This is a genomic window from Mycobacterium sp. URHD0025 (assembly GCF_000426065.1).
Taxonomy (GTDB): domain Bacteria; phylum Actinomycetota; class Actinomycetes; order Mycobacteriales; family Mycobacteriaceae; genus Mycobacterium.
Genome location: NZ_AUEQ01000001.1, coordinates 340248 through 455026, shown reverse-complemented (window position 1 = coordinate 455026; position 114779 = coordinate 340248). Strand labels below are relative to the sequence as shown.

The following is a 114779-nucleotide window of genomic DNA, read 5'->3' as shown; positions in this document are numbered from 1 at the left end:
ACCTCGATGCCGCCCATCACGTAGTGGCACGTGGGGCCGACTTCCATCTCGTCCTTGGTGATGTCCACCTCGGCCAGCTCCATGAACTGGTGATACATCGACGGCAACCGGCGCTTGATCTCCTCGGTGGGCATCCGGGACGCGATGTCGAGGTACACGCCGCCGTGGGGCGAGCCGCGGCCCGCCTTCACCTCGGAGTTGATGGCGCGGGCCACCTCGTCGCGGGGCAGCAGGTCAGGAGTACGACGGGCCGAGTCGTTGTCCTTGAGCCACTGATCGGCTTCTTCCTCGGTCTCGGCGTACTGGCCCTTGAACACCGAGGGGATGTAGTCGAACATGAACCGCTTGCCCTCGGAGTTCTTGAGCACTCCACCGTCACCGCGGACACCCTCGGTGACCAGGATGCCTTTCACCGACAAGGGCCAGACCATGCCGGTGGGATGGAACTGGATGAACTCCATGTTGATCAGCCCGGACCCGGCGCGCAGGGCCAGTGCGTGGCCGTCGCCGGTGTACTCCCAGGAGTTCGACGAGACCTTGAACGACTTGCCGATACCGCCGGTGGCCAGCACGATCGCGGGGGCCTCGAACAGTACGAAATTGCCGGTCTCGCGGTAGTAGCCGAACGCGCCGGCGACTCTTTTGGCGCCACCTGAATCTTCCAAGATCAATTCGGTGATCGAGCATTCGTGGAAGACCCTGATGCGGGCCTCGTAATCGCCGAGCTCGGCCTTGTCCTCCTGCTGCAGCGAGACGATCTTCTGCTGCAGGGTGCGGATGATCTCCAGGCCGGTGCGGTCACCGACGTGCGCCAGGCGCGGATAGGTGTGGCCGCCGAAGTTGCGCTGGCTGATCCGGCCGTCCTTGGTCCGGTCGAACAGCGCGCCATAGGTTTCCAGCTCCCAGACCCGGTCGGGGGCCTCCTGCGCGTGCAGTTCGGCCATCCGCCAGTTGTTGAGGAACTTGCCGCCGCGCATGGTGTCACCGAAGTGCACCTGCCACGAGTCCTTGGTGTTGACGTTGCGCATGGCTGCCGCGCAGCCGCCCTCGGCCATCACGGTGTGGGCCTTGCCGAACAACGACTTGGTCACCACCGCCACTCGGAGGCCGCGTTCGCGTGCCTCGATCACTGCGCACAGACCCGCTCCACCGGCACCGATCACGACGACGTCGTAGGAGTGCCGTTCTAGCTGTGATGAGCCGCTTGCGCGAAGACCATCATCATCAGATGAGCCGCTTGCGCGAAGATCATCATCATCAGATGAGCCGCTTGCGCGAAGATCATCGTGCCCTGCCATGTATTCCACTCGCCTTCTACGTGTATGTACTTGTCGGCCAATGAGTTCAGCTGGGCTGACTCAGCCGATGAACCTGAGATCGGAGATGGTGCCGCTGGCCACCAACATGATGTAGAAGTCGGTGAGGACAAGGGTGCCCAGCGTGATCCAGGCGAAGAGCATGTGGCGGGTGTTGAGCTTGCTCACCTGCGTCCAGATCCAATACCGGACAGGGTGTTTCGAGAAATGCTTGAGCCGGCCACCGGTGACGTGCCGGCAGGAATGGCAGGACACCGTGTAGATCCACAGCAGGATCACGTTGACCGTCAAGATGACGTTGCCCAGGCCGAACCCGAATCCGGACGGCGAATGGAACGCGGTGATCGCGTCGTAGGTGTTGACCAGGGAGATGAGCACCGCGGCGTAGAAGAAGTACCGGTGCACGTTCTGCATGATCAGCGGAAGCCGGGTTTCCCCAGTGTATTTCGCGTGGGGCTCGGCCACGGCGCACGCGGTCGGTGACTGCCACACCGACCGGTAGTACGCCTTGCGGTAGTAGTAACAGGTCAGCCGGAAGGCCAGCAGGAACGGCAGTGAGATGAACGCCATCGGGATGAACCAGGGCAGATCGCCCACCCATTGACCGAAGTGGCTCGATCCGGGCGCGCACGCCGTGCTCACACAAGGCGAGTAGAACGGCGTCAGGTAGTGGTAGTCCGCTACCCAGTACGCGCTGCCCCAGAACGCCCGGACCGTCGCATAGATGACGAACGTCGCGAGCCCCAGATTGGTCAATAGTGGTGCCTGCCACCACCGGTCGGTCCGTAGGGTGCGCTGGGGGATCTGTGCTCGGGTGGACGAGAAGACCCCGGTCGCGCGACGGTCAGCGGTGGGTGCGCTCACGGTTCCCTTTCTTCAGTTCAGTTGTTTCTCGGGCGGCAAACGCCCGTGAGCTCAGCGGTATCCGCCGAGACCCTCGTCGGCGACGTCCTGCCAGAACTCGCCGCCGTATTGGGTGTCGGGGATCCCGATCTTCTCGCGGGCCGGTTGTTGGCGTGTCACGCCGTGACGCATCTCCAGCTCTTCGGCGTCAATGTCCAACCGCTCGATGTCGTTGAGGATCCGCTCGGCGTCGTTCGCCACGCGGCGCATGGCGGGGGAATCCCCGTACTTCGACGCCAACGTGGTGACACAGCGACGCATGTCGCCGATCAGGTTGTGGAGTTCGGAGAACTCGGTGGTGGTGGACAAGTGACCTCCTCGGGCTGAAGGTGTCAGGGCTCACAGTACGACAACCAATGCTAGCCACATCACGATCGTGACGTGATGCGCATCACGTCTCCGGGGGTGTTCTCGGCTGCCCCCGACGAGCCGCCGGAAGCCGGGTCGTAGTGTTGTTTTCCCGGGCTTCGCGTCTGGCGGAAAGACATCTGAGCAGGACATCCGAGCACCTGGAGGATCTATGAGTGAGACGGCTTTGCAGGAGCGGGCCGCGGCGCTGCTGGCACTGCACCGACCCGGTAACCCTGTCGTGTTGCCCACCGTGTGGGATGCGTGGTCGGCACGGCTGGCGGTCGGTGAGGGATTTTCCGGGCTCACCGTGGGGAGCCACCCGGTGGCCGAGTCCATCGGCAAGGCCGACGGCGAGGTGATGTCCTTCGATGACCTGCTGACCCGGGTGCGGCAAATCACCGACGCGGTCGACGTGCCGGTCTCGGTGGACATCGAGTCCGGGTACGGCGAGTCCCCGCAGCGGTTGATCGAGGGTTTGCTCGACGTCGGCGCGGTTGGGCTCAACATCGAGGACACCGTGCACAAGGAGGGCAAGCGGCTGCGCAGCTCTGCTGAGCACGCCGAGCTGGTGGGTCAGCTGCGGGCCGCCGCGGACGCCGCCGGTGTGCACGTGGTGATCAACGCGCGTACCGATCTGTTCCTTCGCAAAGACGGGGACGCCGCCGATCGGGTGGACCGGGGGATCGCCCGCCTGTCCGAGGCGGCCGCCGCCGGCGCCGATTCGCTGTTCCCGGCCGGCCTGGCCGACCCGGAAGGGTTGGGGCGCTTCGTTTCTGCCGTTCCGCTGCCGGTCAGCGTGACCGTTCCGGCCGATTCCGCCGACCTCGCCGCGTTGGCGGGCATCGGCGTGGGGCGGATTACCTTCGGGCCCTTCCTGCAGGGTGCACTGAGCGCACGGGCCAAGGACATCCTGGGGCGTTGGCGGTAGCCGTCCCCGGCCGACGGGGCTGATCTGCCGAGCCGATCAGAGATTTTGTGCGAACTGCCGCTTCTCGGCCTGCGATCTGTGCCAATAATTGCGCACTGATACGTCGAGCAGGCGGGATGCAGCGATGGGTTGGCGCATACGAAGTGTGGTGACACTGGCGGCGGCCGGCGGGCTGGCGCTCGGCGGGATCGGCGCGAGCCCCGCTGCGGCGGCCTCGCAGTTCTCGCCGTTCTCGAATCAGATCCGGAACTGTGATCACGTCAAGGCGCTGTTCCTCGACGGAATGGGGTCCGGCGCAGGCTCGGGGTGGGCCGACGTCAGCACTGGCGGCTCGAATCTCAGTGCCCAGGTCCACCTACAGTCGGCCTGGCCCGATTCCGACTACCACGTCCGGCTCATCCAGCTGCCCCGCTCGAGTGCCGCCCCGTGCAATGTGGGCGATCCGGGGGTGTCCGGCGGGGTGCTGCACACCGACGTCAGCGGCACCGCGACCATCACGGTGTCCGGGCCGACCATGGAGAACGCGAACGCGGCCTGGGTGATTGTCGAGGGTCCCCCACCGCCGGGCCGCATCCGCGGTGACGTCTATACCTCGGACTTCTTGGCGAAGTTCTGAAGCACCCGAGATCCGTTGGAATCCCTTGGTTTCCAACGGTGATCGTCGTCAATGCATCACCGAAGGCGGATCCGGACGGCCAGGGCGGCGCATGCGATGACCACGGCGCCGCCGAGCACTGTCGACCAGGCCAGTCGCTCGTGCAGTAACAGCGCCGCCCAGCCGATGGTGAGCACCGGCTGGATCAACTGCACCTGGCTCACCTGCGTCATGGGTCCGATGGCCAGGCCGCGGTACCAGGCGAAGAAGCCCAGATACATGCTGACCACGGCCAGGTAGCCGAACGCGGCCCATTGCACCGGGGTCGCGTGCGGCGGCTGTTGCACGACGGTCAGCGCCGTCAGCGCCAGCATCACGGGCGCGGCGACCACCAGAGCCCAGGACACCGTCTGCCAGGCGCCCAGTACCCGGGCCAGCAACCCGCCCTCGGCGTATCCGACCGCCGCGGCCAGCACCGCGCCGAACAGCAGCAGGTCCGGCCAGCTCAGATGGCCGAGTCCGGCGCCGTGCACCATGGCGAACACCACCGCGGCCAACGCGCCGGCCGCCGCCATCGCCCAGAACGCGGCCGGTGGACGTTCGTGCCCGCGCAACACCGCACACACCGCGGTGGCGGCGGGCAGCAGTGCGACCACGATGGCGCCGTGGCTGGCGGGCACCACGGTCAGTGCATAGGAGGTCAGTAGCGGAAATCCCGCCACGACGCCTGCGGCGACGACGGCGAGCCGGATCCACTGCCGGCCGGTGGGCAGCATCTGCCGGGTCAGTACCAGGGCGACCACCGCGATGGCGGCGGCGGCGACGGCCCGGCCGGCACCGATGAACAGCGGTGACAGTCCACCGGTGGCCACCTTGGTGAACACGATGGTGAACGAGAATGCCGTGACGCCCAGCAGCCCCCACCACAGACCCGGATGGGATAGCGCTGACGAGCTAATGCGAGTAGCGCTACTCTGTATCAACATGGATAACGATAGCACTGAGCGCATCGTGTCCGGTCTTCGCAAGTGGATCGCCACCGCGCCACCAGGCGCGCAGCTGCCGTCCAACCGGGCGCTGGTGGCTGAATATTCGGTCAGTCCGGTGACTGTCGCCAAGGCCATGCGGACGTTGCGCAGTCTCGGGTTGGTGGAGAGCCGGCCGGGGGTCGGGACGTTCGTGCGCGCTGTCCGCAGCGCACGCCTGCCCGACTATGGCTGGCAGACCGCCGCGCTACGGTCCCCACAGGCGCGCATCCCTGCCCTGTCGACGCCGCTGCGCAGTGTCGCTCCCGACGTGATCGCCTTGCACTCCGGCTATCCCATCCGCGAACTCCTCCCCGAGCGGTTGGTCCGCACCGCATTCACGCGGGCCGCCCGCGCGGATGCCGCGCTCAGACCCGCGCCCGCTGCCGGCCAGCCCGATCTGCAGGGCTGGTTCGCCCAGGAACTGGCCGAGGCGTTCGGTGCCGGTGTGACGGCGCCGACGGCGCGTGAGGTGATCGTGCTGCCGGGCAGTCAGAGCGGCTTGAGCTCGATCTTCCGCGCACTGGTCGGGTTCGGGCAGCCGATGTTGATCGAGTCGCCGAGCTACTGGGGGGCCATCCTGGCCGCGGCCCAGTGCGGTGTGCGGCTGGTACCGGTACCCAGCGGGCCGCGCGGCCCTGAGCCCGAAGAGCTTTCGCGGGCCTTCGCAGAGACCGGTGCCCGGGTGTTCTACGCGCAGCCAAATTATGCCAATCCGACTGGTGCCCAATGGGTTCCAGAAGTCGGGAGTCGAATTCTCGAGGTGGTGCGCAGTCACGGCGCCTTTCTGATCGAGGACGACTGGGCACACGATTTCGGCATCGACAGCACCCCGACACCGCTGGTGGCATCCGATGACGCCGGGCACATCATCTATCTGAGATCACTGACCAAGAGCGTGTCGCCGTCGATCCGCGTCGCCGCGATGGTGGCCCGCGGTCCCGCCCGCGACCGGATCCTGGCCGATCGCGGAGCGGAGTCCATGTATGTCAGTGGGTTGTTGCAGACCGCGGCGCTGGATGTGGTCACTCAGCCGGCCTGGCGCAGCCATCTGCGCGATCTGCGGCAGCAATTGCGGGTCCGCCGCGACCTGTTGATCGCAGCTCTGGCCGAGCATGCGCCCGGTGCACAGCTGGAGCACGTGCCGCGAGGCGGCCTGCATCTGTGGCTGCGGCTGCCCGATGCGACCAACCTGCAGCGGCTGGTTCGCGAGTGCGAATCCGACTCGGTGCTGGTGGCGGCGGGCAACGAGTGGTTTCCCGCCGAACCGTCGGGGCCCTATCTTCGGCTCAATTACTGCGGACCGGATCCGCAGCGATTCGCCGAGGCCGCCCGTGTCATCGGCCAGGCGCTGGCCCGTCAGCCGGGATAGCCGGCCCTCACGGCCGGGCAATCTCACATGTGCGACGCGCAGACCGTGAGCACACCGTGACGGGCGCTTCACACAGGGCGACATTTCGGCAACTTCAGGTTCCTAACCTCGCTGTATGTCGCCAACACAGAACGTCGTGGTCGTCGGACACGGCATGGTGGGCCACCGCTTCGTCGAGGCGTTGCGGTCGCGTGACGCCGCGGGCGCGTGGCGCGTCACCGTGCTGTCCGAGGAAGCTGACGCTGCCTATGACCGGGTCGGCCTGACCGGTTACACCGAGCACTGGGACCGCGCTCAGCTGGCCCTGCCGGGCAATGAATATGCCGGTGATGATCTGGTCGAGCTGCGCCTGGGGTGTGCGGTCGCCGAGATCGACCGGGAGGCCCGCACGGTGCGTACCAGCACTGGCGAGACCTTCGACTACGACGCGTTGGTGCTGGCCACCGGCTCGTACGCGTTCGTGCCGCCGGTGCCGGGGCGCGACCTGCCGGGCGTGCACGTCTACCGCACGCTCGACGATCTCGACGCGATCCGTGCCAGTGCCGAGGCGGCGCGCGACTCCAAGTCGCCTGTAGGTGTGGTGATCGGTGGCGGACTGCTCGGCCTGGAAGCCGCCAATGCGCTGCGGCAGTTCGGGCTGAAGACGCATGTCCTGGAGATGTCGCCGCACCTGATGTCGGCCCAGCTCGACGAGGCCGGTGGCACCCTGCTGAACCGGATGATGCGGGGCCTCGGTATCGAGGTGCACACCGCGGTCGGGACCGACAGTATTGCGCCGGTGCAGAGGCACAAGCCGCTGCGGAAGTCCGACGTGGACGATTCGATGCGGATATCGCTCAACGACGGCACCACGATCGACGCCGGCCTGGTCGTCTTCGCCGCCGGTGTGCGCCCGCGCGACGAGCTGGCCCGTGCCGCAGGCCTGGACATGGCGCAGCGCGGCGGTGTACTCACTGAACTATCGTGTGTCACAAGCGATCCCAATATCTACGCGGTCGGTGAGGTGGCCGCGATCGAAGGCCGCTGCTATGGCCTGGTGGCGCCGGGCTACACCACCGCCGAGGTGGTGGCCGACCGCCTGCTCGGCGGCGAGGCCGAGTTCCCCGGCGCCGACATGTCGACCAAGCTGAAGCTGCTCGGCGTCGACGTCGCGAGTTTCGGTGATGCCAAAGGAGTTACGCCCAACTGCTTGGAGGTCGTGGTCAACGACCCGGTCAAGCAGACGTACGCCAAGTTGGTGCTCTCCGATGACGCCAAGACGCTGCTGGGCGGCATCCTGGTCGGCGACGCATCGGCCTACGGGGTGCTGCGGCCGATGGTCGCCAGCGAACTCCCCGGCGACCCGCTGGCATTGATTGCGCCGGTCAGCGATGGCGATGCGCCCGCTCTGGGTGTGAGCGCGCTGCCCGACATCGCACAGATCTGCTCATGCAACAACGTCACCAAAGGTGATCTCAAGGAAGCGATCTGCGGCGGCTGCACCGATGTGCCAGAGCTGAAGAAGTGCACGTTGGCCGGCACCTCGTGCGGGTCCTGCGTGCCGTTGCTCAAGCAACTGCTCGAGTCCGAGGGCGTCGAGCAGTCCAAGGCGCTGTGCGAGCACTTCGGCCAGTCGCGCGCCGAGCTGTTCGAGATCATCAGCGCCACCGAGATCCGCACCTTCTCCGGTCTGATCGAGAAGTTCGGCACCGGAAAAGGTTGCGACATCTGCAAACCCACGGTCGCCTCGATCCTGGCGTCCACCAGCTCCGATCACATCCTGGATGGCGAGCAGGCCTCGTTGCAGGACTCCAACGACCACTTCCTGGCCAACATCCAGAAGAACGGCAGCTACTCGGTGGTGCCCAGGGTTCCCGGCGGTGACATCACGCCCGAGCAGCTGATCCTGATCGGCGAGATCGCCAGGGACTTCGATCTCTACACCAAGATCACCGGTGGTCAGCGCATCGACATGTTCGGTGCGCGGGTGGATCAGTTGCCCGAGATCTGGCGCCGGCTGGTCGAGGGCGGCATGGAATCCGGCCAGGCCTACGGCAAGTCGCTGCGCACCGTCAAGAGCTGCGTCGGAAGTGACTGGTGCCGTTACGGGCAACAGGATTCGGTACAGATGGCCATCAACCTCGAGCTGCGCTACCGCGGGCTGCGTTCCCCGCACAAGCTCAAGATGGGCGTCTCGGGCTGTGCGCGCGAATGTGCGGAGGCCCGCGGCAAGGACGTCGGTGTCATCGCCACCGAGACCGGCTGGAACCTCTATGTCTGTGGCAACGGCGGCATGACGCCCAAGCACGCCCAACTGCTGGCCGGCGATCTCGACGACGAGACGCTGGTCCGCTACATCGACCGCTTCCTCATGTTCTACATCCGCACCGCTGATCGTCTGCAAAGGACGGCGCCCTGGCTTGAAGCTCTTGATGGCGGCCTGGAGCACCTGCGCGAGGTGGTGTGCGACGACTCGCTCGGTTTGGCCCAGGAGTTCGAGGCGGCAGTCGCCCGGCACGTCGACGGCTACTCGTGCGAATGGAAGGGCGTGCTCGACGACCCCGACAAGTTGGCGCGGTTCGTCTCGTTCGTCAACGCCCCCGACATCGACGATCCCACCATCACGTTCACCGAACGCTCGGGCCGGAAGGTGCCGACAAGCCTCGGTATGCCCTCGATCATCCAGGAGGCGAAATGACAGTGCTCGACGATCGCAAAGACGTTTGTGGTTCGACTCTTTCAGAGTGGACGACGGCCTGCCGGTATGACTTCCTGATGCCGTGCCGCGGCGTCGCGGTGCTACTGCCCGACGGTTCACAGGCGGCGCTTTTCCGCCTCGATGACGGCTCTCTGCACGCGGTCGGCAACATCGACCCGTTCTCCGGTGCCGCAGTTCTGTCCCGCGGCATCGTGGGTGACCGCGGTGGGCGGTCGACCGTGCAGTCACCGATCAAGAAACAGGCGTTCGCGCTCGACGACGGCACTTGCCTCGATGAGCCCGCGGTGTCGATACCGGTCTACCGCACCCGGGTCACGCCGGACGGGCTCGTTCAGCTCGCCGCCTGATCGGTCGCCCGGCTCCAGCGGGCGTCGCGCCCCTGGAGCTTGCGGCGCTCCACGTCGCCGCGCCGTTCGAGCACCGTCAGGTTGCGGTACACGGACTCGATCACGACGGGTGAACGGTAGTGCTCGTGCAAGTCGTCACGTAGCTGGGCAGTGGTCATCGGCCGTGACGTGCGCTCCAGTGCGTTGAGCAGGTGCTGACGCAGACGTTCGGCCGAGACCCGGTCACCGGGTCGCACTGCCGCGTGCGTCGTTTCGACGGGCTGCGCCCACCGTTGTTGTCACCTGCACCTTTGCCACTACTCCTGCCGAATCGTCTGTCGAACGCGATAACGATAGCTGAGTTCTCGACCCGAATCTGACACCGCGATCCGTCGGCAAACGGCCGGAGCCTGGTTACCCAGGCAACTACCAGTACAGAGGCGGTTTCTGTCCGGAATTTGCCAGAACTGCACGGTCGGGAGATGTTCCAAAGCTGTGGTGCACATCGCTCTGGCTAACTAGAATAGTTCGCTGGGTGTGTTTAGACTCCCTCTCAATGAAGCGTCGTCAGAGGGGCTGACAAGGGATGTTTGGGCGTTCGGTGTTGAATTTGGTGGGGGCGGCAGCGGTGCTGGGCGCACTCGGGGCGACCCTTGTGCCCCTGGCCTTGAATGCCGTGGATCGCGCCGGTCAACCCATTCCGTGCGGTAACGGAGCGCGTCCCGATTACTCGGTTGCCGCCCAACAGGACCAGCTCAACCTGGACCAGCACACGCTTGCCGGACCGGTATTCATGGCCAGTGATTACGTCGAGCAATGTTCGGCGATGGTCGCTACCCGCCGAGCGGCCGCCTTCTCGGTGGCGGGCGCCGGAGGCGTACTCGTACTCGCCGCATGCGCCGGGCCGCTCGTCGCCCGGTCGATCGAGCTACGCCGCGGCAGGCAGGCTCAGTACCCCGGCGCGCCGGAACCGGTTCGCAATCAGCCGGACCATGCCGGAATGGGTGCCGAGTGGTTCGCTCACGAGATCGGCACCGGATTCACGCAGCCGGTCCTGGAAAAGCCCGTCGGCCAGCAGGTAGGACGCCACAGCTATGCGGCGATGGCTGCGGCGGCGCTGCGCGGCGACGGCTTCGGCCACACTCGGCGCGCCGGTGGCGGCGAAGGCCAGTTCTACGCGGTCGCCGGTCACCGCTGACAGCAGTGCGGCGGTGCGCCGAAGATCGGATTGTGCGCTTCTGTCGGACGTTCCGGCCGCCGCGAGAATCACTGAATCGCCTGGCCGCCAGCCTGATTCGACGAGTCGATCGGCCAGAACCCGGACCGTGCCCGGGCAGGGGCCCAGCGGTTGCGTGACGGTGACGGCCGGGTGCTCACTGGCCGCAACGTGGTCCGGCACATCGACCCGGACGTGATAGCCGGCGGCCAGGAACGCCGGTACCACGACCGCAGGGCAGTCGGTCGGCAGCGATGCGAGCACCTCGCTCGGGGTGGGGCCGACCACGTCCACAAACGAGACGTGTACGGGCCGGCCCAGCATGTCCGACACCCGCGCGGCGAGATCACCGATCATCGCGACGCCGCCGGGCTTGCGGGTTCCATGAGCCACCAGGACCAGACTCATTGCACTCGGGCCATCTCGGCTTCGTCGACGGCCAGCCGGTACCCCCGCTTGACGACCGTCGACACGATGTTCTTGTCGCCCAAGGCAGTACGAAGCCTCAGCACAGCGGTCTCCACCGCGTGCGTGTCGGTGCCCGAGCCCGGCAGGGCGCTGAGCAGATCGAACCGCGACACCACGGCACCCGGCCGGTGGGCCAGCGCGCGGATGGTCGCCATCCCGGCCGGGGACAGCGACTTCACCGCGCCGTCGACCAGGACACACGTGCCCCGGATCTCGAGCGTGTGCCCGGCGACCCGGACGGTCCGCGCCTGCAGCAGAGGCAGCTCGTCGGTGATGTGACGAGCCAAGGCGCCCAAGCGCATCCGTTCCGGTGCGGACGTCGGCACCCCGAGTCGCACCAGGGGCCGCGCGGTGACGGGCCCGACGCACATGGCGTGGACATCGGTGCGCAGAGCTGCCAACACGCGGTCGGCGATGTCCATCTCGGTGGCTCGCATCAGTACCGAGGCGACCGCCATCGCCGATGTGAAACTGACTGCGTCGAAACGATGTTCGGCGATCCCCGTGACCAACTGATCGAAATCGCCGTCCCGTGGAGCCGGATGCCAGCGATAGACCCGGATCGGCACCACCTCCGCGCCCGCGGCCCGAAGTTCATCGAGAAACTCGGGGAACGGGTCCCAGTCGTCGGTGGCCCCGTGCAGTTGCACGGCGATGCGTTGTCCCGCGATGTCCTTCTCGACGAGGTAGCGCAGCACCTCGCGGGAGGATTCCGAGTCCGGTGACCACTCCTCGGGCAGACCCGCTGCCCGCAACGCTCCCGTGGCTTTCGGACCACGGGAGACGATGCGGGCCTTGCTCAAGGAGTCGGTCAGCTCGGAGGCCAGCCCCCAGCCGTCCGCTGCGGCGAACCAGCCGCGGAAGCCGATTCCCGTGGTCGCCACCACGATGTCCGGCGGCACGTCGATCAGCGATGCGGTGTGGGCCCGCAGCTCCTCGTCGTCGGGGAGCGGAACCATCGTGATGGCGGCCGCACTGGTCACCGTCGCGCCCCGCCTGGACAGCAGCGCGCTCAGCTCGTCGGCACGTCGTGCGGAGGTCACCGCCACACGAAAACCTGTGAGCGGTGCCCAGTTGGGCTCGTTCATCGTTCCAGTGAAGGCATCTCGTGTTTCCAAATGATTACCCGACCATTGCCGAGGCATGTCGGTCTGTCGGGGCCGATGTGGCGGCCGGCGCTGCCGGCCGACGGACGTAGCGGAACCAGGTGCAGGCGGAGGCGACCACGTAAAACGCCAGGAAGATCCAGAACGCCGCGGTGGCCGATCCGCTCGACAGGTAGGACTGGCGCAGCGCCATGTTGATGCCGAATCCGCCTAAGGCCCCGATCGCGCCGGCGAAGCCGATCAGTGCCCCGGACATCGACCGCGACCAGTGCTGCCGCTCTTCCTCGCTCATGTCCAGAGAGTGGCTGCGGGCCTCGAAGATCGACGGGATCATCTTGTAGACCGAGCCGTTGCCCAGGCCGCTGAGCAGGAACAGGGCGACGAATCCGATGACGTAGCCGGCCATCATCAGGCCGTTGGCCGCCGCGGCGGTGTGGTCGTCGAACATGCTGATCGCGACCAGCATCCCGGCGGCCAGGATCATGCCGCCGAACACAGCAAGGGTCACCCGTCCGCCGCCGATCCGGTCGGACAGCTTGCCGCCGTACACCCGGGACAGCGAGCCGAGCAGCGGGCCGACGAATGCGATCTGCGCCGCATGCAGCGAAGCCTGCGCAGCGGTCTGCCCGCCGGCGGCGAAGTTGATCTGCAGGACCTGGCCGAAGGCGAACGAGAACCCGATGAACGATCCGAAGGTGCCGATGTAGAGCAGCGAGATCACCCAGGTATCACGTTCGGCCAGAATGGATTTCATCGCACCCAGGTCGATCTTGTGTTGTTCGAGGTTGTCCATGTACAACGCCGCGCCGATCCCGGCCACGGCCAGCGCCACGAGGTAGATGGCGCACACCCAGTACGGGGAACGGTTACCCGCGGTGGCGATGACGAGCAGGCCGACCAGCTGGATCATCGGTACGCCGATGTTGCCGCCACCCGCATTGAGCCCCAGCGCCCAGCCTTTGAGCCGCTGCGGGTAGAAGGCGTTGATGTTGGTCATGGACGAGGCGAAGTTGCCGCCGCCGAACCCGGCCAGGGCGGCGCAGATCAGGTAGGGCCACAGCGGCAGGCCCGGATTGGCCAGCAGCGCCATTGTGCCGACCGTGGGGATCAGCAGCACGAAGGCCGAGAACACCGTCCAGTTGCGGCCGCCGAAGGTGGCGGTGGCCAGCGTGTAGGGGATGCGCAGACAGGCGCCCACCAGGGTGGCGGTGGCACCCAGCAGGAACTTGTCGCCGGCAGAGAAGCCGTAGACGGCCTCGGGCATGAACAGGACCATCACCGACCAGATGGACCAGACGGAAAACCCGACGTGTTCGGCGAACACCGACCAGATCAGGTTGCGCCGCGCGATGTACTTGTTTCCGGCTTCCCAGGCCAACGTGTCCTCGGGATCCCAGTTGGTGATGCGATTCGACTTCAGCAGAGTGGGCATGGCGCAAAAGTAGAAAGCGATTATTGCGGAGGTGCTCCCCGCCGTGACCCGGCCGTGAAATTCCGCTCACCCGCTCACATCCTCGGGTGTGAGCCTGTGCGTTCTGGTGCCTACCAGACGTCCCCGTCACGCCAGTCACAGGTGATCTCCGCGGCGGTGTCGAGTTCCATGCCGGCAGGCAGGTCGATCGGCAGCACGAACACCGACCCGTCATCGTCGGGGGTGCGGGTCACGCCGGTCGGCTGCAATGCCGAGGTCGGGCCCTGCCAGGGCAGCCAGCCACGGGCGAGATACATCTCGGTGGCCGTGTCGGCTGAGCTCAGCGCGCCGAGTTGGTAGGCGCCGCGCAACACCTGTTCGACAGCGTCCATCACGGCGGTGGCCAGGCCCTGGCCGCGCCAATCCTCGCGGACCGCCACCGCTTCCACGTAGCCGCACCGCAGCGCGGTGTCGCGGTAGATCAGGCGCCGCTGGACGACGGCGGCATGTGCGATCAGGGCACCGTGATGGCAGATGAGCGCGTGCATGCCGCCGAGTGAGTGCTCCCAGTCGGCGTCACTGAAGTCGCCCTCGAACGCCTCGATGACCATGCGCCTGGCGCCCTCGCGGGTCTCGTGATCGAGATCGGAGGTGTGGACCAGACGAGCGGTGTGCAGGATTCCGCCTCGAACGGACGGCGCGCTGACATCCTGGTAGGGCACACCCATGTTCTACCAGCGCCGCGTGCCGGTGTCTCTACGTTGCTTGCCGTCCGGCGTATAGGCCAAACTCCCCTGGGGGCGTGTTCCCCAGGCACCGGTTTCTACACCTGGGTCGTTGATCGCCGGGATCGCAACCCTGATGTAGAAAACGACTACAGGAATGGTCCGGCCAGCTAGCCCTCGAACGGCTTGCGCGGATGCGACCAGTGCAGGCGCACGGTCTGCCCGGGCCGGACCTGGCCGAGCTTGTCGATGTCTTCGTCGGTCACCACGCCGATCACCGGGTAGCCGCCGGTCACGGGGTGGTCGGGGCCGAGGATCACCGGAAAACCGTTGGGCGGTATCTGAATTGCCCCGCGGGTCGCGCCCTCGCTGGGCAGCTGCCGGTCCGGCCGGCGGTATTCCAGGGGCATGCCGACCAGGCGCATGCCAACGCGGTCGCTGTGGGTGGTCACCAGCCAGTTGGTCCGGATGAGCACGTCGGGGTCGACGAACCAGTCGTCGCGCGGGCCGGGAACCACATTGAGTTCCAGCACGTCGTCGCTGATCGAGGCGACCGGGGCCTGGTCCGTTTCGGGTAGGTCGGCGGTGTGTTCACCGACCGGCAGGATGTCGCCGGGCTGCAGGGGCGCCGGCCCGATCGCTGACATCACGTCGTAGCTCCGCGAACCCAGTACCGGTTCGACGGCGATGCCGCCGCGTACCGCCAGATAGCTGCGCAGACCCGAATGCGGTGCACCCAGCGAGATCACTTCGCCGTCGCGAACATGGTGGATACTGTTGGTGCCGAACGGGATTCCGTTGACCGCCGGGTCGGTGTCGGCTCCGGTGACCGCGATGGAGACGTCCCCGCCGACCACCCGGGCAGAGAATCCGCCGAACATCACCTCGATGGTGGCGTGCTCACCCGGGTTGGCCACCAGGCGGTTGGCCAGCGTGTGGGCCCGGCGGTCGGCGGCACCCGAGCGGGTGACGCCCAGATGCGCCATTCCCGGACGGCCGAGATCCTCGACCAGGGCCAGCGGTCCTGTGCGCAGTATTTCGAGTCTCGGCAGGCCGGAGCGCAGTGACCCTGGGTTCGATGCTTTTGGCATGGTCGTCGTCATGGTGTTCTCCTCGCCGACTAGTCGATGGCCCGGAACTGCACCCACGTGCCCGGCGTGAGGAGCGCGGGTGGTTCGCGGTCTACGTCGAAAAGCACCGCGTCGGTGCGCCCGATCAGCTGCCAGCCGCCGGGCGACTGCCGCGGGTAGATGCCGCTGAACTCGCCGGCCAGCGCCACCGCGCCGGGTGGGACGCTGGTGCGGGGCTCGGCCCGGCGCGGCACCTGGAGCCGCGCATCGCCGCCGACGAGGTAGGCGAACCCGGGCGCGAAGCCCATGAAGCCGACCTGCCACGGCGTGCCGGTGTGCGCCGCGACCACCCGGTCCGGGGTCAGCCCGGTCAGGCTCGCGACCTCGTTCAGATCGGCGCCGTCGTAGACCACGTCGATGGTCACGTCGACCGGTCCGACGGGACGGACCGGCGCTGATCCGGGTTGCAGCCGCAAGCTGCCCAGGCGCTGTCGGGTCGGTGCCTGATAGCGGGGGTCGGCCAGCTTGATCAAGATCGTGCGGGACGCCGGCACGATGTCGATCACACCGAGTAGTTGGGCCGCCGTGAGAGTGGCGGTCCACGCCAAAACATCGGCAGTGCTGTCGAACTCGAGCAGCAGAGCCTGATCGCCATAGTCGCGGGCGGTGCCTGGGTTCAGGCTGGGTCCCGCCGCGTCCATCACCTCTGATGTCACACTCATGACCTGAAGCTACCCGTCGGTAGCTAAGAATGCTGCAGCTCTATGAACCTTGCCAGAGGTGCCTTACCGAAGCCTCAAACGGCGGCCTGATACGTGGGCTCGCGGCGCTTGATGGTGGCGATCACGCGGTAGGTGATGGGCAGCATGATCACCTCCACCGCGGTCTTGTACACCCAGCCCAGCGCCGTGTAGGTGACGAAGTCGCCGACGGTGCTGATGCCGATGGCGCTCGCTGCGATGCCGCAGAAGACCAGGGTGTCACCGAGCTGGCCGGCGAAGGTGGATCCGACCAGGCGGGCCCACAGGTGCTTCTCCTTGGTGCGCTCTTTGATGGCCACCACGACCCAGGCATTGATGGTCTGTCCGACGATGAACCCGGCCAGGCCCGCCACGATCAATTGCGTGTAGGCGTGGACGATGTTCTCGAAGTGTTCCTGATTGGTGTAGAAATCGGCCGCGGGAAGATAAATGGTGATCCAGAATGCCAGTGCGGCAAGCGCATTCATCGAGAATCCGAGGAAAATGGCGCGCCGCGCGGCCTTGAAGCCGTACACCTCGGACAGCACGTCGCCGATCACGTAGGTGAGCGGGAAGACGATGAACCCGCCGTCGGTGATGATCGACCAGTCGCCGATGATCGGTCCGAAGGCGACGCCCTTGGTGGCGGTGACGTTGGAGATGATCACCAGAGCTGTGAAGACCGCGACGAGCACCGGATAATAGGCCGAGCCGACGACGGCGGTGCCGCGGTGCTGATGATCCTGGGTGCTTGTCACCCGGTCATCTTGTCAGGTCAGCGCGCGATTGAGCAGCGGCGGGAGCTGGTCGGCCACCACCGGGTAGGACAGTGGCGAGGCGAATGCGATGGCTCCGGCCAGGTCTTTGGGTGTGAAAACGTGCCGATTGCGGGTGGTTGCCTTGAGGCCGGCGATGGCCGGATCCGCGAGCAGGGCATCGCGTTCCTGGTCGCTCTCGGTGGTCCAGATCAGCACGTCGGCGGCGTCGAGCACCGAGGGGATGTCGTCGCGGGGGATCAGTGCCGGTGTCGGCGGCACGGCGAATCCTATCTGGGTGAGAAATTCGGTGCGCCATCCGGTCTGGGTCTGCACGCTGTCACGGAACATGGTGCCGCCCAGCAGCATGGCCTTCTTCCCGGCGAATCGGGGGTTGTTGGTGGCCACCGCCTTGAACCTGTCGTCCACTCCGGCGATCAGGCCCGACATGGCGTCGTTCTGGAACAGCGCCTGGCCGATGAGGGTGGCTTGGTCGCGCCAGGGCTCGAAGAATGCGTCGGCTCCCGACTGCGCGATCGTGGGGGCGATCTCGGAGAGCTTGGCGTAGGTGTCGGCGTCGAGTCCGGCGTTGGTGGCCACGATCAGGTCCGGATTGAGTGCTTTGATCTCGTCGACCTGTATCCCGTCGGCCAGGCCGAGCACGGTGGGCTGGGCGCCCCCCAGTTTCGGTTGCGCCCAGGGCCACACCGCATACGGCTCACCTCCGAACCACTCCGTCGTCGCGACCGGGACCACCCCGAGGGCCAGCAGATCGTCCTGTTCGGTGAATCCTGCACTGACCACCCTTTGCGGCGGTCCCGGGATGTTGGTGTCTCCGAACAGATGGCGGACGGTCACCGAACCGTCTTTGGCGACTTCGCCGGGCTTTTGCGTGCTGCATGCGGCGACCATGGCCATCGCAGCGCTGACCGCGAAAAACCCTCGCCGTGACCAGGTTGTCGGCACTTAGCCAGGGTAACGGCTACCTAGCCGGTGGTGAAGCTCCCGAACAAACCGCCGAACAGCAGGGAGGCCAATCCGAGCGCCACCACGATGTTGACCACGGTGGCCGCGGCGAACAGCACCACGGGCCGCCACCCGGCCTCTTTGAGGCCGCGTAGTGAGAACTCCAGTCCGATCGCCACGAAAGCGAAGATCAGGAACCAGGTCCGGAGGTCGTTCACGGTGGCGATCGCCGCCTTGCCGTCGGCCGCGAACTGCAGATATAGCGTGCCGATGACCGAAGCGGCGATGAAACCGAGAACGAATTTGGGGAACCGGTCCCAGAATTCGCGCAGGGACGGGCGTGCCCGGGCTGGATCGGGGTTGTCGGACTGGCGCTCGACCTTGAGCGCGAAGTACGCGGTGAGGGCGATGGCGACGATGCCGATGAGCGCGTTCTGGGTGGTTTTGACGATCGTGGCGATCTGCAGGGCCTGCTCGCCGGCGATCGTGCCCGCGGCGGCCACGGCCGCAGTGGTGTCGATGTTGCCGCCGATCCAGGCTCCGGCGACTGCGTCGGACAGCCCGAATACATCGGCCAGCCAGGGCAGTAGGAAGATCGAGGGCAGGGCGAACACGATGACGAGCGAGGCGGCGTAGGCCAGTTGCTCTTTCCGTGCCTGCACCGCACCGGCGGCCGCGATGGCCGCGCTCACCCCGCAGATCGAGACGGCGGAGGCGAGCAGCGCCCGCAGTTTGTCGTCGAGGCCGAGTCGTCCGCCCAGCCACCAGGTGAACCCGAAGACGATCGAAATCAGAAGCAGGGCTTGGATGATCGCCGGACCGGCCGCGGTGGCGAGCACCTTGAGATTGATCGACGCGCCGAGAAGGACCAGGCCGGTCTTGATGAAGAACTCGGTGCGGAAACCCTGGGACAGGACATCGCGCAACGCGAGCCTGGCCAGGACCGCGTTGCCGATCAACCCGAGAGCGATTGCGTAGACCGGGAATTCGACCGATTTCGCGATCTTCGCGAACGGAGTTCCGGCGGCCCAGTGCGGAACCTCGGTCTCCAGGAATCGGGTCGCCGCGCCCAGCGCGATCACTACCAGGACACCGGCGACGGCGTAGCCGATCTTCGGTGAACGCTGGTCAGGGCGTTCCTCGGTGCGGGTCATGGGATCACGCTGCCGGGGATGGCACCGACAATCACGAGGATCAACAGAATGAGGCCGACGATCACGGCCAGCCAGTCTTCGTTCACGCGCGTGAGGTTAGGGCGCGCTGTATCTCACGACGAGCCTTGCAATCTCTGCGAATGCAACCGGTTACCAAAGAGGTGCGCCCCGGAATGGCACCGGTTATTGTCGATACCGCATATTCGGCATCCTCGGGAATTATTCTCGGCTCACGGGGACCTACTGAGGAGTGGACATGCGGAGCATGTGGGGGCCGGTGCTACTCGGCGTGGCCGGATTGACCGTACCGATCGCCATCGCCGTTGCACCGCCTGCTGCGGCTGATTGTGTCGACGCCGGCGGTTCTACGGTCTGCGCGCAGGGAAACGTCCGGGGTGGGGGACCGACGCCGCCGAAGGCCGGCCCGTACTACCCGTATTACTGCGCCAACGACTGGTACTGCGCCGGCGGGGGCTTAGAAATCAACATCGACCCCCGCCCGCCCGACAACGGTGGTGGTGGCGGCTGGCGGCCGGGGCGTCCGTGAGCCTCAGCCCAGTTATTCGAGTCGATTTAGGAGCCACGATGTTCACCCGTGTCATTGCCACCGGCGCAATCAGCCTGTCGCTCTTGGCCGTTGGGGCGCCCGTCGCTGCCGCGGACGAGCCGAACTGCACGGCTGCCGATCTGGCCGGTGTGATGGCCGGAGTCCGCGCGGCCACCTCGGCCTACTTGTTCACCCATCCCGACGTGAATGACTTCTTCACCAGCCTCAAGGGGCAGTCGAACGACCAGATGGCCGATTCGGTGCAGGTATACCTTGAGGACAAGCCGCAGATCCGGGCCGAACTGCAGGGCCTCCGGCAACCGGCGACTGATTTCCGTAACCGCTGCGGCGGGTAGCAGCGATTCGCGTCGTGGGCTGGGTCAGGTCCGGACCAGCCCGCGCAGCAGCACGGCCAGTCCGTATTCGAACGCATCGTCGGCGCGGGCCGGCTTGGGCGCGCCGGTGGCCAGCGCGGCGGTCAACTCCGGACCGACCTGGTCTCCGGACTCCCACGGTTTGTCCGGGGCGGTGAGGTCGAGGGCGGACCCCAATACGTAGTTGTCGACCAGGGTGATGGTCCGCAGTGTGTCGGTCGGGTTGTAGCCGGCCCTGCTCAGGGTGACAGCCAGCGCGTTGTACATCGTGAGGGCCTGGCTGCTGCTCACGGCATGGGCAGTGAGCAGGGGAATCAGGCGTGGGTAGCGGGCGAAGCTGCTGCGGTATGAGCGCATGATGTCGGCCAGGATCTCCGCCCACGGCCGGTCGGCGTCGACGTCGGGCAGTTGCACCTCTGACATTGCCCGTTCGCGCAGCAACTCGACGATTTGCTCCCGGCCGGAGACGTGGTTGTACAGCGACGACGGGCTGACCTTGAGCCTGCGTGCCAGTTCAGGGATCGTGAATCCGCCCGTGGTGTTGACGAGATCCATTGCCGCACTGGTGATCCGGTCTAGCGACAGGATCGGCTTCGAGGGTCGCCCCATGTCTCTTTCCCCCTGATTTCATCGCACGGCTTTACAAGCGGTGGTCTGGGTCACACAATAAACGAATTCCATTCGCTTTAGGAGTCACATGACCACGCTCAGTGCGACCGCCCGCGCGCAGCTGCCGTCCGGTGCTGCCTCTGGGCGGCTGCCCGACCAGGCTGCCACGCTCTTCCACGGTGGTGTGATCTGGACGCCGACGATGACCACCGATGCGCTGCTCGTCGCCGATGGGGTGGTGCGTGCGGTGGGTGCCGACGCGCTGGCGTCGGCAGCCGATCGGAAGATCGACCTGAACGGCGGCTTCTTGATGCCTTCGTTCGGTGACGGCCATGCCCACCCGCTCTTCGGAGGTTTGGAAGCGGCGGGCCCCGCGGTACGCCCCTGCCAATCGATCGACGAAATCGTGTCGGCGGTAAAGGAATTCGCCGACTCGGACCCGGACGAGGACTGGATCGTCGGGGCATCCTACGACGGCAGCCTGGCCCCCGACGGATTGTTCGACGCGCGATGGCTGGACGCCGCCGTCCCCGACCGGCCGGTCGTGTTGCGGGCCTGGGACTACCACACCCTGTGGGTGAACTCGGAGGCGTTGCGACGCGCAGGCATCACTGCCGACACACCCGAGCCGGTGCTCGGTGAGATTCCGCGCCGTGAGGACGGCTCACCGCTGGGCACGCTGCGGGAATGGGGGGCCACCGACCTGGTCACCGCGGTCATGCCGGTTCGTGACGAGGCGGTGCGGATCGCCGCGCTGAGCACGGCTGCCGACTACTACCTGGCGCGCGGTGTGACGTGGGTGCAGGACGCGTGGGTCGAGCCGGCTGAACTCGACACCTATCTCGCCTCGGCCCGGGCCGGTGCCCTACGGATGCGGTTCAACCTGGCGTTCTATGCCGATCCGCGCCACTTCGACTCGCAGGTGACGCACTACGCGGCCGCCCGGGACCGGGTGCGGGCGGCGGACTCGCCGCTGCTGACCGCGAACACGGTGAAGTTCTTCGCCGACGGGGTGGTGGAGAACGAGACCGGTGCGCTGCTGGAGCCGTACTGTTCGGGCCTGCATTCGCACGGCATGCAGCTGTGGGAGGGCGACGCGCTGGCCGAGGCCGCCAGGAAAGTCGATGACCTGGGGTTTCAGATCCACATCCACGCCATCGGCGATGCGGCTGTCCGCCAGGCGCTGGACGCCGTCGAATACGTGGCGCGCCACAACGGTCCGCGCGACCGGAGGCCGGTGATCGCGCACGCGCAATTGGTGGACGACGCGGATCTGGGCCGGTTCGCCGAGCTCGGGGTGATTCCCAACATGCAACCGCTGTGGGCGCAGATGGACGCCCTGATGACGGTGCTCACGATCCCGCGGCTGGGTGCGCAACGGGCAGATCGGCAGTACCGGATGCGGACTCTGGAGAACTCGGGCGCCGCGCTGGCGTTCGGCTCGGATTGGCCGGTGTCCTCGGGTGCCCCACTGGACGGGATCGCCGTCGCGGTTTCGCGGTGCACGTCCGAGGGTGAGCCCGCCGGCGGCTGGACTCCCGAAGAAGTACTGCCCATCGAGCCCGCGCTGGCCTCGTACACCGGCGCTGTCGCGTATCAGGCGTTTGCAGAAGCGGATTGGGGTCAGATCGCTCCCGGGGCGAGTGCTGATCTGGTGTGGTTGGACCGCGACCCGCGGTACGTCGATGCTTCGGAGCTTCCCACGGTGCAGGTTCGCGCCACCTATCTACAAGGCACACAGGTCTATTCGGCCGCGGAATGAGAGGAACTGTCATGGCCGATGTGGCTGAGGTTACCGAGGGCCGGCTACGGCGCGCGCTCGGGCTGCCGTCGTTGGTGCTGTTCGGTCTGGTGTACATGGTTCCGCTCACGGTGTTCACCACCTACGGCATCGTCACCCAAACCACCGGCGGCAGACTGTCGGTGGCCTATCTGGTGACATTGGCGGCCATGGTGTTCACCGCGCGTTCCTACGCCCGGATGGCGGTCGCCTACCCCGTCGCCGGCTCGGCATACACCTACACGCAGAAGTCTTTCGGTGCCCCGGCCGGATTCCTCGCCGGCTGGTCGCTTCTCTTGGACTACCTGTTCCTGCCGATGATCAACTATCTGGTGGTCGGCATCTATCTGCACGCCGCCGTACCGGCGATTCCGGCTTGGGTGTTCATCGTGTTGTCCATCGCCGGTGTCACGGCGCTCAACATCGTCGGCATCGTGTCGGTCGCCAGAGCGAACGTCGTCATCATCGCGGTGCAGGCCGTCTTCATCGTGACGTTCCTGGCGTTGGCCTGCTCCAAGGTGTTCAGCGTGGGCACGGTGGACCTGATGGCACCGTTCAACGGTGACGGCAGCGCCACCGGGTTCAGTCCCGTCTTGGCCGGTGCGGCCATCCTGTGCCTGTCGTTCCTGGGTTTCGACGCGGTGTCGACCTTGTCCGAGGAAGCCAAAGACCCCAAACGCGCTGTGCCGCGGGCCATCATGATCGCGACCGTGGTCGCGGGGCTGATCTTCGTGGTGCTGTCCTATCTCGGGCAGCTGGTGTTCCCGTCCAACCAGTTCGGCGACGTCGAGTCCGGATCTTTGGACCTGATGATGACCGCGGGCGGGCAGTTCCTGCAGACCTTCTTCACCGCGGCCTATGTGGCCGGCGCGCTCGGGTCGGCCATCGCATCGCAGGCTTCGGTGGCCCGCATCCTGTACGCGATGGGCCGCGACGGCATTCTGCCGCGCTCGATCTTCGGGTACGTCTCGCCACGGTTCGCCACCCCTGTGTATGCCATTCTCACGGTGTCGGTGGTGTCGTTGCTGGCCACGGTCATCAGCCTGAGCACTCTCGCGTCGGTCATCAGTTTCGGTGCGCTGGTGGCGTTCTCGGTGGTCAACCTATCGGTCATCAAACACTACTTCGTGGACCGACGGGAACGTGACGGCGCTCGGGTGGTCGCCAACCTGGTTCTGCCGTTGATCGGCTTCCTGCTCACCGTGTGGCTGTGGACCAGTTTGTCCGGACTCACGCTGGTCATCGGATTGTGTTGGCTGGCAGTTGGATTCGTGTGGCTGGCTGGGGTCACCCGGGGTTTCCGGCAGCCGACTCCGGTGCTGGACCTCAAGGAATAGTCACGTCCGCCGAGTGGCCACTTGTGACACGCGACTACGCGAAAAGCGTGTGACAAGTGGCCATTCGATGCGGTACTCGGGTCAGGCCACGCTGATGGTGACGTCGATGTTGCCGCGGGTCGCCTTCGAGTAGGGGCACACCTGGTGTGCGTCGTCGGCGATGGCCTGGGCGGTCTCCCGATCGACACCCGGGATGGCCACGTTCAGCCGTGCCCGCAATGAGAACGCCCCGTCGGTGTTGAGCAGGTCCACCTCGGCGTCCACCGCGGTGTCGGCGGGCAGCTTCACGTTGTGCTTGCCCGCGGTCAGGCCCATGGCACTGAGGAAACAGGCTGACCAGCCGGCCGCGAACAACTGCTCAGGGTTGGTGCCGGTGCCCTTGCCGCCCGGCGGGGTGAGCTGGATGTCAAGGTTGCCGTCGGAGCTGTAGGACTCGCCCTGGCGTCCGCCGGTGGTGTGGGTCTGCGCGGTGTAGAGCACGTTGCCGGTATCGGTGGTCATTGCGTTCTCCTTGGTGTGGATGGCCCGATGCGATCGGGTGCGTTATAGATGAACGCCGGGCACTCCAGATTCCATCCCATCCGATTAAATCGGATCCGATACAATGTAGATATGGCACCCAGGTCTCCGCAGCTCTCCGACTTTCTGTGCTTTGCCGTCTATTCGGCCAACCTCGCGTACGGCAAGGCGTACAAGCCGATCCTGGACCGGCACGGCATCACCTATACCCAGTACATCGCGATCGTCGCGCTCTCGGAGCAGGACCATCAAACGGTCGGAAGTCTGGGGGAGAAGCTGTTCCTCGAGTCCAACACCTTGACGCCGATCCTCAAGAAGCTCGAGGCACTCGGGTACCTGACACGGCAGCGTGATCCCAGCGACGAACGTCAGGTGATCGTCAGCCTCACCGACGCCGGCCGTGAACTGCGCACGCAGGCTTTCGAGACGGACCTCGTCGCGGCGACCGGTCTGTCACTGGACGAACTCAAGACCATGCAGCGCGGGGTCTCCACGCTGCGGGACAACCTGCGCGCCTATCTGGAGGCCGCCGACTCTGCGTCCACGGCGGGATAGTTCGAGGTATCCCCGCCCTCAGTGCAGGATGAACGCGCGCTCTCCGGGATGACCAGGACCGGCGTGGTGGAATGTGCCACGACGGCGCCGGCCACACTGCCCTCGAAGTGGCCCAGCAATCCGCTGCGCTGGTGCGGGCCGACCACGATGAGGCTGGCATTCTGCCGGCGAGCGGTCTCGACGATGCCCTTCCAGATGGGTGCTGCTTCGACCGCGAGGCTGCGGGCGTCGAAACCGGCCCGCGTGGCCAGCGACGCCCCGTGAGCAGCTGTCTGCTCGGCGGCCCGCCGCACCTCGGTGGCCTTGTCGGCGTCGAAATGTGTTGTCTGCACTGGGGTGAATCCCACGTCGACGGGTTGCCAGACGCAGACCACCAGGGCGTCGCGGGGCGTGGACAGCTCGGCGGCCGCCTGCTCGATGGCGGATGCGGCACGTGGTGACCCGTCGTAGGCGAACAGGACCGGTCCGGTGGACGCCGCAGCACTGTTATCGGCCCGCTCGACGGGACGGGCGTACTCGACCACCGGCAGCGGCGCAGGTAGCCCGGGCCGGAGCCGTGCGAGCAGAGGCGGCGAATACCAGGCCGGGGATTCTCCATCGAGAAACTGGTCCAAATCGGGCCGTTGGGGTCGCGCGCCGCTGAGTACGTAGACGGCCACCCCGAAGACGGCGCCGCCGACCGAGAGGCCGACCCCGATCCAGAGTGCGTCACCGGCGCCGGCGACCAGGCCGCCCGCGGCGTTGGCCGCGAAATGGGCGAAGATCGGCGCGACCATGAAAGCCGCGACTGCCCGCAGCAGTTCGATGATCGCGAAGACGCGCTGAAGGCTGTTGGACTGCAACGAGAATCCCGCGACGAACAGTGCGGGTGCCACGGTGGCGCCCAATGCCAGACCGGTCAGGGCGGACCCGAGCAGCGCCAGTGGCTGGTTGGCCGGGATGGCGAAGCGGAACACCACGATTCCGGCGGCCAGCAGGGCCATGCCCACCAAGGGCAGATAGTGCATCGCTCGCCTGGAGATGACGAAACCGAACACGAACGCCATCACGATGGCACCGCCGAGTTCGGGCAGGTACAACAGCCCCACTTGCACGGGGCTGTACGTCTCCATGAAGACCTGGGCCGTCAGTGCGGTCGCCGCCACCGAGGCGGCCGCCGCGAACAGGGCGAGGCCCACACCGGCGACCGGGATCGAACTGGTGAGCATCGTGCGGACGGTGAGCAACGGGCGACGCGACCTGAACTGGTAGACGATGAGCACCACGATCAGCGCCAGGCCGCCCAGCATCGGCACGATCGCCACCGGATCGGTGAATGCGTGACTGGTCAGCTGTGCGGCACCGATGAAGGCCGCGGCGCAACCGACCGATGCCAGTCCGATAGCCCGCAGGTCACGCGGCGCATCCAGATCGGCCGGCGGCGCGTCCTCGAATGTCAGGGCCGCCATGATCAGTGCGCCCACAGCCACCATGGCGACGATCCAGAACAGTGGGCGCCACGCCAGCGCCTCAGCCTGGGCTCCGCCGACGAACGGGCCGAGGGCGACGGCGCCGAACACGCACATGTTCATGATCACGGCGGTGTGCCGCAGTTTGTCCCTGGGAAAACCGATGGTCAGAGGTGGTGCGGCCGCGATCAGCAGCATGCTGGTGGCCAGCCCCTGCAGGATGTGGCCGGCAATGAACATCGCCCCGTTGAGCGCTGATGCCGCGAGCACCGAGCCCACCACGAGCACCACCGCGTAACCGAGCAGCATCCTGCGCTGCGGCAGATGCTGGGCGAACTGGACTGCCAGGACCGTACCGACGGCATAGGCCGCGTTACCCAAACCGAAGCCCAGGCTCATCGTCTGGGCAGAAATGTGCAGCTCTTGGGAGATGATCGGCACCAGCGGATCGACCGCTGCTGATAACGCCAGGTAGGGGATCAACGCCAGGGTGACCATGGTGGCCACCGCGGGATACCGACCGGCAAGTGGGCCCTGACGCATCAGCGCCGCCCGGCGAGGGCTGTTCGCGGGGTCTGACACGGTTGGACCGCGCTCGGACAGTCAGCTATCGGGTTCGGTTGGCGCACGTGTCCGTGGAACCATCCGTACTGCACGCTTTATTCCGTTGCCGGCGGAGAAATTCCGAACTGTGAAGCGACTCACGAAAATTTGCATAGAGCAACGATGTGTTGTACGGCGGCGCGATTGCGCTGGGAGCGAGATGCTTTCAGCGAGTCCACAGTGAACTGGCAGCGCACTCAGTGGAAAACTCGCGCGCATTCACGAAACGTGTTGGTAATCGGCGCTTCTGGTAGCTATGGCCGCGCTACGGCTTGAGCTGAACCTTGAGGTGCTCGCCTGAGCGGGAGAACGCCGCGGCGTAGCCCTCGGCGGCGTCGTCCAGCGACAGCGTCGTGGTGAAGATTCCGTCGACGTCGAGGCGGCCGGACTGCAGCAGCGGGACCAACTCCGGCCAGGTTTGCTGCACCGGGGCGGTGGTCAGCCGGATGGTCAGGCTGCGCAGGAGGCAGGCCAGTGCGGGCATCGGGTACGGCTGCAGATCGTGCACGCCGACGATGGACACCGTGCCACCGGCGCGGACCGCGTCGATGGCGTCGTTGATGGAGGCGTCCATGCCCACCGCGTCGATGACGGAGTCCACCCCGAGTCCGCCGGTGGCCTCCCGGATCGCCTGCGCGGAGGGCGGGGCGAACGTGATCGCGCCCGAAGCCGCCGCGCGCTCGCGTCTGGCCTCGACCGGGTCGACGGCGAAAACCTTTGCCGCACCGAGGGTGAGGGCACTGCGCAGCGCGCACATGCCGACCGCGCCCAAGCCGACCACCGCGACCGAACCGCCGATCGGGATGTCGGCGCGTTTGGCCGCCGCCCAGCCCGTCGCCAGGTTGTCGGTGAGCAGCAGAGCCTGCTCGGTGGTGATGCCCTCCGGCATCTTCAGCAGCTGGAAGTCGGCGGCCGGTACCGCGAGAAGTTCTGCCTGGGCGCCGCCGAGAAACCCGGTACCGAAGATCTGGGGTCCCTGCACACAGCGGATCGGGTCGTGGGTCGCGCAGCCGGCACAGTGCCCGCACCCGGCGACCGACGACACCAGCACCCGGTCGCCGACGGCGAAACCCGTGACCTCAGACCCGATTTCGATGACCGTGCCCACGGCCTCATGTCCGACGGACACGGGTTCGGCGATCGGGTAGTGGCCCTCGAGGAAGTGCAGGTCCGATCCGCAGATCGACGCGGCCTCGACCTTGACGATGGCGCCGTCGGGCCCCGGCAGGACCGGGTCCGGCCGGGATTCGACGCTGACCTGTCCGGAGGGTTCCACGACGACTGCGCGCATACTCACGCCTCCTGCACTGTGAAGTCTGACCAGATGGGTTCGTTGATGGCAGAGCGATATTCGCTCAACCGCCACGGGCTGACGGTGTGAATCTCACCGTCTGCGTTCTTGAAGTACGAGTGTTTGATCGACGGCTGCGCCCACACGGTTTGGCGGATCGCCTCCTGCGATCGGCGGTGCCAATCCTTCGTCGGTTCGGGCAGCGGCTCCATGGCCCGCAGGCCCTCGGTGATCAGATGCTCCAGGCATTTGTTGATGTAGCGCATCTGCAGTTCGGAGTTGAGGATGAGGCTGCCGCCGTGCGCCAGATGGGTGCCCGGGCCGTAGGTCATGAAGAAGTTGGGGAAGCCGGGCACAGTGATGCCGCGGTAGGCGTAGGGGCGCTGCCCCCAGGCGTCGCGAAGGTCGACGCCGTCACGGCCGGTGATGGTCATCGGGAACAGTACGTCGGTGGCCCGAAAACCGGTGGCGTACACGATGATATCGGCCTCGTATGTCTCGCCCTCGGTCGTGACGATCCCGCTCGGGGTGATGCGTTCGATCGGGGTGCGGATCAGGTCCACGTTGTCGCGTTTGAGGGTGCTCAGCCAGCTGCCGTTGTCCTGCAGCGTGCGCTTTCCGGTGGCCGGATAGTCGGGCAGGACCTTGGCGAGCAGGTCGGGGTTGTCGCCGACCTGGGTGGTGATCCAGTCGGTGAACATGATGCGGGCAATGGCATTGATCTCGCTGACCGCGTTGCCCTGATCGTCATAGTCCGGGTCCGCCCGCGCGGCGTCCAGGCCCTTGTCGGCTCCGGGCCACAGCAGCAGAAAGCGGTACCAGCGTCCGTAGTACGGAAGATGTTCCATCGCCCAGCGCACCCCGTCGGCGACGCGCTCGTGGTACATCGGGTTGGGGAACATCCACTGCGCCGTGCGCTGGAAAACGGTGAGGTGCTCGACCTTGTCGGCGATGGCCGGGGCGATCTGGAAACCGCTGGCACCGGCACCAATCAGGGCGACTCGCTTGCCAGTGACGTCGACGTCGTGGTTCCACGCCGCGGAGTGAAAGGCTGGTCCCGCAAAGGTTTCCGCGCCAGGGAAGTCGGGGATCTGAGGCCGGTTAAGCTGCCCGACGGCGGTGATGACGGCGTTGGCTTTGAGGGTCTCGGTTCCCGCCGCCGAGCGCACCGTGGCGTTCCATAGTTCACCGTCCCACGCCGCGGAGACCACCTCGGTGTTCCACCGGATGTGGGGTTCGAGGTTGTGGCGGTCCACCACGTCGCGGAAGTACTGACGCAACTCGGGCTGCTCGGCGAAGAAGTGGTCCCAGTGATTGCTGGGTTCGAAGCTGTAACAGTAGAAGTGGTTGGCGACATCGACGCGGGCGCCGGGATAGCTGTTCTCCCACCAGGTTCCGCCCGGGCCGGCGTTCTTCTCCACAATCGTGAAGTCGATGTCGGCCTGCTTGAGGCGAACCCCGGCCAGTACGCCCGACTCACCGCAACCGATCACGACGACGCGAAAACTGTCGGTGTCCTCCAGCGTGGTGGGCCTGCGCGGGTCCACGCCCTCGAGATCGAGCTCCTCGAGCATCAACGGCAGGTTGTCGTCGTCGACGGATTCGCAGGCCGCCCAGTCCAGCATCTCCCGGATCAGGTCGGCGGGTAGCGGGTCGGGGACCGGGCAGCCGCGGTCGCGGTAGTCGGCGATCACCGGCAGCGCGACCTCACGGACCCGCGCCTTGTCCTCCTCGCTCATGAAGCCCTGGACCTCGTTGAGGAACAGTCCGGCCTGTTTGAACTCGCGGATGTAGCGCGGGTCGCCGGTGATGTGCACGAGCGAGAGCAGCAGGGTGGGGATGCTGACCTGCTCCAATGCCGCCGCGATGTCGGCATCGGAGGTGGTGAACGGCTGGCCGACGTGGAAACTCCGGGTCACGCGGCGTTACGCTACTGGCCGTAGCGTTATGTGACAAGAGGTGTTGGCGGGGGTTGTTGGTTCTCAATCTGCGCCGCAACTTCTCATCTGGAATTTCGCAACTGTGCAATTTGCGACGTGAGTGCATCCGAACAACGGCGCCTCGACCATGAACACGACGAGGAATTCGACGAGCCCAGATGACCTCTGCGCAGGTCCAGTGATGACGGACTCGACCGAACTAGCTGCGGGCCGGGCCGCTGGTCAACTACTGTTCTTCGCAGTATGTCGGGCTGCCAATCCGGCTGCTCGAGTTCGGGGCGAAGCGGGGTCGCAATGGCAAGCAGCGAATCGTCATCCGAAAACACCAACCAAGTCGAGTCGGCGTTCGATCGACTCGAATCAGGCAGAGCAGGCTTGGTCGAGGCACTCACGAAGTACGGCACCGACGGCCCACAACTGACCAAGGCGACGTTAGAGCGCGTCCAGAAGCTAAACCAAGAGAAAGTGAGCAAAGCGCGCACTGATGCCGCCAGCGCCCTCAAGTACGAACTCGACCACTTTGACGAGCAGTGGGGGCCAGTCGCACGAAGCACCGGGAAGTTGCTCCTGGCTATGGAGTACGCCCTACTGGGCCTAGCAGAGCAGATAAGAAATACGGTGAAAGCTGAGGTTGAGGGCCCGAACAGCCCGGTCAACGTGCTCATCGAAGCGGTCCTGGCGATCGGGGCAGAGCTCGAAGGCCTAGGCGGCGCCACAACTGCACACGCGGACGCCGTCATTGATGCCGCCCTCGCACGAGGGCTTGAAGCCAAAAAGGTTATGGACGAGGGAAAACAGCGCCGCGATATCCTCATGACGAGCGCCCTTGTCGCCACCGAGGAAGTAGCCGAGACCGCACGAGAAGCCGCGAACCTCCTCATAGTCCGGCTGAACCTACTCGTGGCGTTCCTGTTCATTAGCGACACGACACTAAAGGAAGCCGACGCAAAGCCCGGTTGGATCAAAACAATCGGGAAATCGGCAGTCAACGAAATAGCCTTGAAGGCAACAGAAGAACTCCTCAAGGCCGTCGTTCCGGGTGTGAGCATCGCAATGTCAATCCTCTCGATAGGCAAAGACGTTCGCGAAAAGCGCGAGAAGATTCGCCAGCAGCGCGAACTTGTCGAACAGAAAGCAAGAGACTACACCGCACCAAATGCGACAGACGACATGTCGAACTTGGCGACGAACTTCGAGGAACAATATAAGCGAATCGCCGAATTCCTCGAGCTCATCGCCGTTTTCGCCGAGAAGCTACAGGCGGGACCGTCTGCTGCCTGAACGTTTTTGCCAGAATGGATGAGAAGAACCTACTTGCCAACTCGATGATAATCCCGCAAAACCCGAGGTAGTGGAGCTGCGGTTTGCCTCGCAGTTTGAGAAGTGACAGGGGGATTCGGTCGCAATTCTGGATGGCAACTGGATATGGCCCTATTGGTGCGCATAGTCCGGCCGAAGACAGTGCGCCAGTCTCCATCCCTACGGGCCGGGCCGGTCAATCGCTTTAACCGTGCCCCACTGCAGGGTGATAGGCGCGTCGCGGCCTACTCGCTCCCCGCCGCCCGGGTCCTGGACAATAATGCGGCCCCGGTCTTTTGGCTCCACTTCGATGTCTGGCCCTTTGTCTATCACTCCGGTCCACCCCGCGGTCTGCAGCTCCTTATAGGCATCTTCCCAATACAGTCCGACCAAGTTGGGAAGGACGATCTCTTCAGGCGATTCCTCCTTAGAACCGCAAGACGGCACGCAAAGCATCACCAGCACCAGTCCCACCAGCATCGTGACGTTCACCCATTGACTGGCCGTGACCGGTCGTTCCCGAAGTACCTTCAACACCGCTCGCATCGAACCCACCACCACCTAAGGAGTCACGTCGAGACGACAGACCCGGTCTTGGTCGCGTTCCCCGTTACGGTCACCGTGACAGTCGTTGCGCCCGGATCCGATGCGATGACGAGTTTGCCGTCGTTCGGTGCGGAGACGACGTGTCCACCGGTGACGACGACCTCATAGCCGTTCGGATACTGGATGGCCGGCGTCGAGATGGTGGTCTGCGAGCCCGCGGCGAAGGCGCCCGTACCGTCGACTCGCTCGGTGGAGTAGGTGAAACTGAACTTCCCGTCGTCGCTGACCGTCCACCCCTGCGGGGTTCCAGACACCACTTGCGGATACGGCTTCGAGAGCGCCTGGAGGTTGCTCGCGTTGACGTTGTCGCCGACGGGTGGCAATGACGGGTCGTAGACCAAAGACTGGTCACTCGGGCTGGCACTGCTGGTGATCTCGCCGATACCCGAGTACGCCCAATCCGCCCAACTGATCTGCTTCGCGTCGGCGGCCTGTGATTCGGCCGCGAGCACGTCCGGGTCACTGGTGGCTCCGAATTCACCCAGGAATGCGGGCATTTCGTGGCTGGCGGCGTAGGCAGCGGCGCGCCGCGCGAGGATCGGTCCGACGACGGAACTCAGATTGATGCCGGCCACGTTGCCGTAGCCGTGGTACTCCAGGACCGTGTTCGGATCCGAGATCGTGCCCAGTCGCACGGGCTGGCCGAAGAGTATGGCGCTGATCTCGTCGACCGCCGGGCTGGCAGGTGAGATGAACACCGGAGTGTTCGGGTCGACCGACCGGATGGCGGCGATGGTCTGGTTGTACATGGGCGTGAGTTGCTGGGTGCCGAAGAAGGAGCCGTTGAGAATCGTTGCGAGCCAACCGGACCCGACCCATGGCTCATTGATGATGTTGTAGCCGATGACGTCGGGATTGTCGCCGAAGTAGCTGGCGACGGCCTGCCAACTCTGCGCATAGTGGTTCTGGAGCCCCACCCCATCCGGAGCGTCGGGGTTGGCCCAGAACGCGTCCCAGGCGTGGTTCTGGGCGGGGCTCAGATAGTAGTTGAAGACGAATTGGCCCAGAAGTGCGCCCAGGTCGGGGTTGGGCAGCCCGCCGGTCTGGGTTGCCCAGCTTGGCGCACCTTCGCCATGGAGCTCGGTGCTGTACAGATCTTGGTGCATGTCGATGAAGGTGTAAATCCCGTGGTCACTCAGCGTCTGCACGGTTTGGTTGATCCCGGCCAAGTATTCCGTGTCGATGACTCCAGGCTCGGGTTCCACTGCTGCCCAATCGATTCCCAGCCGCACCACGTTGAATCCGTTGTCCGCCAGGAATTGTGCGTCGTCGTCGCTGAATCCCATCGCCGAAGGGTCGTACGGCGGAACCTTGTAGACCACGTTGACGCCGTGCATGATGACGACTTGCCCATCGCTGTTGGTGAACCAGGTGCCGGTGGTCGTCAGCTTGTCGGTGACGCCTGCGCTCGGCGGCGCTCCGGCGATGGTGCCGAACTTGCCGACGTCGCCGTGGGTACCGAAGATGCCGGCGATACCGCCCGCGCCGCCGAGGGCGACCAAACCGGACGCCGGGCCACCGACCGCGCTGTCGCCGGCATCTCCGCCGTTGCCGCCGATGCCGAAGAGCTTCGAGCCGTCACCGCCGTCGCCTCCGATACCACCAACCGCTCCGTCGCCTCCATCGCCGCCATCGCCGCCGAGACCGAAGAACAGTCCTCGCCCCTCACCGCCGAAACCTCCTGCGCCTCCGCGCGCCCCCGAGAGGCTCGTGCCGCCGTTCCCGCCGAGGCCACCGATGCCCATCAGCAGTCCGCCCGCGCCGCCGTCGCCACCGGCAGCGCCGGCGCCTCCCATACCGCCGGTTCCGCCGTTGCCGAGCAGTCCGGCAGCGCCGCCCGCTCCGCCGGCCTCACCGGCCTCGGTGCTGTGCCAGCCCGCGCCCCCGTCGCCCAACAACCAACCACCGTTGCCGCCATCCGGGTGTTCTGCGGTGCCCGTCGCGCCGTTGCCGATCACGTAGGACCCGGTCGCGGTGTTGATGAAACCATCGACCACTTCACCGATCGGACTGGCGATCCACGCTTGCGCCGCGTCATGGATGGGGTCGTACAAGGAGGCCCCGACCACGGCAGCAGGCGACGAAGTCTGCTGGACGCCGATCTTCGGCTCGGCCGCGACTGTTCTGCGGCTGGCCACGCCCAGCGCTGCCCATGCCAGCGGGTTCGAATCCTGCGGTGTGGTGGGGACTTTCATCGGCGACAGATCGCCCAGCCCCAACAACGCGCTGGTCGCTGCAACCGCATGCACGACGGGATCGGCCGGTGCCGTCGCCTGACGCGTCGTCGCAGGCAGGTTTGTCGACTCGGCGATTCCGGGTGTGACGGCAAATGTTCTTGTCGGCCGAGACGTTGGAGTCGGCCGGTCGGGCCGTTGAGACAGTGCCCAGGATCTGTGTGACAGGGCCGGTTTTGTTCGTTCTACCGATGGGGGTGACGCGTCGTCGTCGGCGGTCGTGGTCACGACGGGCTTGGTGTTGGACTTCTTGGCGGGAAGGACTTGATCCGGGCCCTCTCCGCGTCGTCGGGTGCCGTGCCGGGCCACGGAGCCAGCGGAACCACTCGTCGTCGCCGTGGTGCCTTCGGCGGTTCCAGTGGCTGGCCGCTTGTTGGATGTCGATGCTCGCGGCGCTCTGACCTTGCGGTTGGGGCCGACGTCCTTGGACGACGCGTGGGCACTCGCCTCACCCTTGGCTGGCCCACTCACGGGACCGGCGGAGGAGTCGCCGGTGTCCGCTGATGCCACCCAACTACCGGAAGCCAGTACGGCCCCGATCCCCAGCGCGACCGCCAGACCCCCGACACGACCCACATACGCCGATGCGTTCATGCGCTCATCAATACCCGACGCGCGCTACCCGCAGGGCCGAATTACGGGTAACCGGTGCGTACTTCGGGGCTCACACCACATCTCAGCTATTCGCTGCGGCCCGTTCGGTGGCGAGGTGGTCTTGGCTGGCCGCCCACGAGGCCAGCAACTTGAGGCCGTCAGCAGTCGGCGTGTCTGCGGCGGCGGTGTAGATGTTGAGCTGTAGCCCAGGCTCGGAGGGAATCGGCATCGCCTCGAAGTCCAGGTCGAGCTGGCCGACCACGGGGTGGCGCAACCGCTTCCGGCCGGATCGATGGAACCGGACATCCTGAGATGCCCACTGCTTGCGGAAAAGTTCACTGCGCGTGGACAATTCACCGACCAATGCGATCAGGTCCTCATCATGAGGATTCTGGCCGGCCTCCAGCCGGAGCATGGCGGCCGCGTCACGCACGATCTTGTCGTAGTCGACGAAGAACTGCTCGGCGGCATCGCGGTTGAGGTACACGAACCGCGCGGTGTTGGCCGGCCGTCGCGGGTCGGCAAGGACCGGCGCGTAGAGCGCGCGCGCCAGCTGATTCATCGCGAGCACATCATGGCGGCCGTTGCGGATCCAGGCGGGAGCATCGGTGATGGCATCGAGCCTCTGCTGTAATGCCGGTCTGATCGTGGCCGGCGTCTTTCGCTTACGGCGGTGGCCACCGGCGCTCGATTCCCGGGCCAGGGCGTAGAGGTGCTCGCGCTCCGCCTCGTCGAGTTGTAGCGCGGAGGCCAGACCGTCCAGCACGCTGTCCGACGCGCCGGCCAGACCGCCGCGCTCCATGCGGACGTAGTAGTCGACCGAGACCCCGGCCAACATCGCGACCTCTTCGCGCCGCAGTCCCTTGACGCGGCGGTTGCCGCCGTACGCCGGCAACCCCGCCTGCTCAGGGGATATGCGCGCACGTCGGGAACTCAAAAACTCGCGGACCTCCGTGCGCGGATTGATCGCGGTCATCCCTCCACCGTAGGCATCCGCGTCACGTCGAGGGAGGTACTCCCAGTACCCGGCCGATCAGGCACTCCCATGTGGCGACCCCTAGGCCTAACTTGAGGATATGAGCGTTCCCACCTTCACCTTGAATAACGGCGTCGCGATGCCGGTGCTCGGCTTCGGTGTCTTTCAGACACCGCCTGCCGAAACCATCAAGGCCGTCGAGGCCGCCCTGCAGACCGGCTACCGCCACATCGACACGGCGGCGGCCTACGGTAACGAGCGCGAGGTCGGTGAGGCGATCCGCCGATCCGGATTGGGCCGCGGCGAGGTCTTCATCGAGACCAAGATCTGGATCAGCGACTTCGGCTATGACCAGACCCTGCACGCCTTCGACAAGGGCGCCGGCAAGCTCGGCGTCGAGCAGATCGATCTGCTGATCTTGCACCAGGCGCTGCCTGGTGAGTTCGACCTGACCATCGGCGCCTACAAGGCACTGGAGAAGCTCTACGCCGACGGCAGAGTTCGTGCGATCGGCGTCTCCAACTTCATGCCTGCACACCTTGACTCGCTGCTGGCCGAGACCGAGGTGGTGCCCGCGGTCAACCAGATCGAGGTGCACCCGTACTTCCGGCAGTCCGAATTGCTGGCATACGACCAAGCGCACGGCATCCTCAACCAGGCCTGGGCACCGATCGGGGGTATCACGTTCTACCGCGAGGGCCCACACACCTCGACCTTGGAGAATCCGGTGATCGGCGACATCGCCGGCGCGCACTCCAAGACGCCGGCACAGGTGATGTTGCGCTGGCACATTCAGCAGGGCCGCCAGGTGATTCCAAAGTCGGTGACGCCCTCGCGGATCGCCGAGAACTTCGACGTCTTCGATTTCGACCTGAGCGCCGAACAACTGGCCGCCATCGATGCGCTCGACACCGGTGTCCGCGGCGGTCCGGAACCCGAGGCCATCACCCGGGAAACCTTCGCGATCGAGATCCCGGAAGCATAAGGAGGATTCATGCATACACGTACGTTGGGCCAGGAGCTTCAGGTTTCGGCCGTGGGTCTGGGCGCCATGGGGATGTCGCAGAGCTATGGCCCCAACCCCGGAGACCGCAACGACATGATCGGCGTGCTGCGCTACGCGGTGGAACACGCCGGGATCACGTTCTTCGACACCGCGGAGGTCTACGGACCGTATGTCAACGAGGAACTCGTCGGGGAGGCGCTGGCGCCACTGCGCGACCAGGTCGTGATCGCCACCAAGTTCGGATGGAACATCGTCGACGGCAAGATGGTCGGGACCGATTCGCGACCGGAGCAGATCAGGCGCGTCGCCGACGCATCGCTGCAGCGGCTGGGGACCGATGTGATCGACCTGTTCTACCAACACCGAGTCGACCCCAACGTGCCGATCGAGGACGTCGCCGGCACGGTCGGCGAACTCATCCAAGCCGGAAAGGTGCGGCACTTCGGGCTTTCGGAGGCGGGCGCCGAGACGATCAAGCGCGCCCACGCCGTCCAGCCCGTCACGGCGGTGCAGAGCGAGTACTCGCTGTGGACCCGCGACCCCGAGCCTGAGGTCCTGCCCACCTGTGGCGAGCTCGGCATCGGGTTCGTGCCGTTCAGCCCGTTGGGCAAAGGATTCCTGACCGGAACTGTCACGGACTCAACCGAATTCGCTTCCGGCGACATCCGGTCCACCATCCCGCGGTTTGCCGCTGACAACATCGGCGCCAACGAGGCATTGGTGCGCGAGGTGCGCAATCTCGCCGCCGTGAAGGATTGCACGCCCGGACAGATTGCGCTGGCCTGGTTGCTGGCTCAGCAGCCGTGGATCGTGCCCATCCCCGGTACCCGCCGCCGCAACCGGATCGACGAGAACGCCGGCGCCACCCAGGTCGCGCTCTCCGCCGACGAGGTCGCCGACCTCAACGCGCTGGCGGCACGTGTCGGCGTTCAGGGTGACCGCTACAACCCCGCCGGCATGGCGATGGTCGGACTGTGACGTCCTTACCCGCCGTCGACCCACTCCTCATAGAACGGCGGCATCTCGGACGCCCGGCCGGTGAAGTCCGGGGTGCGCTTGTCGAGAAACGCCCGCACTCCGTCGTGGCCGTCACCGATGCTCGTATAGAACATCGCCAACGAGTCCACCCGGTGTGCGTCGACCGGATGCGGCTCGGCCGAATTCCGGTAGAGCATCTGCCGCATGAGGGCGACCGAGACCGGTGAGCGGTCGCGCGTCCAGGCGTCGGCCAGGGCCCGTGCCTCGGTGATCAGAGCGTCCGGTTCGTGGACGGCTTGCGTCAGTCCCAGCTCGCGGGCAGCGTCAGCGGTGAGAATGTCGGATCGGTACACCAGGTCCAAAGCCGTTGGCATTCCGACGATCCGGGGCAGGAACCAGGTCGAACACGCCTCGGGAGTAATCCCGAGCTTTCCGAAGACCAGCCCGAACCGGGCCTTTGCCGACATCAGCCGGGCGTCCATGGCCAGCGTCATCGTCGCGCCGATCCCGACCGCGGCCCCGTTGATGGCGGCGATCACCGGCTTGCGGCAGGCATAGATCGCCAGCGTCACTCTGCCCCCGGTATCCCGGACCCGCCGAAGCTCGGGGTTGTCGAGGTCGGCCATGTCGGCCAGGCTCGGCGACTTGGACTCGTCGAGACCGAACACATTGCCTTCGCTCGACAGGTCCATGCCGGCGCAGAACGCGCGGCCCTCGCCGGTGACGATGACGGCGCGGACCGCGTCGTCATCGTTGACCGCCACGAAGGTCTGCTCCAACTCCTCTGCCATCTCGACGGTGAAGGCATTGAGGTTTTCCGGGCGATCGAGGACGACGGTGAGGATTCCGTCGTCGAGCTCGTGCCGGATCGTCGTGAAGTCCACGAATGCTCCTTCTCGGGTCGGTGGTACTCAGCTTGCCCAAGCCGGATTCCCCGGCAGCAACGACCCCCGCGTTGCTCGCCGGTGGTACACCACCGCGCACGGTCATCGGGGTCTACCTTCTTGGAATGGACTTCGACGAGTATCGTGCGCACGACGCCACCTCCTTGGCGAAACTGATTGCTGACAAGCAGGTTTCGGCGGCTGAGCTCCTCACCGCGGCCCAGGAGCGGGCCGCGGCGGTAAACCCGAAGATCAACGCCATCGTGCGTGACGTCCCCGCGTCGCCGTCGGACGATCTGACCGGCCCATTCGCCGGGGTCCCGTTCCTGATCAAGGACCTTGCCCAGGACTATGCGGGTTTGCCCACCTCGGCGGGTTCACGTGCGCTGATGTCGCTGAACGCCCCCGAGCACGCCACGGTGGTCCAGCGCTGGATCGACGCGGGCCTGGTCATCTTCGGGAAAACCAACATCCCTGAGTTCGGCGCGAAGGGGATCACCGAGCCGGAGGCCTGGGGCCCGGCCCGCAACCCCTGGGACCTCACGAGGTCGCCGGGTGGGAGCTCGGGTGGGTCCGCAGCCGCGGTCGCCGCCGGCATCGTGCCGTGTGCCGGCGCGAACGACGGCGGTGGATCGATTCGTATCCCGGCGGCCAGTTGTGGACTCGTCGGGCTGAAACCGGGCCGCGGACTGACGCCGTCGGGTCCGGCGACCGGCGAGTCCATGCACGGCGCAGCTGTTCAAGGCGTCGTCTCGCGGTCGGTGCGCGACACCGCGGCCATGCTCGACGTTCTCAGCGGCGGCGAACCCTGGGGGCCGTATGTGCCGGCGCTGCCCACTGAACCATTCGCGTCATGTGTGGGGGCCGATCCCGGCAAATTGCGGATCGGGCTGCGGGTGCCGACGGCGATCAACCCCTCGCCACACCCCGAGGCATTTGCCGCCGTCGAGAGGACGGCTGCCGCGTTGACCGAACTCGGACACCATGTCGAGGAGCTGCCACAAGCACCGTTCGACGACGCCGCGCTGGCCCGCGACTTCCTGCTGACCTGGTTCGTCTACAGCGCATGGGAGCTCGCCGAGGCCAAGCGGTTGACCGGGGCGGGCGACGACGCGTTCGAACGTGACACGCTCATCATGGCGGCGATCGGTCGCGCCACAAGCAGTGTCGACTATCTGGACGCGGTGCAGCGGCGCCACGAACACACGCGGCGCCTCGGCACGTTCTTCGAGTCGTACGACCTGCTCTTGACGCCCGCCCTGGCAACGCTGCCCCCGCGGATCGGCGAGTTCGATCTCCCGGTCGTGCTGCAGCATGCTGCTGACGCGTTGATCAAGACCCGTACCGCAAGCTTGTTGCGCTACACCAAGATTGTCGACGACATGGTGGACAAGAACCTTGGCTGGGTGCCCTACACGCAACTGGCGAACATCACCGGTCGCCCCGCGATCTCGCTACCTCTGCACTGGACGCCAGAAGGATTGCCGCTCGGCGTCCAGTTCGTGGCTCCGCTTGCCGGGGAAGCGCTGCTGCTCAAGCTGGCTGCTCAGCTCGAGCAGGCGATGCCCTGGGCCGGTCGCTTCGCGCCGGTCTGACATGTCTAGGTGAGCCGCGCGATGCGTTCGGTGAAAGCAGTGGGCGTGAGACCGAATTGGATCATGATGTCCTCTGCAGGTGGTCCGCCGTAGGGCTCCCATCGCCGCGCGAAGTCGAGGAGGCGCGCTGAATCGTGGATGACGGATCCGGCTGATCGCCGCAGCAGTGGGCGGACGTCGACGATCCGTGCCACTCCGGCTGCACGTGCGGCGTGGATGCCGTTATCGGTTGCTTCGTAGACCTGAACATCGGCCGCGGGGAGACCGAGCCGTCGGCATGCGAGCAAGTGGCCGTCCGGATACGGCGTGCCCCGGACAACGGCGTCACGTGTGATGACGACGCGCATGATGGTGTCGAGCTGGAAGGCGCGCATCGCGGTGCGAACGGCCGATCGGTCGGATCCTGTGACGACGCCGATGGGGAGCGATTCCTGATGCCGGTGGATCAGCCTGTGCAAGAGGCTATTCGGTCGCATCTTCGTGGCGAGTGTGTCGGCCAGACGATTGCGTTCGGCGATGATCATGTGGGGATCGGCCGCCACTGACGAGTGTTCGCAGGCGCGGGCCACCATCTCGACGATCGGCAGATGGTGGTGTTCGTCGAACCAGCGTTGATCGATGGTGGCACCGTAGGCCGCCAGAGCTCTGTGCAGGACGCTGTAGGTGAAGTCCGGTGTGCCGAAAAGCGTTCCTTCCCAGCCGAACAGCAGTGCGGAGACGTCTGAGTTCGGTTCCAGGTCGGATGGCCGGCAGGCCGTGGTGACGGTGGTCAAGGTCGACGTGTGCTCCGGGGCGGTATCGCGGGCGGTCGTGATGCGGACGGAATCTTCGTCAATGCGTCTTGTGTGCCGGTGCCGGCTCGGGGAAGAACACGTCGGTGACGTCGACTGACTTCTTCCGGACCAGCATCACGGAAGCGGCTGCGATCAGGCTGGCCGCAGCCAGTGCGTACAGGCCCCAGGTGACGGCACCGGTGGCTTGTTTGATCAGGCCGAATCCGAACGGTGCGACGAACCCGCCCAGGTTGCCCAGCGAGTTGATGATCGCGATCGCGGGTGCCAAGACCATTGGGTGCATTGAGGATTGGGGAATGGACCAGAACAGGGGACTGGCGCTCTTGAATCCCATCGCCGCGATGCAGAGGAAGAGCAGCGCCAGCAGAGGGGAGGTGATGGCGGCCAGGTAGGTACCGGCTGCCGCGGTGAGCAGGGCGAAGATCAGCAGGGGGCGGCGCAAGTCAGGTCTGCGGTCGCCGAGGCGCGAAGACAGGTACATCGCGATGACTGCGCTGATCCACGGCAGGCTCGACAGCAGGCCGACGGTGATGTCGTTGAGGCCGTGGATACGGCGCACGATCGATGGCAGCCAGAAAGTGTTGGCGTATATCGACAGTTGAATGGCGAAGTAGATCCAGCAGAACAACAGCAGCTTGGGGTCCGCCAACATCTTCCAGCGGTTGCCCTTACCCTCGACGCCGGACGCCTTGGATTTTTCGGCTTCCTCGACCTCGATGGTGTCGATGAGGGCGTCCTGCTCGGCGGGGGTCAGCCACTTGGCATCGCGGATCTTCGAATTGAGCATGAAGTAGGCGACGACTCCGACGAGTACCGACACCATGCCTTCGATCAGAAACAGCCACTGCCACCCCCGCAGACCGCCCTGGCCGTGCAATGAGAGCAGCGGGCCCGACAGCGGACCGGAGATCGCCGCGGCGATGGAGGATCCTGCGATGAACAGCGCCGTTGCCCGCCCGCGGTGGCTGTCGGGTAACCACTTGGCCATGTAGTAGATGACAGCCGGGAAGAAGCCGGCCTCGGCCATGCCGAGCAGGAATCGCAGGACGTAGAACATTTCGGCGCTTTGGACGAACATCATCGCGGCGGACACCAGGCCCCAGCTGATCATGATGCGCGTCAGCCAGATGCGGGCGCCGAACTTCTCCATCAGGATGTTGCTCGGGAGTTCGAAAATGGCGTAGGCCACGAAGAACACGCCTGCTCCGAAACCATAAGCGGCAGCACCGATGCCGACGTCCGCCTCCAGGTATTCCTGTGCATATCCGATGTTGGCGCGGTTGAGCTGATTGCAGATCAGCATGATGATCAGCAGCGGAACAACGCGGCGGAAGAATTTCGACACCGCCGACTGCAGGTCGGCGGACGCGGGTTGCGTGATCGGCACTTCCGCTCCATTCGGTCGACCCCACCGAGGTGCGGTGGCTCAGAGATGACGTCGGCGAGTGACCCGCCTCACAGAATGTAGGGCAGAATATTGATACACGTCCAAGTCCGTTTAGGTATGGGCTGATCCAGTCTTGGTATGAGTGGCCGCCTGGGCTCGGATGGCTGCTCAGCGCAGCGGTGTCATCTCTGAGGGAGATGTCCTGTATCAAAAGCAATCGTTGGACTTGATCACCGTGGGCGGGTCAGATGGTGACGTTGTCGCCCACATGAACTCGTCCCTAGGAGTGCCACCATGCCTGTCGTCCGCTTCCAGATGACCTCAGCGCTCGACCCCGCCGCTCTCATCGATGTGCTGACTGACTTCGGGCCGTCCCGTCCGCAGCAGTGGCCGACGATCGACGCGGACCATTTCGAAGTGCATGCCCTCGGAGACACCTGGGCCGAGGTGACTGAGGGAACAGCGTCGGCGTGGGAGCGCGCCCGCTATGACTGGGATGCCAAGCGCGGGCGCGTCACCGTCGCGACGCACGACTCGAAAGTCTTCGGCCCGGGCGGTGGCTGGACGTTCCAACTCGCGCCGCAGGCCACCGGCACCCGAGTGGACGTCGAATTGGTCCGCAACCCAACGGGACTCAAACGCAAGCTGCTCGCCGCCCTGCTGCCCGTTGTGGCGCCGCGAGCGCTCAAGAAGTCGTTCGCCGGGCCGCTGCGCGCTAAGTGATCGACCAGAACTCCAGCAGGGTGCGGATGGTCGCTACCAGCGGCAGGGGTTGATCCAGCATGGGGTGATGGCCAGCCTCCGCCAGTTCGACGAATGGCCCGCGTAGTTGCAGCATCGAGCGAATCTGGTCGGCCATCCGCGGTGGGACCACCCCGTCTTCGCAACGCAAATAGCCCACGCGGCAAGGGATCCGGGCGAAGGTGTTTTCCAGGATCTCCTCGTCGGCGGCCGTCTCGTCGAGCAGGTGCCCGCCGAAGATGTCGGGGTCGAACTTCCACACCCAGCCGTCGTCGGTTTTGCGTATCGATTCCACCGCGATGTGGTGACCGATGTAGGGCAGTGTCACGTCCTGCTTGGGCACCGCCCGAAAGCGGGCCAGGATCTCTTCCTCGGACTGGTATCCGGCGGTGTCCCGGCGACGTTTGCGCAGTCGAACTTCCTCGGGGGCGCGTTCGCGCAGCGGCGAATCGATGACCAGGATGCTGTCGATCTGTGCGCCGTAGCGGGTGGCGGCCGAGGCGCCGACCCAGCCGCCCATGCTGTGACCGACGATGGTGGGCCGCGCCGAGGATCCCGAGGCTTCTGATGCCGCGAGAACTTCCCGGGCCCAGATCGACAGGGCGTATTCGGTGCGGGTGCCGCTGTCGCCGTGCCCGCTCAGGTCGGGCGCGATGACGCGATGGGTGCGGGCGAAGAACGGCGCGATGTGGTCCCACCAGCCGGAGTGCGCTCCGCCGCCATGGACGAACGCGAGCGGAGGTTTGTCCGGGTCGCCCCACGAGCGCACGTGAATGGGGCATCCGTCGACGTCGATGGTGGAGTGCTCCGGCGTCTTTTCCAGGGCGGAGGTGAACCAGGCCGGGGCGTCCGCCATGGGATGCGGAGGCGGGGCCGGTTCACGGCGGAACATGGGACTCACCTGCTAAGTCTGTCTCATGCCGGGAGCCCGATCGACACGCGGCCGACGAATTCCGGCTGCGGCAAAGTAATGGTGACCGACGTCAGGACACCGCGAGGCTGACGCCCAGCGCGACCATCATCACCGCGATGACGCCGTCGAGGATGCGCCAGGTCATCGGGGTGGCGAACAGTCCGGCCAGCCGACGCGCGCCGAGGCCCAGACCGGTGAACCACAGTGCACTCGCGGCCACCGCGCCGGCGCCGAAGAGCCATCGTTGCTCGCGGTGTTCGTTGGCCAGGGAGCCGAGCAGCACCACGGTGTCCAGGTATACGTGTGGGTTCAGCCAGGTCAGCGCGAGGCAGGTGACCAGCACCTCGGCCAGGCGGGCCGGGGTGCGCTCGGACGGGTTGAGGGTTGCCGGCCGGAAGGCGCGGCGCGCGGCGAGCACGCCGTAGCCGATAAGGAAGGCGGCGCCTCCGAATTTCGCGACCGCCATGGCATCGGGGTGGGCGGTGATCACGGCACCGACGCCGGCGATGCCCGCGGCGATCAGGATCAGATCGGAGACCGTGCACAACGCGATCACGGCGACGATGTGCTCCCCACGGATGCCTTGGCGCAACACGAAGGCGTTCTGCGCGCCGATCGCGGCGATCAGCGCCATGGTGGTGAGGAATCCGATGAGGACAGGTGAAGCCATGGGGTCGAGGGTATGGAGGTGCGGTGATCAAGTACAGCTAATGATTCTTCATGTGGATTAGTTAAACTTATGAACGGGATTGGCCGGTGATCCGCCGGCAGCTTTGTTGTCGTTCCCAGTAGTCCGCCTGTGAGAACCGGCAAAGTCGGCTGGCGCCGGAATCGAATCGGCGGCGGGACCTGATTAGCAGGTCCGGCGTTGGGGGTGGTGAGACACAGGGAGGGTGGGGATGGCCGGACCAGGGAACGGGAGCCATCCGCCACCAGAATGGCCGGATCCTTGCGGTACTAGGCAGAATTGCCACTGTTCATGAGAGCTGCTGGTAGGTCAGTGTCAGTCAGTGATGGAGAAACAGCACCGTATTGCAGTTGTGGCCCTTGACGGTGTCACGGCATTGGACATTGCGATCCCGGTCGATGTATTCACAGTTGACTCTGATGTCCCGTATGACTTGAAAGTCTGCGGGATGTCGGATCGCGTCAGCACTGCATCGGGCCTGGCGTTGGTGGTCGGCCACGGACTTGATGCAGTGGGTGAGGCCGATACCGTGATCGTCCCGGGGTATCAGCCGGTGGATCGGCCCGTCCCTGCCCCAGTTCTGGACGTTCTAGTAGAGAGTGTGGCGCGAGGTGCCAGGGTGGCCTCAATTTGCACCGGGGCATTTGCTTTGGCGGCTGCTGGCGTCCTCGACGGTCAACGAGCCACCACGCATTGGCAGCATCTTGGGGAATTCGAGGCGTTGTTTCCGTCGGTGCAAATCGATCGGGATGTTCTCTATGTCGACAACGGTGATGTCCTTACTTCTGCCGGAATGTGTTGCGGGATCGACATGTGCTTGTACATGGTGATGCGGGATCTTGGTGCCGCGACCGCGAATCGGGTAGCGCGTGCATTGGTTGCCCCGCCTCATCGCGATGGGGGGCAGGCGCAATATGTTCCCGCTGCGGTTGCGATTATCGGGGACACGTCGTTGGCTGCCACTCGGGCCTGGGTATTGGGCCGTCTCGCCGAGACAATCACCGTCGCAGAGATGGCCCAGCACGCCAGGATGTCGGTGCGAACTTTCATGCGTCGTTTTACCGACGAAACAGGAACGACTCCGTTGCAGTGGCTGGTCAACGCGCGCGTTACCGCTGCACGCGAACTACTTGAAACCACCGACTATTCGATCGACCGGGTCGCTCAGGACTCGGGCTTGGGATCGGCTGCCAATCTGCGCCTCCATTTCCGCCGCAGCCTGGCCACGACGCCAACCGCCTACCGTCAAGCCTTCTCGTGTGACTACGCCACAGCGACTGCCGTCTGAACGGGCAAACCTAGTAATCGAACAGGCAATTCGACTGTGGGCTCGGAGAGGCGATTAGACACGATGCAATCGTCCGCCGACGCGACCGTTGGGTGCGCCGCGACAAACTCGAACAACGCGGACCACGGCGCGATCCATGGCGAATTCCTCAGCGAAACAGAGGGTTTCAGTCAGCTCCGCAGCGAGCAAGTCGGCCGTGCGTCTCGCTGAAACAACTGATCCGCATGAGTCACAACGAAAGGAATACGCAATGACAATCCACACTGTTGAGGTCCCCGAAAACTCTGAGATCTTCGGCCAGACCGTGGGCGCATTCGCGAGCTTTGGCTATTCCGCGGCAGTGCGCTCATACGGGCACTTATTCATTGCTGGCACCATCGGTCGGTGCCCCGACGGCACCATCCCTGAGGGCATCGAGGCGCAGACCGAGATCGCCATTGGGAAGCTGCGGGAAATTCTCCGCCTGGAAGGTCTAGACCTGTCCGCGCTCGTCGATGTCACCAGCTACCACGTCGACATCCACCAGCACCTACCGGGCTTTACTAGGGCGAAGGCGCGTCACATCAAGCCTCCTTACCCGGCTTGGTCGCTTATCGGCGTCAGCGGCCTCGCTAGCCCCGGACTGCTTGTCGAAATCCGCGCGACCGCAGCGTATCCCGGGGAATACTGAGCGTGCCTCCTTACGCTTGGACGTACACTCACTCGTGCTATACGCGAACTATCCACAACCGCTGACTATTCGACCGATTGTGGCCAAATCCTTTTGCAAATTGTCGATTACGACACTCGTGTGAGATTTGTCGGAAGGGAACGCTGATCAGAGAAACATCAGTCGTTCGAGAGGAACCAATGTGTCGGATCTGACGGGTAAGCGGGCTCTGGTCACCGGCGCCGCACGAGGCATCGGGGCGGCCATCGCCGTGGAACTGGCCGCTCGTGGCGCCGATGTGGCCATCACGTACCAGCGCTCGGCTGAGTGCGCGGAGACGGTCACTGACAAGGTTCGTTCGCTCGGGCGGAGGGCCGCGGCGATTCGAGCTGACAGTGCAGACGCAGCGGCCGTCACGTGGTCGGTCAATGAAACTGTCTCGCAACTAGGCGGATTGGACATTTTGGTCAACAACGCTGGTGTGTTGCATTCGGCGCCGCTGACCGAGACCACACTTGAGCAGATCGATCACATGATCGCAGTGAACATTCGCTCGGTCGTGCTCGCTTCACGGGCTGCGATTACTTATCTGCCCGATGGAGGCCGAATCGTCTCTCTGGGCTCCTGCCTGGCTGAGCGGGTCGCGATCGACTACGCAACGGTCTATTCGATGTCCAAATCTGCGTTGCTGTCCTTCACTCGTGGCCTGGCGCGCGAACTCGGACCGCGCCATATCACTGTCAACCTGGTTCATCCGGGACCGACGGATACCGATATGAATCCAGCAGACGGTGCGGGTGCCGATGGGTTAAAGGAACTCATGGCGCTCGGACGTTTTTCAAATGTGGTCGACATTGCATCGGCAGTTGGGTTTCTGGCTAGCCCGGCTGCCCGAAATATCACCGGCACTGGCATCACCGTTGATGGCGGCATGAACGCCTGAGCGCGCGGTCTATCTGTTGCACATGGGGCATGGTCCCTAGCCGCAGGAGCGACGCGCATGCCGCACTGCGGCCTCCGTTGTTCTAATGGCATGTGTTCTCAGACGGCTCATCTTGCAGGCGAGTGACCAGCTTCTTGGAGTTTGGTTCGGCACTCGTCTCAAGGGGCGACTGGTCAGCGTGGCAGCGAAACCACCTGCGCCACCTGTCCTTTTCTGAACTGAAATACTGGCCGGCTGCGTTGACCTCGTTCGGCTCGCCACCACCTTCGCCGCATGGACGCGTGGGCCGGTAGATGCTCGCGGCGGCATTGCAGGACGAGGTCGCCGCCTATGGCGACCGGTTCACCGAGTCTGGCGGATTTGCTGTGCGATTTCCTCCACCGCGCGGCATAGCAGCGCTGGTGGTGGCGATCGGTGACGGTGCGCTCGGATTCTGGAAAGTGTTGCGCGATATCTCTCCCGAGACGCGCAAGCAGAGCCGCCGGTTCGGCGAGTCTGCGAATAGTCTTTCCGCACTGCTTAAATCATCGAGCGCCGGTGCGATCGCGGTGATGAAAGACATCTACATGGGCCGACGGCATCCATGAGGCGCATCTCACGGTGAGGCATTCGACATCGGTTACGGCGCAAAACATCGTCGAGTATCAAAGGTCGAGGTTAGGTCCATGCGGTTGCGCGGAATGGTAGTGGGACGTAATCAATCTCCGCTCCGAGTTCGTGTGCCGCACGCAGAGCGAAGTGCGGGTCCCGAGTGAGCTCGCGCGCAAGGAAGATGGCGTCTGCGCGCCCTTCTGTCAGGATACTTTCTGCTTGATGTGGTGAGGTGATTTTGCCTACGGCGGAAGCGCGAACGCCGCCAAGTTCGCGGACACGCTCGGTGAGTGGGACTTGGTATCCGGGTGACACCGATATGAAGATGTCTCCGATCAGCCCGCCGCTGGAGATATCGAAGAAGTCGGCTCCGTGTTGCTGTGCCCACCCAGCGACGCGGGCGGTTTCGTCGACAGTCCAGCCACCGTCTACCCAGTCAGTACCGGAGAAGCGGACGAAGAGGGGGATTGTCTCGGGTATCACGTTGCGGATTTGGTCGACGACTTCGAGGAGCAGTCTGGCGCGGTTCTGAAGTGATCCGCCGTAGCCGTCAGTGCGTGCGTTGCTCAGTGGTGAGAGGAACTGGTGGAGGAGGTAGCCGTGGGCAGCGTGAATCTCGACGACGTCGAAGCCTGCATCCACGGCGCGCTGGGCGGCCGCGCCGAAGTCGTCGAGGACTTTGGCAATGCCGGCCGCGTCCAGTTCGATAGGGGCGTGCATACCCGTGAAGGGGATCGGTGATGGCGCTACTGTCATCCAGCCACCCTCGGCGGGTGGCTTGGTGCGGCCAGCCTGCGCGGTGAACCCGCGATAGTCCGACGCCTTTCGCCCCGCATGTGCCAGCTGTATGCCGGCTTGGGCGCCTTGGCTGTGAACGAAGTCGACGACACGACTCCAGCGGTCGCGTTGTGCGTCGTTCCAGATTCCAGTGCATTCGGCGGTGATGCGTGCCTCGGGACTGATGCCAGTCGCCTCCATCATTACGAGGCCGGCACCTCCTGCGGCGTAGGTGCCGGCGTTCACGAGGTGCCAGTCATGGGGCATGCCGTCGCCTTCGAGGCACATGTACTGGCACATCGGCGAGACCCAAATCCGGTTACGGAAGGAAACGCCCCTGATCGCCAACGGTTCGAAAAGACGTGGGGTCACGGTCGTAGTGGTCCCTTTTCTGGCTGCTGTTTGCTGCTGGACGACGCGGTATGCCGCGCGTCCTGTCAACCCTCCGCTGTTCGCCGATTCCTGGCGAGAGGCGAAGATGCCGAAATCCGTTAGGAAGCAGCCGATCCGCAACCGACAATCTCGAATCGCTACCGAGGACGCGAGGTCAGCCAAAAGCGCCAAAGCGCCCCCACCGATGCACTTCGTGGCGGGGGCGCTTCGTCCGGGCAGGTTCAGGGCAGGTCGACGACCTCGAACTCGAGCAGGTCGGCCCCGGTGGCCACTGGTTTGTGTCCATCGGTGACCGGCCCGTGGTCAGCCGTCTTGGCCCGCCAGGCATCAAAGGACTCCTGGCTCGCCCAGATCGTCATCACGAAGTACCGATCGTCACCTCTGACTGGGCGCAACAAGGTGAAACCTTCGAACCCGGGTTCGCCGTCGACCATGCGCGCCCGTGCAGCAAAGCGACCTTCCAATTCAGTGCCTTGGCCTGCCGGAACGTGCAGGGCATTGATCTTGACTACAGACATGGATCTCCTTGTGTCATGGACTATTGGTGGCGGTCACTGAGCGGTGAGTGCCACTGTTCTTCGGTGATGGACCGCACCCAGCTTGATGCTGTTCACCGACGACGTTCGATACTACTGAAGGATCAGTTCCCGGGCTTTGCGACGTTCTATGTTTTCCGATACGAAAAGCCCTGGCACACAGTAGATAACGCGGTGGCAGCAATCTGACGCAGCCTGGCATTATCACCACTGGCAACGCCCGGTCGCGCCGACGATGATGAAGTGGCCGGATTCTTCGCGAGGACAGGAAAGGTCAACGCTCTTGATCGCCATCGACCAATCGCTGGACAACTCATCGGTAATTATTCACCCGGTCAGCGCCTGTTATCTCGTTGTCGCAGCGACGAAATCGGACCTCGTCAATGGCAGTAGCTGGTAGCGATGTCAGCATCAACACATGACGCTTGACGGTGAGAGTGGTCCCTGCCGCACGTTGGACGGCAGGAACGTGACGGCGTCACAGCTGCGACAAGACGATTCGTCACCTGCTGGGCGGTCTCTGGAAGGTCGCCGGATCGGAGTGACAGCGGCTCGGAAAGCCCGAGAACAGATCGAGATGTTCCAGCGACGCGGCGCCGACATCATGTGGGCGCCCGGGCTTTCACTTGTCCCGTCGATGCTCGACGAGCGGGAGCTTCGCCGCATTACGCAGGCCGTGGTGTGCCGGCCTGTGGATCTGTTTCTGGCGACGACCGGCACCGGCATAAACTCCTGGTTCGAATCCGCAGACTCATTGGGGCTGGGCCACGATCTGGTCCGAGTCGTCTCCGGTGCCGAGGTGTTGGCTCGGGGACCGAAGTCGACCGGTGCACTGGTCGGGCGGGGACTACGCGTCGACTGGTCGCCGGAGAGTGAGTGCTTTGAGGATGTCCTGGCGTACCTTGGCCGCCGAGATCTGTCTGGTAAGCGAATCGTCCTGCAGGAGCATGGCCAGTCGCTGGATCGCGCAGCTCAGGTCCTGCGCGAGCGTGGTGCGGAGGTGGTTGTCGCCTCGATCTACCGCGTGGATGGACCTGAGTCGCCGGGGCGCCTTAATGAACTTCTTGATCTGGTTGCCAGTCATGCTCTCGACGCACTCACCTTCACCTCGGCGCCTGCCGTTGCCTCGATCATGCGCGCCGCCGAACTCACCGGTCGCGAATCTGCGATCGTTGATGCGCTACGCGGCGACATTGTGGTCGCGTGCGTGGGACCGATGGCTGCAGATGCATTCTCGCCCTGGAGTATTCCTGTTGTCGTGCCTCGCCGCTATCGTCTCGGCGCGCTCGTCAAACTCGTCGAGTCCCACCTAGCGCAACGCTGATCCGTGAACCAGAATCGATTGACACGCTCAGTCACGCCGCATTGCGGTGCGTGGCGGCACCCGGACCCGGCGGGCTCGATCACTAATCGAACAACAAATGCCGGCAGACCTTTTGTCGGTCTCTCTGATGGGAGTGGATGCCTCCGCATGGGGTGGATCGTTATGAGGCAAGCGCATTCTCGCCAGGTTCGTTTGATCGAGTTGATGCGCTCGCGAGTCTCGAGTGTTGCACTTTACGTGGGCTTGGGAGCCGTTTGGGCGGTAGTTGGCTCCGCCTGTGGGCCAACGATGACTCCGCGCACTGAAACCCCATGGCCTGCTTCGGCAGGTAGCTTTCACATAGCACGTGATGTTGTTGAGGAACTGAAACGCAGCGGATTACAGCCGGGGCGGCCCGTGGACACCAGCGCCGCGGACTGTCCGACGATTGGATGTGCGCAGTCGATCACCACCGAGCGCATGCAAGTTCTCTCATTTCGCACAACTGGTGCGGCTCAGGTATATGCAGCAGATCACGGCATGCGCCAGGTGATGACTGTAGTCGTCACTTTCGCCCCGACGGTGCACGTCGACGAGCGTCAGGCATACTGGGCCGCCATCACGCGTCTGATGAGTTAGGTGGTGCCGCAGGGCGAGTCGTGCTTGGGTTGCGGTGTAAGGGTTTTCGGTAGGTACCTCGATGCCGACACCCGACTGGGCAAGCAGGGGGTGTGAGAGTCGTATTCCGGTCAGTGACGTCACTGGATGCCCGAGTTGAGTGACGCCACCAACCTGCAGGGCATGTTATGACAGGCGTTCGAGAATCATAGCCATGCCTTGGCCACCCCCGACGCACATGGTTTCGAGCCCGAATTGCTTGTCATGGAACATCATCGAGTTGATCAGCGTGCTGGTGATCCGGGCCCCCGTCATACCGAAAGGATGGCCGAGTGCGATGGCGCCACCGTTGATGTTGACTTTGTCTTCGTCCACACCCAGCTCGCGCATGGAAGGGATGACTTGGGCAGCGAACGCCTCGTTGATCTCGACCAGGTCGATATCGCCGATGTCGAGGTTGGCCCGTCGCAATGCCTGCCTGCTCGCTTCAACAGGACCGAGTCCCATGATCTCTGGTGACAATCCGGTGACGCCTGTGCTGACAATGCGCGCAAGTGGAGTGATACCGAGTTCGGCTGCCTTGGAATCAGACATCACCACGAGTGCGGCTGCACCGTCATTGAGTGGGCAGCTGTTGCCCGCGGTTACAGTTCCGTCTGTCCTGAACACCGGTGGCAGTGCGGATACGGCTTCGAGAGTGACGTCGGTGCGTGGGCAATCGTCGGTGCTTACATAGCTGCCGTCGGGTAGACGTACAGGAGTGATGTCGCGGCCCCAAAAGCCGTACTGGATGGCCGCTTCGGCGCGGTTCTGGCTGCGCACCGCGAAGGCGTCCTGATCGGCACGGCTGACCTGCTTGAAGTCGGCCACGTTCTCCGCCGTCTGCCCCATCGCGATGTAGAGGTCTGGTAGCTGATCCCCGGCTCGGGGATCAGTCCAGCTGACGTTATCCTTTGCGCGGGCGGCGGTGCGGGACTGAGCATCGGCAAAGAGGGAATTCTGCCCTTCGGGGTTGTCCGAGGCGCCGTTGAAGTATCGACTGACAGTCTCTACACCGGCAGAGACGAATACGTCACCTTCGCCAGAACGTATGGCGTGCAGTGCCATACGAGTTGTCTGCAAACTGCTCGAGCAGTAGCGATTGACCGTGACACCGGGGAGTTGATCGAGGCCGGCCAAGACGGCTACGGCTCGGCCCAGGTTGTTTCCGGATTCGCCTGCCGGTTGGCCGACACCGAGCATCAGGTCGTCGATCTGAGTGGGATCGAGTTCGGGGATTTTGGCCAGTGCGGCGAGCACGGCGTGTGCGGCGAGGTCGTCGGCGCGAAGGTCTTTGAGGGATCCTTTGACGGCGCGGCCGATCGGGGTTCGGGCGGTGGAGACGATAACGGCTTCGGGCATGCGGGTACTCCTGTGGTGTTGGTGATGTGTGCGTCGGGATGAGGGTTCAGTTCGTGGCGCCGCTGAATCCCCCGTCTACCGGAAGTACGGCAGCGGTGACGAACGCACCGGCTGTTGAGGACAGGAATCTGACGGCGCCGACGATGTCGTCGGCTTGGCCGTAGCGGCCGAGGGGGACGGTGTTGAGTAGCTCGTCTTCCTGCGCGGGGTCGGCCGCGACGTGGCTGAGCATGTCGGTGAGGAACGGCCCGGGTGCGATGGCGTTGACCGTGATGCTGTCGGGTGCCAGCCGGCCGGCTAGATGGCGGGTGAGCATATGCAGGCCCGCTTTGCTGGCGCTGTAGGAATAGTTCTCCCACCGCGGTGCGACCAGCCCGTCGACGCTGCCGATATTGATGATTCTGGCGGGACGCTGCGCGTTGGCGCCTTTGCGCAGCAACGGGAGTAGTCCGACAGTGATGCTGAATGGGGAGACAAGGTTGGTGTTCAGGACCTTGCTCCAGCCGGCGATTGGGTAGTCCTCCAGGGGTGCTCCCCACGTGGTTCCGGCATTGTTGACCAGGATGTCGATGTGCTCGTGGCGATCGTTGACCGAGTTGACCAGATGTCCGATGCCGGTCGGCGTCGAGAGATCGGCACTGATGTAGCTACAGCGGCCTGAACCTCCGAGGGTCTCTGCCTCGCTATTGATCTGGTGGGCAGTGGCACGGCATTGTTCGACTTTACGGCTGGTGATGATCACATCGGCACCATCGGTGACCAGCCCGCGGGCGATCATGGCGCCGATTCCTCGGGATCCTCCGGTCACCACGGCTATGCGGCCGCTGACAGAGAACAGGGTGTCGTTATCGGCGAGAGGATGAGTTGTAGGTTCCATGCTGCGACGCTAAGAGATGGTTCGGGTTACTAGCTTGGAGCCTTGCGCACGTATGTTGTTGTGCGCGCAGTATTTAACGGATGCTGGCAGAGAAATTCAGTGAGATGTGCGGGTGTCTGACGGTCGTTCGCCGAAGCTGCGGTGGTAAGCGTTGCTGAAGGTGCTGAGGTCGCCGAATCCTGAGGAGAAGGCGATCTGGGTGATGCTCTGTGCCCGCCAACCGGGATCCTGCAGGCGAAGTCGCGCCAGCGCGAGCCGTTCCTCGCGGATCAGGTCCGAGGGTGTGGTGCCCACGCGTTGCAGTTGGTTCTGGATATGGCGCAGTGACCAGCCCAAGCCTGCGGCGATGCCTGCGCCGGTCAGCGCCGGATCGTGTGCGTTGCTGCGCACATAGCGGCGGATTGAATCGACTAATGCGTCGGTGGGAACATCGTCCAGCGGTGCGCTGAGATCGTTGTAGGCGATGGCGATGAGGTCGACGATCCGGTCCATGACTGCGTCGAACTGGAAGCCGTCCAGCTGATCGCGCTCGCCACGGATCGTGCGTAGCTGATCGACGACGATCCGGCCGAGCCCGCGCCTCGCATCAAGCGATATCGGACGATCATTGGTCGGCTGTGCCAGTCGACAGTCGAGGTGATCTCGCGGAATGACAAGGGCTACCGCCGAGACGTCGTCGCCATGTCGCATATCCATCGCAGCATCCAGCGAGGTGAGCGTCATCGTGTGTGGCACCGCCACGATGTCGCTGTCCCCTTGTGCAAGCTGCAGATGACCATGGACTGGGATGAGCAACTCGTAAGATCCGTGCGGAGATCGCCGGATCTGGGTGGAATCTCGAGTCAGTGCTTCAGCGTCACCCCACCAACGGACCAGTCGATAGCGACCCGACTGCTGGTATTCGATCCGCCCGGAGTAGTCATCGGCCAGCGCGAAGGACATCGGACAGTGGATCGCTGACACGCGGTCTCGCCACCAGTCGCTGCGTTCCTTGGCGCCCAGATCCTGGGTACTAAGGGTCTGCACGATGTAACTCATGTCGGAACGTCGCTTCCTCGTCGTGGGCACCTCTGCCTGTGGCCAATCGGGCTGCGCTGGGCAGGTTTGGCGGCGGCACACTCACTGTAGAAATGTGACCTAGAACACGTCTTGGCTATATGCGCAGCGTACCTTTCGCTGTGCGCATGGCAAACGTCGTATTGAACTGCATTCGCCCGATCCGGCGTGCGGCCACCGCGCGTTCAGGGGGAGCCCGCAACCGGACGGCGGCAAACGTCACATGTCAGGCCGGAGCCGGAATCTGTCCGCAGTTGGGCGCGCTGGGTATCCCATTGAACCGGTCGGCGATCCAACTCATACTTCGCTCTCCGTCGACAAAGACGGGCAGCATGGAATTGATGTCCAATTTGTTGAACAGCGGTGGCTGTTCATTCGTCCACAGCGTTACGTCGGCGTCCATTGCGCACCAGTCAGCTGCGGTTTGTTCTATGGCGGAGTACGGATCAAAGGGATCCCACCGGTTGTGCGTCAGATAGACCGGGCCGGTGGGTTTGACGTTGCCGATCCGCTGAGCCCACAGCAGGGACTTGAAGGGTTCTGCGGCGGCGGTAGCGAAGATGTCCTGCTTGAACCAAAACTGGATATGACGAAACATGTAGTCGACACCGGTCTGCAGCAGGCATTGACGGCCGGTGTTGGCCAGCATTTCCGCGCCCCGCGGGGTGAGCGCATCCCAGATGGGCTGCTCGGTCGCAGGGTAGGACGCCATGATCCCTCGCAGGACATAGCCGAGTACACCGGCCAAGAAGTTTCCGTCCATGGCGGGCAGCACTGCCGCGATATCTGTTGGTGCCGCGGCGGCGTAGGTGCCGACGACGTGCAGCTCGGGACCGTAGCTCGCGGCCAATTCAGCCGCTGACAGCGCCGTGTGTGCGCCTGCAAGCCACCCCCAAAAGGCAACAGGGCCGTGGGGGTCCAGGGAGGTGCCGCGCAACTTCATTGCAGCGCGGGCAGCGTCTATGAGTGCAGCTCCGCCAGCGTTGCGGTTGAGGAATTGCGGAGACCTAGAGTCATGGATACCCATCCCGACACCGTCAGTGATGACGATAGCGAAGCCACGCGCCAGCAGGGTCGCGACCCATCCCTCTTCCAGGTTGAACATCACATCAAAGCCGGTCTGCAAGGAAGCGTGGATGCCCTGATTGAACATGCGCGACGGTGCACACTGCTCGCCCATGCCAAAGCCCATGACCGCATACGCGAGAAGGGGGCGGGGGCCGCTGCCCGGCCAGGGGACGTCGGGTTCTATATAGGTGCCACTCACCGCCACGGGCTGTCCTTGGGCGTCGGTGCTGCGGTACATGATCCGTGTTCCGGTGCCGACAAACGCTCCGAGCTGTCCGGACGGTTCGAGCACGAGCCGCGACGGTTCGGTGCGGATGAGGTCGCCCGGCAGGCCGGGCGGGAGTGGACTAGGTGGCGTGTAGAACGGGAGATAGGCAGTTTCGTCTGCCCGCACGACCGGCGGCATTGCCGATCCGCAGACCGCGAGCACGATGACCGCGACGGCCAACCCGAGCATGCGCGCCAGGCAACTCGTCACGCGTGTGCGCTCGAAACCTGACACCACAACGGTTTGGGACCAGGACGGTGGTGTGGCAGTGCGTTCGGGCGTGAGATGAGTCATGTTGTTTGCTCCGACGATTGAGGTCTGGGTCATGGAATTCGGGAAGAAGCACAGCCTGCAGTCGGATCGCTCGGCCTGCTGTTAAGGCGTCTGCTGCGATGGCGGGCGTGAACCAGTGATGCGGCGCTCATCGCCGCGGTGCTGTGGTTCGGGCGCCGATGTGGAACCCCGGACAGGCGGTTCTGTCCGCCCGCCGAGTCTTGATGGCATTCAGGAAAAGCGCTGTGGCGCAGTGTTGTTAATCCGATGCCCGACTATGCGATGGCCGCGCTGCTCGCGTCTTTGAGCTGTTGTTTGAGGACCTTGCCTGTGGCGTTGAGCGGAAGCTCGTGGCAAAACTGAACTGTGCGTGGGCATTTGTACACGGCCAGGCGGTCACGGCACCACGCGATAACTTCAGATTCGGCAAGCGTCGTACCCGGTCGCGTGATCACGAAGGCTTTGATCTCTTCGCCGACGCGTTCATCCGCAATCCCCACCACCGCGGCGAGTGTGATGTCGGAATGAGTCATCAGCGTCTCCTCGACCTCGCGGGGGTAGACATTGAACCCGCCGCGCACGATGAGATCTTTGGCGCGATCGACGATGTAGAAGAAGTTGTCCTCGTCGCGAGTGGCGATATCGCCGGTGTGAAACCAGCCGGCAGAATCGATGGCCTCATCGGTCGCGTCAGGGCGGCCGATGTATCCCTTCATGACGTTGTGCCCGCGGACAACGAGTTCACCGCGTTCGCCAGGACCGCAGTGCTGGCCGTCGGGGCCGAGCAGCGCGAGTTCGACTCCCCACACCGGCATCCCGATGGAGCCGGGGCGGCTGGGTCGGTCGAGCCGATTGAAAGCCACCACCGGGCTTGTTTCGGACAAGCCGTATCCTTCGCGGATGCCTACGCCGAAGACGGTCTCGAATCGCTTGAGAAGCTCGACGGGTAGCGCGGCGCCACCGGACATGGCCACTTTGAGCTGCCTGCCGAGTGCTGTGATGTCGTCGCGGCTTGCGGCTGCGCCCAGCAGCGCCCAATACATGGTGGGTACGCCGGCGAACACCGTGATCTGATGATCGCGGATCAGGTTCAATGCGGTGCCGGCATCGAATCGGGGCAGCAGCACGAGCGTGCCACCCTGGCTGAAACCGGCGTTCAGCTGGACAGTTTGGGCGAACGAGTGAAACAGCGGCAGCGTCACCAACTGCGACTCACCGAGTATGTCGAAAAGGCGGTGACACGTCAGCGCGTTCAGGACAAGGTTAGCGTGTGTGAGCTCGGCGCCCTTGGGCTTTCCTGTGGTGCCGCTGGTGTACAGGATGACCGCAGTATCAGTCGCGTCGGTCGGGACCAACAGATCCTCGCCAGAGTGCTCGCCGAGGAGTTCGGCAAGGTCGCTGATGGCAATGGAGAATTCGCATGTGGCCACGTCGTCGAAGCCGCGCCACGCATCATCGGGCAGGTAGTCATCGGCAAAAAAGTAAGCACGCGCGCCAGAATCGCGAAGATGGTAGGCGACTTCGGCGCGTTTCAGCATGGTGTTCATCGGTACGACGACCGCGCCCGCCTTCAGGATCCCGTAATAGATGACGGGGAACTCGAGAACATTCGGGACACTCATCGCGACTCGATCACCGACGTTCACGCCACGGCGAATCAACAGCGCTGCGATCTGATTGGCCGCGGCGTTGACCTCACGGTAGGTCATCCGGCGGTTCCCTTCGAGCACCGCTGCCGTGGCGGGTCGTTCCCGGGCAGTATCAGTGAGCATTACAGAGAGATTGAGCACGAGTTTCTTTCTCTTTCTTATGATCTGATGGCTCGACACAGCACCTTGGTTACGTCCAGTCCCATAGATAGGGCGATCCCACCCGATCAGCAATTGGCTTGAGGACCTTCTCGTCGTAGTACTGAAGGGTGTCCATACCGTTGACCGGGCACTTGAACAGGATTTCGCCGAAAAGCTCTTCGGAGAGGTCGGGTTTCGCAATGCCGGCCGCCATCGCATAGCGCTGAAGGTGGTTGCTGAAGGAGTCCTGCACGGGCGGCATGCTGAAGTTCACCGGATGCTGCATAGCCTTCTCAAGGCTGACGAACTGCACACCTCGCTGCTTGTACGCCTTGATGATGCGTCCGATAGTGCGTGCGGCCAGGGGCGTGCCATGCACCATCCAGATGTGCGGAACGTCGGTGCCGAACATGGCGCGGGCAGATGCGGCATGCGTCTCCAGACCTTCGATAGCGCCCTGGACGTGGAGGTCTTCTAACCTGGCTTGTGCGTCAACATCTCCGGTGATGAGGGACCGCTGATACGGCACGATGTAGACGAAGTCACCGAACCAGCAGGTGATGGGTGCGTTTCGATATCCGTTGTCGCGCAGGAAGTCCTCGACTTGCCCGCGTTTGCTCTCCGATCCGGAAGACATATCCATCGGGTAGCGGAAGTAGCGCTCTGGGGCTAGGTCGACAAGCGGGCCGATGAGCTTCTCGGCCTGGTCAACGTCACGACAGAAGTCGTCCGCGCTCATCCAGCGCAGTGGAGCGTGTTGATGGGTGTGGTTGCCCAGGTGATGGCCGGCCTCCAGCCACGCGTTCCAGCACGCCAAGCTGGCCGGGTCCTTGGTGATGCTGTAGGTGTGTGCGAACCCGTAGACACCGTTCTGGCCGGCACCGGTCAGCGCCTCCGCGAGTGCGCGGGTCACGTCGAGCGAGCTATGTCCTTCGGGAAGCGGCGTACCGTCCCACAACACGAAGTCATCGACCGTAATGGCCACCTGGACGTTACTGAGCGAAGCCTGGCCAGTCATGGCGAAGTTCCTTCTGCTGACGATGTGGCGGTCCGGCTGAACGCCACGCGACATTGAACCTATGAATGTGATGGGGAGCACGTCTTGGGGTCAGGCGCACGCCCACTTTCATCCCGCGCACGGCGATGGACGTCATCCGCGTCGATATTTGATACAGCGCTGGAATCGAACTCCGTGCGCATGTAGCCAAGCCGCGCCGCTTCGTCGGTTTCTACCGTGGCATGGAAGGCCGCGCGAGCCGGCCATGAAAGGAAGATCGACGTGACGAAGACCGTGCAGTATGTGCTCGCCCGCCGACCGAGAGGGCCGGTCGCCGAGGAGGATTTCCGCCTCGTGGAGACCGTACTTCCAGATCTCGACGACGGCGATGTGGAGTTCGAAACCCTTTTTGTTTCAATAGATCCAGCGATTCGAGGTTGGCTCGACGACCGTCCAAGCTACCTGCCGCCTGTGCAGATCGGCGCTCCGGTGCGAGCGCTGGGAATCGCCCGTGTGAGCTCCACGCGCCATAAAGGTTTCTCGACAGGAGATTTAGTGCGGGGTTTTGTCGGCTGGCAAGAGCGTTTCGTGGTCACCGCTCCAGGACCTGAGTGGGAACGTATCCCTGAGCATTCGGACGTACCGCTGCAGCGCTGGCTCGGAATCCTTGGCATGACAGGGCTCACCGCCTGGGCGGGTATACGCGACATACTCAAACCTCAAGCCGGACAGACTGTCCTGGTCTCGGGAGCCTCAGGTGCTGTCGGCAGCATCGCAGTCCAGCTCGCCAAGCATGCAGGCGCCCGCGTTGTCGGCATCGCCGGCGGGCCAGAAAAGTGCCGCATGCTCGTGGAAGATCTCGGCGCGGATGACGTCGTCGACCGTAAAGCGAAGAACTGGGCAGCACAACTGGTCGAGGCTACCCCGGAGGGGATCGACCTCGTCTTTGAGAACACCGGGGGCCCAATGTTCGAAGCGACCATCGATCAACTCAACAACCACGCCCGCATAGCCCTATGCGGCTTGATCGATGGATACAACATGGATCAAAGGCCCGCAGGGCCCCGAAACTTCGGACTGCTGCTCAGTAAACGCACCCAGATACAGGGATTCATCGTCCTTGACTACTTCAACCGCGCGGCGAAGGCCCACCGGGAACTCTCACGGTTACTCCGAGAAGGGACTCTCAAAGAGATCGACACCGTGGTCCACGGTTTCCATGAGCTGCCACATGCTTTCATCCGATCGTTTGAATCTGGAACTCCAGGCAAGTTAGTAGTCGAGACGGTGCCCGTGTAGATACGTGAGTAATGATGATCACCTTGAGGCAGAACAGGTCTCGCACATGCTAGGCCATTCGCCCGAAATTCCGACTTATCGCGGTCCCTCAGCCGTTGGTGCGATACGCCGGGCGGTTTGAAGCCGACGCTCAAGAAGCGGTTTGCCTCGGGCGGTGACGGATTGCAAGACGTGTGGCGGCGCTGTTTCGGGTGTGCCGCTGGAGAACGGCGGCTGGGGTGCGTACTGGATAAAGAGTTGGATCGCTTGGGCTTCGTCGAGTCCGCGCAGTTCGGCCGCGACCATCAGGGCTGCGTCGATACCAGCGGTGACTCCCGCGGCAAACACGAAGCTACCGTCGGTGACTACGCGCTCAGTGACGGCGGTTGCACCGAAGATCGAAAGAACTTCGAGCGAACCCCAGTGCGTGGTTGCACGCCGCCCGCGCAACAACCCTGCGGCTCCCAGCAGCAGGGCGCCGGTACAGACCGACAAGACACATCGAGCTCCAGATGCCTGTCTTTGCAACCAATTCAAAACACGCTGGTCTTCCATGTGGGCCTGCTGCCCGGGACCACCGGGTACGTGTAGAACGTCCAGCTGGGGAGCATCCTCGAGCACCGCATCGGGTAGAAGTCTCAGTCCACGCCAATCACGGACAGGTTGTGGTGACACGCCGTATGTGGTGTAGGTGACGTTGCTCAGAGACGCGAGCACCTCGTACGGACCAGTGAAGTCGATCTGGTCCATGTCATCGAAGATGATGGATCCAATCTTCAGATTCCGCCGATGTTGTTTGGCCTCACCGTGATCGTTCATGCCTCCATTCTGGTTGCAGGTAGATTCCGTTGCGCCTCTCATTGCTGCCAGCTTCCGCATGACTGCAGCCATATCGCGGAGCGGTCGGCTGTTCGTGATCGCGGGCATACCGACGAACGCTACTGTCCGGTCACCGTCGTCGGGTGGTTCAACGTTGCCGGGTCAATCGCCGTGGGGCTCCCCTCCGGGCGAGTTCGTCGATCGCATCGGTGACCTCCGCCGAGCGTTCCTGGTGGACCCAGTGTCCGGCGTCCACTCCACGGATATCGAGATCGTCGCATAACTCGTGCATCGGGGATGCAAGTTCCGAGTAGGCGGCGTCGTTGACGTAGTCGTGTCGGCCGATCACCAGCAGAGCCGGGAATCCCACCCGATCTCGACCGGCCTGTTCGACAAATGCTCGGTTGTCGTCATCGTTCATGTACAACGAGTTCACGCCGAAAAACCCAGTACGCGAGTAATCCTCGACAAACCGTTCCAGGTCGCCGGCGCTGATCACCGTGGGATCGGGTTCCCTTGCCGGTGCCGGACCGCCATCGAACCAGCCTCCCCGTCTGCGTACCGTGGCCGTGGGCCACACGACGTGCTGTTGCCCCGGCTCGTCGCCGCGGAGGAGGTTGGCGAAGAACGCTGGGATGTCGGCCTCGAATTGCTTTAGTGCGGCATCAAACTGCTCGGCGTAGAACTGGTAGTAGTCCATCTGCCCGGCGGGGAACTCTTTTTCGGGGTAGACATCCCGACGGACGAACGAAGCGACCCGCTCGAACCCCTTCTCCAGGGTGTCGTATGGCGTACTCAGGGATCCACCCGCCGCGAACCTCTCGGGATGGTGCCGGGCGGCGCTCCACACTGCGGGAGCCCCCCAATCGTGGCCAACCCACGTGGCTCGATCGATTTCGAGCGCGTCCGCTAACGCGATGAGGTCGCCGACGTGGTGTCGCAGCGCGTAGTCATCGTGGTGTTTGAAAACCGTTGATCCGCCTGTCCCGCGCAGGTCCGGTGCGATTACTCGGTAGCCACGGGCTCCAAGTTCCGCGAGTTGGTGGCGCCAAGCCCATGATGTCTGCGGCCAACCGTGTACCAACACGACGGGCTGTCCATCTAATGGCCCAGATTCGCGGTACGCGATCACCTGCCCATCTATCTGAATCTGTTGCAGTGGCAAGTCTTCAATCATTGGCCTTCGCTTGCGGTCGTCGTTTTCAGTCGTCGGTTCACCGTCGGATCGCCGAATTCGGCTGCCGGAAAGGCTCAGCCGCGATATGCGATCGCCGGGATCTCCAGAACCTGTCCCGGCAACAAGAAGCCGGCGACCTGGACAATGGACATGTTGGGAGCGTGATCCCCGACCCACGGAACGTAAATCCGGGGGATGGCTTCCGCCAATGCGGGCAGGTCGGATGCATAGATCGTCAGGGACACAAGATTTGTGCGGTCTAAGCCTTCAGTTTTCAAGAGGTCTTCGATCACTCGCAGGATGAAATCCAACTGCCTGGCAGTGTCCTCGGGGTGAACGATCTGCAGATCCTCCAAGCCGCCGACATTCGCGACAACGCCGGCGAGATGGACGGTGTCGCCCGCACTCACGATCTGATTGAAGCCGAAGCCCTTGAAAACGCCAGGGGTGATGAAGTTGTTCACCTGCGGGGAGGTCCTGCGGATCATGATGTTCCTTTCAATGAGTGTGTCACAATCCAGCTGCAAGGGCGCCTGCAGCGGCTATGACCGGATCTATTGCGGTGCAATGCTTCCGCACTAGCGTGCGGTTGTCATTTGCTTGAGTCCGTCGGCGCGTGAGGTGTGGCCGACGTAGCCGAGTTCGGCACGGGCGGCACGATCGTCGGTAGTGAATTCTCGTCCGATCATGCGGACCATCGTTCGGGTCAGGGGTGGATCGGTCTGATTCGAGCGGAGGGGCGCGATGGTCTCCATGAACCATCCCAGGAAAACCGCCGCGGAGTAGGGAATTGATCGAAGTTTGTCGATGGAGAGGTCCTGGACATCTGCCAGCGACGAGATGAATTGGCGGAGGGAGATGGGTTCCCGGTCGTTCACGAAGTACGCGCGTCCACCCGGACCGCCGCCGAGTGCAAGTTGCACGGCCTCGACCACATTGTCGACGTGACAGGTGCTGAACGGATAGTCGCCGCGGTTGATGAATGCGAACTGCCCGGTTTCGATGCGGCCGGGAATCTCACGGCTGAACGAGTCGCCTGGGCCCCAGATCGCCGAGGGGCGCAGTGCGATGGTGCGAAACCCGATCATGTTCGCCGCCAGCACTTCAGCCTCACTGATCGACTTGGTTGCGATATAGCCCGAGAAGCTCTTCGGGTGGGTCTTCGCCGACTCGTTCACAGCGTGCATGGGTGAGCCATCGCCATCCATGACCACTCCAGCGGCACTCATGTACACGAATGTGGTCGCGCCGGCGTGCTTCGCAGCGTTGAGCAGCGCCCTTGTGCCTGCAACGTTGGAGCGGAAGTACGCCGCACGCGAGCCGGCGAAGCGGAAGTATGCCGCGGTGTCCACGACGGCATCGACCGCGGGTAGGGCGAGCTCGTCGGGGCGATCAAGATCGCCGGGTAGTGGTGTTGCCCCCAGCGCGCGGACCTTATTGACTGATGTGGCAGACCGAGCGAGGCCGAGTACGGTGTGCCCGTCCGCAGCCAGCCTCCTCACGAGGTGTTCGCCGACGAATCCGGAGCCCCCGGTGACGAGAACCTTCATGATCGCGGTCCTCTCGTTTCGGACAATTGCGCTGACTGTGTAGTAGGCGGCACGGACCGGCGCGATTGGTGTCGAAAGCCCTTGGGTGTGGCTGCTTTTGGCTTGTTGTGAACGAGATCTACTGAGGCAGAACATCCTCCGCGCTTTTGTACGGACCGCAACTGCGGGCGATGCACTGCAATCTCGGTTCAGTCAACAATGCGCCGCTGGTCGCCGCATCACTCGCCTATTCCCCTCAAAGCAGGGATATTGCCGTGGCGATTGCGACAGGGCTGTCCCGACGCTGCCTCGCGGCGAGACAGCCCTGTCGTAACGCGAACTATTTTCCGGCAGACCGGATCAGAGCCACAGCCTCGACCTCGATACGCATCTCGGGCAGACCCAGCGCTTTCACTCCGAGGGCAGTCCAGAGTGGCAGGTGTTCTCCCGCTCGCTTGCGGAACTGATCAACGACTGCTGTCAGGTGATCGTCGCCGATAGAACCCTCGCTGGTGGGCTTGTGATACGTATTGACTTTCACGACGTCATGCCACGTGGCACCTGCCGCCGCGAGGGTCTTTTCGACATTGTCAAAGGCCTTCTGGATCTCTGCTTCCAGAGAATCAGCCGAGAAGGTCAGGTCATCGTTCCATCCGCCCTGGCCGGAGATTTCCACGCGATCGCCGATCCGAACGGCCTGACCGTAGCTGTACTGCGTGCGAAAAATGTCTCCGTATCTGGGGGTGTCGAAGAACTCAGGTGTAGACATTCAGGTGCATCCTTTTCGTTGTCATTTCATATCCACTTCGGCAAGTCAGCCGTCACGGAGTCTCTGTTCGATGGGTGCGCTTCGGCGCTCAGTTGCCCCAGCGTGAACCGCCATCAGCGATGAGTTGCTCACCGTAGGTGACACCGAATTCGCGTCGCTCGCGCAGAACTTCGCCCGGAGGGCTGTAGCGCGGGGCGTTGTTCGGATCGCTTGCAGCATGATCGGCGACCGCGTCGATGACCGACGTAGCCATATTGAAACGAGGGTAGGCAGAGTGGATTACGGCTCCGATTTGTGCGGTTACCGCGTTCAGGTGTGCCGCCGGCAGACCAAGCACACCGCCGAAGTCGATGGCGACGCCTTGGTATGTCAGCGAAGTCAGGGCGCCCATCCGCTCGGGTATGACCGCCGTGTTGTGGAGGGCGATGGCTTCCCAGACAGCATCGACCTTCTGCGCCTCCAGACCATGGCCGCTAAGAAACTCGGCTGCGCGATCCGCACCGTCGACCTCGAAGCGCGTGTTTCGCTTGGCGAGCGGTGACAGTCCAACGTCATGCAGGACGCATGCAAAATAGAGAAGTTCATCGTCGAAATCTCGGCCAGGTGTCAGCCCAACGTGTGGAGCGAGCAGCCGAGCGAACAAATAGCTCCGCACGCTGTGATTGGCGATCGCCGGCGACTCTGCGCCTCGGACCAATTCGAGCGCGGCTAGCGCTAGTGGTGTGCTCGGCAACGTGACCAGGTCGGCGTCGGTGGAGGGCTGTTTCTTCTCGGAGGGTGAAGCGTCCGGCAATGTCATACGACGAGTCTGCGGTCACCTCATCGAGTCCAGCCAGAGGCAGAATTGCCGGTATCCACTAGATTGCTGCCAATTTCTGGCGGCGCGATCTCAGCGACCACTGCGGCGACTTCCGGGCAGGGTTGGATGCTTGGTATGACGCCTTGATGGGTGTTGGAACCGCAAGGGCAGCAATGGTTATAACGTCGGTGTCCGCTCCGTAAAGTCTCACTGGCGGTGGTGGGCTCTGAGCCGGAGACCCCTACCGATCGCGCTGAAGCTGTTTCCAACGGTTGGAAGTTCGGTCCGATCGACGGATGACCCTGCGGTTCCGCAGGTGCGCCTCCGTTGTATATCAACGTTCACGACCAATGAGCGATGGAGGTGACGCTTAACGTTGTCAGCAGTGCGAGCACGGTGGGCGTAACTTGCACAACCGTGCGGTTTCCGCTTTGCCATTCTCAGTTGGAAAAATCTGTTGACAGGATCAAATGGAACTCGCACTACCCCCAGGTCAGGGGAGTGTCATTGCCGGCGCAGTTCTGGAAACGACACACGGCCTGAGAGGTGACACGTGCGGCTGAGTTCGCGTTCAGGCCCGCAAGCGGCGGCAACACTACGATTCGGCGCACATAAAGTTGGTGCCCGCGGCGGAACCGAAGGCGTCTCGCACATATGCGTCGGCTTCGCTCGCTGTGATGTGGTAGCGCGCGATCAATTTGTTGGCGATGGTTAAGGCGTCTGTCTCACCGGAGTTGACCATGGCGCAGGCGTCGCGTCGGGCGCTGAGTGAGCGATCGTTTCCAGGATCCGGTATGTACGTTCCGCCTACGCCTGGGCAACCGGACTGGTCGTAGTTTTCCCCATCGCCGCAGTGCGGGTTCGGGATGGCGTTCACAGCCGGCGCAGCGAGGATGAAACCAGCCGTCAGCAGCCCTGCCACGATCGAGGTTACAGCGCCGATACCGCCACTCAATCTGACCTGTCGCACAGGAGCACCGTATCGTCCGCCGAGCGTGTTGACCGCCGAACGAGCGCCCAGACTTCGCGCGCAGGGCGCGAACGGCATCGCTCAACTCGGCCGCGACGTCCTCGCCCACGCCGACAACCCACTAGCCCCGGTCGAAGCACCATTGGCAACGTCCCCAGATGGCACCGTTCTAGGATTCGACATCCAGTATGCAAAAGCCTGTCCGTCAAACCTGATGCAATCGGACTAAAGCGCAGTTCAGAACGTCGCGATATGACACGGAGAATTGCCACCTACACAACCTGTCGGTTGCAATTCTGGATGGCGGATTGCCATTTGAGATGGCGGAACTTGGCGGATCCGCCAACTGAATGGCAAAAGATTTGATCGTTGTTCCGCTGTGTCTCAGTCGATTGGATGGCGGTGGTGCCAGTCCGTTACGTGTTGATAGGCGTTGGCGGCGGGGTGGCGACTATTCGTCGAAACAGGTTGCCATACGGTGAAACTCGACCGTCAGGTAGGCAATGATGATTGCGCTGGCCGCAGTGACGATCTTGACGGGGTCCAGGCGGATCCAGGGTGAGTCGAGCAGGGCGGCCGTTGAACTGGCAGCGACTAGGACGCCTCCGGCGGCGAGGTTGAGGTGCATTGCCGCCGACGAGGCGACGTCAACTAGAGCGAATGTTCGGACTCGGTGCTCAGGTTCGACGACATCGAAGGCGATGGCCGACATGACCAAGCCGAAGGCGTAACGCGAGACCTGAGACAGCACAACCAACACGGTGAAAGCGGCGATGCCCGGTGGGCGCTGGCCGACTGCGGGGAGCAGTGTCCACAGGACCATCTGAGCGGTCAATGCGACGCCGAGCACCCGAACTGAGGTGCTTGTGCCGATCCAGCTGATGAACCAGCCAGCCATCGGGGCCAGGGCGAACGATGCCGCCGAGCGCACAATGAGCATTACCCCGATGGCCGGCGCGGGGATGTCGAGCACGATGAGTGCGTAGACCGCCAACAGCGGCACGCCGATCACGAACTGTGCCGCTGACCCGAACACGATCAACCGGCAGCGGTGGTCGCGCAGGGCTTCGCGCCACCCGCCTTTGCCGAAGGTCGCAATCGGCTGGCGCACCGACGTTTCTGGCAGATGGCGGTACACAATGACCGATCCGAGCAAATAGATCAGGCAGTAGGTCAGAACGCCGCGGTAAAAGACTTCGGTGACCACGCCGTCGAAGCAAAACGTCTGCACCAGAAACGCCACGATGACGGTCCCTTGCGCGGCGAAGCTGAACATGGCCAAGAACAGTGGCCGGTCGGCCGGCTCGGCGAACTCGACGTACCACGCCGTCCAGGCGGCACCGAAGCAGATCGAGATCCCGACCCCGGCCAGAGTTGCTCCCGCAAATAGAAGCGCAGCGGCGGCGATCCGGGACTCATCGATGATCAGGCTTGCCGAGAACAGCAGTAGCAGTGCGGGAGCCAGCGTGAGTGAGCCCGCCACCATTACAGTGCGGTGTCCGAAACGGCTGACGATGCCCGGCGCCAATAACTGGACGGGGATGCTGACGATCATTCCGAGTGCGATAACGCTGACCAAGCTCGGACTGAAGCCCAGTGTGTCGATGACGTAGAGCTGAAAGATGTCGCCGTGCATTCCGCCGGTCGCCGAGCTGAGCAGCACCAGTCCTGAACCGGGAATCAACGCCTTCCGTGCAGCAGGCCCCAGACGTCTTCGACCGATCGTCCAGGCCCGCGCCATCCTCTAAGTCCCCCGCCTGTCGAGTCTCGACTGCGTGCCAATTCACCCTAATGCCGGATTCATCCCGTGGGTGCAATCCCCGGACCGTTTACGGACTATCGTCTGATTCTCGGATCCGCCATCTGGATGGCAAAACCGTGGCCGCCAGCGCCGTCACACAGCCAGAAAACGTGCAGTTCAGACCGGCGCTATCCGCCATCGAGAATGGCAACCAACAATTGTCACGGCGGCGGTGGCGGCGGTGTCGGTTGCCATTCTCGATGGCGCATTGCCATTTGAGATGGCGCAACTTGGCGCATGCGCCGTCTGGATGGCAAGAGGGACGACTGATGCACGGCTCCCGGCGGGTTAGTCGATTGCGGTTGATCGGGCGGAGTCGAGGTCGGCCTTCGTCAAGACAGCTCGAACGGTCAGTCCGACGTCGCGCAGGACAGCCGTGGGATCGGCACTTCTGTTGATCGCGCAGATGGCGGTCGCAACGGTGCCGTGTTCGCTGCGTAGCGCCTGGGCTGCGTCTCGGACGGCACCGCCGGTGGTGATCACGTCCTCGATGAGAGTGATAGTTTTTCCGGCGATGTCGGCGCCTTCAGCGAGCCGACAGGTGCCGTAGGTCTTGGCGGCCTTCCGGACGAACAGTGTTGGTATGCCGGTCAGCTGGCTCATGACGGTGGCCAGTGGAACGCCGCCGAGTTCGAGGCCGCCGAGCAGGTCGGTGTCGGCGGGAATGAGTGGAACCATGGCCTCGCACACGCGTCGCAGCAATTGTGGGTCTGACTCGAACAAGTACTTGTCGAAGTACTCATGAGAGATTTGGCCTGAGCGAAGCTGAAACTGCCCTTGTAGGCGGCAAGCTTGGTTCACATCGGCGGCGAGCAGTTCGCGGTCCATGCTGCTCATCGTGGCACTAACAGCCACGGGAAGACTTCAAGGGGCGCGTCAGCGGGCATTGCCGGCGTATGTGCCTCGCTGCGATGGCTTCTGACATTGATCAGACGATGGCACCGAGACGGCTGAGTGCTGGCAGGCCAGCGTGTAACGCCATGCGGGAAGAATGATTGTCATGGTCGGTGACGCAGCCGTCGGACAGGTCGTGTTACTCAACGGCGTCTCAAGCTCGGGTAAGTCCACGCTGGCCCGTCAGCTTCTCGCTGACGTCGATACGCCGTGGTTTCACATGGGTGTGGACATGTTCGGGGCAATGCGCGCCGAAGCGCAGACTCGCGATCTCGATGAAGCGCGTTTGACCGAGGTGTTGCGCCGCACCCGCGCCGGATTTCATCGCGCGGTGCGAGGAATGGCGTTGGCCGGGAACAACATCGTGATGGATCACGTCCTGAGCGAGCCGTGGAGGCTCACTGATCTGCTGACGGTAATGGCAGATGTCGACGTCGTCTTTGTGGGCGTGCACTGTGATGCCGCGGTCTTGATGGAGAGAGAAATCGCACGCGGCGATCGCGTAGTCGGCACGGCCGCCGGTCAGATGGAGCCCACCCACAACCACGGTCTCTACGACGTCGAGGTCGACACGAGCACCGATGATGTTCAAGCCTGCGCGACGCACATTCGCGAATATCTGGCGCACCATCCAGCCCCAACTCTCCGAACCTTTGACGCTCTGAGACGCAGTCGCAGCTAGCCATCCCGCATCCAACACCCGAAGCTTTTGCTGCCTGCTCTCGACCCGCAAACTCAACATCGACTCGGAGTCGTCGAGCACGCTGCTACCAGTAACGTCGAGGCAAATGGGCCGCCGCGAAAGGTGCATCAAGACAGAACCGAATCCTGCTGGAGGGCGGTCCAGAAGGGGGAAATCATGCACCCGACCGATCCGCCCGACAGCTTGGACGGTGGCCTTTTCTCGGGGACGGCCTGGCACTATGCGCGGTATCGACCAGGGTATCCGCGAGACGTTGTCGACGATCTGATCCAGCGTCTGGGTCTCGATGGCACCGGTCGATTGCTTGATCTGGGCTGCGGTACCGGTCAGCTGACGCTCCCGCTCGCCGACCATGTCGTCGAGGCGGTCGGGATGGACGACGAACCCGGCATGCTCGCCGAAGCCTCCCGGCAAGCACAGGATGCAGCTGTCACCAACGTGAGCTGGATCCACGGTAATTCAGCAGACCTCCCGGGCGATCTCGGGCACTTCACGCTGGTCACCATGGGTCGTTCATTTCACTGGATGGACCGCGAACACGTTCTGGCTGCTCTCGACGACATGGTCGACGGTGACGGCAGCCTGGTCATCGCCAACGACACCAACCTCTTGCTGCCGACCACACAGTGGCAGCGGGCCATCCAGGAGGTCCAACGTCGATTCCTGCCGCCGAACTACCGACACGGCCCGCCGCCGGCGACCAACACCGGCCACACGCATGAGCGAGTATTGGCGAATTCAGCTTTCCAACAGGTGAATCGGCGAGTCTACGAATTCTCACGGCACTGGACCACCAAACAAGTGATCGGTTACCTGTACTCAACATCAGTGCCACTACGCCGACTACTCGCTGACCGACAGACCGAGTTCGAGAACACCGTCACCGACTCTCTGCTCGCGATCGAACCCAGCGGTCAGTTCACCGAAGCCGTCGCCCTGGAAGTCTTGACCGCAACTCGCACAACATAATCCAAGCCTGAATGCGGCCCTCATTCAGATCTGACCCGCGGATAGCCTTGTCACCCAACGGTGTTCGTGGCGGTTTAAGGAAAGTCCTTGGAGGCGACGAAGTTGTTCGCGGCCAGCAGACCTCGGTGGTCGCCGATATCGAAGTACTGCCCGTCGGTCACGTACACAAGCGGCGGCACTTCAGCGTCCACCAGTTGCAACAGTGCATCGGTGATCCGTCGCTCTCCACTGAGTGGGTCCACGGGCACCGCGCGCACGAGATCGACAATCGTCGGCTGTAGGACGTAGCGGCTGATATTGACGAGTGGATCGCGGGTCGGATCGGCTGGCACCTCCTTCTCCTGAAGCCCGCTCAGATGCAGCCGGTCGGCCCGTTGGACTACGTCGAGGACTCCGTAGCGTCCCGCCTCTGCCCGGTCGCATGCGCGGGCGACGAGCCCGCTGCCTCCAACGTGTACCTGGTCGGCGAGGTTGCGCAACGTGGAGGTGGTCGGGTTGTCGATGAGGATGTCGTCGCCGGAGATGTAGAAGAACGGCTCGTCACCGACGAAGTCCGCGACGAGCAGCAACGGGACGGCGGTTCCATAGTCATCGACATCAAGCTGTTGGTGGAAGAACTGAAAGTCGATTCCACGGCCGATGTCGTTGAGTACCTCGCCTTTCGATTGCCAGGAGTGCCGAGCCAGCAGCGCTTCCAAGTCCGGGTCTGGTGTGTAGTAGTCCTGGACTTGTGACGTACCAGCCCGCACGACCACCGCGATCTGGTCGACACCCGCACCTTGGCATTCGCTGACTATCAGGTCGATTGCCGGGTGTGCACCGATAGGAAGCATCGCCTTGTCGATGGTCTTGGTGATGGGATACATGCGCGTCCCCAGACCCGCGGCCGCGATGACAGCCCTGCGAACCTTCATGTCCAGAAGACTAGGGAAAGAAACAGGCGATGGAGAGGCGGCACCTCCGGTGAGTTCGATTTCGGATCCGCCATCTCGATGGCATAACCGTGCCCGCCAACTCCGTGGCAACGTCGAGAAAGACGCGGTTGGTGTACGACAACAATTCCGGTGTCGGAATTCTCATTTTGGTGCCGCGTGGATGTCCAATTCGACATTGGGATGAGAACGGCACACAGTCCGCAGGGATGTCGACAATGCCGCCGCGCCGTGTATCCGACGCGGGTGTAGCAAGGCGCCGCATCAGGGGCGAGCGGCGCACTCGGGAGAGTCGCTCGCATCGGTCCCGGTGCTGTCCCGGTGGATATCTGGGTCTATTCGTCGGTTGGCACGGCGGACCGCCCAATACACGATCACCGACACCGCGCCGAGCAGTGGATAACCCATGGCGATCCGGGCAAGCGCCAGCCAGCCGCTGAAGCCACCGTCGTAAAGCCATTGCTGCACAACGAATCGCGCGGAGAACAACGCCACGAATGCCAGCGTGGCGATGTCGAACGCGCGCAGCGCTACGGTGTCGGCGCGCCATGACCGATCGGGTCCGGCGCTACGTAGCAGGTTCCATATCACTCCGACCAAGGGGCGCCGCACCAAGAGGGATACGGAGAACACGGCCGCCATCGCCAGACTGAGCCAGATTCCCGGCAGGAAGTAGTCTTCGGCGGATCCGGTGTAGTAGGCGATCAGCGCGGCGATGACGACCCCGAGCAGTCCCGATACCGCCGGCTGAATAGGCTGCTTGCGCAACAGCCGGAACACGATCAGACCCACGCTGACGCAAACGGATATCACGACTGCGGCGTTCAGGCCCGCTATCGCGTTCGCGATGACGTAGGCAAACGTGGGCAGGCTGGCGTACACCAGCCCGGATGCCCCGCCCATGCGTTCGAGCAATGTCGGTGAATGTTCTTGCTCCAGTTTGTCGGTCACGCTTTCCTTCCCTCGCCGAGATGCTCTGCGAGGAAGCGGTCGACGGTCTTGTGCATGTCGATCACGTTGTCCGGGTTGACGAATCCGTGCCCCTCGTCGTGCTTGATCATGTACTCCACCTTGACTCCGCGGCTGCGCAACGCCTCGACCAGGTTGTCGGATTCGGCCTGCACCACGCGAACATCGTTGGCGCCCTGGATGACCAGAAGCGGCGTGCGGATCTGGTCGACCTTCGTGATCGGCGAGCGGGACAGCATGTCGGCCAACTGATCCGGGTCGTCGGGGTTGCCGACGAACAGGTGCCAGTTGTTGGCCAGGTGCGGGCGGGCGATCTCGGGTAGTGTCCGCATGAAGTTGCTCAGGTCGGAGATACCGACGTAATCGACTGCGGCGGCGAACACATCGGGTGTGAAGGTGACGCCAACCAGCGTCGCGTATCCGCCGTAGGAGCCGCCGAAGATGGCGATCCGCTTCGGATCCGCATACCCCTGCTGGACGGCCCAGTCCACACTGTCGATCAGATCGTCGTGCATCTTGCCGGCGAACTCACCGACCGCGGCCTTGGTGAAGGCCTTGCCGAAGCCCGCCGACCCGCGGAAGTTGACCTGCAGCACCGCATATCCGCGGTTGGCCAGCAGCTGCACCGGCGGGTTGAACATCCAGCCGTCCCGCGTCCACGGCCCGCCGTGCACCAGCAGCACCATCGGCAGATTTTGCGGCGGCACCCCGACGGGCAGGGTCAGATACCCGTGCAGATCCAGCCCGTCGCGCGAGCGGATGGTGACTGGCTCCATCGCCGCCAGGACCTCTGGATCCAGTTGCGGATGCGACCCGAACAGCAGCCGGCTGTCCCCGGTGTCGTGGTCGTAGAGGTAGGTCATCCCCGCTTCGCGATCATGGGTGAAGTTGACCACCCAGCGTCGGCCGGTCAGGTCGGAGCTGAGGGCGTTCACGTCGCCATCGGACAGCTTCTCCAGGTTCTCCAGCACCGCCGCGAAGTGCGGGTCCAGCGGCTGAATCACCTGACGCTCCAACAGGTACCGCACCCCGAGCAGATCGCCGGTGCGCCGGTCCAGGATCAGCGGCTCGGCCAGCGTGGTGAACACGCTGGCCCGGGTGTCCACGTCGTAGACCGGATGGCTGTCGACGTGGGTCTGCTCGCCGGTGACGACGTCGACGCGCACGATGCGGGTCCGGTCGGTGCCGTCGTTGGAGCCGATCCAGATGCCGGTGCCGTCCGGGGTGATGGTGATCGGATACAGCCCCATCGTGTAGTCACGGCCGTCGAAGGTGACGATGGAGCGCAGCGTCTCCGTCCGCGGCTCCCACTGCAACAGCTCCACGTCACCGTCGGCAGTCAGTGCGGTGGAGAACAAGTCGCCGTTGCTGCTGGCTCGCCAGCCTGATCCCTTACCGGGGTTCTTCGCCACCATGGTGAGTTCACCGGTGGCGATGTCCAGTTCGTAGGCGTCCATCAGGGTTGGTGTGCGGTTGTTGGTGTACACCATCGCCTTCGCCGGATCGCCGAGCAGTTCGTGGGCGGCCATCGCTCCCGGGAACGGAGTCAGGTCGACGGCACCGGGCTCGGGGTCCTGCGGGTCGGCCCGGAAGACGTGCCAGTTCTCGTCGCCGCCGGTGTCCTGCAGGTAGAGCAGCCAGCGGGAGTCCTTGGTCCACTCGTAGTGAATGATGCTGCGGGTGCTGTCGGCGGTGACGCGCTGCGGCTCGCCGTCGAGGTTGTCCACGTCCTGGATCCAGATGTTGAGGCGGTCCCGCCACGGCGCCAGGTAGGCGATACGGGTGCCGTCGGGTGAGATCGATGCCTGCGCGCGGGCGGGCGGCGCGAACAGATCGTCGACGGAGAGCAACTCAGGTGTTGGCATGCCTCCATCGCACACTCGGACGTAACGGCACAGTCAAGTCCCGGGCACGGGTATGGGCATGATGGACAGGTGGCGTGGAGTACTCGGGAGATCGCCGAACTGGCCGGAACCAGTCTGCGAGCCGTCCGCCATTACCACCAGGTCGGCCTGCTCCCGGAGCCTGAACGCCGCTCAAACGGCTACAAGCAGTACGGCGTGGCGCACCTGGTCCGGTTGGTCCGCATCAAACGGCTCGTCGACCTGGGTTTCTCGCTCCCTCAGATCGCGGCGTTGGGTGATACCGACGAGCATCCCGAGCAGGCGTTGCGGGAACTGGACGCCGAGCTGGCGGCGACCATCGACCGGTTGCAACGGGCCCGCGAGGAACTCGGCGAGCTGCTGGAGAACTCCGCGCCCACGGACCTGCCACCCGAGTTCGCGCCCGCGGACGTCGTCGCCAAGATGACCGACGCGGATCGCAAACTGGTGGTGGTCCTGAGCCGGGTACTGGGCCCGCGCGGCCGACAGGTCTATGCCGACCTGATCAGGGACACCCGCGAGGATCCGGCCGCATCGGAGCTGGACACGTTGTCCGTCGACGCTGACGAGGCGACCCGCCAGGATCTCGCCGAGCGGCTGGTGCCCTACATCTGGTCGGTCCGGCAGGCTCATCCCGGGCTCACCGAGGCGCGCATCGATGCGCCGCGCGGTGCAAACTTCGCCGAGAAGGCCATCGATGACGCGATGGCCGATCTGTACAACCCGGCGCAGCTGGACGTGCTGCGCCGGGCAGGTCAGATCGTGCGGCGGCTGGCCACCTAGGTAATCCCATGTGCGCCGCAGGAAGTGGTGCTGGCTGTCGATCAGAATGTGCTCGGCCTGTCAGCCTGCATGTGGCGTCCGGATCATGCGCGATGGTGATGTTCCGAACTCGGCGGAGAAGGCGGCCGTGAACGCGGCCGGGCTTGCGTACCCGAGGCGGCCCGCCACCTCGGTAACAGTGGCGTGGCGTAGCAGTGGAACGGAGGCGAGCAGTCGCGCGCGCCGACGCCATGCGGCGGGGCTGACGCCCATTTCGGCGCGGAACCGGCGGCTGAATGCTCTCTCGCTGAGATTCACCCGGGCGGCCCACTGCGCGTTATCAATTCGAACGTCCGGTTCGGTGAGGTAGTCGCGACATAGTGTGCCTAGGTCGGCGGCGTTGGGCAGTGCGACGTGAAGTGCGACGGGGGTCAGCGCGGCGATCTCATGCAACAGCAACGTGATAACTGCGCCCTCGCGACCGGACGGATCGTAGTGGGCATCGAAATCTACTGCGACAAGCAGCAGTTCACGCAGCAGCGGGGTCACTTCCACCACCGTGCAGCGGTCGGGCCACCAGGGCGCAGCCTGGGGTTCTATGTAGAGGCTGCGAGTGCTCACCTCCTGGGTTCGCATCAGGTGCCGAACGCCCGGTGGGATCAGCACCGCGAGGTCGGTTGGAACTGTCCAGGTTCCGTCGCGCGTTTCGACCACCATCACTCCGGTCGCGCTGTGCAGGAATTGCGCACGCCGGTGCGAATGCCAGTCCAGTACGAAGCCGTCGGGATAGTCGGTTCCTACGGGCAATACGACCCTCGGTACCTCATCGAAGTCATCTGCCGCGACATTGCGCACCTGCCCATCCTATGGCCGAAACGCGAAGATAGTGGTCCGACTTTCGCTTGTCGGCAAATTGCCGGAGGCGGTTCCATAGGGGCGTGTCTTTCGAGATTCTGGTCGTGATTGGTGCGCTTTCGGGCGTCACGACGGTGTTGTTCGGTTTTGGGGGCGGGTTCGTCACCGTTCCGGTCATCGTGTGGGCGGATGCCGACCTCGGCGCTGAAGCGATGCGAACCGCAGTGGCCACATCGGCCGTCGTGGTGTTCGTCGCTTCAGCGATTGCCACCGCGTCGACCCGCCGGGAGGTTCTCTCGGGCCTGCGCGGGAGCGGTGTTCTGCTGGCGTTGCTGGCGGTGGGCGGAGCGGCGGGCGGCCTGGCCGCCCGACTCGCGCCGGCCGAACTCGGTCAGTGGGCCTTCGTGGCGTACCTCGGTGCAACCCTCGTCGATGCCGTCGCCCGACCGGGTTTCGTTCGCCCTGTCGGTGTGGCCGACCAACGCCGCACTATTCGAGCCGGATTCGGGTTTCCGGTCGGAGCCGTGGCAGCGTTCCTCGGGGTGGGCGGCAGTGTGCTTACCGTCCCGCTGCTGCGTCGAGCCGGACATTCCATGGAATCGGCGACTGCTCTTGCCAATCCGATGACACTCGCCATCACGGCACCAGCCGTTGTGTCGCTGATCGCATCGGTGGACGTCACCTCCGCGGCCGCGCTGCTGCTGGGTGCAACACCGGTGGTGGTTGTGCTGCGACGCTACGGGATGAAGATCCCCGACATCGTCCACGTCCGTGCCTATCTGGCGCTGATCGGCACAGTATGCGTCGCGATGACACTGGCCGCGCTGCACTAACTTAGCGGGTGGGCCACCGTCAAGGCGTTGATGGCGAGCCCGCCGGTGAGTCCGCTTCTTCCGGCTATGCTATTCGTTAACAACAGCTTTCGGTCTGAGGTGGCGCACCCGATGCGGGGTCCGGCGAGGTCTGATCTCACGGCGTGAGCAGTGCGCTGCCGGTGGTTCTGCGTGCTCCGATGTCCGCGTGGGCCTTTTGTACCTCTGGTCGAACCCAGGTAGGCGACGGCGACGAGTGACACGGGATCAGCACAGACTGTCCCGTCGCGGCCGGGGCAACCACGGCCTTGACTGTGCCGTTACGTCCTGCTGTTCCATTGTGGCTGTGAATCCCGATGCCACAGCGGCCCCCCACAAGACGACCTTGACTGCCGCCGACTACGCCCGCGCTGAACAGATGCTGGCCCCGTACCGGGCACGCCGCGTGCCCGGAGCAGCGATACAGCCGCAGTGGCTTCCGGACGGACACCGTTTCTGGTACCAGGTCGAGTCGCGCTTCGTAGTGGTGGATCCCCGCAACGGCAGCCGAGACGACGCGTTCGACCACGACCGGTTGGCCGCGGCGTTGTCCTTGGCTTCCGGTCATGCGGTCAGCGTGGACGATCTCCCGATCAGCGCCGTCGAGTTCGGCGACGACGGGACGGTCGGTTTCTCCGCGTTCGGGTCATGGTGGGTGTGGTCGCCCGACGCAGGCACCTGCGAACGGGGCGACCGCGGCGACCGCGCGCTGCCCTGGGAGGTGGAGTCGCCCGACAAGTCGTGGGTGGCGTTTCGCCGCGACGGCAACATCTGGGTCCGATCCCGCGACGGTAAGCGGGAATTCGCGCTCACCGAGGACGCCGAACCGCACTTCGAATACGGCGGGATGGCCGACGCGACCGGCGGGCGAGCGCTGATGCGGGTGCTTGGGCTGCCGCCCGTGTTCGCCGTGCAGTGGTCACCGGATTCGACCCGGATACTGGCCCAGCGCATCGACCAGCGTGCCCTGCCCGAGCTGGTGCTGGTCGAATCGTCGCCCCCCGACGGCGGCAGACCAGTCGAGCACCGCACCCGGTACACCATGCCGGGCGAGCAGGCGCAGGCGATGCTGACCTGGAATGTCCTCCACGTGGCAGAACGCACCGTGGTCCGGCAGGCCGAACCCACCGTTATCATGCACGGCACTGCCGTCATGTACGCCTGGTGGACCGGCACATCGGGGGACGGGGTGCACTTCCTGAACCATTCCCGCGACGCCCGCAGGCTGGAGCTGCGCCGCCTGGACCCGGCCACCGGAGCCGTCACCACCCTGATCAGCGAATCCGGTGAGACGCGGGTGGACCCGACGCCCCAGCTGGGAGAACCAACGATGACCCGGGTGCTGGACTCCGGTGAGATCGTGTGGTGGTCACAACGCGATGGCTGGGGCCATCTCTATCTTTATTCGCCCGACGGACAACAGGTCCGGCAGATCACCACCGGGCAGTGGCAGGTGCGAAAGGTGCTCTGGGTCGACGAACATCGCCGGCAGGTGTGGTTCGTCGCTGCCGGCCTCGTCGCCGACGATCCCTATGTACGCCAGATCTGCCGAATCGGGCTTGACGGCCAGGGATTTGTGCGCCTCACCGAGGACGACACCCTCGACCATGACGCGGTCAGTCCCGACGGCGGCGACTACTTCGTTCAACGGGCATCCTCACCCAACCGCCCTCCGCACACGGTGGTACGCGACGGGGATGGCCAACTACTGGTCGAACTCGAGGCGCCTACCGCCTCAGCGCTGGAGGAGCAGGGCTGGAGCGCGCCGGAGCGGTTCTGCACCATGGCTGCCGACGGCAGAACCCGCATCTACGGATTGCTTTGGCGTCCACACGGTTTCGACCCACAGCGCCGCTACCCTGTGATTGAGCACATTTATCCGGGCCCGCAGATATGGAACGCGGGGGCCGCATTCGACTCACCGCACGTCGGCCAACCCGAGGCGCTGGCAGCGCTGGGTTTCGCCGTAGTGGTAATCGACGGACGCGGAACTGCCGGACGCAGCAAAGCCTTTCACGACCACTCCTACCGGGACATGGGCAACGCAGGTGCCCTCGACGACCGCGTCGCCGCGATTCGCGAATTGGGCCGGCGGCACAGCTGGTTGGACACCGAGCGCGTCGGGATAACGGGTCTGTCGGCCGGTGCCTTCGCCGCCGCCAGGGCGTTGCTTACGTACCCGGACTTCTACCGGGTTGGGGTCGCAGTGTCTGGCAACCACGACAACACCGTCAACCTGGCCATGTGGGCCGAGCACTACCACGGCGACCTCAGTGACAACGGCAGGAAGGCGATCTCTAATACTCATCTGGCCGCCGAACTGCGGGGCAAGCTATTGCTGATCCACGGCGAGCTCGACGACAACGCCCATCCCTACCAGACAATGCGCCTGGCCCATGCACTCATCAAGGCAGACAAGGACTTCGATCTGATCCTCATTCCGGGCGGCGAGCACGCGCTGCTCGGCTACCAGCACTATGCCTACCGCCGCACCTGGGACTACTTTGTCGCCCACCTCCACGGGACCGAACCGCCTAGCTACCGCCTGGCTCCGTTGCCGCTTCCGCAGTGGTCGCTCGGATGATGTCGCGGCTACGGCGCAGCACGTCGAGCTGCGCTTCGTTGTAGAGCTCCGGCATGGCCTCGTTAATGGCCCTGCCGGCAAAGTGCGCCCCGCCGGGGCGTCGGCACGCGACTCCACGAGCCCAGGATCAGCCGCGTGCACCAGAGGGAGTCGACGACCACAGTAGGTGACATGTCCCGGAATAACGTGACATGTCACCTAGTTGTTGGATCTGAAACGCAACAAGCGTTTTCGACAACAGGAGGACGAGATGGCTCAGCTCGAAGGAAAAACAGCACTGATCACCGGCGGCACATCCGGCATCGGCTATGCGACGGCGCGCGCCTTCGCCGACGAGGGCGCCAAGGTGTTCATCACCGGGCGTACCCAACAGCGCGTCGACGCCGCCGCCGCGTCACTGGGTTCCGGTGTCGTCGGTGTTGGCAGCGATGTCACCAGCACCGAGGATCTGGACCGACTTGTCGGGGTCATCCGCGACGCAGGTGCCGGCCTCGACATCGTCTTCACCAACGCCGGCAGTGGCGAGTTCGCCACGCTGGAGGACGAGACGCCCGAACACCTCATCGACACCTTCAACCGCAACGTGGGCGGGACAGTGTTCACCGTGCAGAAGACGCTGCCACTACTGAATCCCGGTGCCTCGATCGTTCTGTCCGGCTCCACCGCGGCCACCAGGGGTACCCCGGCATTCGGCGCCTACGCCGCGGCAAAAGCTGCTGTCCGGTCCTTCGGCCGTACCTGGGCCACCGAGTTGGGCGACCGTGGCTTCCGGGTCAACACGGTCGTACCCGGTCCCATCCTGACCGAGGGACTCACCGAACTGGTGCCTGACAAAGACCAGCGGCAGGTGTTCTTCGACGGTCTGGCGACGAACCCGATGAAGCGGATAGGCGATCCTGCCGAACTGGCCGCCGTGGTGGTGTTCCTCGGCTCCGATGCGAGCAGCTTCATGACAGGTGCGGAGATCTTCGTCGACGGGGGCATGAACCAGGTGTAGTTGGTCTATCTGAGGTCGGGACGCGGCAAGGTGCCCTCGCGCAACAGACCCTCGTGCACAACGGCGAGGATGTCGGCGAGGGTGTCCTCCTGCTCGGGATCTAAATCGGCGAAGAACGCCCGGCGTACCCACTGTGCATGCACCGGGGCGGCGTCGGCGAGCCGGTCCCAGCCCTCGTCGGTCAGGACGACGACAGTGCCACGGCCGTCGGTGTCGCAGGTTGTGCGCTCGACCAGGCCGCGGCGTGCCATCCGCATAAGGTGGTGAGAAACCCGGCTGCGTTCCCACCCGATCACCGTGGCCAGTGTGGTCAGCTGCAGGCGGCGATCCGGTGCGCGCGAGAGCGTACTGAGCACCGTGTAGTCGTAGAGTGAAAGACCGCACTCGGTGCGCAGGTGACGGTTCACCTCATATTCGAGCCGGTGATAGACCCGCATGAAATTCAGCCAGGCCCGCTGCTGCCTCGGCGTCAGCGGGTACTCGCCGGAATCAGTCATCGCGCATCATGGACAAGCATGTCGCCTATCTAAGCAAAACTCAACCCCGATATGCGGTTTCGGTGACTATCCGTGTCGACGACGAAATCTCATTCTTCCACCACGACAGGGCATTTCGCCTTCACGCCCCACCCCGGACCGCTACCCAATCGGTGCATCGAGGCTAAAGCATCGAGAGCGGGGCGGCCATGGTGCAGTGTGTCGATCAGTGCCGCACCGAGGGCCTCTACTCCGACCGTGGAGCGAGATACCGTCCGGTGACGCTGACGCTGGATCGGGCGATCTGATCCGGGGTTCCCGTCGCAACGATGGTTCCGCCCGCGGCGCCGCCGCCGGGTCCCATGTCGATGACGAAGTCCGCGTTGGCGATCATGTCGAGGTCGTGCTCGATGACGACGACGGTGGCTCCCTTGGCGCCGAGGCGGTCGATGACGCCGAGCAGCACGCGAATGTCGAGGGGGTGTAGTCCGACACTGGGTTCGTCGAGGACGAACAGTGCATCGGATTGCTTGCGTCCGAGTTCTGTTGCGAGCTTGAGCCGTTGGGCTTCGCCGCCCGACAGCGCCGGTGTGTCCTCACCAAGAGTCAGGTAGCCCAGCCCGAGGTCGATGAGGGTTTGCAACTTGCGGTGCACCTTCGGCAGGTCTTCAGTGACCTCCAGCGCCTGCTTCACGGTGAGCGCGAGGAGTTCAGGCAGGGCGAGCCCACCGTCGACGGCGCGTCGGAACTCCAGTGCCGCAGGGGCATAACGGGTGCCGTCGCAGTCGGGGCAGGGGATGTCGACGTCGGGGAGGAACTGGACGTCGAGCGATATCTGTCCGGTTCCCTCGCAGCGCGGGCAGCGCAGGGATCCGGTGTTGTAGGAGAAGTCCGAGGCGGTCAGGCCCCGGCGGGTCGACTCGTCGAGTGCGGCGTAGGCGCGGCGTAAGTCGTCGAGAGTGCCGCTGTAGGTGGCGACGGTGGAGCGCACGTTGGTGCCGATCGGGGTGGCATCGACGACGTTGACGCGCTGGATGCCCGACGGCGCGACCGACGCGATATGCGGCGGCAGCGGATCGCGAGCCGCGGTGGCCTGCAAGGCCGGTACCAGGCTCTCCAGCACCAGTGTGGTCTTGCCGGAGCCGGACACTCCGGTCACCGCGGTGAGTCGGCCCTTCGGGATCTCGACGTCCAGGGCGTGCACGGTGTGCAGCGGGCGCGTCTCCAGGCCGATCCGGCCATGATCGAACAACTGCTCGGCGCTGACGGTGGCGCGTACGCGGACCGCCTCGGTGCCGTCGATGAATCCGGCGATCAGCGAGGCCGGGTTGGCCATCAGATCGTCGAGTGTTCCTTCGGCCAGGACTGTCCCGCCGTCGTTGCCGGATCCGGGGCCGATCTCGATGAACCAGTCCGCTTCCCGCAGCACCTGCACATCGTGATCGACCAGTACGACGGAATTCCCGTCGCGCAGCAGGTCGCGGATGACGCCGTTGAGGCCGTCGATGTTGGACGGATGCAGGCCGATGGACGGCTCGTCGAGGACGTAGAGCACGCCGGTGGTCTGATTGCGCACGGCGCGTGACAGCGCGACCCGTTGCCGCTCACCGGTGGACAGTGTGGAGCTGGGCCGGTCCAGGCCCAGATACCCGAGGCCCAGTTCGATGAGCCGCTGCGCCATTTCGAGCAGCTGCCCGATGATCGCGGTCGCCATCGCGCGCATGTCTGAGGGCAAGGTATCGACGATCGTTGGTGCCCAGGCGATCACGTCATCGAGTGTTTTCGCGGTCGCCTCGGCCAGATTGATCCCGGTGACCCTAGGGGCCAGGGCCCGCTCGCTGAGCCGGGCGCCGTGGCAGGTCGGGCATGTCCCGGTGTGGATGAACTTGTTGACCCGGTTGAGGCCACCCTCGCTGGCGGCCTTGTCGAGCGCCTCCTGCACGGCCAGCCGGGCGTTGCGGTAGGTGAAGTTGACCTCGAACAGCTTGCCGCTCTTGGACGGCACTGTGATGCGGTGCTTCTCCGCGGGCCCGCGCAGGACGACCTCGCGCTCGTCGTCGGTGAGATCGCGGTAGGGGACGTCGGTGCGCACACCGAGTTCTCCGACCATCTGCGGCATGACGGTGAGGCCCATCATCTTCCACGGTGCGACCGCGCCGTCGGCGATGGTGCGCGAGGGGTCGGGGACCAGCAGGGCGTCGTCGATCTCGCGCACGACCCCCAGTCCGCCGCAGGTCGGGCAGGCCCCGTCGGAATTGAAGGCCAGTGCCTCGGCGCCCGGCGGGGTGAACGTGACGCCGCAAACCGGGCAGGTGAGATCCAGGCCGGCGGCGACGTCGATTGTCGGTTCCTGACGATGCCCGTTGGGGCAGAGGTGTTCGGCCACCCGGGAGAACAGCAGGCGCAGGACGTTGAGGAGTTCGGTCGAGGTGCCGAAGGTGCTGCGCGCACCGGGGACGGTCGGCCGCTGCCGCAGAGCCAGTGCGGCCGGGACGTGGCGGACGCTGTCGACGGTGGCCTTGGTGGCGTGCGACATCCTGCGTCTGGTGTAGGTCGAGAGCGCCTCGATGTAGCGACGGGAGCCCTCCGCATACAGAACCCCCATCGCCAGGGATGACTTTCCGGAGCCGGAAACTCCGGCGATGGCTACCATTTGGTTCAACGGCACGTCGACGTCGATGTGTGCGAGGTTGTGCACACACGCGCCCCGTACCTCGATCCTGGTGGGGGCAACCGGCTTCTCGCCGGCGGCGCTTCTCGGGTCGGACACTGCGCGCCCCTCTCACGTCGGACGAACGAAGCCTATCGGCAACCCCGGACAAAACTTCTGAGCGCCGGGTGTTCTAGAGGTAAAACGGATCGCCTCCTGAAACGGATTTTGGTACACAGGATCTGGCCTGCCTGCGGCGGACGCCGCCACAGCCCTTGGTATGGGGCACCCCGCGCATCCCACCGATCTGGCGGATCCGCCATCGCTCCCGGGTTGCGTAACGGCAATTCGTTTGTCTTAGCCAGCAGTTGTTTTGAGCAGAGCCAGCTTTTCGCTGGTGGCGGTGCCTGGCTCGGGATGGTAGATCTGGAGGTGTTGGCCGTCGGAGTCTGGAATGGCAAATCGGTTGCGGCGGAACAATAATTCACCGACCTCGGGGTGGTGTAGGCGGCTGGTGCCTGCCGGACGATAGCCCACGTCGGCTTTGGCCCAGAATTCTGCGAAGGACGCGCTGTTCACGCAAAGTTCGTCGACGAGTTCGTCGAGACGAGGGTCGTGGGTTTCACCGGCAGTGGCTTCGCGCAGACCGCCGACAACTCCGGCGGCGGCGTCGTCCCAGTCGAGGTGGAGTTGACGCTCGGCTGGGTCGAGGAACAACGAGCGGAGAAGGTTTCGGCCGGGCGTGAAGTTGGGGGACAGCTTGCGTGCGAGCTGGTTTGAGGCCAGGCAGTCCAGGCACCGCCCGGCGACGAAGGCGGGCAGGCCGAGCTGATCGATCAAGCTGACGATGTCGTCGCTGACCTGTTCGACACCTGCTGGTGTGGGGCGGTGGTCGCGGGCGAGTTGGTGCAGGTGCGCGCTGGCGGCGGCGTCCATGCGCAGCGCCCGCGCGAGTGCATCGAGAATCTGCGCAGAGGGATGGGCGTTGCGGCCCTGCTCGATTCTCAGGTAGTAGTCGGCGCTGATGCCGGCCAGTGCTGCCAGTTCTTCGCGGCGTAGGCCGTTGACGCGGCGCCGCGGGCCTGCCACGAGGCCGACGTCATCGGGTCGGACTCGGCCGCGACGCAGCCTGAGGTAGTCGCCGAGCGCGTTGCCGCTGGTCATCGACATAGCGTAGCCAAGACTGGGACTGCCGGTACCCAGGATGAGCAGGGCCTACCCATGGCGCCGCCAACCCGCCAAGTCTTGGTGGTGAGCCCACCACTGATGTGGGCGCCCAGCAAGGAGGTAGGCCCCTGGCTCGTGGGCTGAGCCATCCCGCAACACGTCACGTCAAGGAGAAGCAGATGACCACCATCCTGATCACCGGCGCCAACAAGGGCCTCGGTTACGAAACCGCTCGGCAGTTGATTGCGGCGGGGCACACCATCTACCTCGGGTGCCGTGATGCACAGCGCGGCCAGGACGCCGCGCAGAAACTCGGTGCGCGGCTGGTCCAGCTCGACGTCACCGACGACGACTCGGTGTCCACCGCAGCGCAGCTCATCGAGGAGTTGGGCGGGCTCGACGTCCTGGTCAACAACGCTGGCGTCGAGGGTCGCGGTGCAGGCAACGCGATCGTCGCCGCCGAGGCGGTAACAGCGGAGACGATGCGAGAAGTGTTCGACACCAACGTCTTCGGGCTCATCCGAGCGACCCACGCGTTCCTGCCGTTGCTGCAGCGGTCATCGGCCCCGGTGATCGTCAACGTCAGCAGCAGTCTGGGTTCGATGAGCCTCGCTGAATCGCCGGAGAGCCCGACTTACTTCTATCCCGGTGTTGCCTACCCGGCGTCGAAATCGGCGGTCAACATGATCACCGTCCAGTTCGCCAAGCAGTTTCCGGCCATGCGCGTCAATGCGGTCGAGCCGGGCTACACCGACACCGACCTCAACGGGCACACCGGAACGCAGACTGTCGAAGAAGGCGCACGCATCATCGTCGAGATGGCCCAAACCGCACCCGACGGACCCACCGGCGGCTACTTCTCCGCCCACGGCCCCGTCCCCTGGTAAACCGTACACTCAAGGACGACAGACGTCGGCAAGGGCGTGGTTGTGCACCTGGCAGTGGGGCGTCGCGGCGTAAAAACCCTGCACCGCAGAGCGATCGAGACACTCACATGTCAATCGTCGCTGGGCGAGGTGAGTGCCTTGATCGCTGCGGTCGACATTGTCTTGACGATGGACTCGTGGTCCAGGCCCTTGTTGAGGGTCGCTACCGAATTGAGCATTGAGAACACCGTGTGGGTGAGTAGCCGGACCTCTGGTTCGGACAGGTCAGGGCGCAACTCTGCGACGATGGAAATCCATTCCTCGGCATAGAGATTCATCTCGCGCCGGATTCGCCGCCGGTCCTTCTCCGGTAAGGCGTGTTCGTTCTTCATGAACACCAGCGTCGTCGGAGCTGAGGTCACCACGCTCCTGATGTGGAAATCGACCAGGATCTCCAGTGCGGCCCGTGGATCGGGCTCCGCCTCCACGGTCTCCCTGGCGAACCGGTGCAGAGCCGCCAAAGGATTCTCCACCACGGCGATCAAGAGCGCCTGCTTGTTCTCGAAGTGGTTGTAGAGGCCGGGCCCGGAAATTCCGGCCGCTGTGCAGATCATGTCCACCGTCACTCCGTCGTAGGAGTTTCGCAAGAACAGGTCGGCGGCCACCTTGAGCAAGACATCCCGGCGTGAGGTGCCGGCGGACGGCTCGTGCGCGGCAGCGTCAGTGGTCATGGCAAACAACGATAGCCACGGTGCGAGGCGCCGCCGAGTCCGGGCGCGGTCGATGAGCGCGCACGAGGTCGAGGCCACGCTGAACTTCGTTGGCCGGACGGCTGGACGAGGCGACATTAATGAGCATTAATCTCTCGTAACTACCGCTGGCTAGGCGTTATGGGCCGACGGAATCGTGGATACATTGCTACTATGCGCCATATTCCCTGTTAAACCGGGTTGGAGCGGCGCCCTGAGGTGGGCTGGAAACTCGGTCGAAGCTCGGCGTTGACAACCGAGGTGGACGGTCTTACGTTAAGGAGCGTTCACCTAGTGGAAAGTGGTGTGAATATGCGGTTCATTTTCATGAGCGAAGGCGAGACAGTCCCGGGGCATACCCATGAGCACCGTTATCGCGAGCTCGTGGACGAAGTCCTACTTGCGGAGGAGGTGGGTTTCGACGCGTTCGGAACCTCGGAGCAGCACGTCGCGATCGGTACGGCGACCACCTCCGCACCTGAGGTCATCTATCCCTACCTGATGGCGCTGACCAAGCGCATCCGGTTCATGCACTTGGTCACCCTCTTGCCCACGCGCATCAACCATGCCCTTCGCGTTGCCGAGCGGTTGGCAACCGAGGACATCCTGTCCAGCGGCCGAGTGGAACTCGGAGTTGGGCGCGGGAATACGACACTTGCGCTGCGCGCCTTCGAAGTTGAACCAAGCGAGAACAAGGCTCAGCTCATAGAAGGCCTGGAGGTCATCCGCCGGGCTCTGCACAATGACGTGTTCTCCTACGTTGGCGAACACTACAAGATCCCGCCGCGAAGCTTGGTGCCCAAGGCAATTCAACGGCCATATCCCCCCATCTCGATGGCGGCCGGAAGTCCCGATTCGGTTCGCAAGGCCGCCGAGCTCGGCATCGGGGCTATCGTCGGTGGTTTTTACCTGGGCTTCGAGTTCGTCGAGAGCATGTTGCGCATCTACGACGATGCCCTCGACGGAGCCACGCATGCCTATCCGCTGCAAGCCCAGAAGCTCGTCGCCGTGGGCGGCGGAATGCACTGCGCCGAGACACGTGAGGAAGCGCTCAAGTGGGCGCGGAACCTGAAAGAGACGGTGGCGCTTTCGACCGACGCCTATGAGCGCCTGTCCAAGTTGTCGGCTGACTATCAGTACATGGGTGCCGTGCGGAACGTCGACTTCAACGATGAGCGATACATGTTCGAGGAATCGTCCGGATTCATCGTGGGCGATCCGGATGACTGTGCGGCACAAGTGCAGCGATTCGCCGACCTCGGCGCTGACGCCATCGTCATGAGAATCGATGGGCTCCCACACAGGGAGCTGATGAAGTCGATCGAGCTCTTCGGCAAGTACGTCATCCCCAGGTTCAAAAACCCACGGGCCGTGGTGCGGCCCGCCGACGCGATTCTGGCCGACATCCGCACGGCCCGGCCCGCTCATTATGCGGAGCTCGAAGCGTTCGAAGAGTCCAAATCCCAGTCGAATTCACACAAGAGTGTTGTCAAGGTAGGAGAGACACGATGAGCAAACTGGCCGCTGATGACATCTTCAGCCGCTACCCGGAGGAGATCCTGATCGAGCGCAGGCCCAATGGCGTGCTGCTCATCACGATGAACAGACCCGACCGGCTCAATGCGTTGACGATGCCGATGTTCGATCATCTGTCGGAAATCTGGGTGGACGTCGATCGAGACCCGGAAACGCGGGTTGCGGTCATCACCGGTGCAGGCCGCGGCTTCTGCACAGGCATGGATGTACGCCAGCCAGAGCCCACCCTGGACGAAGCGGTGGCGCTCATGGAGGGCGAGCGCAAGCGGATCACGGCCTTACTCAACATGGACAAGCCGCTCATCTCGGCGATCAACGGCCCTGCGGTCGGCTGGGGTTTGTCGATGGCGCTTCTGGCTGACATCAGCGTCGCTGCCGAGGATGCACTGCTTCGAGACGGGCACACCCGTGTCGGTGTGGTCGCCGGTGATCACGCCTCGCTCATCTGGCCGTTGCTCGTGGGCATGGCCAAAACGAAGTATTACCAGTTGACTTCGGCGAGTATGACGGGCATCGAAGCCGAACGCATCGGCTTGGTGAGTCTCGTCGCGCCGAGGGAGAATGTGCTGGACCGCGCGCTCGAGATCGCCGACGAACTTGCGCAGGGCTCGCAGCAGGCGATCCGCTGGACAAAGCGATCCCTGAACACTGGCTGGCTCACCAATGCGCTTCCGCAGCAAGAGCTTTCCGCGGCTTTGGAGGTCATCGGCTTCGCGGGCGCCGACTACTTCGAGGCCCGGCAGGCCTTCCGCGAAGGCCGTCCGCCGGAGTACCCGTCCGCACGCGGCGAAGGGCGCTCTGTCCTGGGACCGCAACCGGCGAACGTAGCCGGGTGACCTGTGAGCGCACCCGCGACCGGCCAGGCCGCCACCCTCGACACCGCTGACCACGATGGCGTTCTGGTGGTCTCGTTGGACAGGCCTCCGGCAAATGCGATGAACCGCCGGCTCATCCACGATCTTGCCAGCCTGTTCGAGCAGCTCCGCGCCAGACCAGACGCGCCACCGATCGTGCTCACCGGTAAGGGGGAGCGGTTCTTCAGTGCGGGAGGCGACATCAAGGAGCTGGAGGGTGCGCTCGCCGGCGACATCGAGATCCGCATGCGGGAATTCCACGCACTACTCGTGGCGATGGACCGCTACCCGCGTCCGGTGATCAGCGCGATCAATGGGCACTGTGTTGGCGGCGGTATGGAGGTCGCGCTCTTTTCGGACGGTGTGTTGGCCGTCAACTTGGCGCGGTTCGGGTTTCCGGAGATCAATCACGGACTGCTGCCTGCGGACAAGGGAATCCAACGAGCCAACCGGGTGCTCGGTGTGCGGATCACCCGGCGAATCATCTTGTCAGGTGAGCTTTTCGGCGCGCAGCACGCTCTCGACATCGGCATCATCGACCAACTCGTCACCGATCCCGAGGAGCTGATCCCCGCGGCCGTCGCGACGGCCCGCGCCGCCGGCTCGAAGGCTCCGGTGCTCTATGGTGCCTTGAAAGGCAGCGTCAACGATGCGGACGACGTGCGTGATGAGGCGTCTCTGCAACGCACGCTGAAGGCCGCTGCCGCGTACTTCGACGATCCGGCCGCACGAGAGTTGCGACAACGGTGGAGTGGCCGAAGGGGTTCCGCGGCCGAGGTGCAGTCGTGTTGACCGTCGTGGTCGCCGGACTGGTCAGCGGTGCCGTTCTGCTGCTCGCGACAGTGGGCTTCGAGCTCCTACGCCGCGTAGAGGGTTTCCTGAACATCGCGCATCCACAGCTCATCGTGCTCAGCGGGTTCAGCGCATACGGGTTCAACGTGTTGGTCGGGTTGCACTGGATCGTGTCGTGTGTGCTGGCCATCGTCGTCACGACGACGGTCGGAGTGGTGAGCGCGCGAGTGATCTTCTGGCCGATGCGAGAGCGCCCGCATTACATTCCGATGATCGCGTCCGTGGGTCTCGCGTTCTTCCTGCACGCGATGATCGAGCTTTTCACCGGGTTCGGCGTGAAGACGCTGGATGTGCCGTTGCAGAAGACGATCAGCATCGGCGGGGTCGCGGTTGCGGGCGCCGATCAGATCGCCGTCATCGGCACTGCGGCGTTGATCGTTGTGGCATTGCACTTTTGGCTCGCCCGGTCATACAGCGGCAGGGCGTTACGAGCCATGGCGAACAACCCGGCGCTTGCGCAGATTCGGGGGGTGAACACGTCGCATCTGCAGTACCTCACCTGGGCGGTGGCCAGCGCACTTGCGGCACTGGCGGGAACTCTGATCGCGCTCACGGCGCGGATTTATCCCGAGCTCGGCTGGGATCAAGTGCTCGTCATCTCCGCCGCTGCGATCATCGGTGGGCTCGGGAGTATTTACGGCGTGATGGTCGCGGCGGTCGTTGTCGGGCTCACATCGAGCCTGGCTACCTTGGCGATTCCATCCGAATACACCCAGATGGTGGTTTTCGCCGTCATAGCCCTGGTGGTCTTTGTCCGCCCTGAGGGTCTCTTCAGCGGTCCGAAGGAGCGTGTGGCGTGAGCACTCTGCTGATTGCCGGTGGACTGGCCATCCTGATGGGCATCTACGCCGTCGCGGCTCTGGCGTTGAACCTGCAGTTCGGTGTTGGCGGCATGGTCAATTTCGGTGTCGCAGCGTTTTTCGGAATCGGAGCGTACTCCTACGCACTCGCTGTGATGCCGGCCCAGTCCGGCTCGTACACCTACATCCTCGGGCTGGGCCTGCCGTGGTGGGCCGGCACCATCATAGGCGGCCTGACCGCGGCGCTCCTCGCTCTCGTAGTGGGCTGCGGCCTGCTGAGGGTCAGCGGAGAGTACCTGGCGGTGGTGGCGCTGGCGTTGGCCGAGGTGATACGTCAGCTCTTCATCAACCAACCGGCGATCGCCAATGGCGCGCGCGGCCTCCTGGACGCGCCGGTGCCGAATCTTGACGGCATCCCGGGACGAGCCCAGTCGTTGTATGTCGCGGCACTTGTGTTGGCGGTATTGGCAATTAGTTTCCTGGTCTTCCGTCGTGTGACGCGGTCGGCGTACGGCCGAAGTCTGCTTGCGGTGAACCAGAACGAGGCCGTGGCCCGCTCGCTTGGGATCAACGTCTACACGGTCAAACTCAAAGCCTTTGTGTTCGCGTCGTTCTTCATGGGCCTGGCTGGGGTCATGTACGTCTGGTATTTGTCGATATTGACTCCGTCCTTCTTCAACGTGAACATCACCTTCACCGTCTTCATCGCGTTGATCATCGGGGGGATCGGCAGCAATACGGGTGCGGTGCTCGGTGCGGTGGTGCTTCTCGGCCTACGGGAAGGACTCACCTATATCGAGGCGGACTTCCTCACCTCTGAAGTCATGGCCAGTCTGCAGGATGCCCTGCAGGGGCTCGTGTTGATCGTGATACTGCTGTTCTGGTCCGGGGGCCTGTTCCGGCCGCGATTGACCAGCTATCCGCGACCAGGCACGGCAAACCACTCCACTCCTGTGCTGGCCACGGTCGCGGCAGGAGATCGATGATGGCCCCGCAGCCGGCGCTCGAAGTAGTCGGGCTGGTAAAGGCTTTCGGCCAGTTACGGGCCCTCGACAGTGTCGCGATGAAGATCAGCCCGAATGCGGTTACCGGCCTGATCGGACCGAACGGTTCCGGGAAAACGACGCTGTTCAACGCGATTTCCGGGTTCCTCCGACCTGACACAGGGGCGGTGATGTTCCACGGCCGCGACATCACGGGCATGCCGACGCATCGGCTCGCGCGGATGGGACTCAAGCGGACTTTCCAGAACACTGCCGATTTCACCGACATGTCAGTAATACAGAATCTGCTGACGTCGGCCCGCTCGGCGCCCGGCGAGCGCCTCTGGCGCCTCTTCACGTCGCCACGTGACGTGGCTGTCGGGGAACGTGCTCTCATCGATCGCGCCTGGGAGCTGCTGGATCGGATGGCGCTGACTGAGTTGGCGAATACTCGCGCAGCAGATCTGTCGATCGGGCAAGGACGTTTGCTCCAGATCGCACGTCTGCTGATGGAGCCGCCGTCGTTGCTGATGCTGGATGAGCCATCGTCTGGGCTCAACCCTGAGGATCAGCATCGGCTGTCGTTGACAGTGCGGGATCTGTGCACCACAGAGAACATGACCGTCCTGGTGATCGAGCACAACATGTCGTTCATCAATGCGATCTCCGATGCGCTGTATGTCATGTACGACGGCCGAGTCATCGCGAATGGTCCACCGGCCCAGGTCATCAGCAATCCTGTCGTTGTCGAGACCTATCTGGGAGCGCACCATGCCACTGCTTGATGTCGACAATTTGACCAGTGGCTATGGTCGCAACAACATCATCCGAGGCGTCTCCCTCACCGCCGGGCACGGGTCCATCACCGCCATCATCGGCCCGAACGGGGCCGGTAAGACGACACTCGTCCAGACCATCGCCGGCGTAGTCAATGCACGTGGTGGGACGGTCAAACTTGACGGGGAGATGCTCGAACAGCTGTCGGCGCGCGACCGCGCGCGCCGGGGACTGGGCTATACACCGCAGTTGCGCAACGTCTTTGGGGCATTGTCAGTAGAGGACAATCTCGAGGTCGTCACCCGCGCGATGGGGCTGCCGCGCGAACGCCTCGACGAGGCCTTCGATACTTTTCCGATCCTTGCCGAGCGACGCAAGCAACGAGCGGGAACCCTTTCGGGTGGTCAGCGCCAGCAGCTCGCGATTGCCTCGTCCTTACTGATGAGACCAAAGCTGCTGATACTCGACGAGCCCACGACGGGTCTCGCTCCCCAGATCGTCGACTCGCTCATCGAACAGATCTGCCGCATCGAACGCGGGGGGACCGGGGTGCTCTGGGTCATCGAGGAGCACCCTAAGCAGATTCTTCCCTTGTGCGAGCGAGTGTTTCTGATGGGCTCGGGTCAGATACGACACGAGGCGAGCGGGCCGGAGCTGCTGGCCGACCCGGATTTCACCGAAATATTCTTGGGCGCCCGGATTCCGACCGCCTGAATTGGTTCTGGTACAGGAGATTTGAGAGATGGACAGAGTCGGCATTTCAGCGCGCAAGCTATCGGTGATGGCCGTCGTCGTGGTTTCCGGGACAGCCCTGATGGGCTGCGGCGACGGCGACGGGGCGGCTGTCATCGGTGTTGCCGCACCGTTGTCCGGAGAAGCCGCGGTATGGGGCGGCCCGGTCGATTCCATGACGCGCGCGGTTGTGGAGCACGTCAACAAGCTTGGCGGCATCGACGGAACCAGGCTCAAAGTGGTGAGCGAGGATGAGAAGTTCAACGCCGAGGACGGAGTCCGTGCGGTGACCAAGCTCATCAACAGCGACAACGCACAGTTCATCGTCGGTCCGACATCGGCGACCTTCATGGCGACGCTCAACCAGGCCGAGCGCAACGAAGTGGTGATCGCATCGCCGTACGCGGGCATGGTGGAATTCGACGCCCGGTCCAATCCCTACACCTTCCGCACGGTCGGGCCAGACACCTTCGACGGTTTGACGGTGGCGAAGAACCTCTGGGACCGGGGCTTCAAGACCGTGTCCATCTTGTACGAGAACGTGGACTCCGCGCGCAGTACGACCAATTGGGTCGACGAATTCTATACAAAGCTCGGCGGCAAGGTCGTGGCGAAGGTCGCGTTCAACGGTGGGCAAACGTCTTATCTCCCAGAGGTTCGCAGCGCCTTCGAGCCCGAGCCCGACATCGTTTTCCTCGCCGGCTCCGTTGAGCCGGCTGTGCCGATCTTGCGCGAGTGGGCACGATTGGGTCTGCCCGGCAAATGGTCTCTCATCGCCGAGCTGTCTTATCCGGTCTTGCTCAAGGAGGTTGGCGCTCAGTACCTCGAAGGCGCATTTGGTCAGTCCGCCATGGCTGCTGATTCCCCGGCCATCGCGGGCATGCGGAAGCTTCTGACCGATGCGTACGGAGAGCAGAAAGGCAATGAGATTGCTGAACAGCCCACCGCCGGCTTGAGCTACGACGCAATCGTCTCGGCTGTTCTGGCCATGGCGGCCGGGGGACAAGCGACCGGAGTCGCGATCGCCGAAAACTTGCACAAGGTAACAGATCCTGGCGGAAAGCCGGTCTACACGCTCGATGAAGGACTGGAGCTACTGGCCAAAGGTGAGAAAATCGACTACCAGGGAGCATCTGGTCCCGTCGACTACACGCAGACCAACACAGCGACGCCTGACTACGGCATCTTCCAGGTGGTCGGTGGCAAGTGGAAGGTCACGCAGCGTTACGCGGGGACCGAACTCTACGACTTGGCTGAGGAACTGGACTGACCATGAAGATGCGAAACACACGGGCAGCGACCTCGTCGTCGACGGGATGTACGGAGGTGCCGGTGTTGGAAACCCTGACGGAGTTCGACGCCGTGAATCGAACTTTCGCTCAGATGCTCTGCGACCGCGCTGAGCGTGAACCCGACGTGGTCGCGTATTGCAGCTGGGTGAACGGGGCAGCCCACCCGACCACATGGAGCGAATATCTCCAGCAGGTGCGGGAGGTTACGCTCGGTTTGCATGATCTGGGTGCCGTGCCAGGCGACCGGGTGGCCATCGTGTCGTCTACTCGCCACGAGTGGGTCGTGGCCGCACTGGCGATACTCAGTCTCGGCGGAGTCCCCGTGGGCGTGTACCCCACGAGCTCGGTCGCCGAAGTCAAACAGGCACTGGAGAGTTCCGAGGCCACAGTTGTTTTCGCGGAGAACGTGGCAGATGTCGCGAAGGTTGCCGCGGTATCGGGCGAGCTGCCAGGACTGCGCGCGACGATCGGGTTCGACACCAAACCGCAGGGCCTGGCGGAATCTGTGCGGGGGGTGCACTGGGGAGAACTGCGCCATCGCGGTCGATCCCTCGGGGTGACCGAACCCGAGCTGTTTGCGTCGCTGGTTGAGGCGGGCGATATCGATCAACCCGCGGCCCTGTTCTACACGTCGGGATCTACCGGTGCACCGAAAGGCGTGATCCACACGCACCGCACCTTGCAGTACTCGGTGCTCGCCTTCGCCATGTCGTACCCAGAGGTCGGTAGGACCAGGCACGACCTCGTTGCATTTCTGGGCCTCTCACATGTTGCACCCGCGCTGATCGGAGTATTCACCCCGATCATGACCCGCCTCGTCATCACCTACTGCACCATGGATCAACGTCTGGACGCGCTCGTCGGCGTGCGACCGACAGCGGTCCTGTGGCCACCGCGAATGCACGAGAAGTTGGCCGGCGAGGTATTGCAGCAGCTTTCGGAGTATGGCGCCGCCTTCCGACTGCGGTACGCGATAGCGATGCGGATTGCTCGCAGAGTAAGCGAGATGCGCTGGGCAGATCGGGACCTCCCTTGGTACTTCAACTATCTGTACAACGTGTGCCTCCGTCGGGTGTTCGTGCCCCTGCGCGCAAAGGTCGGCATGGACCGCATCAGGGTCGCCTGGACCGCGTCGGGCAGCATGTCCCCCGAGGTAGCAGCGTTGTGGCAGATGTGGGGACTCGACCTTCGTGAGCTCTTCGGAACGACAGAGACCTGCGGATCGGTTATTGCCCAGTGGGATCGAGCATTCCCGCCGCCCGGAACAATCGGGAAATCCATGCCCGATCCACGGTGGAAGGCGCGCGTATCTGGGGAGGGTGAACTGCAGCTGCGGAGCCCCTGCCTCTTCAGCGGTTACCTCGACGACCCTGAGGCGACGGCCGCTGCGATGGACCAGGGCTGGTATCGCACAGGCGATCTGGTGGAGATGGACCCCGATGGAGAAGTTCGGATCATCGGCAGAATCAAAGATGTCCTCAAGACCAGCGGCGGAAAAACTGTCAGCCCTCAGCCGATCGAGCTCCGGCTCAAGGCCAGCCCACTCATCGATGAGGCGATTGTCGTCGGTGAAGGACGCAAATATCTGACTGTGCTGGTGGGCGTGAGTGCGGAGGCGCGTGCGATGCCTACGGCTGACCGAGATGCCGCGCTTGCCACATGGATCAACGAAGTCAATTCCGAGCTCTCAAGGCCGTTGCAATTGAAGAAGTTCCGCGTACTGCCACGGATGCTCTCGACCGCAGACGGCGAGCTGACTCTCAAGGGCACCATACGGCGCTCGGCAATCCTCGCGTCGTTCCGCGACCTTGTCGATGAAATGTACGACGCCGGCGAGCAGGGGGAGATCGCCCGCCAGGCGCGCTTCGCCGGCGGCGATCTGAAGTAGGTGAATGGATGAACGAGGTTCGGATCGAGTTCATGACGAGCGCTGAGATCAGCGCGGCGATCTCGGAAGGAGCACGCACAGCAGTTCTGCCGTTGGGAGCCGTCGAACAGCACGGTGGGCATCTACCGCTGTCGATGGATGCCGATCACGCTGACGAGCTCGCGGTGCGGGTCGCGCGCCGACTCGGGGGCGCGCTGGTTCTGCCGACCGTCCGTGTGGGGTACTCACCGCACCACCTCGGATTCACCGGCACCCTGTCGCTTCGCGCGTCCACGCTGGAGTCGGTGTGCGAAGACTACTGTCGGCACCTCGCCAAGGATGGCTTCGAACGAATCGTCATGTTCTCCGGGCATATCGGGAACCATCCCGTGATGCGTGACTTCGAGGTGCGACTCACGGCGGCACTCGCGCCGCTGTCAGTCATCGTCTTCTCCGATACCGAATCCATCTTGGACGCGTGGCAATGGGCGGCGGAGAGCGTGGCATCTTTGGGCGCCAACGTGGGAGGGCACGCTGACATCGCAGAAACGTCGGTGATGCTGGCCCTTCACCCGCAGAAAGTCCGCATCGACCGGTTCGCCCGCGGCTACACGGGCAAGGTGGACCAGCCGCTGCTCGATCGGGCGTTTCGAGACGGAATCGGAGCAGTCTCCGCCAACGGCGTTCTGGGTGACCCAGAAGGCGCCTCGGAACGGATCGGGCAGGCGTGCCTCGACGCGGTCACCTCCCTTGTTGCCGACTACGCCCGCGCCCGGGGCGCGTGACATCCACGAGAACGGAGTGCAAGCGATGACTACCCTCGATCCCGTAACTTCGGGGAACTCTGACCGGGATATGGCGAAGCTGCGCAGGCTTTACGGTCGCTATCCAACCGGCGTCGCGGCGGTCTGCGCACTGCGTGGTGGACAGCCGGTCGGGATTGTCGCCACCTCGTTCACCCCGGTATCCATTGACCCGGCGTTGGTGTCGATCTGTGTGCAGCACACGTCGACGACTTGGCCGCATCTGGCTGACGGGCGCCATCTGGGCGTCTCCGTCCTGGCATCCCGGCATGAAGCCGCGTGTCGGCAGATTGCGGCGAAGAACGTGGATCGATTTGCCGGAGTGTCTTGGTTCGCCACTGAATCCGACGCGGTGCTGCTGTCGGACGCGGTGGCCCAACTCGACTGCGAGATTTCCACGACCGTTACCGCCGGTGACCATGATGTGGTCATTCTCGAAGTCAAGGCAGCTGCGGCGGATCTCCACGCATCGCCGCTTGTCTTCCACGACAGCAGATTTCGAACGTTTGCGGTCGGACACGACTCATGACGGCGCACACCTGTGTGTCTCGGGTGGCGATCGAGCGCGCCGTTGCGGCTCTGCGCGCTGGGACCCCGGTCCTGGTTGTCAACGGTACCGATGACCAGGTCGTCGCCGATGTAGTGATCGCGGCCGCTCATGCCACGCCGCAATGGACGGCATGGCTGGTGAGGTTCACCTCCGGGCTGATTTGTGCTGCGCTGCCCGCACGTCGAGCAGACGAGCTGGATCTGCCGACCATGGCCCGAGGCGATGACTCAAATGTGGAAGCGCCCACGTTCGCGGTTGCGGTTGACGCCGCGTCCGGGATCAGTACCGGCATCAGCGCGACCGACCGCGCGCGCACCGCGCGTGTTCTGGCAAGCGACAACTCCCGGCCGAGTGATCTGGTGCGGCCCGGTCATGTTCTCCCAGTGAGGGTTGCAGGCTGCGGGGTGCTCAAGCGCCGGGGAAGCGCAGAGGCGACGGTGGATCTTTGTGAGATGGCGGGGCTTCCACCTGTAGGGCTGACCGCAGCCCTCCTGGGGGAGAGCGGCGAACTGATGCAGGGACCCGCAGTCAGTGTGTTCGCTCGGAACCATCGCTTGCCGATGGTGCACATCGACAGCGTCGTACACCACCGCCTTTTCCACGGTGATGGACGTCGCAAACGGGTCGTGCCGGTTCAGAACCGGCTGGACCAGATGACAGGCCGGCCGCTCAGAGCAGTCGACTTCGAAGACCAGCTGACGGGCGCTCGGCATACCGTTTTCATGGGCGCCTCGGTACCTGATATCGATCCACCCGTCTATGTCGTCACGGAATGTGTCCATGGTGACCCACTTCTCGCCTCTGGCTGCGAATGCCGGGTCGAATTCGAGAGGTGTCACGAACGTGTCGCTGCACGCGGCGGAGTCATCGTGTACCTGCGGTCACCCATCACGTCGGCGCCGAGGTTCTCGGTGCCGCAGGCAGAGTTGGTAGAAGGTTGCATCACCGCGATGCTGACCGGGCTCGGTGTCACCGCAGTGACTTTGGCAGATTGCGTACAGGACGCATACCTGACGTCCATGTGCGATCTGGTCGTCTCTGGGTCCCCAGCGGCCTCGGAGCCTTGCAGGCTCTCCGCCGCTGCCCGCTGACACCTCACGCTTCTTGAGTGCGATAGACGATCGGAGAGACCACTTCCATGGGCATCCATGCCACCATGCAGAACGTACCGCTGACGCTCACCGCGATCCTTGACGGAATCGACGGCACGTTCGGCGATTCAGAGGTCCTCACCTATGCAGGTGTGAACACCGCCGTGCAAGCAACCACATTCTCTGAGATTGCCACGCGCGCAGCTCAACTGGCCAACGGATTGGCTTGCCTCGGAGTCGAAGCCGGTGACCGAGTGGCGACCTTCATGTGGAACAACCAGCGCCACCTCGAGGCATACCTCGCCGCGCCCTGTTCTGGCGCGGTCCTGCACACACTCAACATTCGCCTCACGCCACATCAACTCGGTTACATCGCCTCCCATGCCGGCGACAAGATCGTCATCGTCGATTCCAGTTTGCTCGACACGTTGATGCCGGCGTTGCCGCTGATGCCGGAGCTGGCGGCGCTGGTCATCGCCGGTGACCCGACCGAGGCTCAGCTGGCCGAGGTATCACGTCTGGTGCCCGACGTCGTCGCCTATGAGCAACTCGTCAGTAGCCAGCCGACCAGGTTCGCGTGGCCGGTGCTCGACGAACACAGCGCAGCCGCGATGTGCTACACCAGCGGAACCACTGGGGATCCCAAAGGCGTTGTCTACAGCCATCGGTCGATCTATCTGCACGCCCTTGCCGTCTGCACGGCCAACGTTGCCGGAATCTCCTCCCGTGACCGGGTGCTTCCCATAGTCCCGATGTTTCACGTCAACGCGTGGGGCATTCCGTATGCGTCGCTGATGGCCGGCGCAACACTGATACTGCCGGACCGCCACCTCAAGTCCGACACGCTCGTGGACATGATCGCCAAACACGGCGTCACGTTGTCTGGCGGTGTCCCTACGGTTTTCAACGACATGTTGCAGTGGCTGCGCGACAACCCCGACCATCGAATCGACTCGCTGCGTCGAGTGCTGTGCGGCGGTGCCGCGGTGCCGGCGTCCCTTGTCGCCGCGTATCGCGATGAATTCGCGGTGCCACTGGTCCAAGCGTGGGGCATGACCGAAACCAGTCCCATCGTGACCATCGCCGATGTTGCCGACAATGCGATCACCACCGATCAGCAGCGAAAGCTCAACAGCACGGGCCGATTCCTGTTCGGCGCCAAAGGACGCATCGTCGACGAGACGGGCGCTGTTCTGCCCCGCGACGGCCGATCGGTCGGCGAAGTACAGGTGTGTGGCCCCTGGATCACCGGCGGCTATTACGGCGGCATCGACGCCGAGAGCTTCTCCACCGACTCGGACGGGCAACTCTGGCTCCACACCGGCGACATCGGTCGCATCAGTGCAGACGGCTACCTGACGCTCACCGACCGAGCCAAAGACGTCATAAAGTCCGGTGGCGAATGGATCAGCTCCGTTCACCTTGAAACCACCCTGGTCGGTCATCCGGATGTGGTCGAAGCTGCCGTGATCGGCGTACCTGACACCCGTTGGGATGAGCGACCCCTCGCGTTGGTGACCTTGCGCCCCGGCTCTGCCCTCCAGGTCGAAGATCTGAAGGCTTGGCTTGAGGAGCGCGTACAGCGATGGTGGTTGCCCGAGCGGTGGGCCGTGGTCGGCTCTATCGCGCGCACAGGCGTCGGCAAGTACGACAAGAAGCTCATGCGGCAGCGATACCACTCCGGCGAGATTCCCGTCACCGTGTTGCCCCGCTAGATCGACATCGCCGATGCGGTGACATCAACAGACGGGATGGGATCAGAGTGCAGATCGAGAACAAAGTTGCTGTCGTCACCGGCGGTGGATCAGGAATCGGCCGGGCACTGGCCGTCGAACTAGCCAAGAACGGAGCGCAGGTCGTCATCGGCGACATCGACGAGCGTGACGCTGACGACGTGGCCAGGATCATCGGCGACGCGGCGACGAGCATTCGGGCGGATGCATCCACCGTTGACGGCATCACACGCTTGATCGCTGAAGCTGAACGGCACTTCGGCCCCGTGGACATCTTCGTCGCCAACGCCGGCATCATGGGAGCTGCAGGCCTCGGTGATTTCGCCGACTGGGACAAGGTACTTGCGATCAACCTGCGTGCTCACATCAATGCCGCCGGGCTGCTGCTACCGGGATGGCGAAGGCGCGGCAGCGGCTACTTCGTGTCGGTCGCATCCGCGGCCGGCCTGCTGACGCAACTCGGCGCCGCGGGGTACGCGGTCACCAAACACGCGGCGATCGGATTCGCTGAATGGCTCGCGATTACCCACGGCGAGGATGGAATAGGCGTGAGCTGTGTGTGCCCGCTCGGAGTCGATACGCCCCTCCTCGCCGCAGTGCGGTCCTCCCCAGGCCGGTCGAGCCGGATCGGTGCGCAGTCGATCATCAAGTCCGGCAGCGTCATCAGCGCAGCGGAGGTGGCGGCGGAGACGATCCGTGCCATACGCGCGGAGCGCTTCATGGTTCTACCCCACCCGAAGGTTCTGGACATGTTCCGCGGCAAAGGCGCGGACTATGACGGGTGGATTTCGCGGATGCGGCATCTGCAGCGGTCCCTGAGCGGCGGTGTCGCCGAACCCGAGTGACGGTTGGCGATAGCGAACACACAATGGTCGCGGGTATCGGATCGGCAAGGCGATGCCGGTCAGACATGTTGGTGTGCAAAGAAATCCGGCGCGTCTGCTTCCATGTACGGCGAAAACGAGACTGATCCGAAATAGTCGGACAGCCAATGACGTGCATCACGTTCTACGAGCAGTGTGGCTCCTATCACTATTACGTTGGATGGGAGAACACTATGGGAGCCAGCATTATTGGCCGCATTGCCGGAAGCGTCAAGGCGCTGTCAGCGGTGATGGGTGTGGCGGCAGCGGTAGCGATGAGCGTGATGTGCTTCAGTCATGGAAGTGCCGTCCCCGGCTTCAGTGTCGCGCGTAACGATGATCCGACGTTGGCTACGGTGACGCGGTCGACGGCGCCGAGGGAGCTGGCAACCTCATTTGCCCGGCCGACCCACACCGCTACACCATGTGCCCCGAGGGCCACCATGCCTTGCTGACAAGCTGTTTCAGGGTTCAGTGCGGTGGATTCTCGTTCTGGACGAGGCTACGCGCCGTCCGCCGGGCGATGCGAATGTACTCATCTCTGCGGTTCAGCAGTCGCTCCGTTGGCGCGCTGATCGATAACGCAGCAATCGGCCGGCGGTCACGTTGATGGATGCCTACGGCAATGCATGACTGGTCCGGGATCGTTTCACCGAGCTCTGTCGCGATGTCGTCGCGGCGAACGGAGAACAGCTGCGCACGAAGGGTATTCACGTCGGTCACAGAGTTCTCCGTGAGCCTTGGCAATCCGTTTCGGTCGATGAGTTCTTCTACCGCAGACCACGGTAGCTGCGCCATGAGCAGTTTCCCGAGTGCCGAAGTGTGACCGGAAATGTGAACTCCGCGAGTAACTATCGGATCCGTCCGATCTGCGGATGCGTTGGCGATGCAGACCACGCCTTGGCCATCCCAAGCGCCGACGGTCACCACAGCTGAGAGCTGGTGGGCGAGCGCTGCCATACGGCGATTTGTATGGGCGTTGAAACAGCTGGAACTCATGAGCCGACGACTGATGAGCAGAACGCGCCAGCCGAGGCGATAGCGGTCGCCTGAAGTCTGTTGCAGCAGGCCGATCGCTGCGAGACTGGACATGATGTCGAAGGTCGTCGACTTCGGTAGCTGCAGCCGAGCAGCTACCGAGGTCACGCCCCACTCCGGTGTCTCAGTCGTGAAGAGATCGAGCACCTTCCCGGTACGGTCGATCGTGTTCAGCACCATGCGGCCTCACATACAAGAGGGCATGCGGTCTCCGTGGTCAAGAGCTCGGCGGAGGACCGGCGGGACGAGTTTGATCGGAAAGGCCAAGAGCGGCGAGTTTCGCCAAACAGACCCCGATCACACGTTGTCGATCGGATTCGCCCATCGCCTGGGGTGGTGCTTCCTGAACGAGCGTCAGCACCCGACGATAAAAGGTCGACGGTGCTATGCCGAACTCCGGCAGAATGTACTCGTCGCCGTGGTCGAACGGTGCCCATCGAGCCACGAACGAGAGCATGCGACCATATTCAGTAATCTTGTGCGAGTTGATGGTTGAAGGTCGTGGCGCTGATCTCCTGGTATTTGCAGGTCTCTTGATCATCGAAGGTCCGCATCGTCGAAGCCACGCTCCAAGCGCTGGCGCACGGTGCCGAGATAGCGTGCGGCGTCGGCGCCGTCGATGATCCGATGGTCGTAGGACAGCGACAGGTAGGCCATCGAACTGGTCTTCACCACGAGGTTGCCAAGCTCGTCGCGTCCAGGGACCAGTCGTTCGACCACCGTGCCGACACCCAGAATGGCAGACTGGGGTTGATTGATGATCGGGGTGTCGAACAGCGCGCCGCGGCTTCCGGTGTTGGTGATCGTGAAAGTTCCTCCCGACAGATCGTCAGGCCGTACCGTCCCCGATCTCACCGCCAGGGCCGATGCCGCGATCGCTTCTGCCAAGCGTGCCAACGTCATTGACTCCGCGTTGCGGACGACCGGAACCATCAGACCCTTGTCACTGTCCACAGCAACGCCTAGGTGGACGGCACTGTGATAGGTGACCTCGGTGCAGTCGGCGTTCAATGAAGAGTTGATCACCGGGTGTGCGGCAAGGCCTTCCACAGCAGCACCGACGACAAACGGCAGGTAAGACAGCTTCTGGCCGGTCCGGCCCTCGAATTCCGCTTTGTTGCGGTTGCGCACCAGCGCGACGTTGGTCAGGTCGACTTCGACCACCGTCGTCAACTGTGCCGATGTCTGCAGTGATGACAGCATGCGCTGAGCAATTGTGCGCCGGATCCGCGAGAGCTTCTCGACTCGCGCCGTTGTTGTTTCAACTGGTTCGAGCGCCGGTTCCGGTTCCGGCTCGGCGGCCTTCGGAACGCTCTGTGGCTCATGGGCCGTATCCTCGGTGGGCGGCCCGTCGGCAGCGTTGATCACCGCGATGACCGCACCGATCTCGACCACGGCGTCCTCATGTTCAATGATCTGCGCCAGGATCCCGGCTGCGGGAGAGCAGACTTCGGTATCGACCTTGTCGGTGGCGACCTCGAGCAGGGGTTCGTCATGCTGGACTTCGTCGCCTACTGCCTTGAGCCACCGGGTGATGGTGGCCTCGGTGACCGCCTCACCAAGGGCGGGTAGTTCCACGTTGGTAATGCCTGTGGCAGAAGTCATTTCACGCCCCGTTCGGCCAGGTCGAGTGCTGCGCTGACAATGCTGTCGGTGTCGATGCCGTGATACCGGTAGACGTCGTCGAGTGAGCCGACCTGTCCGAATCGGCTCACTCCTAGAGCAGCTCCCGCCACGTTGTTGATGCCGGTGAGAAACGCCAACGTATGTGGGTGCCCGTCGAGCACGGTCACCATAGGGGCGGCGCGATCGGCCGGGAAGACCTGGTCGAGGATCCAGCTGGGGCTTTCGGAAAGCCCGCGGCGAGCTTGTAATGCGTCGAAGAGCAGGCCAGGGCTGGTCGCACAGATGACATCGGTATCGATGCCCTGATCGCTGAGCCGATCGGCCGCGCGCAGGGATTCGGTGATCATCGCTCCCATTCCGACGACGGTGACCTGCGGTACGCCACTGGCTCGTCGCAGTATGTACGCACCGGCGACCACTTGTTTTCTCCGGCGTTCTCGGGCGGCGGCGTCGTCGGGAACCGATGCCAAAGTCTGGTCCACAGGCCGCGTGGAAAGTCGCACATACGATGACGAGCCATCCGGCCGGCCCAATCGACTGATGCATGACAGCAACGTCCACTCGACATCGATGGCGAATGCCGGCTCGTAACTGATGCAACCAGGTTGCTCAAGGCCGATCGACGGCGTCTTGATGGACTGATGTGCGCCGCCCTCGGCCGCGAGAGACACACCCGAGGGGGTCCCGACCAGAATCGACTGTCCGCCTGCGTAAATGCCGTAGGACCACGGCTCCAAGGCACGTTCCACGAACGGGTCGTAGACCACACCGATCGGAAAGAGGGGTTCGCCCCACCGGCTCCACGTCGCGCCGAGTTCACCGATCAGGCCGACAAGATTGGTCTCGGCGATACCGAGTTCCATGTGCTGTCCGGTCGGTCTCTCGCGCCAGTGCATGATCGTCTCGGGGTCGTCGTCGAACCAATTCCGACGTTCGTTGGGAGACCACACACCAACCTTGTTGAGCCAACCGGCCAGGTTCGTCGTTGAGCTGACGTCGGGGCTCACCGTCACCACACGCTTGGCCGCGTCCGGAGCTTGACGGCTCAGGTCGAGCAGAACCCGGCCCAGGGCCGCCTGGGTAGACGATGTGCCCGAGGGAGTGCGACCAGTGTCAACCGGCACGGCGGGCGGAGTCGATAGTGTCGCCGGCTCGCGCCGCAGCCTCTCGGCAGTCGTGGCGCAGAGCGCTCCGGGTGCACTATCGGTGCCGAAACGCTGCCAAGGACTGCTCGGGTCCATACCGAGTTCCGTGGCGAACTGGTCGTACTGCTCGATGGTGAGTAGTGACGAGTGATTCTGGGGATGGCCCTGGGTGGGCAGCCGGTGACCTTTGATGGTGTAGGCGATGATCACCGTCGGACGGGTGTCATCGATTTGGGCGAAGGCGGCGCGCAATGCGCCGAGGTCGTGGCCGCCCAGATTGCGGATCGCGGCCAGCAACGTGCTCTCATCGAGGTCGCGGATCAGCGTCGAGATCTGATCGGCACCTATTCCGCTGCCGGGCAGCCTCTCCCGCAGCTCTTCGGCTGAGCAGCGCAGCAGACGCTGGTACTCGGGGTTGGGCATCTCGAGGATGCGGGTGCGCAGCGCGGCCCCACCGCTATGACCAAACAATGACTCAAGCTGGGCGCCGAACTTCACATTGATCACTTGCCATCCGGCGGCCGAGAACATTGCCTCCAATCGTCCAGCGGCGATGTTCGGCACCACGCGGTCGAGTGATTGGCGGTTGAGGTCGACGATCCAGACGATCTCGCCCAGCTCGCCGACGGAGTTGTCCAGGATGGCTTCCCACACCGCCCCCTCATCGAGTTCGGCGTCACCCACCAGCGAGTACTGGCGGCCTTTTCCTGCGGCGCCGATCTGCGTATCGACGTAGCGGCGCGCGATCGTGCCCCATATCGGCGCAGTCGCCCCAATCCCCACTGATCCTGTCGAATAGTCAACGGGATCAGGGTCTTTCGATCGGCTCGGATAGGACTGCAGACCACCGAACTCTCGCAACGTGGTCATGTACTTCTGATCGAGTTCGCCCAACAGGTAATTGATGCCGTGCAGCACAGGCGAGGCATGTGGCTTCACCGACACCCGATCGCCTGGTTGAAGCTGTTCGAACCACAGCGACGTCATGATCGAGGTCATGGAGGCGCACGACGCCTGATGGCCTCCCACTTTCAGACCGGTCGGGTTAGGTCGAACACGGTTGGCGTGGTGGATGATCGACGTCGATAGCCACAACACGCGGTCTTCGATTTCGCGGAGGGTGGCGTCTGCTGACGTGTCAGCGATACGAGGCCGGGCATCGACTGATTGCGAGCGGTCCATCAGTGGTTTCCTTGCATGCGAGTTCCAGATTGTGGGGTGACCGGCCTTCGCCGTGCTCAGGTCGTGAACACGGCGAAGGCGCGTCGCAGCAAGCGGGCTCGTGTGAGAGCGCAGGCGCTGCCGACCGCGGTGACACGGTCGTCGGAGCTCCGTTGGGGTGCAGAACTCACTGTCAAGTCGAGCATCGAACTACACTTTGAACAAGCTCAAGCGCATCGACTGAGCATTTTGCTGACGAGGATGCTGGGACATTCAGTTGGAGGTTGTCATTTTGACCACGCAAACCAGAGTCGACGGCTTGGATGCCCGGATCCTCAAGGCGCTCAACGACGATCCTCGGGCCACAGTGATCGCATTGGCCGACAAGACCCGGCTCTCGCGCAACACTGTCCAGGCACGCATCAACAAGTTGGAACGCTTGGGCGTCCTGCGCTCGTTCGAGAGACGCATCGATCCCGCCACGCTGGGTTACCCCTTGACCGCGTTCATCCTGACGCGCGTCACGCAGCGCAAGCTCGCTGCCATCGCCCGAGCGCTGGAGCAGATTCCCGAAGTGGTCGAAGTGCAGGGACTAGGCGGTGCTACCGATCTGTTGATTCACGTGGTCGCCCGTGAGGCAGACGATCTCTACCGGGTGGCCGGCCGGATACTCGACATCGACGGTGTCGAGCAGACCAACACCTCGCTGGTCATGCGCAAGCTCGTCGACTTCAGGCTGACACCGCTTCTGGACAAGCTGGTCGACGAAGCGAAATGATCGCCTGCCCATCGAGACAACGGCAACGACGGAGCCCTCGGCAGCGGAATGACGGCGGCGACTCCTGATTCTCTACGACGTGAAGAGTTCGTCGAGATGCTGCTCGATTGCGGCGAGGGCCTCCCCGGGATCGATGACCTCCAGGTCGAGAAGGGGCGTCAGGCCGGTCAACGCAAGGACGCGGTCGGTCTCTGTGTTCGCGTCGCGATCGCGAGCGATCTTTCCGTCAGCGATCGCTTGGGCGATGAGTACTTTGACCTGTTCCCGTCCCTGACGTAAGCCCTCGCGCGTTCGATCGCGAATTGTGTTGTCGTGCAGGGCCTCCAGAACGTAGGCGGCATTCATTCGGCTCGTCGCGCGCGCATCGTCGTGCAGCGGCAGCATTTCGACGAGCGTCAATCGGAGGACGTCTCGGGGGTGCGGCTCCGCGCCGAGCTCCTGCAGGCCACGTGCCACTCGCTGAGCAGTCTGTTCGGCAGCGAAGTCCATCGCGAACGAAAGCAGCTCCTGACGACTCGCGAAGTAATGCTGAAGCTGGCCGTGCGACATCCCGGCCTCCGTCGCGACCTCACGCAGACTCAGGCGCAAAACTCCGCGTTGATCCACCACGCGCCACAGTGCGCGAGCGATCGTTTCGCGACGCTCCTGGTGATCGACCTGTTTCGGCACTTGTTGCCTTTCGCCGTTCCAATACGGTTGTAATAATACATGTGGATGGTTAACGTCGAGGCGCATCGAACAGATGGGAGCAGGCATGCACGGACATCCGCGAGTGCGCACACAGCAGGGGATCGTTGAGGGTCGCCTACGGCGGGGCAACGCAGTCTTCCGTGGCGTCTCGTACGCCCAGCCCCCGGTCGGTGCGCTGCGTTTCGCGGCTCCCCTGCCTGTCGCCGCGTGGGAGGGCGTCCGGCCCGCGGTCGAATTCGGTCCGCCTCCACCGCAGTCGGGCCCAGGCCCGCAGGCGGACCCGTCGCCAGACACAGACTGGCTGACACTCAACGTGTGCACGCCGGACCCCGCCACGACGGGGTTGCCGGTGTTGGTGTGGCTGTGCTGCGGCGGCTACATGGCCGGCACCGCAGCCGATCCGATGACCGATCCCACAGCCCTGGCTGACGCCGGCATCGTCGTAGTCATCGTCCAATGTCGGATGGGCGCCGAAGGTTTCGCCCTACTCGACGGTGCCCCGTCGAATCGCGGCCTGCTCGATCAAATCGCGGCATTGGAATGGGTCCAGCACAACATCGCCAACTTCGGCGGAGACCCGAGCCGTGTCACCGTCGCGGGGGTATCCGGCGGAGCTGGGTCAGTTGCCGCACTTCTCGCGGTCCCCCGCGCGCGCTCGCTGTTTCAGCGGGCCATCACCCAGTCGGTTCCCGGATTGCACTGCACGCCAGCACTGGCCGAGGAGGTGACCGCTACGCTCGCCAATCGGCTGGGTGTCCCACCCACAGCGCAGGGGCTCTCTACCGTCGCTCCGCAGCGGCTGGCTGACGAGGTCACCGCGCTGTGCCTGGAAATGCCCTCCTATCGCGAACGCTGGGGCCGCCTGGCGCACCTGGGCATCGTCGTCTGCCCAGTGATCGATGGAGAACTCCTCGACGAGACCCCGTGGGCCGCCCTCACTCACGGTCGTGCCGAAGGGATCGATCTCCTCGTCGGCCATACTCGTGACGAATTCCGACTCTTCAGCGTCATGATGGGCGTCCGGGGCACCTTCACCGACGACGACGCGTGCACGGCGTTGGAAGTCTTCGCGCCGCCTCCGGACGGTCCAGACGCATACCGTTGCGCCTATCCCGACGCCGGCCCGGAGGAACTCGTGGAAATCGTGTACTCGGATGCCACCTTCCGCATGCCGTCGCTTCTGCTGGCGGAAGCAAACGCCGAGGCAGGTGGCAGCACCTTCCTCTTCGAACTCTGCTACGCCACAGAGCAGTTCGGCGCGTGTCACAGCATCGACGTCCCACTGGCCTTCTCCACCCTCGACAGTCCCACCGGCCGACTGTTCTTCGGAGACCACCCCACGGCCGATGCCCTTGCGGTGGCGGACGAACTTCACCAGGCATGGGTGCGATTCATCATCGAAGGCCAACCTGGATGGACCCGCTACAGCACAGACCAGCGACCGACCCGAGTCCTAGCGGCACCGTCCACCACCACTACCTATCCGGAGGAAAAGTCGCGGCATATCTGGCTTGGCCATCCACCGACTCCGTTCACACTCGTCTAGACGGTCCTCGGAGCACCTGCCGGTCAAACAGCCGGCCTATCAACGGGATCCGTGGCCGCAGGCCGGCCGATTGTCTTCGCACCATGAATGGAGACGATTGTTTGAGTACGTGCGCTACCCACGGTTCGGGTTCAGCCGCGCATCGCAGTACGGGATCCGACTGAGCATCGATGTCCCCCGACGACGCATTGATGGCGCTCAGCCTCGACTCCGATCAGCTGCCGAGCGGCACCGTCCGCTATGCCGCACCATTCGGGATATGACCAGATGAGTGCAAGGGGTGGGTGTTTGGCGAGAGGTCCAGTGCCGAAGCCAAAGTCGTCAATGCCGGCAGCGGTTCCGTGGCGCCGATGACCTGAATGGCGACGTGATCCGCGCCGGCGGCACTGTGCTGATGGAGGCGCTGGGCAATCCGATCGGCGGTGCCGTAAGCGATGACGGCATCAACCAGTGCATCGCTTCCTGGTTTGGCGACATCGTTGTCGGAGAAGCCGATTCGTTTCCAACTGTTGCGATAGTTCGCCAGACCGAGATAGAGGTCGAGTGCCGCGCGGCCCGATGCGCGGGCCTCTGTGATGTCTTCGGACACCACAATTTTTTGCTCCGGCGCCAGGAAGGCGGCCGGCCCCATAACCTCGCGCGCCCGCGCAGTGTGCTCAGGGGTGGTGAGGTATGGGTGCGCGCCGGCCGCGCGCCGTGCGGACAGCTTCAGGATTCCGTCGCCGAGTGCGGCAAGGACGCGGCGGTCTGCGGGCACGCCGTAGCGGTCCAGGTCGTCGAGGTAGGCGTTGAGTGCGTCGAAGGGCTTCTCCCACTGCGTGATGGCTTCACGGTGCCCTGCGCCGATGCCGAGCACGAACCGCCCGGGGTGATTGTGTTCGAGGCGGTGGAACGCCTCTGCGACGGGCCCGGCCGGAGATCTCCAGATGTTGATGATGCCGGTGGCGGCCTTCAACGTGCTGGTCCGATCGAAGATGGGATCCACCCAGGAAAGGTCGTCGGGTGCGCTGCTACTGACCCACACCGCCCCATAGCCCAGCTTTTCGATCTCAGCGGCGACCTCCGGGGAGACCGGATTGGTCGTCCACACGCCGAACTTCCCGAGGTCGGGTTTGCCGGCCGCATCGTGCGGTGCCGCGGTGCCTGAATCGTTGGAGTGCATGATTTTCCGTTCTGAGAGACGACTGCGACAGCGCTGCCGCACGCGGTTTCGCCACGCGGACCGGGGCTGTGCAGATGGAAAGGAAGTGCGAAGTTGCCGTCACATGTTGAGGACGCGATTCAGGCGAACGCCATAGTCGTCGTCCGGGTTGGTTCCGTCCGCGCCGAATCGTTCAGCGACGGCGGCCATGCCGATGTCGCGGCGTTTCGGGGATCTCGCAGCGTCGGCCCTCGCGAGCGCGGACGGCATCTCATCGCTGGTCAGGTCGGTGCAATAGGCGGGCGCTCCGGGCTGCTGGCGCCATGACTGGTCTAGCCCGCCGGCGTCGAACCCGTCGAAGCCCGTTTCCTCGACGAGGGCGATGCCCAGAGCCCGCGACGTGGCGTCATCGGCTGCGACGGGGATCGCTATGCGGCCCGGCGTCCCCGGCGGCGTGCTTTTGTTGGCGAACGATCCTGATCCGATGGCGTTCCATGCCTTGACCACTGGACGGCCGAGTTGTTCGGCAACCCAGAGGCTTTCGATCTGGCCGTCCTCGATGGCCCGGATCCGGGAGTCCCGCGCCGGGTAGTAGTTGGATGTGTCGATGACGACGGTGTCGGCTGACGCCCCATCCAAGACCGGCGCGATGCTGGGTATGCGGTTGAGGGGGACGGAGAGGATCACGACGTCGACGTCTTTTGCGGCGTCCGATGCCGGTACCGCCCGTGCTCCAGTCCGCAGCGCGTCGGCCTCAATAGTTTCCGGGCCGCGTGAGTTGGCCACCTTGACGTCGTGCCCTGCGCCGGCGAGCCTCTGGCTGAGCGTCTTGCCGATGTGGCCGACGCCGATGATTCCGATCTTCATAGTGATTCCCTTTGTGTGCCTGGTCTAGTCGACCGCAGGGTGTGCGAGTCCTTCGAGCGTGCGCCGGAGTTCGTCGATGCCCGTGTCGGTGAGCTGACAGGCTGATTTGATTTGATCAGTGACGCCTCGGATCTCGGGTTCGAGCGCGCGGCCATGGGCCGTCAGATCGACGAACACCCTCCGCTCGTCGGCTATGTCCCGTGTCCGCGTCACCATTCCGATGGCCTCCAGTCGCTTGACCAACGGCGTGATCGTGCCCGTGTCCATGTCCAGGCGCGCGCCCAAGGCGCCGACCGGAAGCGGTGCGCCATCCAGTAGCGCCAGTACCACGAGGTACTGAGGAAACGTCAAGCCCAGCGGTTCGAGGAACGGCTTGTGCTGGCGGATCATCCGGTTGGCGGCCCCGTACAGCGCAAACGAAAGCTGTTTACCCAAGTCGCCACGAGACGCCTGCGACACTGTCCACCACTTTTCTAGTAGGCCATTTGCTTACGCGCTAAAGACTAGCACGCTCGATATATTACGTCGCCCTCATCGCTGGGGCGGCGCCGGGCGATGAGCGGGCGAGTCGAGAAAGTGCAGATGCAACAGTTGCTTGATTTGATGCACCGTAAAGCGATATGTTGCATCCATGAGTGTTCCCGGTCACAGTGGCCCAGGACGCGATCACGCGGTCGCCGTCGCGCGCCGCCGGTTCCTTGAAGGGGACCGAATCGACATGCAGAAGCTCGCCGCCGAACTCGGTGTCGACCGGTCCACGCTGTTCCGCTGGGTTGGCAATCAGGATCAGTTGCTGGCGACCGTTCTGTGGTCGCTGGCCGAGCCGACATATCGGTCCGCTGTGGCCGCGACCAAGCGCCGTGGTGCTGCGCGGATCGCCGATGCGACGGGCGGGTTCGCCCAGGCGCTCGTCGATGCACCGTACTTTCGTGCGTTTCTGCGCCGCGAACCCCAACGGGCTCTGCGCGTCCTCACCACGAAGGCCAGCCCGGTGCAACACGAAACGATCGCTGCCACAGAGCGTCTGGTGCAGCAAGAGCTGGACCGTGGCAACCTCGTCCACCCGATGTCGGCGCACGACCTGGCGTACCTCATCGCGCGAATCGCCGAATCGTTCGTCTATGCCGACATCATCACCGGCGAACGCCCCGATGCAGCCAAGGCTGCTATCGCGGTAGCGGCCTTGCTCGGCGACGCGAGCTACCAACCGAAAGGGATTTCGTCATGACCGCGCATGGGTACTGTAGCCCCGACTTCGACTTGCTCCGAATGGAATTCGAGAAGAACCTCACCTCGGGCGAGGAACTGGGCGCGTCGATAGTTGTCGACGTGAATGGTGATGTCCTGGTCGATCTCTGGGGCGGATTCCGTGATGGTGAACGCACCCGGCCATGGGGCGCTGACACCATCACGAACGTGTGGTCGTCAACAAAGACGGTCACGAGTCTGGCGGTGCTGATGCTGGTGGACCGGGGCCTGCTCGATGTCTACGCGCCGGTGGCGAGGTACTGGCCCGAATTCGCAGCCAACGGTAAAGACCGCATCGAACTCCGCCATCTGCTTTCACACACTTCCGGTGTCGCCGGCTGGGACCAACCGTTCGACCTCGATGACCTCTATGACTGGGAGCTGGCGAGCTCACGTCTGGCCGCCCAGGCGCCGTGGTGGGAGCCGGGAACCGCATCCGGGTACCACGCGCAGAATTTCGGCCAGCTGCTCGGCGAAGTTGTTCGTCGAGTATCCGGCAAAACGCTCGCCCAGTTCGTCGCGGACGAGATCGCCGGGCCGCTGGGCGCTGATTTCCAGATCGGTGCTCGCGAATCGGACTGGCCGCGAATCGCCGATGTCGTTCCGCCGCCGCCGCTTCCGATAGATCTGACCGCGCTTCCCGAGGACAATCTGACCCGCAAGGCTTTGGGCACCCCGCCACTCGATGCGGCCGCAGCCAACACAGCAGCGTGGCGGCGCGCTGATCTCGGTGCTTACAACGGGCACGGTAATGCCCGATCGCTTGCGCGGATCATGTCGGTCATTGCGCGCGGCGGGACAGTCGACGACACGACGTTGCTGACACAAGACACGGTCGATCTGATCTTCGAGGAACAGAGCAACGGGCCCGACGGTGTGCTCGGAGTTCCGCTGCGGTTCGGCATGGGTTACGGACTTCCTCAGACCGCCACGGTCCCCTTCATCCCCGATGAGAGGATCTGCTTCTGGGGCGGTTGGGGCGGATCGATGGTCGTCATGGATCTCGACCGGCGGATGACGGTCACCTACGCGATGAACAGAATGGGCGGCGGCCTTCTCGGTTCTCCGCGCAGCGAGGCGTACCTGAACGCCGTCTACAAGGTGGTCCAAGCCTGACCGCCCCTGTGCACCCTGGTAAGACGCTCACTGTGAAATTTCATTGTGCTTTGGTCGGTGGAAAGCGCTCATTCGCAAGAAACGTCGTCAGCCCTACTGAATGGTGCTGCCAGACGGTGGTGTTCGGCCTACAGCGGGCGGCAGGTCCTGAGGTAACTGAGGAACGAGGCCTGTAGGCCGGTGAGGTGCGTTTCGTGCAGGATCTCGCTGGTGACCGCTTCGCGGCGTGCGGTGAGGCGGTGGAGGATGGTGGCCGTGTTCTTCGCGAGGCTTTGGTAGACGGCGAGGTCTCCGAGGAGCTCGCGGTCGTTGATGGTCACATGAAGCTTGGCGGCGCGATGGCTGTCACCCATCTCATCGAGCTGGGCGAAGACCCGACTGTCTTCAGCGACGACGCCTGGGCTGCCCGCTCCGATGCTCTCGAAGAGAGGGTTGCCGGTGAGCCAGGTGTACAGACTGAAAAGGCCCCCGTAGGAATAGCCGAAGAGGCCGTGACCGCTTGGGGCTGTGTCGTAGTCGGTTTCGATCCGCGGGTGCAGTTCCGCGGTAAGAAAACTCAGGAATACATCGGCGTGGGTGTCGCGTAGCTC

At 64.0% G+C, this 114779-nt stretch carries 108 protein-coding genes and 2 pseudogenes (2 of these 110 cut by a window edge); 47 read left to right on the top strand and 63 right to left on the bottom strand.

Annotated features, from left to right (window positions below; translation table 11 throughout):
• The 4 genes in view from H977_RS0102235 to H977_RS0102220 are tightly spaced (at most 51 nt apart) and all read right to left on the bottom strand, a layout consistent with a single transcriptional unit that may run on beyond the window.
• Nucleotides 1–1163, bottom strand: partial view of a fumarate reductase/succinate dehydrogenase flavoprotein subunit gene (locus tag H977_RS0102235; RefSeq protein WP_029106323.1) — the 5' portion only. The gene continues 721 nt to the left of window position 1, outside the view; the window shows 1163 of its 1884 coding nt (coding positions 1–1163); its start codon is at nt 1161–1163; its stop codon lies beyond the left edge, outside the window.
• Nucleotides 1164–1186: 23 nt separating this feature from the next.
• Nucleotides 1187–1339, bottom strand: a complete 153-nt coding sequence (locus tag H977_RS35140) for a hypothetical protein (RefSeq protein ID WP_155946468.1) — start codon at nt 1337–1339, stop codon at nt 1187–1189.
• Nucleotides 1340–1358: 19 nt separating this feature from the next.
• Nucleotides 1359–2180 (bottom strand): succinate dehydrogenase subunit SdhC, encoded by an 822-nt coding sequence (gene sdhC / locus H977_RS0102225; RefSeq protein ID WP_029106322.1) that lies wholly within the window; start codon nt 2178–2180, stop codon nt 1359–1361.
• A gap of 51 nt (nt 2181–2231) precedes the next feature.
• Nucleotides 2232–2528 (bottom strand): Rv0250c family protein, encoded by a 297-nt coding sequence (locus H977_RS0102220; RefSeq protein ID WP_029106321.1) that lies wholly within the window; start codon nt 2526–2528, stop codon nt 2232–2234.
• Nucleotides 2529–2739: 211 nt separating this feature from the next.
• Here H977_RS0102220 and H977_RS0102215 point away from each other — a divergent pair, with 211 nt between their 5' ends.
• Together H977_RS0102215 and H977_RS0102210 are read left to right on the top strand one after the other, a co-directional pair.
• Nucleotides 2740–3498 (top strand): isocitrate lyase/PEP mutase family protein, encoded by a 759-nt coding sequence (locus H977_RS0102215; protein WP_029106320.1) that lies wholly within the window; start codon nt 2740–2742, stop codon nt 3496–3498.
• A 124-nt stretch (nt 3499–3622) separates the two neighbouring features.
• Nucleotides 3623–4114 (top strand): hypothetical protein, encoded by a 492-nt coding sequence (locus H977_RS0102210; RefSeq protein WP_036474790.1) that lies wholly within the window; start codon nt 3623–3625, stop codon nt 4112–4114.
• A gap of 56 nt (nt 4115–4170) precedes the next feature.
• Here H977_RS0102210 and H977_RS0102205 read toward each other — a convergent pair whose 3' ends face one another.
• On the bottom strand, nt 4171–5079 hold the full coding sequence (locus tag H977_RS0102205) for a DMT family transporter (RefSeq protein WP_029106318.1): 909 nt from the start codon (nt 5077–5079) through the stop codon (nt 4171–4173).
• On the opposite strand from H977_RS0102205, the gene H977_RS0102200 reads away from it, so the two are divergent.
• The 3 genes from H977_RS0102200 to nirD all read left to right on the top strand — a co-directional run bounded on the left by H977_RS0102200 (nt 5078) and on the right by nirD (nt 9535).
• On the top strand, nt 5078–6490 hold the full coding sequence (locus H977_RS0102200; RefSeq protein WP_029106317.1) for an aminotransferase-like domain-containing protein: 1413 nt from the start codon (nt 5078–5080) through the stop codon (nt 6488–6490). The genes H977_RS0102205 and H977_RS0102200 overlap by 2 nt on opposite strands.
• Nucleotides 6491–6605: 115 nt before the next feature.
• Nucleotides 6606–9167, top strand: coding sequence for a nitrite reductase large subunit NirB (nirB, locus tag H977_RS0102195; RefSeq protein ID WP_029106316.1), 2562 nt, complete (start codon nt 6606–6608; stop codon nt 9165–9167).
• The gene (nirD, locus tag H977_RS0102190; RefSeq protein WP_029106315.1) at nt 9164–9535 is read left to right on the top strand and encodes a nitrite reductase small subunit NirD; all 372 of its coding nucleotides are present in this window, start codon (nt 9164–9166) and stop codon (nt 9533–9535) included. Before nirB ends, nirD begins: the two co-directional genes overlap by 4 nt.
• On the opposite strand, the gene H977_RS0102185 is transcribed toward nirD, so the two are convergent.
• The 10 genes from H977_RS0102185 to H977_RS0102140 all read right to left on the bottom strand — a co-directional run bounded on the left by H977_RS0102185 (nt 9520) and on the right by H977_RS0102140 (nt 19125).
• Entirely contained in the window at nt 9520–9771 is a 252-nt protein-coding gene (locus tag H977_RS0102185; RefSeq protein WP_029106314.1) for a helix-turn-helix domain-containing protein, read from the bottom strand. The two genes, nirD and H977_RS0102185, sit on opposite strands and share 16 nt — an antisense overlap.
• 671 nt (nt 9772–10442) lie before the next feature.
• On the bottom strand, nt 10443–11138 hold the full coding sequence (locus tag H977_RS0102180; RefSeq protein ID WP_029106313.1) for a sirohydrochlorin chelatase: 696 nt from the start codon (nt 11136–11138) through the stop codon (nt 10443–10445).
• The gene (locus tag H977_RS0102175; RefSeq protein WP_029106312.1) at nt 11135–12286 is read right to left on the bottom strand and encodes a uroporphyrinogen-III synthase; all 1152 of its coding nucleotides are present in this window, start codon (nt 12284–12286) and stop codon (nt 11135–11137) included. The genes H977_RS0102180 and H977_RS0102175 overlap by 4 nt, the downstream gene beginning before the upstream one ends.
• A gap of 34 nt (nt 12287–12320) precedes the next feature.
• On the bottom strand, nt 12321–13727 hold the full coding sequence (locus H977_RS0102170) for a nitrate/nitrite transporter (RefSeq protein ID WP_029106311.1): 1407 nt from the start codon (nt 13725–13727) through the stop codon (nt 12321–12323).
• A 119-nt stretch (nt 13728–13846) separates the two neighbouring features.
• Complete coding sequence (gene aac(2')-Ib / locus H977_RS0102165; protein ID WP_502691124.1) at nt 13847–14443, bottom strand: aminoglycoside N-acetyltransferase AAC(2')-Ib; 597 nt, start codon at nt 14441–14443, stop codon at nt 13847–13849.
• 167 nt (nt 14444–14610) lie between these two features.
• The gene (locus tag H977_RS0102160) at nt 14611–15492 is read right to left on the bottom strand and encodes a 5-oxoprolinase/urea amidolyase family protein (RefSeq protein WP_036474964.1); all 882 of its coding nucleotides are present in this window, start codon (nt 15490–15492) and stop codon (nt 14611–14613) included.
• Between the two features lie 68 nt (nt 15493–15560).
• Complete coding sequence (locus tag H977_RS0102155; protein WP_029106308.1) at nt 15561–16232, bottom strand: 5-oxoprolinase subunit B family protein; 672 nt, start codon at nt 16230–16232, stop codon at nt 15561–15563.
• A 74-nt stretch (nt 16233–16306) separates the two neighbouring features.
• Nucleotides 16307–17008: a queuosine precursor transporter gene (locus tag H977_RS0102150; RefSeq protein WP_029106307.1), complete on the bottom strand. Its 702-nt coding sequence runs from the start codon at nt 17006–17008 to the stop codon at nt 16307–16309.
• A gap of 12 nt (nt 17009–17020) precedes the next feature.
• A complete protein-coding gene (locus tag H977_RS0102145) occupies nt 17021–17971 on the bottom strand; it encodes an ABC transporter substrate-binding protein (protein WP_029106306.1) in 951 nt (316 codons plus the stop codon).
• 20 nt (nt 17972–17991) lie between these two features.
• Nucleotides 17992–19125 (bottom strand): YeiH family protein, encoded by a 1134-nt coding sequence (locus tag H977_RS0102140; RefSeq protein ID WP_029106305.1) that lies wholly within the window; start codon nt 19123–19125, stop codon nt 17992–17994.
• 265 nt (nt 19126–19390) lie between these two features.
• On the opposite strand from H977_RS0102140, the gene H977_RS34630 reads away from it, so the two are divergent.
• Nucleotides 19391–19672, top strand: coding sequence for a hypothetical protein (locus H977_RS34630; protein WP_081681575.1), 282 nt, complete (start codon nt 19391–19393; stop codon nt 19670–19672).
• A 38-nt stretch (nt 19673–19710) separates the two neighbouring features.
• Nucleotides 19711–20028, top strand: a complete 318-nt coding sequence (locus tag H977_RS0102130; protein ID WP_029106304.1) for a heme-binding protein — start codon at nt 19711–19713, stop codon at nt 20026–20028.
• Nucleotides 20029–20052: 24 nt separating this feature from the next.
• Here the strand turns inward: H977_RS0102130 and H977_RS0102125 are convergent, their stop codons facing one another.
• Nucleotides 20053–20655, bottom strand: a complete 603-nt coding sequence (locus tag H977_RS0102125; protein WP_029106303.1) for a TetR/AcrR family transcriptional regulator — start codon at nt 20653–20655, stop codon at nt 20053–20055.
• Between the two features lie 202 nt (nt 20656–20857).
• Here H977_RS0102125 and H977_RS0102120 point away from each other — a divergent pair, with 202 nt between their 5' ends.
• Nucleotides 20858–22417, top strand: a complete 1560-nt coding sequence (locus H977_RS0102120; protein WP_051288648.1) for an amidohydrolase — start codon at nt 20858–20860, stop codon at nt 22415–22417.
• Nucleotides 22418–22428: 11 nt separating this feature from the next.
• Nucleotides 22429–23772 (top strand): APC family permease, encoded by a 1344-nt coding sequence (locus H977_RS0102115; protein ID WP_029106301.1) that lies wholly within the window; start codon nt 22429–22431, stop codon nt 23770–23772.
• 81 nt (nt 23773–23853) lie between these two features.
• On the opposite strand, the gene H977_RS0102110 is transcribed toward H977_RS0102115, so the two are convergent.
• A complete protein-coding gene (locus H977_RS0102110) occupies nt 23854–24273 on the bottom strand; it encodes an organic hydroperoxide resistance protein (protein WP_029106300.1) in 420 nt (139 codons plus the stop codon).
• A 111-nt stretch (nt 24274–24384) separates the two neighbouring features.
• Here H977_RS0102110 and H977_RS0102105 point away from each other — a divergent pair, with 111 nt between their 5' ends.
• Nucleotides 24385–24846: a MarR family winged helix-turn-helix transcriptional regulator gene (locus tag H977_RS0102105; protein ID WP_029106299.1), complete on the top strand. Its 462-nt coding sequence runs from the start codon at nt 24385–24387 to the stop codon at nt 24844–24846.
• Here the strand turns inward: H977_RS0102105 and H977_RS32350 are convergent.
• From H977_RS32350 to H977_RS0102090, 3 genes are all read right to left on the bottom strand, one after another.
• Nucleotides 24807–26837, bottom strand: coding sequence for a universal stress protein (locus H977_RS32350; RefSeq protein WP_036474961.1), 2031 nt, complete (start codon nt 26835–26837; stop codon nt 24807–24809). The genes H977_RS0102105 and H977_RS32350 overlap by 40 nt on opposite strands.
• 325 nt (nt 26838–27162) lie before the next feature.
• Nucleotides 27163–28188, bottom strand: coding sequence for an alcohol dehydrogenase catalytic domain-containing protein (locus tag H977_RS0102095; RefSeq protein ID WP_029106298.1), 1026 nt, complete (start codon nt 28186–28188; stop codon nt 27163–27165).
• 2 nt (nt 28189–28190) lie between these two features.
• A complete protein-coding gene (locus tag H977_RS0102090; RefSeq protein WP_029106297.1) occupies nt 28191–30107 on the bottom strand; it encodes a flavin-containing monooxygenase in 1917 nt (638 codons plus the stop codon).
• A 315-nt stretch (nt 30108–30422) separates the two neighbouring features.
• Between H977_RS0102090 and H977_RS0102085 the strand changes: the two genes are divergently transcribed.
• Nucleotides 30423–31409 carry a hypothetical protein gene (locus H977_RS0102085; protein ID WP_155946466.1) on the top strand — a complete coding sequence of 329 codons (987 nt, stop codon included), beginning with the start codon at nt 30423–30425 and terminating at the stop codon, nt 31407–31409.
• A gap of 198 nt (nt 31410–31607) precedes the next feature.
• Here H977_RS0102085 and H977_RS0102080 read toward each other — a convergent pair whose 3' ends face one another.
• From H977_RS0102080 to H977_RS0102070, 3 genes are all read right to left on the bottom strand, one after another.
• The gene (locus tag H977_RS0102080) at nt 31608–31973 is read right to left on the bottom strand and encodes a PASTA domain-containing protein (protein ID WP_155946465.1); all 366 of its coding nucleotides are present in this window, start codon (nt 31971–31973) and stop codon (nt 31608–31610) included.
• Nucleotides 31974–31996: 23 nt separating this feature from the next.
• Complete coding sequence (locus tag H977_RS36020) at nt 31997–34282, bottom strand: cellulase family glycosylhydrolase (RefSeq protein WP_051288558.1); 2286 nt, start codon at nt 34280–34282, stop codon at nt 31997–31999.
• A gap of 661 nt (nt 34283–34943) precedes the next feature.
• Nucleotides 34944–35837, bottom strand: a complete 894-nt coding sequence (locus tag H977_RS0102070; RefSeq protein WP_029106294.1) for a helix-turn-helix transcriptional regulator — start codon at nt 35835–35837, stop codon at nt 34944–34946.
• A 100-nt stretch (nt 35838–35937) separates the two neighbouring features.
• Between H977_RS0102070 and H977_RS0102065 the strand changes: the two genes are divergently transcribed.
• Nucleotides 35938–36822: an aldo/keto reductase gene (locus tag H977_RS0102065; protein WP_029106293.1), complete on the top strand. Its 885-nt coding sequence runs from the start codon at nt 35938–35940 to the stop codon at nt 36820–36822.
• 9 nt (nt 36823–36831) lie between these two features.
• Nucleotides 36832–37821, top strand: coding sequence for an aldo/keto reductase (locus tag H977_RS0102060; RefSeq protein ID WP_029106292.1), 990 nt, complete (start codon nt 36832–36834; stop codon nt 37819–37821).
• Nucleotides 37822–37826: 5 nt separating this feature from the next.
• Here H977_RS0102060 and H977_RS0102055 read toward each other — a convergent pair whose 3' ends face one another.
• Nucleotides 37827–38705: a crotonase/enoyl-CoA hydratase family protein gene (locus tag H977_RS0102055; protein ID WP_029106291.1), complete on the bottom strand. Its 879-nt coding sequence runs from the start codon at nt 38703–38705 to the stop codon at nt 37827–37829.
• A gap of 125 nt (nt 38706–38830) precedes the next feature.
• Between H977_RS0102055 and H977_RS0102050 the strand changes: the two genes are divergently transcribed.
• The gene (locus H977_RS0102050; RefSeq protein ID WP_029106290.1) at nt 38831–40300 is read left to right on the top strand and encodes an amidase; all 1470 of its coding nucleotides are present in this window, start codon (nt 38831–38833) and stop codon (nt 40298–40300) included.
• A 5-nt stretch (nt 40301–40305) separates the two neighbouring features.
• Here H977_RS0102050 and H977_RS34320 read toward each other — a convergent pair whose 3' ends face one another.
• Both H977_RS34320 and H977_RS32335 read right to left on the bottom strand, forming a co-directional pair.
• Entirely contained in the window at nt 40306–41073 is a 768-nt protein-coding gene (locus H977_RS34320) for an HAD family hydrolase (RefSeq protein ID WP_051288556.1), read from the bottom strand.
• Nucleotides 41074–41131: 58 nt separating this feature from the next.
• Entirely contained in the window at nt 41132–42475 is a 1344-nt protein-coding gene (locus H977_RS32335) for an MFS transporter (protein ID WP_051288646.1), read from the bottom strand.
• Nucleotides 42476–42775: 300 nt separating this feature from the next.
• On the opposite strand from H977_RS32335, the gene H977_RS0102035 reads away from it, so the two are divergent.
• Entirely contained in the window at nt 42776–43204 is a 429-nt protein-coding gene (locus tag H977_RS0102035; RefSeq protein WP_029106289.1) for a hypothetical protein, read from the top strand.
• Here H977_RS0102035 and H977_RS0102030 read toward each other — a convergent pair.
• On the bottom strand, nt 43197–44114 hold the full coding sequence (locus H977_RS0102030) for an alpha/beta fold hydrolase (protein ID WP_029106288.1): 918 nt from the start codon (nt 44112–44114) through the stop codon (nt 43197–43199). The two genes, H977_RS0102035 and H977_RS0102030, sit on opposite strands and share 8 nt — an antisense overlap.
• Nucleotides 44115–44205: 91 nt before the next feature.
• Nucleotides 44206–44805: an L-lysine exporter gene (gene lysE, locus H977_RS0102025; protein ID WP_029106287.1), complete on the bottom strand. Its 600-nt coding sequence runs from the start codon at nt 44803–44805 to the stop codon at nt 44206–44208.
• Nucleotides 44806–45148: 343 nt separating this feature from the next.
• On the opposite strand from lysE, the gene H977_RS0102020 reads away from it, so the two are divergent.
• From H977_RS0102020 to H977_RS0102000, 4 genes are all read left to right on the top strand, one after another.
• Complete coding sequence (locus H977_RS0102020; RefSeq protein ID WP_029106286.1) at nt 45149–46111, top strand: GlxA family transcriptional regulator; 963 nt, start codon at nt 45149–45151, stop codon at nt 46109–46111.
• 250 nt (nt 46112–46361) lie between these two features.
• Nucleotides 46362–46781: a Rid family hydrolase gene (locus tag H977_RS0102010; RefSeq protein WP_029106285.1), complete on the top strand. Its 420-nt coding sequence runs from the start codon at nt 46362–46364 to the stop codon at nt 46779–46781.
• Nucleotides 46782–46962: 181 nt separating this feature from the next.
• Nucleotides 46963–47703, top strand: a complete 741-nt coding sequence (locus tag H977_RS0102005) for an SDR family NAD(P)-dependent oxidoreductase (RefSeq protein WP_029106284.1) — start codon at nt 46963–46965, stop codon at nt 47701–47703.
• A 293-nt stretch (nt 47704–47996) separates the two neighbouring features.
• Nucleotides 47997–48290: a hypothetical protein gene (locus H977_RS0102000; RefSeq protein WP_029106283.1), complete on the top strand. Its 294-nt coding sequence runs from the start codon at nt 47997–47999 to the stop codon at nt 48288–48290.
• Nucleotides 48291–48360: 70 nt separating this feature from the next.
• On the opposite strand, the gene H977_RS0101995 is transcribed toward H977_RS0102000, so the two are convergent.
• Both H977_RS0101995 and H977_RS0101990 read right to left on the bottom strand, forming a co-directional pair.
• The gene (locus H977_RS0101995) at nt 48361–49443 is read right to left on the bottom strand and encodes an NADH:flavin oxidoreductase/NADH oxidase (protein ID WP_029106282.1); all 1083 of its coding nucleotides are present in this window, start codon (nt 49441–49443) and stop codon (nt 48361–48363) included.
• 242 nt (nt 49444–49685) lie between these two features.
• A complete protein-coding gene (locus tag H977_RS0101990; RefSeq protein ID WP_029106281.1) occupies nt 49686–49982 on the bottom strand; it encodes an antibiotic biosynthesis monooxygenase family protein in 297 nt (98 codons plus the stop codon).
• 436 nt (nt 49983–50418) lie between these two features.
• On the opposite strand from H977_RS0101990, the gene H977_RS32330 reads away from it, so the two are divergent.
• Nucleotides 50419–51324: a uroporphyrinogen-III synthase gene (locus tag H977_RS32330; RefSeq protein WP_081681572.1), complete on the top strand. Its 906-nt coding sequence runs from the start codon at nt 50419–50421 to the stop codon at nt 51322–51324.
• A 783-nt stretch (nt 51325–52107) separates the two neighbouring features.
• Here H977_RS32330 and H977_RS0101975 read toward each other — a convergent pair.
• The 6 genes from H977_RS0101975 to H977_RS0101950 form a co-directional block, all read right to left on the bottom strand.
• Nucleotides 52108–53322, bottom strand: a complete 1215-nt coding sequence (locus H977_RS0101975; RefSeq protein WP_029106279.1) for an acetyl-CoA C-acetyltransferase — start codon at nt 53320–53322, stop codon at nt 52108–52110.
• Between the two features lie 46 nt (nt 53323–53368).
• Nucleotides 53369–54199 (bottom strand): SDR family oxidoreductase, encoded by an 831-nt coding sequence (locus tag H977_RS0101970; RefSeq protein ID WP_051288552.1) that lies wholly within the window; start codon nt 54197–54199, stop codon nt 53369–53371.
• Between the two features lie 96 nt (nt 54200–54295).
• Nucleotides 54296–55237 carry an AraC family transcriptional regulator gene (locus H977_RS0101965; protein WP_029106277.1) on the bottom strand — a complete coding sequence of 314 codons (942 nt, stop codon included), beginning with the start codon at nt 55235–55237 and terminating at the stop codon, nt 54296–54298.
• 244 nt (nt 55238–55481) lie between these two features.
• Nucleotides 55482–56780, bottom strand: a complete 1299-nt coding sequence (locus H977_RS0101960) for a lipase family protein (protein WP_051288550.1) — start codon at nt 56778–56780, stop codon at nt 55482–55484.
• A 359-nt stretch (nt 56781–57139) separates the two neighbouring features.
• The gene (locus H977_RS0101955) at nt 57140–58654 is read right to left on the bottom strand and encodes a long-chain-fatty-acid--CoA ligase (protein ID WP_029106275.1); all 1515 of its coding nucleotides are present in this window, start codon (nt 58652–58654) and stop codon (nt 57140–57142) included.
• A 49-nt stretch (nt 58655–58703) separates the two neighbouring features.
• On the bottom strand, nt 58704–59672 hold the full coding sequence (locus H977_RS0101950; protein WP_029106274.1) for a polysaccharide deacetylase family protein: 969 nt from the start codon (nt 59670–59672) through the stop codon (nt 58704–58706).
• Between the two features lie 261 nt (nt 59673–59933).
• On the opposite strand from H977_RS0101950, the gene H977_RS0101945 reads away from it, so the two are divergent.
• A complete protein-coding gene (locus tag H977_RS0101945; protein ID WP_029106273.1) occupies nt 59934–60950 on the top strand; it encodes an NADP-dependent oxidoreductase in 1017 nt (338 codons plus the stop codon).
• A gap of 75 nt (nt 60951–61025) precedes the next feature.
• On the opposite strand, the gene H977_RS0101940 is transcribed toward H977_RS0101945, so the two are convergent.
• From H977_RS0101940 to H977_RS0101900, 9 genes are all read right to left on the bottom strand, one after another.
• Nucleotides 61026–61748 (bottom strand): DJ-1/PfpI family protein, encoded by a 723-nt coding sequence (locus H977_RS0101940; protein WP_051288548.1) that lies wholly within the window; start codon nt 61746–61748, stop codon nt 61026–61028.
• Between the two features lie 148 nt (nt 61749–61896).
• Nucleotides 61897–62925, bottom strand: coding sequence for an alpha/beta hydrolase (locus H977_RS32325; RefSeq protein ID WP_081681570.1), 1029 nt, complete (start codon nt 62923–62925; stop codon nt 61897–61899).
• A 74-nt stretch (nt 62926–62999) separates the two neighbouring features.
• Nucleotides 63000–63413: a RidA family protein gene (locus tag H977_RS0101930; protein WP_029106271.1), complete on the bottom strand. Its 414-nt coding sequence runs from the start codon at nt 63411–63413 to the stop codon at nt 63000–63002.
• 90 nt (nt 63414–63503) lie between these two features.
• The gene (locus tag H977_RS0101925; RefSeq protein ID WP_029106270.1) at nt 63504–64475 is read right to left on the bottom strand and encodes an NAD-dependent epimerase/dehydratase family protein; all 972 of its coding nucleotides are present in this window, start codon (nt 64473–64475) and stop codon (nt 63504–63506) included.
• A gap of 319 nt (nt 64476–64794) precedes the next feature.
• Nucleotides 64795–65223 (bottom strand): Rid family hydrolase, encoded by a 429-nt coding sequence (locus H977_RS0101920; protein ID WP_029106269.1) that lies wholly within the window; start codon nt 65221–65223, stop codon nt 64795–64797.
• Nucleotides 65224–65311: 88 nt separating this feature from the next.
• Complete coding sequence (locus H977_RS0101915; RefSeq protein WP_051288544.1) at nt 65312–66022, bottom strand: HD domain-containing protein; 711 nt, start codon at nt 66020–66022, stop codon at nt 65312–65314.
• 595 nt (nt 66023–66617) lie between these two features.
• Entirely contained in the window at nt 66618–66992 is a 375-nt protein-coding gene (locus tag H977_RS35130; protein WP_155946464.1) for a hypothetical protein, read from the bottom strand.
• Between the two features lie 451 nt (nt 66993–67443).
• Nucleotides 67444–68676, bottom strand: a complete 1233-nt coding sequence (locus tag H977_RS0101905; RefSeq protein WP_155946463.1) for an MFS transporter — start codon at nt 68674–68676, stop codon at nt 67444–67446.
• Nucleotides 68677–69081: 405 nt separating this feature from the next.
• The gene (locus H977_RS0101900; protein WP_029106266.1) at nt 69082–69621 is read right to left on the bottom strand and encodes an orotate phosphoribosyltransferase; all 540 of its coding nucleotides are present in this window, start codon (nt 69619–69621) and stop codon (nt 69082–69084) included.
• Between the two features lie 172 nt (nt 69622–69793).
• Between H977_RS0101900 and H977_RS0101895 the strand changes: the two genes are divergently transcribed.
• Together H977_RS0101895 and H977_RS0101890 are read left to right on the top strand one after the other, a co-directional pair.
• Entirely contained in the window at nt 69794–70369 is a 576-nt protein-coding gene (locus tag H977_RS0101895) for a chloramphenicol phosphotransferase CPT family protein (protein ID WP_036474945.1), read from the top strand.
• A 177-nt stretch (nt 70370–70546) separates the two neighbouring features.
• A complete protein-coding gene (locus H977_RS0101890) occupies nt 70547–71359 on the top strand; it encodes a class I SAM-dependent methyltransferase (protein WP_196808150.1) in 813 nt (270 codons plus the stop codon).
• 74 nt (nt 71360–71433) lie between these two features.
• Here the strand turns inward: H977_RS0101890 and H977_RS0101885 are convergent, their stop codons facing one another.
• The 3 genes from H977_RS0101885 to H977_RS0101875 all read right to left on the bottom strand — a co-directional run bounded on the left by H977_RS0101885 (nt 71434) and on the right by H977_RS0101875 (nt 75125).
• Complete coding sequence (locus tag H977_RS0101885; RefSeq protein ID WP_029106263.1) at nt 71434–72273, bottom strand: sugar phosphate nucleotidyltransferase; 840 nt, start codon at nt 72271–72273, stop codon at nt 71434–71436.
• Between the two features lie 282 nt (nt 72274–72555).
• The gene (locus tag H977_RS32320) at nt 72556–73194 is read right to left on the bottom strand and encodes a DUF3159 domain-containing protein (RefSeq protein ID WP_081681603.1); all 639 of its coding nucleotides are present in this window, start codon (nt 73192–73194) and stop codon (nt 72556–72558) included.
• Nucleotides 73195–73238: 44 nt separating this feature from the next.
• Nucleotides 73239–75125, bottom strand: coding sequence for a S9 family peptidase (locus tag H977_RS0101875; protein ID WP_029106262.1), 1887 nt, complete (start codon nt 75123–75125; stop codon nt 73239–73241).
• A gap of 69 nt (nt 75126–75194) precedes the next feature.
• Here H977_RS0101875 and H977_RS0101870 point away from each other — a divergent pair, with 69 nt between their 5' ends.
• Nucleotides 75195–75926 carry a helix-turn-helix domain-containing protein gene (locus H977_RS0101870; RefSeq protein ID WP_029106261.1) on the top strand — a complete coding sequence of 244 codons (732 nt, stop codon included), beginning with the start codon at nt 75195–75197 and terminating at the stop codon, nt 75924–75926.
• A 60-nt stretch (nt 75927–75986) separates the two neighbouring features.
• On the opposite strand, the gene H977_RS0101865 is transcribed toward H977_RS0101870, so the two are convergent.
• Complete coding sequence (locus H977_RS0101865; RefSeq protein WP_029106260.1) at nt 75987–76760, bottom strand: AraC family transcriptional regulator; 774 nt, start codon at nt 76758–76760, stop codon at nt 75987–75989.
• 83 nt (nt 76761–76843) lie between these two features.
• Between H977_RS0101865 and H977_RS0101860 the strand changes: the two genes are divergently transcribed.
• From H977_RS0101860 to H977_RS0101850, 3 genes are all read left to right on the top strand, one after another.
• On the top strand, nt 76844–77593 hold the full coding sequence (locus tag H977_RS0101860) for a sulfite exporter TauE/SafE family protein (protein WP_029106259.1): 750 nt from the start codon (nt 76844–76846) through the stop codon (nt 77591–77593).
• Between the two features lie 397 nt (nt 77594–77990).
• Nucleotides 77991–80195, top strand: a complete 2205-nt coding sequence (locus H977_RS0101855; protein ID WP_051288644.1) for a S9 family peptidase — start codon at nt 77991–77993, stop codon at nt 80193–80195.
• A gap of 250 nt (nt 80196–80445) precedes the next feature.
• On the top strand, nt 80446–81192 hold the full coding sequence (locus H977_RS0101850) for an SDR family oxidoreductase (RefSeq protein ID WP_029106257.1): 747 nt from the start codon (nt 80446–80448) through the stop codon (nt 81190–81192).
• 5 nt (nt 81193–81197) lie between these two features.
• Here the strand turns inward: H977_RS0101850 and H977_RS0101845 are convergent, their stop codons facing one another.
• The 3 genes from H977_RS0101845 to H977_RS0101835 form a co-directional block, all read right to left on the bottom strand.
• A complete protein-coding gene (locus H977_RS0101845; protein WP_029106256.1) occupies nt 81198–81689 on the bottom strand; it encodes a MarR family winged helix-turn-helix transcriptional regulator in 492 nt (163 codons plus the stop codon).
• Between the two features lie 226 nt (nt 81690–81915).
• Nucleotides 81916–84321 carry an excinuclease ABC subunit UvrA gene (locus H977_RS0101840; RefSeq protein WP_196808159.1) on the bottom strand — a complete coding sequence of 802 codons (2406 nt, stop codon included), beginning with the start codon at nt 84319–84321 and terminating at the stop codon, nt 81916–81918.
• Between the two features lie 354 nt (nt 84322–84675).
• Nucleotides 84676–85482: a helix-turn-helix domain-containing protein gene (locus H977_RS0101835; protein WP_036474939.1), complete on the bottom strand. Its 807-nt coding sequence runs from the start codon at nt 85480–85482 to the stop codon at nt 84676–84678.
• Between the two features lie 182 nt (nt 85483–85664).
• Here H977_RS0101835 and H977_RS0101830 point away from each other — a divergent pair, with 182 nt between their 5' ends.
• Nucleotides 85665–86372, top strand: a complete 708-nt coding sequence (locus H977_RS0101830) for an SDR family oxidoreductase (RefSeq protein ID WP_029106253.1) — start codon at nt 85665–85667, stop codon at nt 86370–86372.
• Nucleotides 86373–86482: 110 nt separating this feature from the next.
• Here H977_RS0101830 and H977_RS0101825 read toward each other — a convergent pair whose 3' ends face one another.
• Nucleotides 86483–87082 carry a TetR/AcrR family transcriptional regulator gene (locus tag H977_RS0101825; protein ID WP_029106252.1) on the bottom strand — a complete coding sequence of 200 codons (600 nt, stop codon included), beginning with the start codon at nt 87080–87082 and terminating at the stop codon, nt 86483–86485.
• Nucleotides 87083–87319: 237 nt separating this feature from the next.
• Here H977_RS0101825 and H977_RS0101820 point away from each other — a divergent pair, with 237 nt between their 5' ends.
• The 14 genes from H977_RS0101820 (at nt 87320) to H977_RS0101755 (ending at nt 101815) form a co-directional block, all read left to right on the top strand.
• Entirely contained in the window at nt 87320–88612 is a 1293-nt protein-coding gene (locus H977_RS0101820; RefSeq protein WP_231395842.1) for an LLM class flavin-dependent oxidoreductase, read from the top strand.
• Nucleotides 88609–89472 (top strand): enoyl-CoA hydratase/isomerase family protein, encoded by an 864-nt coding sequence (locus H977_RS0101815; protein WP_029106250.1) that lies wholly within the window; start codon nt 88609–88611, stop codon nt 89470–89472. Before H977_RS0101820 ends, H977_RS0101815 begins: the two co-directional genes overlap by 4 nt.
• Nucleotides 89473–89475: 3 nt before the next feature.
• Nucleotides 89476–90282, top strand: a complete 807-nt coding sequence (locus H977_RS32315) for an enoyl-CoA hydratase/isomerase family protein (RefSeq protein WP_036474781.1) — start codon at nt 89476–89478, stop codon at nt 90280–90282.
• A complete protein-coding gene (locus H977_RS0101805; RefSeq protein WP_196808149.1) occupies nt 90276–91142 on the top strand; it encodes a branched-chain amino acid ABC transporter permease in 867 nt (288 codons plus the stop codon). Before H977_RS32315 ends, H977_RS0101805 begins: the two co-directional genes overlap by 7 nt.
• Complete coding sequence (locus H977_RS0101800) at nt 91139–92128, top strand: branched-chain amino acid ABC transporter permease (RefSeq protein WP_029106248.1); 990 nt, start codon at nt 91139–91141, stop codon at nt 92126–92128. Before H977_RS0101805 ends, H977_RS0101800 begins: the two co-directional genes overlap by 4 nt.
• A complete protein-coding gene (locus H977_RS0101795) occupies nt 92128–92910 on the top strand; it encodes an ABC transporter ATP-binding protein (RefSeq protein WP_029106247.1) in 783 nt (260 codons plus the stop codon). Before H977_RS0101800 ends, H977_RS0101795 begins: the two co-directional genes overlap by 1 nt.
• The gene (locus H977_RS0101790) at nt 92897–93616 is read left to right on the top strand and encodes an ABC transporter ATP-binding protein (protein ID WP_029106246.1); all 720 of its coding nucleotides are present in this window, start codon (nt 92897–92899) and stop codon (nt 93614–93616) included. Before H977_RS0101795 ends, H977_RS0101790 begins: the two co-directional genes overlap by 14 nt.
• A gap of 67 nt (nt 93617–93683) precedes the next feature.
• Nucleotides 93684–94904, top strand: coding sequence for an ABC transporter substrate-binding protein (locus H977_RS0101785; protein ID WP_036474779.1), 1221 nt, complete (start codon nt 93684–93686; stop codon nt 94902–94904).
• Between the two features lie 62 nt (nt 94905–94966).
• Nucleotides 94967–96814, top strand: a complete 1848-nt coding sequence (locus tag H977_RS0101780) for an AMP-dependent synthetase/ligase (protein WP_231395841.1) — start codon at nt 94967–94969, stop codon at nt 96812–96814.
• 8 nt (nt 96815–96822) lie between these two features.
• Complete coding sequence (locus H977_RS0101775; protein WP_029106243.1) at nt 96823–97578, top strand: creatininase family protein; 756 nt, start codon at nt 96823–96825, stop codon at nt 97576–97578.
• Between the two features lie 25 nt (nt 97579–97603).
• The gene (locus tag H977_RS0101770; protein WP_029106242.1) at nt 97604–98125 is read left to right on the top strand and encodes a flavin reductase family protein; all 522 of its coding nucleotides are present in this window, start codon (nt 97604–97606) and stop codon (nt 98123–98125) included.
• Nucleotides 98122–99237, top strand: coding sequence for a 3,4-dihydroxy-2-butanone-4-phosphate synthase (locus H977_RS32310; RefSeq protein WP_051288542.1), 1116 nt, complete (start codon nt 98122–98124; stop codon nt 99235–99237). The genes H977_RS0101770 and H977_RS32310 overlap by 4 nt, the downstream gene beginning before the upstream one ends.
• 65 nt (nt 99238–99302) lie before the next feature.
• Nucleotides 99303–100952, top strand: a complete 1650-nt coding sequence (locus tag H977_RS0101760; RefSeq protein WP_029106241.1) for a long-chain fatty acid--CoA ligase — start codon at nt 99303–99305, stop codon at nt 100950–100952.
• 47 nt (nt 100953–100999) lie between these two features.
• Nucleotides 101000–101815 (top strand): SDR family oxidoreductase, encoded by an 816-nt coding sequence (locus H977_RS0101755; RefSeq protein WP_029106240.1) that lies wholly within the window; start codon nt 101000–101002, stop codon nt 101813–101815.
• A gap of 489 nt (nt 101816–102304) precedes the next feature.
• Here H977_RS0101755 and H977_RS0101750 read toward each other — a convergent pair whose 3' ends face one another.
• From H977_RS0101750 to H977_RS0101735, 5 genes and pseudogenes are all read right to left on the bottom strand, one after another.
• The gene (locus tag H977_RS0101750; RefSeq protein ID WP_029106239.1) at nt 102305–103051 is read right to left on the bottom strand and encodes an IclR family transcriptional regulator; all 747 of its coding nucleotides are present in this window, start codon (nt 103049–103051) and stop codon (nt 102305–102307) included.
• A 37-nt stretch (nt 103052–103088) separates the two neighbouring features.
• Nucleotides 103089–103328: a hypothetical protein gene (locus tag H977_RS35125; protein WP_155946462.1), complete on the bottom strand. Its 240-nt coding sequence runs from the start codon at nt 103326–103328 to the stop codon at nt 103089–103091.
• A gap of 80 nt (nt 103329–103408) precedes the next feature.
• Nucleotides 103409–104239, bottom strand: a complete 831-nt coding sequence (locus tag H977_RS0101740) for a 2-oxo acid dehydrogenase subunit E2 (protein ID WP_353587194.1) — start codon at nt 104237–104239, stop codon at nt 103409–103411.
• A 54-nt stretch (nt 104240–104293) separates the two neighbouring features.
• A pseudogene (locus H977_RS36115) lies at nt 104294–104476 on the bottom strand (biotin/lipoyl-containing protein); the annotation flags it as partial.
• Nucleotides 104473–106824 (bottom strand): thiamine pyrophosphate-binding protein, encoded by a 2352-nt coding sequence (locus tag H977_RS0101735; RefSeq protein WP_029106237.1) that lies wholly within the window; start codon nt 106822–106824, stop codon nt 104473–104475. The gene H977_RS0101735 and the pseudogene H977_RS36115, both read right to left, overlap by 4 nt.
• A gap of 271 nt (nt 106825–107095) precedes the next feature.
• On the opposite strand from H977_RS0101735, the gene H977_RS0101730 reads away from it, so the two are divergent.
• Nucleotides 107096–107581 (top strand): Lrp/AsnC family transcriptional regulator, encoded by a 486-nt coding sequence (locus H977_RS0101730; protein ID WP_036474932.1) that lies wholly within the window; start codon nt 107096–107098, stop codon nt 107579–107581.
• A gap of 72 nt (nt 107582–107653) precedes the next feature.
• On the opposite strand, the gene H977_RS0101725 is transcribed toward H977_RS0101730, so the two are convergent.
• A complete protein-coding gene (locus H977_RS0101725; RefSeq protein ID WP_231395840.1) occupies nt 107654–108316 on the bottom strand; it encodes a TetR/AcrR family transcriptional regulator in 663 nt (220 codons plus the stop codon).
• A 37-nt stretch (nt 108317–108353) separates the two neighbouring features.
• Here H977_RS0101725 and H977_RS0101720 point away from each other — a divergent pair, with 37 nt between their 5' ends.
• Nucleotides 108354–109817 (top strand): carboxylesterase/lipase family protein, encoded by a 1464-nt coding sequence (locus tag H977_RS0101720; protein WP_231395839.1) that lies wholly within the window; start codon nt 108354–108356, stop codon nt 109815–109817.
• Between the two features lie 115 nt (nt 109818–109932).
• Nucleotides 109933–110080: pseudogene (locus H977_RS35730) on the top strand (GNAT family N-acetyltransferase); the annotation flags it as partial.
• On the opposite strand, the gene H977_RS32305 reads toward H977_RS35730, so the two are convergent.
• From H977_RS32305 to H977_RS0101705, 3 genes are all read right to left on the bottom strand, one after another.
• Nucleotides 110056–110979 (bottom strand): LLM class F420-dependent oxidoreductase, encoded by a 924-nt coding sequence (locus H977_RS32305; protein ID WP_051288540.1) that lies wholly within the window; start codon nt 110977–110979, stop codon nt 110056–110058. The pseudogene H977_RS35730 and the gene H977_RS32305 sit on opposite strands and share 25 nt — an antisense overlap.
• A 99-nt stretch (nt 110980–111078) precedes the next feature.
• Complete coding sequence (locus H977_RS0101710) at nt 111079–111825, bottom strand: NADPH-dependent F420 reductase (protein ID WP_029106233.1); 747 nt, start codon at nt 111823–111825, stop codon at nt 111079–111081.
• A 24-nt stretch (nt 111826–111849) separates the two neighbouring features.
• A complete protein-coding gene (locus tag H977_RS0101705) occupies nt 111850–112284 on the bottom strand; it encodes a MarR family winged helix-turn-helix transcriptional regulator (RefSeq protein WP_029106232.1) in 435 nt (144 codons plus the stop codon).
• A gap of 172 nt (nt 112285–112456) precedes the next feature.
• Between H977_RS0101705 and H977_RS32300 the strand changes: the two genes are divergently transcribed.
• Nucleotides 112457–113053, top strand: a complete 597-nt coding sequence (locus tag H977_RS32300) for a QsdR family transcriptional regulator (RefSeq protein WP_051288538.1) — start codon at nt 112457–112459, stop codon at nt 113051–113053.
• A complete protein-coding gene (locus tag H977_RS0101690) occupies nt 113050–114189 on the top strand; it encodes an EstA family serine hydrolase (RefSeq protein WP_029106230.1) in 1140 nt (379 codons plus the stop codon). Before H977_RS32300 ends, H977_RS0101690 begins: the two co-directional genes overlap by 4 nt.
• Nucleotides 114190–114317: 128 nt before the next feature.
• Here H977_RS0101690 and H977_RS0101685 read toward each other — a convergent pair whose 3' ends face one another.
• On the bottom strand, nt 114318–114779 hold the 3' portion of the coding sequence (locus tag H977_RS0101685; protein WP_029106229.1) for an alpha/beta hydrolase. 393 nt of this gene lie beyond the right edge of the window; the window shows 462 of its 855 coding nt (coding positions 394–855); its start codon lies off the right edge, out of view; its stop codon occupies nt 114318–114320.

Bases quoted from the DNA above. Each gene is read 5' to 3' on its own strand.
- H977_RS0102215 (WP_029106320.1), top strand. From the start codon at position 2,740: ATGAGTGAGACGGCTTTGCAGGAGCGGGCCGCGGCGCTGCTGGCACTG.
- H977_RS0102210 (WP_036474790.1), top strand. From the start codon at position 3,623: ATGGGTTGGCGCATACGAAGTGTGGTGACACTGGCGGCGGCCGGCGGG.
- H977_RS0102200 (WP_029106317.1), top strand. From the start codon at position 5,078: ATGGATAACGATAGCACTGAGCGCATCGTGTCCGGTCTTCGCAAGTGG.
- H977_RS0102205 (WP_029106318.1), bottom strand. From the start codon at position 5,079: ATGTTGATACAGAGTAGCGCTACTCGCATTAGCTCGTCAGCGCTATCC.
- nirB (WP_029106316.1), top strand. From the start codon at position 6,606: ATGTCGCCAACACAGAACGTCGTGGTCGTCGGACACGGCATGGTGGGC.
- nirD (WP_029106315.1), top strand. From the start codon at position 9,164: ATGACAGTGCTCGACGATCGCAAAGACGTTTGTGGTTCGACTCTTTCA.
- H977_RS0102180 (WP_029106313.1), bottom strand. From the start codon at position 11,138: ATGAGTCTGGTCCTGGTGGCTCATGGAACCCGCAAGCCCGGCGGCGTC.
- H977_RS0102175 (WP_029106312.1), bottom strand. From the start codon at position 12,286: ATGAACGAGCCCAACTGGGCACCGCTCACAGGTTTTCGTGTGGCGGTG.
- H977_RS0102155 (WP_029106308.1), bottom strand. From the start codon at position 16,232: ATGAGTGTGACATCAGAGGTGATGGACGCGGCGGGACCCAGCCTGAAC.
- H977_RS0102140 (WP_029106305.1), bottom strand. From the start codon at position 19,125: ATGACCCGCACCGAGGAACGCCCTGACCAGCGTTCACCGAAGATCGGC.
- H977_RS34630 (WP_081681575.1), top strand. From the start codon at position 19,391: ATGTGGGGGCCGGTGCTACTCGGCGTGGCCGGATTGACCGTACCGATC.
- H977_RS0102130 (WP_029106304.1), top strand. From the start codon at position 19,711: ATGTTCACCCGTGTCATTGCCACCGGCGCAATCAGCCTGTCGCTCTTG.
- H977_RS0102125 (WP_029106303.1), bottom strand. From the start codon at position 20,655: ATGGGGCGACCCTCGAAGCCGATCCTGTCGCTAGACCGGATCACCAGT.
- H977_RS0102120 (WP_051288648.1), top strand. From the start codon at position 20,858: ATGACCACCGATGCGCTGCTCGTCGCCGATGGGGTGGTGCGTGCGGTG.
- H977_RS0102115 (WP_029106301.1), top strand. From the start codon at position 22,429: ATGGCCGATGTGGCTGAGGTTACCGAGGGCCGGCTACGGCGCGCGCTC.
- H977_RS0102110 (WP_029106300.1), bottom strand. From the start codon at position 24,273: ATGACCACCGATACCGGCAACGTGCTCTACACCGCGCAGACCCACACC.
- H977_RS0102105 (WP_029106299.1), top strand. From the start codon at position 24,385: ATGGCACCCAGGTCTCCGCAGCTCTCCGACTTTCTGTGCTTTGCCGTC.
- H977_RS32350 (WP_036474961.1), bottom strand. From the start codon at position 26,837: ATGCGTCAGGGCCCACTTGCCGGTCGGTATCCCGCGGTGGCCACCATG.
- H977_RS0102095 (WP_029106298.1), bottom strand. From the start codon at position 28,188: ATGCGCGCAGTCGTCGTGGAACCCTCCGGACAGGTCAGCGTCGAATCC.
- H977_RS0102085 (WP_155946466.1), top strand. From the start codon at position 30,423: ATGGCAAGCAGCGAATCGTCATCCGAAAACACCAACCAAGTCGAGTCG.
- H977_RS0102080 (WP_155946465.1), bottom strand. From the start codon at position 31,973: ATGCGAGCGGTGTTGAAGGTACTTCGGGAACGACCGGTCACGGCCAGT.
- H977_RS0102070 (WP_029106294.1), bottom strand. From the start codon at position 35,837: ATGACCGCGATCAATCCGCGCACGGAGGTCCGCGAGTTTTTGAGTTCC.
- H977_RS0102065 (WP_029106293.1), top strand. From the start codon at position 35,938: ATGAGCGTTCCCACCTTCACCTTGAATAACGGCGTCGCGATGCCGGTG.
- H977_RS0102060 (WP_029106292.1), top strand. From the start codon at position 36,832: ATGCATACACGTACGTTGGGCCAGGAGCTTCAGGTTTCGGCCGTGGGT.
- H977_RS0102050 (WP_029106290.1), top strand. From the start codon at position 38,831: ATGGACTTCGACGAGTATCGTGCGCACGACGCCACCTCCTTGGCGAAA.
- H977_RS0102035 (WP_029106289.1), top strand. From the start codon at position 42,776: ATGCCTGTCGTCCGCTTCCAGATGACCTCAGCGCTCGACCCCGCCGCT.
- H977_RS0102030 (WP_029106288.1), bottom strand. From the start codon at position 44,114: ATGTTCCGCCGTGAACCGGCCCCGCCTCCGCATCCCATGGCGGACGCC.
- lysE (WP_029106287.1), bottom strand. From the start codon at position 44,805: ATGGCTTCACCTGTCCTCATCGGATTCCTCACCACCATGGCGCTGATC.
- H977_RS0102020 (WP_029106286.1), top strand. From the start codon at position 45,149: ATGGAGAAACAGCACCGTATTGCAGTTGTGGCCCTTGACGGTGTCACG.
- H977_RS0102010 (WP_029106285.1), top strand. From the start codon at position 46,362: ATGACAATCCACACTGTTGAGGTCCCCGAAAACTCTGAGATCTTCGGC.
- H977_RS0102000 (WP_029106283.1), top strand. From the start codon at position 47,997: ATGCTCGCGGCGGCATTGCAGGACGAGGTCGCCGCCTATGGCGACCGG.
- H977_RS0101990 (WP_029106281.1), bottom strand. From the start codon at position 49,982: ATGTCTGTAGTCAAGATCAATGCCCTGCACGTTCCGGCAGGCCAAGGC.
- H977_RS32330 (WP_081681572.1), top strand. From the start codon at position 50,419: ATGACGCTTGACGGTGAGAGTGGTCCCTGCCGCACGTTGGACGGCAGG.
- H977_RS0101975 (WP_029106279.1), bottom strand. From the start codon at position 53,322: ATGCCCGAAGCCGTTATCGTCTCCACCGCCCGAACCCCGATCGGCCGC.
- H977_RS0101970 (WP_051288552.1), bottom strand. From the start codon at position 54,199: ATGGAACCTACAACTCATCCTCTCGCCGATAACGACACCCTGTTCTCT.
- H977_RS0101965 (WP_029106277.1), bottom strand. From the start codon at position 55,237: ATGAGTTACATCGTGCAGACCCTTAGTACCCAGGATCTGGGCGCCAAG.
- H977_RS0101960 (WP_051288550.1), bottom strand. From the start codon at position 56,780: ATGCTCGGGTTGGCCGTCGCGGTCATCGTGCTCGCGGTCTGCGGATCG.
- H977_RS0101950 (WP_029106274.1), bottom strand. From the start codon at position 59,672: ATGACTGGCCAGGCTTCGCTCAGTAACGTCCAGGTGGCCATTACGGTC.
- H977_RS0101940 (WP_051288548.1), bottom strand. From the start codon at position 61,748: ATGAACGATCACGGTGAGGCCAAACAACATCGGCGGAATCTGAAGATT.
- H977_RS32325 (WP_081681570.1), bottom strand. From the start codon at position 62,925: ATGATTGAAGACTTGCCACTGCAACAGATTCAGATAGATGGGCAGGTG.
- H977_RS0101930 (WP_029106271.1), bottom strand. From the start codon at position 63,413: ATGATCCGCAGGACCTCCCCGCAGGTGAACAACTTCATCACCCCTGGC.
- H977_RS0101925 (WP_029106270.1), bottom strand. From the start codon at position 64,475: ATGAAGGTTCTCGTCACCGGGGGCTCCGGATTCGTCGGCGAACACCTC.
- H977_RS0101920 (WP_029106269.1), bottom strand. From the start codon at position 65,223: ATGTCTACACCTGAGTTCTTCGACACCCCCAGATACGGAGACATTTTT.
- H977_RS0101915 (WP_051288544.1), bottom strand. From the start codon at position 66,022: ATGACATTGCCGGACGCTTCACCCTCCGAGAAGAAACAGCCCTCCACC.
- H977_RS0101900 (WP_029106266.1), bottom strand. From the start codon at position 69,621: ATGGACCGCGAACTGCTCGCCGCCGATGTGAACCAAGCTTGCCGCCTA.
- H977_RS0101895 (WP_036474945.1), top strand. From the start codon at position 69,794: ATGGTCGGTGACGCAGCCGTCGGACAGGTCGTGTTACTCAACGGCGTC.
- H977_RS0101890 (WP_196808150.1), top strand. From the start codon at position 70,547: ATGCACCCGACCGATCCGCCCGACAGCTTGGACGGTGGCCTTTTCTCG.
- H977_RS0101885 (WP_029106263.1), bottom strand. From the start codon at position 72,273: ATGAAGGTTCGCAGGGCTGTCATCGCGGCCGCGGGTCTGGGGACGCGC.
- H977_RS32320 (WP_081681603.1), bottom strand. From the start codon at position 73,194: ATGGGCGGGGCATCCGGGCTGGTGTACGCCAGCCTGCCCACGTTTGCC.
- H977_RS0101875 (WP_029106262.1), bottom strand. From the start codon at position 75,125: ATGCCAACACCTGAGTTGCTCTCCGTCGACGATCTGTTCGCGCCGCCC.
- H977_RS0101855 (WP_051288644.1), top strand. From the start codon at position 77,991: ATGCTGGCCCCGTACCGGGCACGCCGCGTGCCCGGAGCAGCGATACAG.
- H977_RS0101850 (WP_029106257.1), top strand. From the start codon at position 80,446: ATGGCTCAGCTCGAAGGAAAAACAGCACTGATCACCGGCGGCACATCC.
- H977_RS0101845 (WP_029106256.1), bottom strand. From the start codon at position 81,689: ATGACTGATTCCGGCGAGTACCCGCTGACGCCGAGGCAGCAGCGGGCC.
- H977_RS0101840 (WP_196808159.1), bottom strand. From the start codon at position 84,321: ATGGTAGCCATCGCCGGAGTTTCCGGCTCCGGAAAGTCATCCCTGGCG.
- H977_RS0101835 (WP_036474939.1), bottom strand. From the start codon at position 85,482: ATGACCAGCGGCAACGCGCTCGGCGACTACCTCAGGCTGCGTCGCGGC.
- H977_RS0101830 (WP_029106253.1), top strand. From the start codon at position 85,665: ATGACCACCATCCTGATCACCGGCGCCAACAAGGGCCTCGGTTACGAA.
- H977_RS0101825 (WP_029106252.1), bottom strand. From the start codon at position 87,082: ATGACCACTGACGCTGCCGCGCACGAGCCGTCCGCCGGCACCTCACGC.
- H977_RS0101815 (WP_029106250.1), top strand. From the start codon at position 88,609: ATGAGCAAACTGGCCGCTGATGACATCTTCAGCCGCTACCCGGAGGAG.
- H977_RS0101795 (WP_029106247.1), top strand. From the start codon at position 92,128: ATGGCCCCGCAGCCGGCGCTCGAAGTAGTCGGGCTGGTAAAGGCTTTC.
- H977_RS0101790 (WP_029106246.1), top strand. From the start codon at position 92,897: ATGCCACTGCTTGATGTCGACAATTTGACCAGTGGCTATGGTCGCAAC.
- H977_RS0101785 (WP_036474779.1), top strand. From the start codon at position 93,684: ATGGCCGTCGTCGTGGTTTCCGGGACAGCCCTGATGGGCTGCGGCGAC.
- H977_RS0101775 (WP_029106243.1), top strand. From the start codon at position 96,823: ATGAACGAGGTTCGGATCGAGTTCATGACGAGCGCTGAGATCAGCGCG.
- H977_RS0101770 (WP_029106242.1), top strand. From the start codon at position 97,604: ATGACTACCCTCGATCCCGTAACTTCGGGGAACTCTGACCGGGATATG.
- H977_RS32310 (WP_051288542.1), top strand. From the start codon at position 98,122: ATGACGGCGCACACCTGTGTGTCTCGGGTGGCGATCGAGCGCGCCGTT.
- H977_RS0101760 (WP_029106241.1), top strand. From the start codon at position 99,303: ATGCAGAACGTACCGCTGACGCTCACCGCGATCCTTGACGGAATCGAC.
- H977_RS0101750 (WP_029106239.1), bottom strand. From the start codon at position 103,051: ATGGTGCTGAACACGATCGACCGTACCGGGAAGGTGCTCGATCTCTTC.
- H977_RS35125 (WP_155946462.1), bottom strand. From the start codon at position 103,328: ATGCTCTCGTTCGTGGCTCGATGGGCACCGTTCGACCACGGCGACGAG.
- H977_RS0101735 (WP_029106237.1), bottom strand. From the start codon at position 106,824: ATGGACCGCTCGCAATCAGTCGATGCCCGGCCTCGTATCGCTGACACG.
- H977_RS0101725 (WP_231395840.1), bottom strand. From the start codon at position 108,316: ATGCGCCTCGACGTTAACCATCCACATGTATTATTACAACCGTATTGG.
- H977_RS32305 (WP_051288540.1), bottom strand. From the start codon at position 110,979: ATGCACTCCAACGATTCAGGCACCGCGGCACCGCACGATGCGGCCGGC.
- H977_RS0101710 (WP_029106233.1), bottom strand. From the start codon at position 111,825: ATGAAGATCGGAATCATCGGCGTCGGCCACATCGGCAAGACGCTCAGC.
- H977_RS32300 (WP_051288538.1), top strand. From the start codon at position 112,457: ATGAGTGTTCCCGGTCACAGTGGCCCAGGACGCGATCACGCGGTCGCC.
- H977_RS0101690 (WP_029106230.1), top strand. From the start codon at position 113,050: ATGACCGCGCATGGGTACTGTAGCCCCGACTTCGACTTGCTCCGAATG.